This window comes from Butyricimonas sp., assembly GCF_019423355.1.
In the GTDB taxonomy this organism is placed as follows: Bacteria; Bacteroidota; Bacteroidia; order Bacteroidales; family Marinifilaceae; genus Butyricimonas; species Butyricimonas faecihominis.
Window position 1 is genome coordinate 57,672 of sequence record NZ_JAHZBP010000010.1, and the last position, 115,343, is coordinate 173,014.

General features: G+C 42.9%; 95 protein-coding genes and 1 pseudogene (2 of these 96 cut by a window edge). 57 read left to right on the plus strand and 39 right to left on the minus strand.

All coding sequences use genetic code 11. From position 1 onward, the window contains the following. The 11 genes from QVC79_RS13640 to QVC79_RS13690 form a co-directional block, all read left to right on the plus strand. Positions 1-521 carry the final stretch of a FecR family protein gene (locus QVC79_RS13640; protein WP_270592520.1) on the plus strand. The gene continues 643 nt to the left of window position 1, outside the view, so only the last 521 of its 1,164 coding nucleotides appear in the window; its start codon lies off the left edge, out of view; it ends in the stop codon at positions 519-521. Positions 522-664: 143 nt separating this feature from the next. Continuing rightward, positions 665-3,889: a SusC/RagA family TonB-linked outer membrane protein gene (locus tag QVC79_RS13645; RefSeq protein WP_270592522.1), complete on the plus strand. Its 3,225-nt coding sequence runs from the start codon at positions 665-667 to the stop codon at positions 3,887-3,889. A 23-nt stretch (positions 3,890-3,912) separates the two neighbouring features. After that, on the plus strand, positions 3,913-5,361 hold the full coding sequence (locus tag QVC79_RS13650; protein ID WP_270592527.1) for a RagB/SusD family nutrient uptake outer membrane protein: 1,449 nt from the start codon (positions 3,913-3,915) through the stop codon (positions 5,359-5,361). Between the two features lie 12 nt (positions 5,362-5,373). Then, positions 5,374-6,066: a DUF4843 domain-containing protein gene (locus QVC79_RS13655; RefSeq protein ID WP_270592528.1), complete on the plus strand. Its 693-nt coding sequence runs from the start codon at positions 5,374-5,376 to the stop codon at positions 6,064-6,066. Positions 6,067-6,097: 31 nt separating this feature from the next. Next, positions 6,098-7,480, plus strand: coding sequence for a hypothetical protein (locus tag QVC79_RS13660; protein ID WP_270592530.1), 1,383 nt, complete (start codon positions 6,098-6,100; stop codon positions 7,478-7,480). Between the two features lie 49 nt (positions 7,481-7,529). After that, entirely contained in the window at positions 7,530-8,456 is a 927-nt protein-coding gene (locus QVC79_RS13665) for an ABC transporter ATP-binding protein (protein WP_270593381.1), read from the plus strand. Positions 8,457-8,467: 11 nt separating this feature from the next. Further along, positions 8,468-10,768: a Gldg family protein gene (locus QVC79_RS13670; protein ID WP_270592533.1), complete on the plus strand. Its 2,301-nt coding sequence runs from the start codon at positions 8,468-8,470 to the stop codon at positions 10,766-10,768. Between the two features lie 220 nt (positions 10,769-10,988). Then, a complete protein-coding gene (locus QVC79_RS13675; protein ID WP_270592535.1) occupies positions 10,989-13,652 on the plus strand; it encodes a TonB-dependent receptor in 2,664 nt (887 codons plus the stop codon). Positions 13,653-13,783: 131 nt separating this feature from the next. Continuing rightward, entirely contained in the window at positions 13,784-14,890 is a 1,107-nt protein-coding gene (locus QVC79_RS13680; RefSeq protein WP_270592537.1) for an OmpA family protein, read from the plus strand. Positions 14,891-15,097: 207 nt separating this feature from the next. Further along, the gene (locus QVC79_RS13685; protein WP_124317621.1) at positions 15,098-16,453 is read left to right on the plus strand and encodes a TIGR00341 family protein; all 1,356 of its coding nucleotides are present in this window, start codon (positions 15,098-15,100) and stop codon (positions 16,451-16,453) included. Positions 16,454-16,567: 114 nt separating this feature from the next. After that, the gene (locus tag QVC79_RS13690) at positions 16,568-17,527 is read left to right on the plus strand and encodes a FimB/Mfa2 family fimbrial subunit (protein WP_270592541.1); all 960 of its coding nucleotides are present in this window, start codon (positions 16,568-16,570) and stop codon (positions 17,525-17,527) included. A gap of 36 nt (positions 17,528-17,563) precedes the next feature. On the opposite strand, the gene QVC79_RS13695 is transcribed toward QVC79_RS13690, so the two are convergent. Further along, positions 17,564-18,124: an RNA polymerase sigma factor gene (locus tag QVC79_RS13695; protein WP_270592544.1), complete on the minus strand. Its 561-nt coding sequence runs from the start codon at positions 18,122-18,124 to the stop codon at positions 17,564-17,566. A 144-nt stretch (positions 18,125-18,268) separates the two neighbouring features. Here QVC79_RS13695 and QVC79_RS13700 point away from each other — a divergent pair, with 144 nt between their 5' ends. The 7 genes from QVC79_RS13700 (at position 18,269) to QVC79_RS13730 (ending at position 28,889) form a co-directional block, all read left to right on the plus strand. After that, positions 18,269-19,450, plus strand: a complete 1,182-nt coding sequence (locus QVC79_RS13700; protein ID WP_270592547.1) for a FecR family protein — start codon at positions 18,269-18,271, stop codon at positions 19,448-19,450. A gap of 75 nt (positions 19,451-19,525) precedes the next feature. Next, positions 19,526-22,852: a SusC/RagA family TonB-linked outer membrane protein gene (locus QVC79_RS13705; protein ID WP_270592548.1), complete on the plus strand. Its 3,327-nt coding sequence runs from the start codon at positions 19,526-19,528 to the stop codon at positions 22,850-22,852. A 10-nt stretch (positions 22,853-22,862) separates the two neighbouring features. Next, positions 22,863-24,422, plus strand: coding sequence for a RagB/SusD family nutrient uptake outer membrane protein (locus tag QVC79_RS13710; protein ID WP_270592551.1), 1,560 nt, complete (start codon positions 22,863-22,865; stop codon positions 24,420-24,422). Between the two features lie 12 nt (positions 24,423-24,434). Further along, on the plus strand, positions 24,435-25,190 hold the full coding sequence (locus QVC79_RS13715) for a DUF4843 domain-containing protein (RefSeq protein WP_270592553.1): 756 nt from the start codon (positions 24,435-24,437) through the stop codon (positions 25,188-25,190). A gap of 17 nt (positions 25,191-25,207) precedes the next feature. Next, positions 25,208-26,737 carry a PKD-like domain-containing protein gene (locus QVC79_RS13720; RefSeq protein WP_270592554.1) on the plus strand — a complete coding sequence of 510 codons (1,530 nt, stop codon included), beginning with the start codon at positions 25,208-25,210 and terminating at the stop codon, positions 26,735-26,737. Positions 26,738-26,817: 80 nt separating this feature from the next. Further along, positions 26,818-27,366 carry a TlpA family protein disulfide reductase gene (locus QVC79_RS13725; protein WP_270592555.1) on the plus strand — a complete coding sequence of 183 codons (549 nt, stop codon included), beginning with the start codon at positions 26,818-26,820 and terminating at the stop codon, positions 27,364-27,366. Between the two features lie 29 nt (positions 27,367-27,395). Beyond that, positions 27,396-28,889, plus strand: a complete 1,494-nt coding sequence (locus QVC79_RS13730) for a hypothetical protein (RefSeq protein WP_270592556.1) — start codon at positions 27,396-27,398, stop codon at positions 28,887-28,889. Positions 28,890-28,934: 45 nt separating this feature from the next. Here the strand turns inward: QVC79_RS13730 and QVC79_RS13735 are convergent, their stop codons facing one another. Genes QVC79_RS13735 through QVC79_RS13750 form a run of 4 tightly spaced genes read right to left on the minus strand, consistent with a single transcriptional unit; the run spans position 28,935 to position 33,947 of the window. Then, positions 28,935-30,197, minus strand: coding sequence for an MFS transporter (locus tag QVC79_RS13735; protein ID WP_270592557.1), 1,263 nt, complete (start codon positions 30,195-30,197; stop codon positions 28,935-28,937). After that, positions 30,187-31,593: a SpoIID/LytB domain-containing protein gene (locus tag QVC79_RS13740; protein ID WP_270593382.1), complete on the minus strand. Its 1,407-nt coding sequence runs from the start codon at positions 31,591-31,593 to the stop codon at positions 30,187-30,189. Before QVC79_RS13740 ends, QVC79_RS13735 begins: the two co-directional genes overlap by 11 nt. 2 nt (positions 31,594-31,595) lie before the next feature. Next, positions 31,596-32,528, minus strand: coding sequence for a DUF4922 domain-containing protein (locus tag QVC79_RS13745; RefSeq protein WP_270592558.1), 933 nt, complete (start codon positions 32,526-32,528; stop codon positions 31,596-31,598). A 21-nt stretch (positions 32,529-32,549) separates the two neighbouring features. Then, complete coding sequence (locus tag QVC79_RS13750; protein ID WP_270592559.1) at positions 32,550-33,947, minus strand: glycosyltransferase family 2 protein; 1,398 nt, start codon at positions 33,945-33,947, stop codon at positions 32,550-32,552. Positions 33,948-34,057: 110 nt separating this feature from the next. On the opposite strand from QVC79_RS13750, the gene QVC79_RS13755 reads away from it, so the two are divergent. Then, on the plus strand, positions 34,058-36,358 hold the full coding sequence (locus QVC79_RS13755; RefSeq protein ID WP_270592560.1) for a sensor histidine kinase: 2,301 nt from the start codon (positions 34,058-34,060) through the stop codon (positions 36,356-36,358). Between the two features lie 246 nt (positions 36,359-36,604). Here QVC79_RS13755 and QVC79_RS13760 read toward each other — a convergent pair whose 3' ends face one another. Further along, on the minus strand, positions 36,605-37,885 hold the full coding sequence (locus QVC79_RS13760; RefSeq protein ID WP_164719985.1) for a M64 family metallopeptidase: 1,281 nt from the start codon (positions 37,883-37,885) through the stop codon (positions 36,605-36,607). Positions 37,886-37,977: 92 nt separating this feature from the next. Between QVC79_RS13760 and QVC79_RS13765 the strand changes: the two genes are divergently transcribed. The 6 genes from QVC79_RS13765 (at position 37,978) to QVC79_RS13790 (ending at position 47,283) form a co-directional block, all read left to right on the plus strand. Continuing rightward, positions 37,978-38,544, plus strand: a complete 567-nt coding sequence (locus tag QVC79_RS13765) for an RNA polymerase sigma-70 factor (protein WP_270592561.1) — start codon at positions 37,978-37,980, stop codon at positions 38,542-38,544. Positions 38,545-38,625: 81 nt separating this feature from the next. Beyond that, complete coding sequence (locus QVC79_RS13770) at positions 38,626-39,801, plus strand: FecR family protein (protein ID WP_287642499.1); 1,176 nt, start codon at positions 38,626-38,628, stop codon at positions 39,799-39,801. Positions 39,802-39,976: 175 nt separating this feature from the next. Then, a complete protein-coding gene (locus QVC79_RS13775; RefSeq protein WP_270592563.1) occupies positions 39,977-43,504 on the plus strand; it encodes a SusC/RagA family TonB-linked outer membrane protein in 3,528 nt (1,175 codons plus the stop codon). Between the two features lie 10 nt (positions 43,505-43,514). Continuing rightward, positions 43,515-45,023, plus strand: a complete 1,509-nt coding sequence (locus QVC79_RS13780) for a RagB/SusD family nutrient uptake outer membrane protein (protein ID WP_270592566.1) — start codon at positions 43,515-43,517, stop codon at positions 45,021-45,023. A gap of 10 nt (positions 45,024-45,033) precedes the next feature. Beyond that, on the plus strand, positions 45,034-46,023 hold the full coding sequence (locus QVC79_RS13785; RefSeq protein ID WP_124316152.1) for a hypothetical protein: 990 nt from the start codon (positions 45,034-45,036) through the stop codon (positions 46,021-46,023). 60 nt (positions 46,024-46,083) lie between these two features. Then, on the plus strand, positions 46,084-47,283 hold the full coding sequence (locus tag QVC79_RS13790) for a TlpA disulfide reductase family protein (protein WP_124316151.1): 1,200 nt from the start codon (positions 46,084-46,086) through the stop codon (positions 47,281-47,283). A gap of 78 nt (positions 47,284-47,361) precedes the next feature. Here the strand turns inward: QVC79_RS13790 and QVC79_RS13795 are convergent, their stop codons facing one another. Both QVC79_RS13795 and cls read right to left on the minus strand, forming a co-directional pair. Further along, positions 47,362-49,794: a bifunctional UDP-N-acetylmuramoyl-tripeptide:D-alanyl-D-alanine ligase/alanine racemase gene (locus QVC79_RS13795; protein ID WP_124316150.1), complete on the minus strand. Its 2,433-nt coding sequence runs from the start codon at positions 49,792-49,794 to the stop codon at positions 47,362-47,364. A 212-nt stretch (positions 49,795-50,006) separates the two neighbouring features. Then, complete coding sequence (cls, locus tag QVC79_RS13800) at positions 50,007-51,461, minus strand: cardiolipin synthase (RefSeq protein WP_124316149.1); 1,455 nt, start codon at positions 51,459-51,461, stop codon at positions 50,007-50,009. Positions 51,462-51,527: 66 nt separating this feature from the next. On the opposite strand from cls, the gene prmC reads away from it, so the two are divergent. Continuing rightward, on the plus strand, positions 51,528-52,379 hold the full coding sequence (gene prmC / locus QVC79_RS13805) for a peptide chain release factor N(5)-glutamine methyltransferase (RefSeq protein ID WP_287642501.1): 852 nt from the start codon (positions 51,528-51,530) through the stop codon (positions 52,377-52,379). 12 nt (positions 52,380-52,391) lie between these two features. Next, on the plus strand, positions 52,392-52,847 hold the full coding sequence (locus QVC79_RS13810; RefSeq protein WP_087421026.1) for a regulatory protein RecX: 456 nt from the start codon (positions 52,392-52,394) through the stop codon (positions 52,845-52,847). Position 52,848: 1 nt separating this feature from the next. Here QVC79_RS13810 and QVC79_RS13815 read toward each other — a convergent pair whose 3' ends face one another. Further along, positions 52,849-53,568, minus strand: coding sequence for a Crp/Fnr family transcriptional regulator (locus QVC79_RS13815; RefSeq protein ID WP_124316147.1), 720 nt, complete (start codon positions 53,566-53,568; stop codon positions 52,849-52,851). A 22-nt stretch (positions 53,569-53,590) separates the two neighbouring features. Next, positions 53,591-55,171: an NAD+ synthase gene (locus QVC79_RS13820; protein WP_270592573.1), complete on the minus strand. Its 1,581-nt coding sequence runs from the start codon at positions 55,169-55,171 to the stop codon at positions 53,591-53,593. Between the two features lie 149 nt (positions 55,172-55,320). Here QVC79_RS13820 and QVC79_RS13825 point away from each other — a divergent pair, with 149 nt between their 5' ends. Further along, positions 55,321-55,857, plus strand: a complete 537-nt coding sequence (locus QVC79_RS13825; protein WP_124316145.1) for a 5-formyltetrahydrofolate cyclo-ligase — start codon at positions 55,321-55,323, stop codon at positions 55,855-55,857. Positions 55,858-56,181: 324 nt separating this feature from the next. Here the strand turns inward: QVC79_RS13825 and fdxA are convergent, their stop codons facing one another. Then, positions 56,182-56,352 (minus strand): 4Fe-4S ferredoxin, encoded by a 171-nt coding sequence (fdxA, locus tag QVC79_RS13830; RefSeq protein ID WP_071595998.1) that lies wholly within the window; start codon positions 56,350-56,352, stop codon positions 56,182-56,184. 405 nt (positions 56,353-56,757) lie between these two features. On the opposite strand from fdxA, the gene QVC79_RS13835 reads away from it, so the two are divergent. The 11 genes from QVC79_RS13835 (at position 56,758) to QVC79_RS13885 (ending at position 64,949) form a co-directional block, all read left to right on the plus strand. Next, positions 56,758-57,225 (plus strand): DUF6169 family protein, encoded by a 468-nt coding sequence (locus tag QVC79_RS13835; protein ID WP_270592575.1) that lies wholly within the window; start codon positions 56,758-56,760, stop codon positions 57,223-57,225. Positions 57,226-57,391: 166 nt separating this feature from the next. Further along, positions 57,392-57,961, plus strand: coding sequence for a 50S ribosomal protein L25/general stress protein Ctc (locus tag QVC79_RS13840; RefSeq protein WP_027202775.1), 570 nt, complete (start codon positions 57,392-57,394; stop codon positions 57,959-57,961). A gap of 20 nt (positions 57,962-57,981) precedes the next feature. Next, positions 57,982-58,551, plus strand: coding sequence for an aminoacyl-tRNA hydrolase (pth, locus tag QVC79_RS13845; protein ID WP_087421030.1), 570 nt, complete (start codon positions 57,982-57,984; stop codon positions 58,549-58,551). A 142-nt stretch (positions 58,552-58,693) separates the two neighbouring features. After that, positions 58,694-59,065 carry an RNA-binding S4 domain-containing protein gene (locus QVC79_RS13850; protein ID WP_124316143.1) on the plus strand — a complete coding sequence of 124 codons (372 nt, stop codon included), beginning with the start codon at positions 58,694-58,696 and terminating at the stop codon, positions 59,063-59,065. A gap of 93 nt (positions 59,066-59,158) precedes the next feature. Further along, positions 59,159-59,704: a DUF4924 family protein gene (locus QVC79_RS13855; RefSeq protein WP_027202772.1), complete on the plus strand. Its 546-nt coding sequence runs from the start codon at positions 59,159-59,161 to the stop codon at positions 59,702-59,704. 36 nt (positions 59,705-59,740) lie between these two features. Beyond that, positions 59,741-60,781 (plus strand): hypothetical protein, encoded by a 1,041-nt coding sequence (locus QVC79_RS13860; RefSeq protein ID WP_270592576.1) that lies wholly within the window; start codon positions 59,741-59,743, stop codon positions 60,779-60,781. A 1-nt stretch (position 60,782) separates the two neighbouring features. Continuing rightward, complete coding sequence (locus tag QVC79_RS13865) at positions 60,783-62,000, plus strand: M16 family metallopeptidase (RefSeq protein ID WP_270592577.1); 1,218 nt, start codon at positions 60,783-60,785, stop codon at positions 61,998-62,000. An 8-nt stretch (positions 62,001-62,008) separates the two neighbouring features. Continuing rightward, positions 62,009-62,650, plus strand: coding sequence for an O-methyltransferase (locus QVC79_RS13870; RefSeq protein ID WP_124316140.1), 642 nt, complete (start codon positions 62,009-62,011; stop codon positions 62,648-62,650). Positions 62,651-62,740: 90 nt separating this feature from the next. Further along, entirely contained in the window at positions 62,741-63,535 is a 795-nt protein-coding gene (locus QVC79_RS13875) for a thymidylate synthase (RefSeq protein ID WP_124316139.1), read from the plus strand. A gap of 191 nt (positions 63,536-63,726) precedes the next feature. Next, positions 63,727-64,215 (plus strand): dihydrofolate reductase, encoded by a 489-nt coding sequence (locus tag QVC79_RS13880; protein WP_124318097.1) that lies wholly within the window; start codon positions 63,727-63,729, stop codon positions 64,213-64,215. After that, on the plus strand, positions 64,212-64,949 hold the full coding sequence (locus QVC79_RS13885) for a hypothetical protein (protein ID WP_270592581.1): 738 nt from the start codon (positions 64,212-64,214) through the stop codon (positions 64,947-64,949). Before QVC79_RS13880 ends, QVC79_RS13885 begins: the two co-directional genes overlap by 4 nt. Before the next feature lies 1 nt (position 64,950). On the opposite strand, the gene QVC79_RS13890 is transcribed toward QVC79_RS13885, so the two are convergent. From QVC79_RS13890 to QVC79_RS13900, 3 genes are read right to left on the minus strand one after another with little or no spacing between them, the layout of a single operon-like run. After that, the gene (locus QVC79_RS13890; RefSeq protein WP_124318095.1) at positions 64,951-66,003 is read right to left on the minus strand and encodes a CDP-glycerol glycerophosphotransferase family protein; all 1,053 of its coding nucleotides are present in this window, start codon (positions 66,001-66,003) and stop codon (positions 64,951-64,953) included. Further along, entirely contained in the window at positions 66,000-66,737 is a 738-nt protein-coding gene (locus QVC79_RS13895; RefSeq protein WP_270592582.1) for a phosphocholine cytidylyltransferase family protein, read from the minus strand. The genes QVC79_RS13890 and QVC79_RS13895 overlap by 4 nt, the downstream gene beginning before the upstream one ends. Before the next feature lie 13 nt (positions 66,738-66,750). Further along, positions 66,751-67,806, minus strand: a complete 1,056-nt coding sequence (locus tag QVC79_RS13900; RefSeq protein WP_124318098.1) for a pyridoxal phosphate-dependent aminotransferase — start codon at positions 67,804-67,806, stop codon at positions 66,751-66,753. Between the two features lie 436 nt (positions 67,807-68,242). Here QVC79_RS13900 and QVC79_RS13905 point away from each other — a divergent pair, with 436 nt between their 5' ends. The 5 genes from QVC79_RS13905 (at position 68,243) to QVC79_RS13925 (ending at position 72,350) form a co-directional block, all read left to right on the plus strand. Further along, entirely contained in the window at positions 68,243-69,052 is an 810-nt protein-coding gene (locus QVC79_RS13905) for a glycosyltransferase family 2 protein (protein WP_270592583.1), read from the plus strand. Between the two features lie 103 nt (positions 69,053-69,155). Then, positions 69,156-69,770 carry a DUF4254 domain-containing protein gene (locus tag QVC79_RS13910; RefSeq protein WP_270592585.1) on the plus strand — a complete coding sequence of 205 codons (615 nt, stop codon included), beginning with the start codon at positions 69,156-69,158 and terminating at the stop codon, positions 69,768-69,770. Next, positions 69,767-70,831, plus strand: coding sequence for a glycosyltransferase family 9 protein (locus tag QVC79_RS13915; protein ID WP_270592587.1), 1,065 nt, complete (start codon positions 69,767-69,769; stop codon positions 70,829-70,831). The genes QVC79_RS13910 and QVC79_RS13915 overlap by 4 nt, the downstream gene beginning before the upstream one ends. A gap of 107 nt (positions 70,832-70,938) precedes the next feature. Continuing rightward, positions 70,939-71,358: an FAD synthase family protein gene (locus QVC79_RS13920; RefSeq protein WP_124316537.1), complete on the plus strand. Its 420-nt coding sequence runs from the start codon at positions 70,939-70,941 to the stop codon at positions 71,356-71,358. Continuing rightward, on the plus strand, positions 71,358-72,350 hold the full coding sequence (locus tag QVC79_RS13925; protein WP_270592590.1) for an iron-containing alcohol dehydrogenase: 993 nt from the start codon (positions 71,358-71,360) through the stop codon (positions 72,348-72,350). The genes QVC79_RS13920 and QVC79_RS13925 overlap by 1 nt, the downstream gene beginning before the upstream one ends. Before the next feature lie 12 nt (positions 72,351-72,362). Here the strand turns inward: QVC79_RS13925 and QVC79_RS13930 are convergent, their stop codons facing one another. Then, on the minus strand, positions 72,363-73,442 hold the full coding sequence (locus tag QVC79_RS13930) for a CDP-glycerol glycerophosphotransferase family protein (RefSeq protein WP_124316535.1): 1,080 nt from the start codon (positions 73,440-73,442) through the stop codon (positions 72,363-72,365). A 337-nt stretch (positions 73,443-73,779) separates the two neighbouring features. Between QVC79_RS13930 and QVC79_RS13935 the strand changes: the two genes are divergently transcribed. Together QVC79_RS13935 and QVC79_RS13940 are read left to right on the plus strand one after the other, a co-directional pair. Further along, complete coding sequence (locus QVC79_RS13935; RefSeq protein ID WP_270592591.1) at positions 73,780-75,072, plus strand: O-antigen ligase family protein; 1,293 nt, start codon at positions 73,780-73,782, stop codon at positions 75,070-75,072. Between the two features lie 96 nt (positions 75,073-75,168). Beyond that, positions 75,169-76,473 carry an O-antigen ligase family protein gene (locus tag QVC79_RS13940; RefSeq protein ID WP_229782910.1) on the plus strand — a complete coding sequence of 435 codons (1,305 nt, stop codon included), beginning with the start codon at positions 75,169-75,171 and terminating at the stop codon, positions 76,471-76,473. Here the strand turns inward: QVC79_RS13940 and QVC79_RS13945 are convergent. The 12 genes from QVC79_RS13945 to QVC79_RS14000 form a co-directional block, all read right to left on the minus strand. Further along, the gene (locus tag QVC79_RS13945) at positions 76,466-77,893 is read right to left on the minus strand and encodes a capsule assembly Wzi family protein (RefSeq protein ID WP_270592593.1); all 1,428 of its coding nucleotides are present in this window, start codon (positions 77,891-77,893) and stop codon (positions 76,466-76,468) included. The genes QVC79_RS13940 and QVC79_RS13945 overlap by 8 nt on opposite strands. 30 nt (positions 77,894-77,923) lie before the next feature. Then, a complete protein-coding gene (gene ispD, locus QVC79_RS13950; RefSeq protein ID WP_270592597.1) occupies positions 77,924-78,616 on the minus strand; it encodes a 2-C-methyl-D-erythritol 4-phosphate cytidylyltransferase in 693 nt (230 codons plus the stop codon). A gap of 16 nt (positions 78,617-78,632) precedes the next feature. Beyond that, positions 78,633-80,852: a GH92 family glycosyl hydrolase gene (locus tag QVC79_RS13955; protein WP_270592599.1), complete on the minus strand. Its 2,220-nt coding sequence runs from the start codon at positions 80,850-80,852 to the stop codon at positions 78,633-78,635. 12 nt (positions 80,853-80,864) lie between these two features. Then, complete coding sequence (locus tag QVC79_RS13960; protein WP_124316530.1) at positions 80,865-81,818, minus strand: ROK family protein; 954 nt, start codon at positions 81,816-81,818, stop codon at positions 80,865-80,867. Positions 81,819-82,094: 276 nt separating this feature from the next. Further along, a complete protein-coding gene (locus QVC79_RS13965) occupies positions 82,095-82,802 on the minus strand; it encodes a tRNA1(Val) (adenine(37)-N6)-methyltransferase (RefSeq protein ID WP_270592600.1) in 708 nt (235 codons plus the stop codon). Between the two features lie 111 nt (positions 82,803-82,913). After that, positions 82,914-83,324, minus strand: coding sequence for a DUF5606 family protein (locus tag QVC79_RS13970; RefSeq protein WP_087421053.1), 411 nt, complete (start codon positions 83,322-83,324; stop codon positions 82,914-82,916). A gap of 108 nt (positions 83,325-83,432) precedes the next feature. After that, a complete protein-coding gene (locus QVC79_RS13975) occupies positions 83,433-84,167 on the minus strand; it encodes a TerB family tellurite resistance protein (RefSeq protein WP_270592601.1) in 735 nt (244 codons plus the stop codon). A gap of 1 nt (position 84,168) precedes the next feature. Then, positions 84,169-84,768, minus strand: a complete 600-nt coding sequence (gene coaE / locus QVC79_RS13980; protein ID WP_124317824.1) for a dephospho-CoA kinase — start codon at positions 84,766-84,768, stop codon at positions 84,169-84,171. Positions 84,769-84,772: 4 nt separating this feature from the next. Next, a complete protein-coding gene (locus QVC79_RS13985; RefSeq protein ID WP_124317823.1) occupies positions 84,773-85,762 on the minus strand; it encodes a CdaR family protein in 990 nt (329 codons plus the stop codon). A gap of 90 nt (positions 85,763-85,852) precedes the next feature. Further along, on the minus strand, positions 85,853-86,173 hold the full coding sequence (yajC, locus tag QVC79_RS13990) for a preprotein translocase subunit YajC (protein ID WP_183312863.1): 321 nt from the start codon (positions 86,171-86,173) through the stop codon (positions 85,853-85,855). A 12-nt stretch (positions 86,174-86,185) separates the two neighbouring features. Next, positions 86,186-86,623 carry a DUF1573 domain-containing protein gene (locus tag QVC79_RS13995; protein WP_124317822.1) on the minus strand — a complete coding sequence of 146 codons (438 nt, stop codon included), beginning with the start codon at positions 86,621-86,623 and terminating at the stop codon, positions 86,186-86,188. A gap of 37 nt (positions 86,624-86,660) precedes the next feature. Beyond that, the gene (locus QVC79_RS14000; protein ID WP_087421311.1) at positions 86,661-87,431 is read right to left on the minus strand and encodes an AMP nucleosidase; all 771 of its coding nucleotides are present in this window, start codon (positions 87,429-87,431) and stop codon (positions 86,661-86,663) included. A 107-nt stretch (positions 87,432-87,538) separates the two neighbouring features. On the opposite strand from QVC79_RS14000, the gene QVC79_RS14005 reads away from it, so the two are divergent. Together QVC79_RS14005 and QVC79_RS14010 are read left to right on the plus strand one after the other, a co-directional pair. Beyond that, complete coding sequence (locus tag QVC79_RS14005; RefSeq protein WP_124317821.1) at positions 87,539-88,798, plus strand: S-adenosylmethionine:tRNA ribosyltransferase-isomerase; 1,260 nt, start codon at positions 87,539-87,541, stop codon at positions 88,796-88,798. A 4-nt stretch (positions 88,799-88,802) separates the two neighbouring features. Further along, entirely contained in the window at positions 88,803-89,246 is a 444-nt protein-coding gene (locus QVC79_RS14010; protein WP_124317820.1) for a type I restriction enzyme HsdR N-terminal domain-containing protein, read from the plus strand. 720 nt (positions 89,247-89,966) lie between these two features. On the opposite strand, the gene meaB is transcribed toward QVC79_RS14010, so the two are convergent. The 8 genes and pseudogenes from meaB to ppdK form a co-directional block, all read right to left on the minus strand. Further along, positions 89,967-91,079 carry a methylmalonyl Co-A mutase-associated GTPase MeaB gene (gene meaB / locus QVC79_RS14015; protein WP_087421059.1) on the minus strand — a complete coding sequence of 371 codons (1,113 nt, stop codon included), beginning with the start codon at positions 91,077-91,079 and terminating at the stop codon, positions 89,967-89,969. Positions 91,080-91,281: 202 nt separating this feature from the next. Continuing rightward, positions 91,282-91,548, minus strand: a pseudogene (locus tag QVC79_RS14020) (HU family DNA-binding protein); the annotation flags it as partial. 11 nt (positions 91,549-91,559) lie between these two features. After that, on the minus strand, positions 91,560-94,382 hold the full coding sequence (locus tag QVC79_RS14025; protein ID WP_270592619.1) for a fimbrial protein: 2,823 nt from the start codon (positions 94,380-94,382) through the stop codon (positions 91,560-91,562). Positions 94,383-94,391: 9 nt separating this feature from the next. Beyond that, positions 94,392-95,444: a fimbrillin family protein gene (locus tag QVC79_RS14030; protein ID WP_270592621.1), complete on the minus strand. Its 1,053-nt coding sequence runs from the start codon at positions 95,442-95,444 to the stop codon at positions 94,392-94,394. A 101-nt stretch (positions 95,445-95,545) separates the two neighbouring features. After that, positions 95,546-96,619 (minus strand): fimbrillin family protein, encoded by a 1,074-nt coding sequence (locus QVC79_RS14035; RefSeq protein ID WP_270592622.1) that lies wholly within the window; start codon positions 96,617-96,619, stop codon positions 95,546-95,548. Between the two features lie 33 nt (positions 96,620-96,652). After that, entirely contained in the window at positions 96,653-97,663 is a 1,011-nt protein-coding gene (locus QVC79_RS14040; protein ID WP_270592623.1) for a DUF5119 domain-containing protein, read from the minus strand. After that, complete coding sequence (locus QVC79_RS14045) at positions 97,660-98,859, minus strand: DUF3575 domain-containing protein (protein WP_162613769.1); 1,200 nt, start codon at positions 98,857-98,859, stop codon at positions 97,660-97,662. Before QVC79_RS14045 ends, QVC79_RS14040 begins: the two co-directional genes overlap by 4 nt. 653 nt (positions 98,860-99,512) lie before the next feature. Further along, a complete protein-coding gene (gene ppdK / locus QVC79_RS14050) occupies positions 99,513-102,245 on the minus strand; it encodes a pyruvate, phosphate dikinase (RefSeq protein WP_151412130.1) in 2,733 nt (910 codons plus the stop codon). 267 nt (positions 102,246-102,512) lie between these two features. Here ppdK and mnmL point away from each other — a divergent pair, with 267 nt between their 5' ends. From mnmL to QVC79_RS14080, 6 genes are all read left to right on the plus strand, one after another. Then, the gene (mnmL, locus tag QVC79_RS14055) at positions 102,513-103,451 is read left to right on the plus strand and encodes a tRNA modification radical SAM protein MnmL/YtqA (protein ID WP_270592624.1); all 939 of its coding nucleotides are present in this window, start codon (positions 102,513-102,515) and stop codon (positions 103,449-103,451) included. A 228-nt stretch (positions 103,452-103,679) separates the two neighbouring features. Then, positions 103,680-104,171, plus strand: coding sequence for a prolyl-tRNA synthetase associated domain-containing protein (locus QVC79_RS14060; RefSeq protein WP_124318264.1), 492 nt, complete (start codon positions 103,680-103,682; stop codon positions 104,169-104,171). Between the two features lie 48 nt (positions 104,172-104,219). Next, positions 104,220-104,879: an aspartate kinase gene (locus QVC79_RS14065; RefSeq protein WP_087421069.1), complete on the plus strand. Its 660-nt coding sequence runs from the start codon at positions 104,220-104,222 to the stop codon at positions 104,877-104,879. 162 nt (positions 104,880-105,041) lie between these two features. Next, a complete protein-coding gene (ffh, locus tag QVC79_RS14070) occupies positions 105,042-106,367 on the plus strand; it encodes a signal recognition particle protein (RefSeq protein ID WP_087421070.1) in 1,326 nt (441 codons plus the stop codon). Positions 106,368-106,530: 163 nt separating this feature from the next. Further along, positions 106,531-107,406: a bifunctional methylenetetrahydrofolate dehydrogenase/methenyltetrahydrofolate cyclohydrolase FolD gene (gene folD / locus QVC79_RS14075; RefSeq protein WP_087421071.1), complete on the plus strand. Its 876-nt coding sequence runs from the start codon at positions 106,531-106,533 to the stop codon at positions 107,404-107,406. 91 nt (positions 107,407-107,497) lie between these two features. Next, a complete protein-coding gene (locus QVC79_RS14080; RefSeq protein WP_270592625.1) occupies positions 107,498-108,730 on the plus strand; it encodes a spore maturation protein in 1,233 nt (410 codons plus the stop codon). On the opposite strand, the gene QVC79_RS14085 is transcribed toward QVC79_RS14080, so the two are convergent. After that, positions 108,690-109,256, minus strand: coding sequence for a DUF4251 domain-containing protein (locus QVC79_RS14085; RefSeq protein WP_270592626.1), 567 nt, complete (start codon positions 109,254-109,256; stop codon positions 108,690-108,692). The genes QVC79_RS14080 and QVC79_RS14085 overlap by 41 nt on opposite strands. Before the next feature lie 125 nt (positions 109,257-109,381). Between QVC79_RS14085 and QVC79_RS14090 the strand changes: the two genes are divergently transcribed. From QVC79_RS14090 to QVC79_RS14100, 3 genes are all read left to right on the plus strand, one after another. Continuing rightward, positions 109,382-109,738: a BlaI/MecI/CopY family transcriptional regulator gene (locus QVC79_RS14090; protein WP_087421074.1), complete on the plus strand. Its 357-nt coding sequence runs from the start codon at positions 109,382-109,384 to the stop codon at positions 109,736-109,738. 11 nt (positions 109,739-109,749) lie between these two features. Then, entirely contained in the window at positions 109,750-111,264 is a 1,515-nt protein-coding gene (locus QVC79_RS14095) for a M56 family metallopeptidase (RefSeq protein ID WP_270592627.1), read from the plus strand. Positions 111,265-111,452: 188 nt separating this feature from the next. Further along, positions 111,453-112,100 carry an energy transducer TonB gene (locus tag QVC79_RS14100; protein ID WP_151412134.1) on the plus strand — a complete coding sequence of 216 codons (648 nt, stop codon included), beginning with the start codon at positions 111,453-111,455 and terminating at the stop codon, positions 112,098-112,100. A gap of 78 nt (positions 112,101-112,178) precedes the next feature. On the opposite strand, the gene QVC79_RS14105 is transcribed toward QVC79_RS14100, so the two are convergent. The 3 genes in view from QVC79_RS14105 to QVC79_RS14115 are tightly spaced (at most 16 nt apart) and all read right to left on the minus strand, a layout consistent with a single transcriptional unit that may run on beyond the window. Then, positions 112,179-113,450, minus strand: coding sequence for a M16 family metallopeptidase (locus QVC79_RS14105; RefSeq protein WP_270592628.1), 1,272 nt, complete (start codon positions 113,448-113,450; stop codon positions 112,179-112,181). An 11-nt stretch (positions 113,451-113,461) separates the two neighbouring features. Further along, a complete protein-coding gene (locus QVC79_RS14110; protein WP_270592629.1) occupies positions 113,462-114,703 on the minus strand; it encodes a M16 family metallopeptidase in 1,242 nt (413 codons plus the stop codon). A gap of 16 nt (positions 114,704-114,719) precedes the next feature. After that, positions 114,720-115,343, minus strand: partial view of an NAD(P)H-dependent flavin oxidoreductase gene (locus QVC79_RS14115; RefSeq protein WP_270592630.1) — the 3' portion only. 324 nt of this gene lie beyond the right edge of the window; the window shows 624 of its 948 coding nt (coding positions 325-948); the start codon falls outside the window, past its right edge; its stop codon occupies positions 114,720-114,722.

A 115,343-nucleotide genomic window follows, 5' to 3' on the forward strand; every position in this document is an offset into this window, starting at 1 on the left:
GTAACGAGCGGCGGGTGCAGTTGACCGGGGAGGCGTATTTTCAAGTGGCACGGAACGAGGCGGCCCCGTTTATCGTGGAGACTCGGGATATGGACGTGAAGGTGTTAGGGACTTCTTTTAACGTGTCGATATATGAGGATGAGGGAAGTTGTCATGCGACGTTAGTCGAGGGGCGGGTTGAAGTGAACGATAAGGTGAATGGAGAAAAGGTTGTGTTAACACCCGGGAAACAAGCGCTATTGCAGGGGAAAGAGATGACCGTCCGGGAAGTAAATACCAAGTTATATACCTTGTGGCGACTGGATCGATTTACTTTTGCCAGCGAGGATATGGAAGGGGTGATTCGGAAGTTATCCCGTTGGTACAACGTGGAATTCTTCTTCTCGAATCCTTCGATGAAACAAAAACGATTCACGGGGTCATTACCGAAATATGCGGATATATGTCAGGTGTTGAAGATGATCGAGATGACCACGGATATAAAATTCGAGATAAAGGAACATACAATCATGATACAATAAAAATACAGGAAATGCAGCGAACATTTCCTGTATAAGCTGAAAAATTGATTCTAGTACAAACAATTTAGCCTTACAAAGTTATGAAAAAAAAACCAAATGTAAGGACAGGGGAAAGGTCTGTCCTAAAAAAAATCTGTACGGTTATGAAACTCTGTCTTTTTCTATTACTAATTACTATTTATTCAGTGTCCGCTAAAAGCGTGGCACAGAATGTCAGGTTATCTATGGAGAAGAAATCGGAAAGCTTGGTAAAAGTTTTAAATGAACTGGGAGAGAAGTCCGGTTATGAATTCTTTTACAATGATGACGAGGTGACCGGGGTGAACGTGTCGGTTTCCGTGAAGAACGCGACGGTGACCGAAATATTGGAGCGCGTGTTGAAAGGAACTTCATTGGTTTATCACATCGTGGATAACGTGATTGTGATTTCTCCTAAAACTGAAGACCAACGTCCGGTGGTATGGAAAATCACCGGAATTGTGAAGGATGAGGTGGGGATGCCTTTACCGGGGGTGACTGTTGCATTGAAAGGAACGACAATCGGAACGGCTACTGATGCGGATGGAAAGTTCAAGTTTGAATTCTCGAGGAGGGATAGCGTGGTTCTAGTATTTTCTTTCGTGGGGATGAAAACTCAAGAGCGGGAAATTAAAGGTGTGGAGACGAAGGATTTGGTTATCGTGATGAAACCGGATGTGGATGAATTGGAGGAGGTGATTATTACCGGATTCGGAACGAAGTCAAAAAATAGTTACACGGGTGCGGCCACGACGGTAAAGCGGGAACAGTTGTTGAGCGTGGGGACGAAAAATTTGTTGCAGAGTTTGGCAGCTTTTGTACCGGGTATGCAGATTGTTACGAATAATGAGATGGGATCGGACCCGAACACGAGGCCGGAAATTTTGATCCGTGGGAGGAGTAGTTTTGAGGGGTCATCCAATGTCCCGACTTTTATCGTGGATGGGGCGGAAGTTGATCTGGACTATGTTTTTGATATGGATATTAATGACGTGGAGAACGTGACCGTTTTGAAAGATGCCTCAGCTTCTGCCTTGTATGGGGCCAAGGCGGCAAAAGGGGTTGTTGTTATCACGACAAAACCTTTGAGAGCGGGGAAAATGAGGGTGTCATACAACGGGACGTTTCGGGTTTCTATGCCGGATTTAAGTGATTATGATTTGTTGAATGCCGGGGAAAAACTGGAATACGAAAAAAGGGCTAAATTGTACGTGGGGACAAGTAGTAATCAATATCAACTGGATGAGTTGTATAATGAGAAATTTTTGCGGGTACGGGAAGGTGTAAATACAGACTGGATTTCCAAACCTTTACGTAATTCGTTGTCACATAATCATTCCATTAATGCTGCCGGGGGTGACGATTATATACGTTATAGCTTGACTGCCCGATATGGGACGGAGCAAGGGGTGATGAAAGAATCTAAGCGGGATCGGTATTCCTTGGGGTTCAAGCTCTCGTATAATAAACAGGATAAAGTGTTTGTGTCGAACACGACAACCATTACGTCCGTGAATAATGAAGAGTCTCCTTATGGTACATTTGGCGAATACGTGAAATTGAATCCTTATGATCCGGTGTATCTGGCTGATGGTTCGTTGAACCGGACGTTGAGTTACGACACGCCTAATCCCTTGTACGAGGCATCGTTGGGAAGTTATAATAAAGGAGAACAATTCTATTTGAATACTATTTTAGATTTGAAAGTGGAGGTGTTGCCGGACTTTCGGGTGGAAGGTTCATTTTCTTTAAACAAGGCAAAGAACGATACGGAAATTTTCCGTTCCCCGGAATCGAATGATTTTAGAGGGAAAACTGCCGCTGAATCGGGAAAAATCAGTATTTCTAACACGAAAAGCGTGGATTATCAGGGGAGATTGATGTTATCGTATAATCGAATGTTCGGGACGGGTACGTTGTTAAGCGTAATTGGAGGTGGAACGATTCAATCCACCGAGAGTAATGCTAATTCGTATGTCGGCGTTGGGATTTTTTCGGATAAACTGGCACATCCGGCTTTTAGCACAAAGTATCCGGAAGGAGAAAAACCGGGTGGCTCGCAGGATATTTCCCGCACGATGGGAGCGTTTATGAACGCGAACATAATTTACGATGACCGTTATTTTTTAGATGCCTCTATTCGTTACGAAGGAGATTCAAAATTTGGGGAGGATCAGCGTTATGCTCCATTCTGGAGTGTCGGAGCGGGGTGGAATATTCATAAAGAGAAGTTCATGCATTCTTCATCTACGGATCGGTTGAAATTGAGAGCCAGTGTCGGGTACACCGGGAATGCCTCTTTTGCTCCTTATCAGGCGATGACGACTTACCAGTATAAAGGGGAGTTGGATTACGGGAAAGGTATTGGTGCGGTGCCAATGGCTATTGGAAACCCGGAGTTGAAATGGGAGCGGGCATTGAATTATAATGTGGGGATTGATGTTGTCTTTTTTCGTAATCGCTTGGATATGACCGTGGATTATTATAACAAGATCACGGATAATTTGTTACTTGACGTGACGAAAGCCCCTTCTATCGGGATGCCTACCGCTAAGGAGAATATGGGAAAATTGGCCAATTCGGGTATCGAGTTACAGGCGAGGGTCGTTGTCGTAACGAATAAGGAATGGAACTGGTCGTTGTCGGTCACGATGCAACATAATAAGAATAAGATAAAGAAGATCAGTAATTCTTTGAAAATATTGAATGATTCTTTGAATACTCAAACGTCACGGATGCCACCGCCAATCTACGAGGAAGGACATTCTATCAGTGCAGTGAAGGCTGTCAAGTCAGGAGGTATCGATCCGGCTACCGGACGGGAGATTTTTATTGACAAGGAAGGGAACCCGACTTTCGTGTATGACTATTGGGATAAGCGGGTGTACGGGGATTCCGATCCTGATTTGTCGGGAGTTTTTGCCACTTATTTGACTTTCAAGGGTTTCTCTTTAAACATGATGTTTGATTATTCTTTGGGTGCGACGATTTATAACCAGACTTTGGTGACTCGGGTGGAGGGGGCGGATCCTCAATATAACGCTGATAAACGGGTGTTTTATAGTCGTTGGAGTCAAGTGGGGGATCACGCAAAGTACAAGGATATTGCCGACAAAAGTATTCCTGATGTCACGAGTCGTTTTATCCGGGATGAATATTTCCTGAACATGAAGAGTTTGAGTTTATCATACGATTTTATGCCGGATTTGTGTCGAAAATTGTATTTGAATCGTTTACGGGTGGAATTTTTGATGAATGATATATTCCGGGTGTCCACGATTAAACAGGAACGGGGACTTGATTATCCTTTTGCGAGAAGTTTCGAGTTCTCTATAAGTGCTGCATTTTAAAAGAATGAATTAAAACGAAAGTTATGAGAAGAGAAAATATACAATCTAAGTTGCTGTTCGGGCTTTGTGTACTGGTAGGTCTGTGTGGGTGCAATAGTTTTCTGGATGTACAGCCTAAGGGTACGGTTGAACAAGGCAAACAGTTCAAGGACGTGCAGGGGTATCGAGACGCCATGTATGGCATTTATGCCTCGATGGCACAAACAAGCCTGTACGGGAAAGCGATGAGTTACGGTTTTATTGATCAGGTGGGACAATTGTTTTACGATCCTTATAATGGTATGACGGGTGTTTATGCGGCCACGAATTTTAAATACACGGATCAGGCTATTTCCGAAACGGTGGATGGGATTTGGTCTAAGGCGTATGAATGTATCATGTACGTGAATAATGTGATCGAGAACGTGGAGAAAGAAGATGTTGCCAAAGATCCGGATTACACGGTTATTCGGGGGGAGGCGTATGCTTTGCGTGCTTTCTTGCATTTTGATCTTATGCGTTTGTTTTGTGATAATATAAAGATAAATTCCGGGGCAGGCGGGATTCCTTATTCTTATTCGTTTGACTTGGAGAACAAGCGGATATACACGTTGAAGGAATGCTACGATAATGTGCTGGCTGATTTGACCGAGGCCCAGAAGATTCTGGTTAACGATAAATTGGTAAAGGATTCTTTAGCGACTTCCGTGTACCGGGGGACACGTTACCAGCATTGTAACCAATATGCCGTGTGGGCTTTGAAAGCGCGTGTTTTCCATTACAAGGGAGATTTGGACAGTGCGGCATATTACGCGGGAAAAGTTATTGCCCATCCGGAGTTCAGGTTAACGGATTCGAAAGTTTTTGCTAGTGTGAAAAGGTATGGAGCCAATAGAGAATTAATTTGGGGTCTCTATTCCAGCTTATTGTACACTCCTTATAACGATCTGTTTTTAAAAGGTTCGCTAGGATCAGGCAGTGTCGTGCGGGTTCGAGAGGGAATGCGTTCGATTTATGAGGTGGGGAGTTTTGAGGCGGATAGTAAGGATATGCGTTACACGGAGTTTTTCACGGAAGACGAGTCGATTTCCCAGCAATACGCTTTTACCCGATTACTAAAAAAGGAGGAACAGGCATATAATTTTCAAGGGGTATGTCTGGTTCGTCTTCCCGAGATGTATTATATTCTGGCTGAGGCAACTTACTCGCAAGATAAGGAGAAGGCTTTGCGTTACCTGAACGATGTCCGGAATAGTCGGGGGTTGAAAGATCTGGAGAGTTCTAGGTTTTCGACACAAGATGCGTTCAACAAAGAGTTACTCGTGGAGCGTTGCCGTGAGTTCTGGGGGGAAGGACAAGTATTCTTTTCTTATAAACGGGATAATTGTAGTTTTATGAATGCGGCTAATGATAGAGAGATTCTTCCATCTACTGATGTGTTTGTTTTGCCTTGGCCGAAGAGTGAACAGGAATTTGGAGGTACTAACAAGTAAATTTGTATAAAGATGAAAAAGATAGCATATATTCTCGTGATGTGTCTTGGCGTTTGGTGTGCCGGGTGTAGTGAAAATGGTGATGATGGTTATTATGATGATTTTTATCGAGTATATTTCCCCGTGGATAGTTTGAATTATGCATTTGGGGATAAGCCCGTGGAGATGGCGAAATACACGGTGAAGGTTCCGGTTCAGATACTTGGAGAACCTGCCCGTGCGGATATGAAAGTAAACGTGAAAGTGGATTTGGCCTCTACAACGGCGACTGCCGAGGCTTACACGGCGGTCCCTTCCGAAATCACGATTCCTAAGGATTCTATTGTCGGGTATGTTCCGGTGGAGATTATCCGGGAGAATGTTATGGATGAACGAGATACCGTTTTCCGGGTTGTATTGCAACTGGAGGCAAGCCCTGATTTCGCGTTGGGCGTAAAAGAAGGTCTTCGAGCAACAGTTACTTTCAGTAATTATTTGGCAGAACCGGAATGGTGGGTTGGGCTTAAAGATGTTTTTTGGGGACCTTACCAAAAGGAGAAATATCAGAAAATGATGGAAATATGGGGAGGCCCGATCACGTTGGATGATTATTTCTACAAAATGGTGAAGTTGATCAATGTCGCCAAGGAGATGTACGAATATTTTCAGGAACATCCGGAGTACGGGATGGAGTTTCCGCCTTATATCTTCTGGCCTTACGAGTAAAATGTATATACGGATAAAAAACGAGTGAATTATGAAAAAGTTGATATATATATTGTTAGGTTTGTTTGCGTTGGTTTCTTGTATCGACGATCAATCGGACTTGGGGGGAGACGCTATTTCCCGACTTTCTTTCGTGAATCCTTTGGATAGTGTTTATGTCGGGGAAAAGATGCACGTTTTTACCTTGAATGCTCCTGATATAGTGCAGGAAAATGAAGATAAACCTCTTTTTTATGAATGGCAGGTCGATCATGAAGTGAAGTCCACGTCGAACGTGTTGACGTATGAATGCACGACGTGCGGGACTTTCCTGTGTCGTCTAAAAGTGTACAATGAGGATGGAGCTATATTTAAAACGTTTAATCTGAAAGTGCCTTATCCTTACGAGGATGGTATCGTGGTCTTAAGTTTACATGATGGAAAATCGATGGTTTCTTTCAAGAATATTGAAGGAGGAGATCGTGTTTTTGAGAAGGGAGTTTACCGGTTAAATAATCCGGGCGTGACTTTGGGAAATGCCCCAAGATCCATTCTCTATAATGCGAAAAGTAATTATATATACATTGCTACGGAGGAACCGTTGAAAATCGCGAAAGTGGAGGCAAATTCTATGGAAATTCTGAATATGATTAATTGTCCCGAGCCTAGGGTGGAACGTCTGTTGCCTAATGGAGAGAGTACGATTACATTTTTGGGAGGTGGACGTATCGCTGATATGAATTGTCAAGGAGAAGATTTTTTGAATAATTTTCAACAAGGGATAACGAACGCAATGATGGGAGGTATGTTCCCTGACGCTTATCTGGCGAATCAGGCAATTATTTCGTATTCTTATTCCGGGACAAGTTATTTGGTTTTTGATACGCGGGACAAGTTATTTTTGGCCCCGGGAGATTGGGGTATGGTTATGCCGGTTTATGATGAGCTTGAGGCCGTTTCTGTGCTTGGAATGTTGAATAGTAAGAATGATGGAGAAGGGTTGATTATCATGAAAGATGTCGCAAATCAAATGAAAGTGGTTTATGTGAACGCGAAAAATAGTGTATTGAAATCGGTATGGCCGGAGACGAAGGGGAATATCGTGGAAAATAGCGTGTTCCTCACGAGTATGAAAGAGAGCATTTTGTATTATTCAAAAGGGAATGAGATTTTCCGGTATAATTTCGAGTCGGACGGGAATTTCCCGAGTAGTTCGGATTATACGGTGGGCGAGGATGGAGATGTCATTAAAGGTATGGTGCTGGATCCGCAGGAAAAGAATTTATACGTGGCTTTGGATGCGGCCGGAAATCAGGAGTATAAAGGTTGCGTGTATTGTTATGATGTGGCGACGAAATCCCTGAAGTGGAAAGAACGGGGAGTTGCGGGTGAAATCGTGCAAATGATTTATAAAGAGCAAAAACAGACGAATTAATTCTTAGGAGTATTGTATGTAAATATGTATTATTATGAATGACAAATTTATGAAAGAACCGATCGTAAAAGTAGAGCATTTGTCACATCGTTACAGTATCCAGTGGGCCGTGAGGGACATTAGTTTCGAGATTCCTGTCCGGGGAATCTATGGCTTGCTGGGTTCCAACGGTGCGGGAAAGTCAACCACGATGAATATTGTTTGTGGGGTGATCAAACAGACAGAAGGTAACGTGTTTATCAAGGGGATAGATGCGAGAAATAAACCGGTGGACGCTAAACGGCTTATCGGGTTCCTGCCTCAGAAACCACCTTTGTATGGTGATTTGACGGTGGAAGAGTATCTGTTGCACTGCGCCCGGTTGCGCTGGGTGCCGGATAAGGAACTCCAACCTGCCGTGGATGATGTGTTGGGGCGATGTGGTATAACTCATTTTCGGAAACGCTTGATTAAAAATCTATCGGGTGGTTACCAGCAACGGGTGGGTATTGCCCAAGCGATCGTGCATAAACCGGATTTGGTGGTGTTTGATGAACCGACGAACGGGTTGGATCCGAATCAAATTTTGGAGATTCGTCAGTTGATTCGGGATATTGCTCAGGAGCGAACCGTGATTCTTTCCACGCATATCTTGACGGAAGTTCAGGCAGTTTGTGATCATATCTTGATGATCGAGGAGGGGAAGTTGGTGTTTTCCGGATCCGTGGACGAGTTTGATAATTACATCATGCCGAATTCCATTTATTTGTCAATGGTGGATGCGCCGACCAAGGAGGAGTTGGAGAGAATCGAAGGGGTGTTGGGGGTGGAAGAGCTGGGAAATATGAAATTCCGGATTCGTTTCACGGAAGCGCAGGAAGTGATCGACCGGATTGTTAAACAGAGTGCCGCTAATGATTGGCGGTTATCCGAGATCCGGGTGGAGAAGAGTTCTTTGGATACCATATTTGCGGAATTATCTAAAAAAGCACATTAAAAAGTCTGGTTATGTTTAAAATGATATATAATATTGCGAGAACGGAATTGCAAATGCTTTTCTATTCTCCCGTGGCATGGTTGATCTTGGTTGTTTTCGGGGTGCAGTCCGGGATGCTTTTTGCCGATATGATGAAAGGAATGGTTTGGACGCAGGAAATGGGGTACCCGTTATCTGCCGTAACGTACCGTGTTTTCGCGGACCCGATGTATGGCGGTGTGTTTGCCAGAATGCAAAGTTTCCTGTATTTCTATATTCCACTTTTAACGATGGGGCTTGTGAGCCGGGAATTGAGTAGCGGGTCAATACGTTTATTATACTCGTCCCCGATTACAAATTTCCAAATTATTATGGGGAAATATTTATCCATGATGATTTACGGGGCGTTTATGATGGGAATTCTTTTGCTGGCGGTAATTTGTGGTTGGAGTACGATTAAAGATTTTGATTGGCCCATGGTATTTACCGGGTTACTGGGTTTGTATTTGCTGATATGTGCGTACGCGGCGATTGGTATATTCATGTCGAGTCTGACTTCTTACCAGATCGTGGCGGCGATCGGAACTTTTGCGGTGTTGATGATATTGAGCATGATTGGTGGGTGGTGGCAAGAGTACGATTTTATACGGGACGTGACTTATTGGTTGTCGATTAACGGGCGTTGCAGCACGTTTATTGGCGGGTTGATTTGTAGCGAGGACGTTCTTTATTTCGTTATCGTGGTTTGTCTTTTTCTGACATTGACCATTATTCGACTGAATGCTGTCCGCCAGAAAATTCGTTTCTCGATTACTTTAGGGCGAAATGTCGGTGTTATTTTATTGGCTTGTTTCTTGGGTTACCTGTCGGCTCTGCCCACGTTAATGGTGTATTATGATGCGACGGAAACCAAGATGAATACTTTAACGCCGAATAGTCAGGAGATCGTGGCGAAGCTGGACGGAAAGGTGACGATCACGACTTATATCAATGTTTTAGGACGATCCAATTGGTACGCTTCGCCTTCTTTCGTGAAACCGGATATGGAGCGATTCAAACAATATCTGCGTTTTAAACCGGATATGAAATTGAAATACGTGTATTATTACGATACGACGAATAATCCTTCATTGGATCGGCGTTTCCCGGATCTGACATTGCGGGAGAAGATGGTGGAAGTGTGTAAAATTTATGGGTTGGATTCCAATAAGTTCAAGGGACCGGAGGAAATTCGGGAAATGATTGATCTGTCGGGTGAAGGAAATGATTTTGTGCGGCAGATTGTTCGAGAGAATGGAGAGAAAACATGGTTGCGGATTTATGATGATATGGAAAGATTCCCGGGAGAACCCGAAATTTCAGCCGCTTTTAAACGGTTGGTGATGATACTTCCGAAAGTTGGTGTCTTGGCAGGACACGGAGAGCGTAGTTACCGGGGGAATAAAGATCGTGATTATAGTTTGTTCGCTAATGAACGAACTTTCCGGTATGCGTTGCTTAATCAAGGTTTTGACGTGGATGAGGTGAAACTGGATCGGGAAGTTCCGGATGATATTAATATTCTCGTGATCTCGGATATGCGGGAGTGGTTACAGCCGGAGGAAGAGGCTAGATTACAACAATATATTGATCGGGGAGGAAATCTCGTTGTCATGGGAGAACCGCGGCGTCGAGAGGTAATGAATCATTTATTTGGCAAGTTCGGTTTCGAGCTAGTTCCGGGTATTCTGGTGAAACATGACACGAATCGGCAGGCCGATATATTGCTTTCTTACCCGACAAAAGAGGCCGGGGATATTGCTTACGAGTTCGATGTCCTGTATAAGAGAGGATATGTCGTGACAACTCCTAGTTGTTCGGGATTAGAACAAGTGGCAGATAAAGGGTTCAAGGTAACTGAATTGTTTAAAAGTGACACGATTGGTAGTTGGAACGAGTTGGAAACCACTGATTTCGTGGATGACACGGTTCGGCTGAATCCGGCAATCGGGGAGGTCGAAAAATCATACCCTACGATTGTGGCGTTATCCCGGAAGGAGGGAAACCGGGAACAAAAGATTCTCCTAACGGGTGATGCGGATTGTATCAGCAATAGTGAGTTTAACAGAAGAGTGAACGTGCGTACTTCAAATTATACTTTAATAACGGGAAGTTTCTTTTGGTTGTCGGATAACGAAGTGCCGATAGACGTGAGGCGTCCTGAATTTCCGGATAATGGAATTTACATCGGATCAGTCGGGGAGAAAGTGATTAAAGGTATATATATGGTTATTATTCCTTTGTTGTTTATGGGATTGGGAATATTCATCTGGATTCGTCGGAAAGGGAGATAAATTATCGTGTGATATTTGCATATCGTATCAGAAGTAGGAAGGAACATGCCCGTCTTGGCTGTTCCTTCCTTTTCTTGTATGTAAATTTGACAATATATAAAAAATTCTAATGAATGATTAGGTATGTTGCAAACAAATAGCTACTTTCGCAGCGGGATCGACACTAAATAGACTAAAAGATGCCTGTCGTGTCTTGTTGTGTTTCATAAAGTAATATATTATGGGTAGTATGTTGTTAAAAGTGATTTGTGGGATTATGTTCCTGTTAGGTATGTCGTGGAATGTCATGGCAAAAGAGGTGATTAAGGGGAGAGTCGTTGATTCTCAGTCAAAAGAGGTGTTGATCGGGGCTACCGTGAGCGTGGAGGGAACGAGTGTTGGGTGTGCTACGGATGCGGAAGGATATTTTGAATTAGAGGTAGAAGAGTCGGGAACGGTTGTATTGGTGTTCCGAAGTGTAGGCTATTCGGAAGTGAAAAAAAGTGTTGTTGTAGGTAATAAGAAAGTGGATCTGGGGACCGTGGGGATGTTGCCGATGTATATTAATTTGTCGGATGTGGTGGTGCGTGGTTCTTTAGCCGTGGACCGGAAGACCCCGGTAGCCTTGTCGGTAGTTACGGCGAAAGAGATCGAGGAGAAACTTTCAACACAGGAATTCCCGGAGATATTGAAATCTTTGCCGAGCGTTTACGTCACGAAAGAGGGGGGAGCGTTTGGAGATGGAAGGATTAATTTGCGGGGATTCGAGACGGAGAATATAGCGGTGATGGTGAACGGAGTACCTATGAACGAGATGGAATGGGGAGGTATCTATTGGTCGAATTGGTCGGGTTTGGCTGATGTTACTCGCTTTATACAAGTGCAGCGAGGATTGGGAGCGTCGAAAGTGTCCGTGCCTTCTGTCGGGGGATCGATCAATATCGTGACGAATTCGACAAATGCGGTAGCCGGAGGTTCTGTTTCATACGGTGTGGGAAATGACGGTTACAATAAGGTCGCATTTAATCTTTCCACCGGATTGCTGAAGAATGGCTGGGCGATGTCTATTTTGGGGGCGAGAACTTGGGGAGATGGTTATATACAAGGAACGGATTTCGTAGGGTATTCTTATTTTGTGAATATTTCCAAGCGGTTGGGTGAAAATCATCAATTGTCTTTAACTGCTTTTGGTGCACCGCAATGGCACAACCAGAGAAACCGGAATGACAAGATGACAATCAAATCATGGGATGAGTTGGGGGATACCCGGTTTAATCCTTCTTACGGGTTCGCTAACCGGGATGGAAAGAATGTGCGTAAAGTATCTGCTTATAACAAATATCACAAGCCTCAGGTTTCGTTGAATCATCTTTGGGAGATTAATAATAAATCAAGTTTATCTAGCGTGCTTTACATGTCGTTGGGACGTGGTGGCGGGTATAGCGGCCAGGGAAAATGGAAAAATTCATGGTACGGGACGACCACGGCTGGAACTTTAGGGGTTAATCGTGCGGAAGATAAGACCTTTGCTTACGATAGTGTTTATAAATGGAATGAAAGTAGCCAGACGGGATCCGTGATGGCGATGTCCATGAGTAAAAATGAACATAACTGGTTCGGGTTGATTTCTACCTATACAACCAAGTTGGGACAGTATTTTGACGTGTACGGGGGAGTAGATTTGCGTTATTATAAAGGTAAACATTATAACGAATTGGTGGATTTGTACGGGGGGGAGTATTTTATTGATCCTAGTCGAAAGAATGTGAAGTACAAGGCTGATGATAAGGATTGGCAAGAGGAACATTTGCAAAAAGGAGATATTATTTTCCGGGATTATGATGGGTTCGTGATGCAGGAAGGGTTCTTTGCACAGGGAGAATATAACCGTGAAGCTTGGAGTGCTTTTGTTGCCGGATCGGTTTCAAACTCTACTTATTGGCGAAAGGACCGTTTTTATTATTCCAAAGATGAGGCAAAGTCCGATAAAGAGCATTTCACGGGATTCACGATAAAGGGTGGGGCTAATTATAACGTGACGGAGAAGCATAACGTATTTGCTAATATCGGGTATTTTTCTCGTCCCCCTCACATGCAGGGTGGCGTTTTTCTGCAAAATGATGTGAGTAATATTGTTAACTCGGATGCGATGAACGAGAAAGTGTTCTCGATGGAGCTGGGGTATGGATTCCGTTCTTCGTGGTTAAATGCGAACGTGAATTTCTACCGGACGGCGTGGATGGACAAGGCCACAAGGGTGAACGTGAAAGAAGATCGGGATGCTTTTGCTTACCTGACGGGAATTGATGCTTTGCATCAGGGAATAGAGGTGGATTTCGTGTTACACCCGATCGTGAATCTTGATATTACAGGAGTGTTTTCGATTGGTGACTGGCATTGGAATGGTGATGGTAAAGGATATGCTTATAATTCGGCAGGCCGACCTGTGGGTAAGAATGGTAAACCGTTAGGCGATGTGGGAGGGGAAGAACATGCTCAAAGTTTCATAAAAGTGAAAGATGTTCGAGTGGGAAATTCTGCACAAACAACTTTTGCTATTGGAGGACGTTACCAGTTCTTGAGAGGGTTGCACGTGGGAGTTGATTATTCTCATTTCGCACGAAATTATGCGAAATTTTCGTTCCCCACGGTAAATCTGGATGCCGAGAATGTGATTGAATCTCCTTGGAGGATGCCGGCATATGGTGTGTTGGATGCTAATATCAACTATCGTTTCCCGTTGAGTAAGGTGTTTGGCGTGATGGTTTCTGCGAACGTGAATAATCTTTTGGATAAAGAGTATATCGCTGATGCGGAGGATGGTGCCGGGCATGATAAAGATACAGCCAAGGTTTTCTATGGTTTCGGACGTACTTTTTCCGTGAACTTGAAGATCACGTTCTAAGATTATTGAGAGTAAAGATGTAGTTATTTTGTGTATAATAAAATACAGTAATTATATTTTTTATACATTTGTGGCGTTTTTCTCCAATTTTATTTGAGAAAGGTTGCAATATAAACTTTAACTATTTTAAAATGAAAAAAATCGTATTTTTAGTACTATTGGTAGTATTACACATTTCTACGTTTGCGCAGAATAATCAAGAAAGGAAACTGCCGGGTTATAAAACATCATTTGAAACCAATAAATTTTGGGATAATTGGTTTATTTCATTGAATTTAGGGGCTCAAACCCTTTATGCAGAGGGGTCTACTGATGCAAAGTTCGGTGATCGATTAACCTTTATGCCTGCCTTGTCTGTTGGTAAATGGTTTACGCCTTGGTGGGGATTGAGAGTTCAAGGTTTGGGAGGTGCTTTACATGGTTTTCAAAATGATGGGAAAATGATGTTGCACAAACATTATGGAGCTGTTCATGGAGACTTTATGTTTGGTTTGTTAAACTTCTTCGGTCGTTACAACGAGAATCGTTGCTTTGATTTGGTACCTTTTGCAGGAATAGGTGGTGCTTTTATCGGTAGTGATCAATCTTTTACTATTAATGCAGGTATTCAAGCTCGTTTCCGGTTGTCTCAACGTTTTGATTTGAATTTGGAATATGGTGGGATAATTTTGGATGATGATCTCGTGACCAGAGGCGGATTCCCTAATGACGGGATTAGTAATCTGAGTGTTGGAGTTACTTTCAGATTTAAGAATCGTTCGTTTAAAAAGGCTGTTAGCCAGAAACAGTATGCAGACCTTCAGAATTTGGCAAAGGCACAAGACGCACGAATCAAAGAATTGATTAGCCGTACCCCGGATACCGTTGTTAAAGTGGTAAAACAAGAGGTGCCGACAACTGAAACGAACGTGGTATTTAAGGCTTTACCGACAACGATAAACTTCGCTTTCAACAGTTACAAAATTGATCCTACTCAGGAGGTTGGAGTTTATAACTTGGTTCAATTTATGAAAGAGAACCCCGAGGTGCGTGTTCGTTTGACAGGCTTTGCCGATAAACGAGGAACTGAAAAGGCCAATATGATTATTTCTGAAAAACGAGTAAATGCGGTTGCAGATATGTTCATTAGTAAATATGGAATAAATAAAGACCGTATTGTTAAAGATCATAAAGGAGTTAGTTCTCGTTATGATAAGGATGATTGGAATCGTTGCGTTCTTGTTGAGATTATAAAATAACAGTTCATTATGATATAAGAACGAGTTTGTTCTTGCATGGAGTCGCCCCCAAGAAACTTGATAATAAGCTCTTGGGGGCGTTTCATTTATTGTCAGTCCTTTTATATATGGGAAAAATGGAAGAATATGTAATAGATTTTATACTTTTGCGAAGATTTAAAGAATATGAGCTATTTTGAGCTTTTTGTAGATGTATAGATTTAGAGTATGATGATATTATTACAGCGTTTTCGGGTGTATTTGCGTCAAATTCTGGACCCGTCAGATGAACAGGAGCGGGAAGAAGATACTGTGGAGGCTATCCGTAAGGGAATCGTGTTCCGGGGGACAAATTTGTGGGTATTGATTTTTGCCACGTTTATCGCGTCTTTGGGATTGAACACGAATTCGACGGCCGTGATTATTGGAGCCATGTTAATTTCTCCGCTGATGGGGCCGATTATGGGAATCGGTCTGGGAGTTGGAATCAATGATTTTGAACTGATCAAGAAGGCTTTCCGTAATTTGCTGATCGCAACGATATTCAGCGTGTTAACGTCTACTTTATATTTTTTGTTATCGCCTTTGAACGAAGCTCGTTCGGAATTGCTGGCACGGACAACCCCCACGATCTATGACGTGTTGATCGCTTTCTTTGGTGGAATGGCGGGAATCGTGGCGTCCTCGACGAAGTTGAAAGGAAACGTGATTCCGGGAGTGGCTATTGCTACTGCCTTGATGCCGCCGTTATGTACGGCCGGGTTCGGGTTGGCAAGCGGCAACCTGAGTTATTTCTTCGGGGCATTCTATTTGTTCACGATCAATTCGGTATTTATTGCAGTTGCCACGACTTTAGGAGTGCGACTGATGCACTTCTCGAAAAAGAAGTTCATGGATAAGGAACGGGAAAAGAAGGTACACCGTATCGTGTATTCAATCATTTTCTTGACAATGGTTCCAAGCGTGTATATCACTTATAATATGGTGAAAACGAATATCTTCGAGACAAATGCTAGCCGATTTATTAAGAACGAATTTAATTTTCCGAATACGTTGGTGGTGGATCGTTACGTGAAAACAGAGAACCCGGAGCGTCGGATTGAAGTATCACTGATCGGTAAGGAAATATCAGAGGAAGTGATCGTGTCGTTGAAAGAAAAGATGTTGCATTACGGGTTGCATGATGTTCCTTTGGTGATTCATCAGGGATTCGGGAAAGAGGATACTGAGATGCAAAATGACGTTAGTAATATGTTGTTGCAGGATTATTACATGCAGAATAAACAGCGGATTGCCTCGCAAGATGAAGAAATTTCCGTGTTGCGCGAAAGGTTGAACTCTTACTTGTTATATGATACGATCGGGCATCAGGTTACTCCCGAGGTGAAGATTCTTTATCCTTCCGTGAAAAGTCTTGCTATATCCAGAGTGATTCGTAATCAAGTGGATTCTCTGCATGCCGATACGTTACATATTGCTATCGTGGCGTTCGGGCAGAAATTATCTGATGTGGAGGAAGAGAAGTTTTCGGCTTGGTTGGCGGCCCGGATCGGGGTGAAGAATTTGAAGTTGATAAAAGAGTAAGTTGCTGTAAAATTTGATAGACCAAGTGAGATTTGTTGATTTCATAAACTTTTACCTGTTTTATTTCGTATATAGACCGTATTTTGGTTGATAATCAAATTAAAATAAGGTACTATGAAGAAATTAATGATTGTAATGCTTGGTCTTCTGACTTTAGTTTCGGCATGTTCAGACAATGATGATGAGGGATCTTATGGGGTAACATCTGGATTAATTACTCCTAAAATAAGTGCTCGGGTAACCGATCCGCTTAATCAGAATCCTTTCACGGGGATTCTTGAGGTATATCCGTGTAAGGATGGAACCTCTATTTACTATGGTAACTACATAAATGGAAAGCTCACGGTATTTAATGGTTATTACGTCATATCAAAGGGGGACGTGTACGGGGACAATAACCGAGAACTTCACCTGCCTATCGGCGAGTATAACATGGTGTATTGGGGGACACCCAAATACGATGAGCCGATTTATAATTCTCCGGCAATTACTCACCCGGGGTTAACGAATGGAGCTGATCTGGCAAAACTCTATTTTAGCTTGCGACCCAATACAGACGGGACTTATATGCCCGTGTATGATTTGGTCCACGCGATAAAACCGGCACATATTGGAACGGAGGATTTGACAGCTTCTCTTACACGGGTTACCGCCGGTTTGAAGGTAATACTGAAACAAGAGGATAATAGTGCGTTCAGTTCCAGCATAACAAGCGTGAACGTCCATATTGGTAATATTGCCGAGAAGATGAATTTTTACACGGCCGAAGCGGAGAACATGACGAAAACCGTGAAATTCGAATTGTCCCGTTCTGAGGATGCCACCATCATGAGTAATCCTACCGTGATGTTGTTTCCTTCCGCCCCGAATCCTTTGTTGGAGTTGTTTATCACTTTGGCGGATGGTTCTGTGCATACTCTTTCTAAAGCGTTGACTTCCACGTTATCTCCCAATACGCGGCTCACGTTGAATATTGTTGTCGGTAAAATATTACCCGGTGGTGATCCCGGAAATTTTACGATTGAGAGTTGGAACGAGGAAAGCGAGACGATCGAATTCCCGGTTGTCGACTAATCAATAGGTGAGCGGGATATATATATAACAAAAGAATTATAGCGTAACGGAGAGGAAACAGATGAGGCCTTTTAATTTTTCTTTTAATATTTGTTTCCCCCGTTTCTTGTAGCTTTTCACGGAATCGAGTGATAAGTTGAGAATTTGAGCAATTTCCTCGTTGGATTTGCCTTTTAAACTTAGTTCGTATATATTTTGTACCTGTTCGGGTAGTTCGTTTATGGCTTTATGCATGAGGAAATAGACCTCTTCTTCGATGATGGCATCCAGAAAAAATTCTTCCCCATGTATGACTGAAACATCGTGCAGGTAATTCTCCTCGGCCTTTTTGTGTTGCAGGTAGTTGATGCTACGATTTTTAATAGATAGGTACAGGAAGGATTTTAAGCTGTTGATGTTGGTAAAAACACGTTTGCTGCTGTATAAATCTAAAATTGCATCATGGACAATGTCTTCGCAGGCTTCTTTGTCATGAAGAAATTTCATGGCGAAGTGAGCGAGTATTTGATAATATTCGTCAAATAACACTTTGTAAGCCAGTTCGTCACCTTTACAAAGTTGTTCAATCCACGCATCTGATTGTATATTCCCTTTCATGTATAGACACCTTTCTTGCCGACAAAGTTAGAATAATATTCTAGTGTGTGCAAAATAGGGTAATTTTTAACTTTTAAAAAAATAATATAATTTCTGACACTTTTACGACTCCATTCTGATTTATATATAGATTAATGAATAATTATGGAACAGGAGTACAAGATTGCAGCATTAATACAACGTTATGTCTCGGGGAATGCCACCGAGGAGGAGAGGAATGAGGTTGAGAGATGGATGGCAGAGAGCGAGGAGCATGGCGTGTTGATGGAAAAGTTTCGTTCTGATGTTTTTTTGCAGGAACAACTGGCGGAACACGATATTTTTGATGTTGAGGTTGCTTTTAAGAGATTCAGGAAAAGCAAACGGGAAAAAGAGCGTCGTTTGTTGGTTTATCGGGTGGCCGGGGTGGCTGCTGTTCTTCTTGTGGTGTTGGGAGTGGCTGTTTATAGTTGGATAAGAAAAGAGACCGGGCCTGAGAATATGGCTCAGCTGGTGGAAGTTCTTTCTCCTGGTAGCAGCAGGGCGACCTTAATTTTGGCCGGGGGAAGAGAGGTACATCTGAATGATTCCGTGCATCTGGAGATCAAGGAACAGATGGCTATGATCAAGGTGAAGGGGGATGAGGTGTATTATTCGGAGGATGCTGAATATGCGGATAGTTCAGATTTGCAGCCTTCGATCAATAAGGTGGTGACTTCACGGGGAGGCGAGTACAAGCTGATCTTGTCAGATGGCACGAAGGTCTGGTTGAATGCCGATTCCCGGTTTGAATTTCCCTCGAAGTTTGTCGGGCAAGAGAGGCGCGTGTATGTGGAGGGAGAGGTTTATTTCGAGGTGGCCAAGGATGTTTCACATCCTTTCGTGGTAACAACAAAGCAGGCGAAAGTGAGGGTTTTGGGAACTTCCTTTAACGTGCGTGCTTATCCGGATGAGATTTACCGGACGACATTGCTTGAGGGGTGTGTTGAGGTGCTGTATAAAAAGGATGTCGTGAAATTGCAGCCTCATGAACAATGGATTCTGGATGGGGATGTGGGGCGTGTTGCCCCGGTTAACGTGAGGATGGCTGCCAGTTGGAAAAACGGGAGCTTTGCCTTTGATGATGAGCCTTTGCTCAATGTTTTCCAAGAACTGGAGAGATGGTATGATGTTCACGTGTTTATCGCGAACGAGGAGATTCGGGAAATGAAATTTACGGGTATTTTCCCTCGTTATGCTAACATGGACAAGGTGTTGAATATTGTGGAGCTGGCAACAGGGGTATCTTGTAAAGTGAGTAATAGAACGATTGTAATTAGTAAGCATGAAAATAAATCAGGGAAGTAGTTGCGTTACTTCCCCGATATTTAATAATAACATTTCCCGCAAGGGAATAATTATCAATTAAAACAGTTCAAATTTATGAAAAAAAATCATGATTTTGACATAGGATTGAATTCCTATGTAAGAAAATGTATTCTGATGAGCTTTTTATTGTTAGGGTTGGCGGTAATACCCCTATCAGGAAATTGCCAGAATAAAGAAGTGCGTTTAACATTGAAAATGGAAAATGCGGCTTTGCGAGAAATCTTTGATGCGATCACGAAAAAGACCGGGTATGATTTCGTGTATAGCAGTAATCTATTGGCGAAAGTGGGTAAAGTTTCCGTGGACGTGAAGAATGAATTGCTAGAAAATGTGGTAAAGCAAATATTGAGAGGAACCGGGTTAGGGTACAAGATTGAGGAGAAACATATCATTGTTTCACCGGTTTTGAAAAAAGAGGAACCGGGAAAAGTGATGACTGTAACCGGGATCGTGAAGGATGAAAATGGCGAGTTGTTACCGGGAGTAACGGTGTTACTGAAAGGGACATCGGTGGGATGTGCCTCGGATATGAATGGTAAATTTACTATCACTGTGCCGGAAGGAGGAAAAAGTGTGCTGGAATTTACATTTATCGGAATGAAGAAGATTGAAATGCCAGTGAAGGATGCCAAACCGTTAAGTGTGACAATGGAAGCGGAAGTGGAGAGTATGGACGAGGTGGTTGTGAATGGTTTGTTCACGCAAAAGAAGAATTCTTACACGGGAGCCGTAACTTCTGTTAAAGGGGAAGAACTTTTGGAGGTTTCTTCCACGAATGTATTGAAAGCATTGGCTTTTTTGGTCCCCGGAATGCATATCGTCGAAAATAATGAACAGGGGTCTAATCCGAATGCGATACCGGAAATTATTCTACGGGGAACGACTGCATTACCCGTGAACGGGGAGTATGGGTTGAACACGCCTTTGATTATACTTGATGGGGTAGAAATTTCATTGGAGGATTTGTATGACTTGAACATGCAGGATATAGAACATATTGATGTTTTGAAGGATGCGTCGGCAAAGGCTATTTACGGTGAAAAAGCGGCTAACGGGGTGATCGTGGTTACTCGTAAACGCGTGACAGATCCGAAACTCAGGGTGCGCTATAATTTTGTCCCGAATGTACAATTCCCGGATGTTTCTTCTTTCAATCTCTGTAATGGGGAGGAAAAGTTAGCTTTGGAACAACTTTATGGGGTTTATGATTCGAAAGTAGGGGAGTTTGATGACTTGTATTGGAAACGAATGAATATTGTAGCAAGAGGGGCTTCTACGGACTGGAAGTCAATCCCTTTGCGTAATAGCTGGTCTTTTGATCACTCGGTTAGCGTGACGGGGCGAGGAAGTGGGATGGATTATAGTCTGAGTTTGCGTTACGGAGATACCCGGGGTGTCATGAAAGGAGATTTACGGCAACGTTATGGTTTGGATCTTTATCTTTCCTATAATTTGAAAGATCGTTTAACTATTTCTTATCGTTTAGGAATTTCCAAAACAGATACGAAAGATTCTCCTTACGGGAATTACGCGCAGTGGGTGAAATGTAACCCGTACGATTTGCCTAAAGATGAGTATGGCAATTGGGTGAAATCTTTTGGGGTGACCGGATTGGAGAGAAACCCGATGTATGAGGCGTCTTTAGGTAATTTTAATAAAAAGAAATATAAAAATATCTCGAATAGCCTGTCTTTCCGGCTGGATATTTTGAAAGGATTGTATTTAAGTGGAACGGCTAGTTATAACTTGTCTGATACTCGTTCTGATGCCTTTGTCTCCCCGGAATCTGTTACTTTTATCGCCAGATCTTTTGATGAAAGAGGTCGTTATAGAGTTAATGCTGACGAGAGTAACGACTGGGCTGTCAATAGTACATTGTCTTATAACTGGACGATCAATGAGGGTTCTTTGTTGAGTGTCAATGTCGGGGGAAGTTTAAATAGGAATAAAACAACGAATTATGCTTTTGAGGGGATAGGTTTTTTGAAACCCAGTTTAAAAAGCATCAATTATGCCTCTAGTTATCCGAAGGGTGGGACCCCTAGTGGGGGGGAAGCTCTCGGGACATCTGTCGGGCTTTTCGCGAATGTGAATTTTATGTATAAAAATCGTTATTTTGTCGATGGTTCATATCGAAGTTCCGGGAGTTCGAGTGTTTCTAAAGATCACCGTTGGAGTCCTTATTGGTCTGCCGGTATCGGGTGGAATGCGGATAAGGAGGCCTTTTTGGCCGATTCGTTCATAGACATGTTACGCTTTAGGGCAAGTTTTGGTTCTACGGGGAGTAATAATTTAGCGAACTGGGAAACAAGGTCTGTTTATCGTTATTCCGTAGATTCTCATTTTGTCACGGGAATAGGAGCAACTCCGATATCCATGGCAAATGAAAATCTGAAAGCATCGAGGACGATAGAGTGGAACTTGGGAATAGACTTGAGTATATTCAAAGAACGTGTACAACTTAACTTTAATTGTTATAAAAAGACGACGAAGGATATGCTTTTACCCATAGCTTATCCGCTTTCCGTGGGGGTTAAGTCTTTGAATACGAATTTGGGAGAGCAGGAAAATAAAGGGTATGACTGGAGCCTTTCTACTGCTATTATTAATCATGATAATTTGCGATGGCGAATTACTTTGAACGGACAGCATAATCGTGATAAGATCAAGAAAATTAGTAATTCTTTGAAATACCAAAATGATAAAAATCGGGAACAAATATATGATGAAGAATTATTGAAACAAAATATATATCGGCCGGTAGCACCTAAAATTCAATTTGAAGAGGGCGAGTCAAGTACTGCAATCTTTGTAGTTCCTTCGAAAGGTATTGATCCTGCCACGGGTCGGGAAATATTGGTAAAGAAAGATGGTTCTTTGACATTTAAATATGATCCGAATGATAAGGTCGGCATGGGAAATTCGATCGCCAAAGTGGAGCTCGGTTTAGGAACTTCTTTCTATTGGAAAGGTTTTTCCATTTCTGCCGGGATGAGTATTACTTGTGGAGGTTGGATATATAATGCAACTCGTGCCGGTAAGGTGGAAGGAATCGATATTTCGGGAAATGTGGATCGTCGTGCTTTTACAGAACGTTGGCATCAGGTGGATGATAAGGTCTATTACATCGGATATGATCCTAAATTTCCTGCCGCGAACCAGACTGAGCGTTTCTTGGAAAAGAGGAATGAATTTTATTTGTCAAGTTTGGGGTTTGCCTACGAGTTTAAGCCGGAGTGGGTAAGGCATATCTGGTTGAAAAGGTTGAGGATCGGAGTTAATTTTTCAGATGTTTTACGTCTTTCCACGGTTAAGTTTGAACGAGGAACTTCTTATCCTTACATGCGAGGATTCAATTTTACCATAAGTCCTACATTTTAATTAAAAATATATGAGAAAGTATATTGGATTTTTAATCGTCGTGTTCAGTTTCTCCGCATGTGAGAATTTTCTGGATGTGAAACCGGAAGGTGAGTTTTTGGGTGATATTTTGTTTGAAACTTCCGAGGGGTGTGAAGATGCTTTATATGGGGTTTATGCCAATTTAGGCAGTACGTCATTGTACGGGAAAACATTATCTTATTATTTACCGGACATATTAGCTTCTTATTATATTGCGGAAGGAACTTCTAATACCAGCTATATGTATCAATGGTCGCATTATAATTATACTGGGGAAGATTCCGATCGTTCAGTGTTTGATGAGGTCTGGACAAGAATGTATGAGAATATCAGCTATGTGAATAGTGTTCTCTTCAATCTGGAGGGCAAGGAAAATAGTTTCCGTTATTATAATTTTTACAAAGGTGAAGCGCTGGCCTTAAGGGCATTCATGCATTTCGAGTTATGTTGTTATTTCGCACCTGCCTATCGGGAGGAAACGTTGGAGCAACCGGCTATCCCTTATTGCGAGACGTATGAACCGTTGGTTTATCCTTTTCGGACCGTAAAGGACATTTACCAGAAGGTGATAACAGATTTGCATAAAGCCGAAGAGTTGTTGAAGGATGAAAATAAGTTCCTCAACCCACTGTCCGGACATGCAGTCCGGGAGAATACCCCGGGAGTGGATGCTTTTATGACGGAACGGCAATTCCATTTGAATTTGTACGCGGTGCAGGGATTATTGGCCCGGGTTTATTGGATGAAGAACGATTTGGATAGTGCCATGATTTATGCTGATAAAGTGATTAGTTCTCAAAAGTTCGCATTAACCGAAAGAGTGTATCTGTATAACGACTATGCTTCCCGGATATCCGTTAATGAAGCCTTGTGGGGCGTGTGCGGCCAAAGTGGATGGGAAGACCAGTTAGATGAAAAATTCAATAATCCTTCGGATAATCTTTTGGATGGAGGATTGTTGCCATTAAATGGCTTTATATTGATGTCTAGTCGTCCAGAAGGTTTGATGCCTGCAAGTTGGGGATATGCCCAAATCTATGAAGTTCCGGATTATAACGGACAACAGGATTATCGTCTGAATTGGTTCCAGTATTATGATGCAAATGGAAAGTATAGGCATTTTTATAAAGTATGTGATAGAACAGATACCTACAGAGGGCAAAAAGGAGTGAACATGATTCGTTTGCCTGAAATGTACCTGATCATGGCAGAAGGTTTATTGAAGAAAGAACAACTTACGGAAGCCCGGGAATATTTTGATAAATACACGGAGACTCGTGGATTTGTTTATCGGGAGGAGGATGCAGAATTTAACATGGATTTGATCAATAAAGAGTATCGGAAAGAATTTATGGGAGAGGGAAGGATGTGGTTGAACATGAAGCGTCAGAATTTGACTCTAAATAGTTGTTTCCAATATAACCTAACCATTCCTGGCTCAGATGAAGTATATGTGTGGCCTATCCCGGAGGATGAGTTCGAGTACAGGGAAGGTGGAAAAGAAGGGGTGTACCACCCGGAAAATATAGAAGATGCTCAAACCAATTAATATTACGGAGTTATGAATAGGATGAAATTAATTTTTGTATTAAGTATGATGGGTTTGATCGTGGGATGTCATACAAATGATTATCTGGCTTACGAGGAACCTAAAGCGGGAATATATATTGCTTGGTTAGGGGGTGACGTGTTCGAGTCAACGTTAGAGTTTTACTCCTGGGAGTCTAGCGAAACAAAACAAGACAAGATAAGACTTGATATTATGGGGTTTACGGCTGATGTTGATCGAGAGATTTCGTTAGAACTCGTGGATTCTTTAACAACAGCTATTGAAGGTCAGGATTATGTGTTGGAAAAGGTTATTATGCCAGCCAAAACAGAATTTGTTGATGCAGCGGTGATTCGGTGGAATCGTCGTCCGGATGGAGATGATGGCCGGCCGGACACGCTTACCGTGGGCTTACGTCTCGTGGAAAATGAATATTTTAAACCGGTGACGTTAGGTAGTAGGATCATGAAACTTACTTATCTGAAGACCGACATGCAAGCTCCTTATTGGTGGATTGAAGAAGCTTTAGGACCGTGGTCGAAAGGGTTAATGTTCAAATTTTTGGAGCAATATAACCAATTAGAGGAGACGAATCCTGAGATTTACCAGTCTATTCATAAATATGTGGGGGATAATTTTAGTGATACTTATTATTGGCCGTGGTCGGTGGATTATTTAGTGATTAAATATGTTGTAGCTCCCTTGTATAATTATTATCAGGAACATCCGGAACCTGGAGTTGTGGATATTCCGAAGCCAAAATATTAATGATAAAAACATGGATTATGACAAAGAGATTATTTGAAATATTGAGTATATTGATTTTGTGGACTTTGTTTTATGCCTGTATCGATGATAAAACGAGTGGTTTTAAAACAGATGGTTCACCGATCACGATAACGGTTCAGGACACCGTGTTTGACGTGGAATTGGGATCGGCCGTGATGATCTCCCCGGATGTAAGTCAGGTTGAGACAGACTTGCCTTTGACATACGAATGGCGTGCCATTGCTGTAGATGGAGGAACAGGAGCTGACTCCTTGCGTTTTATCAGTACGGAAAAAGAATTGAATTACAAGTTTGATCGGTCGGGGATTTTTGAAATCCGTTTGCGTGTAGAGAATAAATATGGAAGTGAATTCCAGTCTTTTATCGTGAATGTGTTGGCCCCTTTTGAAGTCGGAATACTCGTGTTGAGTAATGATGATCAGGATAATGGAAGACTATCGTTCTTACGCGCCAAGAATGAAAACGAGGTTTTGGATAAAACGGAATCGAATTTCAATCTGAATGCTTTTTTCTTGAATTCGGATATTAAATTGCGAGGAGTACGTGATGCCGCATTCGTTGTCGTGGATAATAATTACCGTAATCTACATTCTCAATTGGTTATTCTATCGGAAACGGACGGGATGTTGTATTTTACAGAATCTACCAGTTTGTTGGTTGAATACGCGGCAGACGTAACCTCTTTTCTTCCCGGGTTAAAGCCAACGACTCTTTGTAGCACCGCAGAAGGTGTATGGAAGTCTTTGTTTTTTGGAACCAAGGATGCACAAGGGAATCCCGGAGATCTATACATTATGAATACAGTTGAACATTTTGTTTTTCCTGATCTGGATTATTTTCCGGGAGATGCTACCTATGATAAGTTAGTGAGTAAGTTTGATACGGAGGATAAGTATAGATGGACTACGATATGTTGTATTGATAATACTCACAAGTTGTTGCATCTTATGAATAAATATCAAGCTTTCGATTTATCGGCTTTCATGCAAGGTCGGACGGTGATAAATGCCGGATTTTATGATGAAAATAGTAATGGTGAAATGTATCGGGTTGTTCTAGTTATGAAAGATGATGCAGCTCCGAATCAGATTTCCATCTACAGATCCAAAAATAGGTTCCTTTCTGAAAAGGAGCCATTTGATGGTGCACCTTATGTCTATACTGATAATGATATTACACTCACGTCTGATTGTAATTTGGTTTCCAGTGACAAGTATCAGTACTTTTTTTATAATAATGAGCATGAAATTTACCGATGGACTCCTTACCTGACGAGTGAGCCAAAGTTGCCGAGCAAGCCGATTATTACCTTGCCGGATGCGGATGATGTCATTACTTGTATGACGGTTAGTCCGGAGGGACAATATTTGTATGTGTGCGTGTATAATAAAAATGCAAAGACAGATTTGAAAGGTAAATTACTTGTCTTTGATATTGATAAAATGGAGTTAAAGAAGACGTTTGAAGGCATTTCAGATCGGGCCGTGAAGGTTATGTGGAAAGAAGCGAGATTTTTTCATAGATAATGCACTTTGAGGTGGTTCAAAATGGATCATCTATTTTGAACCACTATTTTATTATAAATATTATTAATTAATTATTGACTATGAGATTGTTCAGAGTATGTTTAATCATTGTATTTGCGCTGAGTACGTTAACCGTATTGGCTGATGGTACCTCGAAAAAGAGGAAAGTATTGGAAAAACCTTACACGGGGGAGGCGCGTTTGCGACCGGGAGAGCCTTCCGTTGATTTTTGTTTTTCTGATATAAACGGGAAACCCGTATCCTTAAAGAGTTTGAAAGGAAAATACGTGTATATAGATATGTGGGCAACTTGGTGTTCCCCTTGTAGGGCGGAAATTCCTTTTTTAAAGAAATTGGAGAAGACGATGAAGGGGAAAAAGATCGTGTTCGTGAGTTTATCTACTGATCAGAATAAGGCTGTTTGGGAGAAGTTTGTAAAGGAAAATGATATGGATGGTATTCAGTTATTCGCGGGAGATAAGGGGAAGGAAATGATGAGTTTTTACGTGGTTGAGTCGATACCTCGTTTTATTTTACTGGATAAAAAAGGGCGGATCGTTGATGCTTTTATGACTCGTCCTTCCAATGAGAAGACAAAAGAAACATTGATGAAATTGAAGGGTATTTGAAATGGAAATTGATAAATAACGTACGTGAAATGAAAGTATTTTTGATAAAGATTGGGTTGGTATGTCTTTTTTGCATGGCATTTTTCTCCGGAGTTTTCTCTCAGACGAATACATCCGAGTATGTAGTTTTGGTACAAGAAGGAACGCTGGCAGATGTTTCGTGGAAAAAAGTTGTGGATAAATTGGTGGAAAAACATCAGGCTATGATCGTGACTTATCATCAGATGACATCTGACGGGTTACCTCGTTTGCGAGAGATAAAGCCCCGTTACGTGGCGGTCGTGGAGAAACCGGAGAATGTTAGCCGGGATTTTGTAGTAGATTTGAATCGGATGAGCCGGGAAGTAGATGAGGATATTTATGTTGATTTTCTTTGGGGGATTATCACGGGAATAGATGCCGATGCGGCTTTACGTTTGGTGGAGAGAGCCGAGACTTCTAAAGTACTCAGTAGTGCTTGGGGTATAGGTGATTTAGGGGGACTGAAAGATGGAAAATATTTTGAACGGATGGGATTGCTAAACGAGAGTGTCGTGAATGGTCATAGAGATCAAGAGTGGGTTGAAAAACATAGTTTAGTGGAGGCAAAGGATCAGCCGGATCTTTTATCCCAAGCTATTTACTGGGGTGAGAATAATAATCCGGATATTGTGATATGGGAATCACAATCGTTTTCGGAACTGGATAGGATGCTTTTACAAAGAGGGAATAAGCCAGAAGCCTATGTGACATCTCGTGACGGAAAGTTGTGGTGGGGGAAACATGAATTGAGATTGCAACCTAATCCTCGTGTATGTTTGTTTGCCATGCCTTACGGGAATTCTTGGGGCAGGAAAGAGGGGCTTCCAATGACTTGGTTGGATTGTGAAAATGTCGGAGCGTTGGTTTCCGGGATGGATTATTCAAATTATGATAAAGGTATGTTAGGAACATTGCAATTCTGGTTGACTGGTGCCGGACGTTTTTCTCTGGCGGAGGCTCAATTTCTGAATCAGCAGGATTTGACATATCGATTGAATCAATGGGACGCTTCGTTACTCAAGAAACGTTTTACTTATAGTGAAAGATGGGAAAGAAGTGTTCTTACTTTCTCTTTGGGAGAACAGGAGGCAAAAAACGCATTCCTGCATGGGAATTCTTCTGCTTTGGTGGCCTATTATTACATGTATGAACGTGATGTGATGGTGTATTACGGAGACCCGGCTTGGGAGGTAACGTTAAAAGATCAACAGGGAGATCGGCCATATCGTATTTCTTGTAAAATGAAAGGTAAAAAGTGTATTGTCACGATTGAAACGACAAGTACGTTTAGTTGGGAACGTTTACATGGAGATTTTCAGCAATATGTAAATCAGGTAAGTCTGCCAATAAGTTATTTCTTTCCGAAACGATTGAAGAATCCTCGTTTGGCAGAGAAACAGGATTACGAGTTGAACGTGGTGGTGGATGAGGATTTTCTGTTTGTTTATGACGCTTATTTTAAGCCGAATAAAAAGTATAAAATAGTGTTGGATATGGATTAGTAATGTGTTGTGTTTGCTTGAAAGTCGTTCGTTTTCGAACGGCTTTCATATTCTAATATATTTCACAGCAATAAAGCTAGGGATGGTACAAAGCATGATCCAGAGAAAGAAGTGTTGGTAGCCGATCAGTTCTTGGATATAGCCGGAGATCATGCCGGGGAGCATCATGCCGAGGGCCATGAATCCGGTGCAGATGGCGTAATGGGCAGTTTGCTGCGGACCTTTGCTGAAGAGCATCATGAAGTAGGTGAGGGCCGTGAAACCGAACCCGTAACCGAATTGTTCGATGGCGACGGCGGAGGAGATTAGCCAGATGTTGGAAGGGTGGACGAATGCCAGATAAACGTACACGATATTGGGCAGGTTCATGGCGGCGGTCATCCACCAGATCCAGTGTTTTAGGCCATTCTTGGCCATGAAGATGCCGCCTAGGATTCCGCCTATCGTGAGGGCGATAAGGCCAACGACGCCATAGATGGTGCCGACTTGCATGGTGTTTAGTCCCAAGCCACCGACTTCGGGATTGTCCAGTAAGAAAGGGGAGGCGATTTTTACAAGTTGTGATTCTGCAAAACGGAAGAGCAGAATAAAGGCCAAGGCTGCAATAATTCCTTTCTTTTGGAAGAAGGTAATAAAGGTTTGGAAAAAGGCATTCAGCGGGTTACCGTTTTTCACGGGAATATCATTTTCCGGTTTGGGGAGGATGAATTGGTGGTAGAGGAAGAGAAGTACGAATAAGATTGCTAATAGATAGAAGGTGACGGACCATGCCCTAGGAACGGCAATCTCTTCCGGGAGCGTGGAGGAATAGGTCTTTTCAAGCCAACCGGCAAACATGACAATCAATCCTTGTCCGGTGAGCATGGCGAGGCGGTAAGCCGTGTTACGAATACCGACGAAGAAGGCTTGTTTCTTGGTGTCGAGTCCCAGCATGTAGAACCCGTCTGCCGCGATGTCGTGGGTGGCAGAACTGAAAGCTAATAACCACATGAATGCTAACGAGTAGCGGAAGGCATGAGGCCCGGGAAGAGTCAGTGCTATTCCGGCTAATCCTCCACCGATCACTAATTGCATGGTGATCACCCACCAGCGTTTGGTCTTCACTATGTCTACCAGCGGGCTCCATAGGGGTTTAATCACCCAGGGTAAATAAAGCCAGCTCGTGTAAAGGGCTATGTCCGTGTTGTTTATGCCCAAGCGTTTGAACATGATAACGGCAAGTGTCATGACAACGACATAGGGTAGACCTTGTGCGAAATATAGAGTGGGGATCCAGGACCAAGGGGATTTAGTGATTTTAGATTTCATGATTTATGATTTCATTTTCAATTTTCAATTCTCCATTTTCAATTGTTTGTAGTTTCGTGTTCGGGAAATAGTGCGAGAGGATTTGCTTGTAATCATAGCCATTGGCACTCATGACGGCAGCTCCGATTTGGCAGAGACCGACTCCGTGTCCCCATCCCGCACCTTTCAAGGTGAAACGGGTAATAGCTCCGGAGGTATCTTTCTCTGTTTCCACGATGAAGGCCGAGCTATACAGGTGGGATTGGGAGAAAGCTTTGCGAATGACAAGTTCTTTCCCGATAATCATGTCTCGTTTTGAACCTTGGATGCGGAGACGGGTGATGCGCCCGGAGACACCTCTTTCCACAGGCTCTATGGATTGGATTTCCCCGAAGTCGATCCCGATACGGGAGGTTATTAATGCAGATAGTTCCGGGGGAGTGTAGGATACTTGCCAGCGGAAAAAGTCCTGAGTTTCCTGATCATAGTCATTGAGAACGTTGGACAGGATGGCCTTGTCCCGGGTATTGCAGAATACATTCGGGGTGGAGAGAATCCATTTTCGGGCATTCTCTTCTTGGGATAAGTCGGGAGTTGAAGACTGGGTATCGCTATCAATCACTTTTGTAAGATAGGGATGATTCACGGGTTCCCAGGTGTTTTCAAAATACTCGGTTACTCCCCCGCAGCACTTGGAGAACCGGGCATCGCAAATATCTCCGCCATACACAAGGACCTCCCCTCGGGTGGCCTCGATGGCTTGTTGGACAAATGGCGTGTAGGCTTTGCTAATACCTTGGTAGCGTTGACAATGATCGTCCGCACACACGTCGAAATGCTCGTGGTCTTCCCGGTCATACCACCGGATATATTGTTGTTCATCCTGTATGCAGGACTGGTAAGTGTCGGTTAGTTTCTCGCTCTTTATTTTTTGTGCGATCAGCCAACTGCGGGAAATGACCGCGTGGGCTTTCAGGAGTTCCAAAGATGAGGTGGCACTCATTTCGGAAGAGATCACGCTTAGTAAATAATCTTCTAGGGGTAATATGTTGATTGCTGTCAGATGTTTCCCCTCGTCCATGATTTTCAATGTACCTTTGAACTTCTGGTCTTCCGTGCGTTGCCAGTGGAAATTGATCCCGATCATGACATTTAACAGATCGAAGTTTGTCGTTTCATCGTTCTCCGGTGTAAGGGTGAAGTGATCCGGTACGATCTGTGTTCCTGAAGATGAATGTAGAATCAAGTTCTTCCCTTCTTTGGAAATGGTATATTCTCCGGAATATTTTTGATCCTTGTTCCAGTAGGTTCCGTTCAAACGGAAGGTGATGGCAGGAGCGAAAAGGATGCCAATGGAAAGAGTGATCGCCTGCGGCGAATTACAAGTTGATCGATTACAAGTTACAGGTTCTTTCATCTTCATAAATCGTAAATCATAAATCGTAAATTCTCAAACTGTTCGTCGGTAAGGGTTAACTGGGAAAAAAGTTCTTCCAGCAAGGGGGCGTCCAGACGGTTGAAATCTTTTTCCCGGGGTGAGATGATCAGACCGGCAAAGTCTACACAGCCGGGACTGAACAGTATGTTTTCATCTCCTTCCGCGAAGAATTGCCACGGGCGGTGTTGACGACGGGGAAACATGACTACCCACCATTCGTTGTTTTCGTACCAGGCAAAGAGGTTCATCATGGGTTCCGGGTCGTTCGGGGTGATTTGGCCCACGAGTGACACTAATTGCTTGAAAATATTCATTAATTGCTCTCGGTTGTTTGAATGAAGTATGATATTCTTGCGGAGGTAGTGATGAATACTTTCGATTGTGGTTTCCCGTGATTCGGCAACCCACAAGATTTCTTTCGGGCAGGAGTTTACATCGGTTTCTAGGGGCATGATGTGACGAGCTGCCAGTTGGAAATGAAAATGATCCGGGGCGGAGGCTCCGCTACGGGGACCATTATAAAAGATCGTGTACTCCGGATAAGTTTGTGCAATGGCCAGCATATCTTGGAAATGTCCCTTGATGAGTTGGGGTATGTGTTGCTTGGCCGGAACCGTGTAATGGCGGTCGAATATGGGATAAGGGTTGATCCGTATATCCAGTGTGGGGTTATAATCGAAACTAGCTTGTTCCGGCGGAATGTTTTCTTTACACAAGAAACAGGCTCTTGCCTTGATTGATTGCTCGTCTATTTTAGCCACGGCCGATTGAATCCGGTCCGGGTTGTGTTGGATGCGAATCTGGAACCCATCGAAATCAATCGTACGATAAATGACATTCCGCAAGCGTTCGTAATTATTCCGGGCCAAGGGCCAGGAGGCTAGTTGTGATTTCGTAAATTCGTCGAAAAACATGATAAGGAATTAATTTTTGATTTAAGATTTTTCTTCATTCTCCATTTTCAATTCTCCATTTTCAATTCTCTGTTGCCTTGCCAATATTTCAATCATACGTATTTTATCTTTATAGTAATTATTCGCGTTTATACGTTGGATGTTCAAGTCCGCGTCGGAATTACCTTCCCAGCGACGACATAAATATAGCGGTTCATAAATACGTTCGATCTGGTATTCACGGGAGATTGCGAGTGCCGTGGCATAATCCTCCCCGTAACTGACGTTCGGGATTCTGATTTGCCGGAGTAATGGCGTGTAAAATGCTCGGGGCGCCCCCAGCCCATTGATACGTAAGGCGTTGTTACGCCCATTGTCCGGAGTCCATTCCTTGTGGTCAATGATGCCGGGAGGTATTTCTTCCAGCTTGAAATTAACCATCTTGTAACTACCGATAATCATGGCACATTGATGTTTGTGGAACGTGTCGACAATGCGTTGGAGTATGTGTCGATTGATGTACAAATCATCACTATCCAACTGGATGGCGAATCGTCCGCAATGTTCGCTCATGATGGCATGTGTCCAGCATCCCCCGATGCCGAGGTCGGTGCGAGGGGGAATGATGTGGATTATTTGCGAGTGCTTTTGGGCCATTTTTTTAACAATAGCGGTCGTGTCGTCGGTGGAATGATTGTCGATAACGAGAATATTATACTTGAAATTGGTCTGTTGTGAAAAGACGGATCGTATCGCTTCAGCGATGGTCTTTTCCCGGTTGCGGACGGGAATAATAACCGAGACTTCAGTTTCAAAATGCTCGTCTTGGAACGGGACGGTTTTGAATGCAGGAGGCAAGTAGGCGCCTATGGCCTTCAAGTGAGCCGTGAAAGCCTGTTCCATTTCAATTTGTACTTCCCGGTTACGAGGGTTCACGTAATCAAATTGCTTTTCACCGGAACGTCGGGAATCGTGTTCCTTTTCCGAGTACAGGAATTCGGGAATCCGGAAAATCAATCCTTCCCGGGAAAGACGCAGGCGCAGATCGTAGAGTGCGGCAAAATTGTACTCCGTGTCCATTTCGCTGATCACTTTTTTTAAAACGTCTGTTCTGAATAAAAGTATCGATCCGAAATCAAAATCATCCCTGACGCTCCCCAATTGATAGTCAATAGTCGGGTGTGCCGTTTGCGAACCATCTTGTTCCGTGTAATAATCCGAATAAAGCATGACGGCTCCTGTGGCTTGTGCTACCTGAAGAAAACGTTTTTGTGCGTGTTCTCCTAATCGTGGAGTCGGGTATTTCGTGTAGAAAAAGACATAAGGTGAATCTATCGTGGTAACGATTTCCCGTAACGTGGCCGTTTGTTCAAAATGCACGTAGGTGTCTGTTTGTTCGTCCCTTTTTAGCCGGGAAATGATACAAAAAATAATAGACATAAATTACAAATTTAAGGTTTAAGCCAAAGATATATCTTTTTGTAGAAAGTGTATGAATTTTGGCGTATTTTAAGTGAAAATAAATATCTTTGCGAAGTTACAAATAGAAGATGTTGGAGTTTTTTATAAAGCTATATAGGAATCTTAGGTACACGGGGGTGTTATTTGTTTTGTTGTTCGTCTCTTGGACAACAAAAGGAGGAACCGGTGAGCCCGATTCTCGGATATTAATTATCAGTTCCTACAACCCGGAAACTTCCCAAACTGCTAGGAATATATCGGATTTTATAGAAGAGTATGGCCTACTTGGCGGAAAATTTTCGATTGACATAGAGAATATGAATTGTAAAAGTTTTTCCGAGGCTTGTATGTGGGAGGGGCGGATGAAAGAAATATTGGATAAAAATATCGAAAAGGGTTTACCGAAACTCATTATTCTATTAGGGCAGGAGGCATGGACGGCTTATTGGTCTCAGGATTCACTGGTTACTCGGGATGTCCCGATCATGGGAGGGATGGTGAGTCGGAATGCTGTCTTGTTACCGGAGGAGGGTACCGATTTGGAGAACTGGGAGGCGGAGAGCGTGGACGTGATGAGTGACAACATTCGGGAATTGGAGGTTTTCGGGTTTGCTTACGAGTATGACGTGATAGCGAATCTTCGGTTAATTTTGGATTTTTATTCGGGAACTAAGCATATCGCTTTTATCACGGATAATAGTTACGGGGGAGTCTCTCTGCAGGCTTTGGTGAAGAAGAAGATGAAGGAGAAATTCCCGGAGCTGGATTTGATTCTTTTGGATGGCCGGAAACATACGATTTATTCGATCAGTGATGCTATTGCCCGGTTACCGGAGAAAACGGTTATCTTGTTGGGGACGTGGCGAGTAGATAAAAATGATGGTTATTTTATGCGGAATGCCACGTATTCGATGATGATGGCGAATCCTAAAATTCCGGCTTTCACGATTACTTCTATCGGGATGGGGCATTGGGCTGTCGGGGGATGTGTACCGCAATACCGGACTGTCGGAAAAGATATGGCCAAACAAGCTTTGGCGTTAGAGAGGCAACATGATTCGACCGTGCTGGCGGGTATGCAGATCATTCCGAACGAGTATTGTTTTGATTATGCCAAGTTATGTTCAGAGGGATTCTTGAATAAAGCGGAGGTCAAGAATGCTGTTCTTTACAACAAGAAGTTGTCCTATTTCGAGGAATATAAATACCAGATTATAGGGGTGTTTTCGGCTTTTTTAGTTTTATTGTTCGGTTTTTTCCTAGCCTTATATTTCTATTTTAGAACCAAACGTTTTAAAGATGCCTTGTGGCAGGCCCAAAAAGATAATATCTTAATACTGAATAATGTTAACTCCGGGATCAAGTTTATTCATCCGGATTTCACGATAAAATGGCATAACGGGATTGATTATGATGTCGATCCGGAAAAAATTAAAAGTTCCAAGGGCCAAGTTTGTTATAAAGTTTTGAGAGGACTGGATGAACCTTGTTCTTTCTGTCCGGCGGTAGTGGCTATGAAAACGGGAAAAGTGGCTGATGTTGTTGTGAAACATGGGAATTATTACGTGTATATGTTGGCGAATCCTGTTTTTGATGATGATAATAATTTGTTGGGTGTCGTGGTGCGTATGGAGGATATGACCAAGCAAAAGCAGGCGGAGCTGGAGTTACGGAAGGCAAAGGAAAAGGCAGAGGAGTCTGATCGGTTGAAGTCTGCATTTTTGGCTAACATGAGTCACGAGATTCGTACCCCGTTGAATGCTATCGTGGGATTTTCCGGGGTTCTGACTTCGGATGATTGTGATGCGGAAAGCCGTCATGAGTACGTGGCTATCATCCAAAAAAATTCAGATTTATTACTTCGCTTGATCAATGATATTTTGGATATATCCCGCTTGGAGACGGGACGATTGAAGTTGTCTTACGAGGAGGTTGAGATCGTTTCTTTGTGCCAGAGCGTGTTGGCGACAACTAGTTACGGGAAACGGGATGTGGTGGAGTACGTGTTCCAAACACCCTGTGAAGAATTTATACTGGAGACGGACGTGCAACGTTTGCAACAGATATTGATTAATTTGTTGTCGAATGCCAATAAGTTCACGGAACAGGGGAGTATCACGCTGGGAATCGAGATTAATGAAGAGCAGGATTGTGTTTATTTTAGCGTGACCGATACGGGACGGGGAATTCCGGAGGATAAACAGAAGAAGGTGTTCGAACGTTTCGAGAAACTGGATGAATACGTGCAGGGTACCGGTTTGGGATTGGCCATATGTAAGTTGACGATCACGATGATGGGCGGAGACATTTGGGTGGATGGGGATTATAAAGAGGGGGCCCGTTTTGTGGTTCGCCACCCGTTGCACTTGGAACCGCTTTCTGAAGAATAATTCGCTTTATAATAGTACTTTTCTAGTTGTTCAATTGTCTTTTATTTGATGTAGTTAGTGGAATTAATAAAAGACAGATGAAACAGATTTTTTTCTTTACAGATAGTGTTTCAAAAAGTGTGTAAATCCCAATTTTTGAGACACTAACAAAAAATGACTTTTGGGACAGCCCCTTATGAGAAAATCGTACCTTCTGTGGTACAATTTATACTGAAAAACGTACCTTCAACAGTACGTTTTTCTTATTTATCGGGTATAGAAATCGATTTGTTTCTTGATAGCCCGGATGCAAACGGGGCAGAAGTCATTACCGGATAGGGTGTTCATCAAACAGTCATAACGAGGACGGTAAACGCCCTTGGACACGTAACCACCTCCTTCATAGGCCCCGAGTTTCTTGGGATTTTGGGGATCGTAGGTAGTGGGAACGGGAGTATCTTTATCAAGCATATCTTTCCATTTCTTGTTAAAGTTTGTCAGTGTGGTAAGATTAGCCTCCCAAGGTTCCACGTTGGTCGGGTACATATCATTATAACTGCTACCGACTTCCACGTATTCGTCTCCAAGACCGAGAAACAAGTGGCCGAACTCGTGAACATAAACCTTGGCTGCATGGAGGTTGCCGGATATGCTGATGCCGTAATGGTTATAGATGGCTCCACCGCCATATTTTTGCGTGTTGGCAATAATGTAGATGAAGTCGTAGGGGACATTAGCGGATAAATCCCGTAAACTTTTATTGTCGTAGGTCATGATGTAACGTTCGGAATCGAAAGTGTAAAAGGAAGAATTCAGGATGGTATTCTTCCAGATGTATTCACCGGGAATATCGACACCGGATTCTTGTGAAGGGGCAAGAACTGCCCGGATGTTAAATAGACCTTGATTTTCTTTGTAGGGAGAAAGGCTGAACAGACCTTCCGCGAAAAGTTTGCAATCGGCTTTAAATTTGTCCATTTCATCTGCCGTGTAACCTTCGGGGAGCAGGACGATATCCACCCGGCGTGACGGGTTTCCAGTGTAATGCACGTCATAAGTCGGGTACTGCATCCGGCGATCCTTTTTGATAAAATAGCTATCAACATCCACCGTGTATTCAAATTTCTTTACGAATTTACCTTTCTTGTTCCGGGCGGATATTTCAATGCGTACGTCATTTTTCGGGAAAGGCATGACTACAGTTTCTGAACAGCAACGTTGAGTTGTTTTCGCTTCATCGGTGGTTTGCCATTCCCAGAAAAGAGTGCAATATCCCCGGGAATAGATGAGTTGGTTGGAGGCCACGTCGTACACGTTGAGATAATAATTCCCGTAGAACATGGTATCGATGAGGTTGGTCTTCGAACCACCCCAGTAAGGTTCTTCCAATAATTCCTCGAAATAAATTTCGTCGTGCTGGCTATTCCCGCAATGGGCGTAATCCATACGTAAAGTCTTGTTGTGAAAGTATTTGTCGAATTGTGCCCAGGATAGATTTGCTTGTAGCAATAATATCATGCAGGGCAAGAGTGCTATGATTCGTTTCATAAATCTGTTTTATTATGTGTTTATCTTTGTGCAAAGATAGTTTTTTACTATTTTTATACACGAATAAATCTGTATAATAATCCTTAGGGAAAATGGTTCAAGATGAGTTATTAATAGAGCAGTTGAATCAAAAGCAGGTGGGAGCTTTTAAAATATTGTTTGACCGATTTTATCGTTATCTCGTGCTATATGCCATGAAATGGGTAGAGAGACAAGAGATTGCGGAGGATGTCGTGCAGGACTTATTCGTGCAGGTGTGGGAACGGGATACGATTTACAGTTCTTACTATGGTTTTAAGAATTTCTTGTATAACTCGGTGAAGAATGCCTCGTTGGATTATTTGAAACACAAGGAAGTGGAGGGAAAGTATGTGCGTTACACGCTTCGGACATCAGAGGCGGGCGAAATGCCTGAATTGGAGGTTATGAAAGATGAGGTGTATCGCCGTTTATATCAGGTATTGGATGAACTACCCAAACGGTGCCAGGAAGTGTTTAAACATCATTTGGAAGGAAAAAAGAATAGCGAAATTGCGGAAATCCTTCAAATATCCGAATTAACCGTGAAGACTCAAAAACGGAATGCTATTGTTTATTTGCGAAAAAGATTGGGTGGTGTATATGTGTTATATGCCTTGTTTAAAGTGGGTTTCATGTGATTGGAAAATATTTTCTAAAAAAAGTCGATTTTTTATACTCCTTTTTTTTGCTCTTGTCGTCTTTGGTGTAAAATAACAAGGATGATGAAACATTACGATGAATATATCATACAATTAATCCAACTTTATCTCGTGGGGGATTTATCCGGGGAAGAAAAAGTGAAGTTGGAGGAGTGGGTTAGTCAAGATCCTTCGCGTGAAAAACTTTTTAAAGAGATTTGTGATGAAAAGAATGTTGCCCATGATTTTGGTATTTACGAGAATGTGAATAAAAATTCTGCATGGGAGAAGGTCATTTTGAAGGGAAACATCAAAGAGAAGCATAATACCCGTCGTTTAGGATGGTATAAATTCGTGGCTGCCGTGATGATTCCCTTGATGGTGGTGGCAGCGGGATATTTTATAAGAGAAACGAAACCGGGTGCCGAACAAAAGGGTTCGGAATTGGCCAGTATAGAACCCGGAAAGAGCAAGGCTATTCTTCGGTTGGCTGATAATCGGGTGATTGAAATCACGAGAGAACAAGAAACTCGTTTTGACGTGGCAGAAGGTATCGCGGCTACCAATAACTCGTTAGGAATGGTTTACCCGGAGCAGGTGGCAACGGGAAAGACGGAATATAACGTGTTGGAAGTTCCTCGTGGAGGAGAATACACGGTAACCTTGTCCGACGGGACGGTTGTTTACCTGAATTCGGGCAGTGAATTGCGTTACCCGGTGGCTTTCGGGGTAGAACGACGGGACGTGTTTCTTTCCGGAGAAGGATATTTTGAAGTGGCAAAAGATGCAAAACGGCCTTTTTTCGTGAACGCAGATAAATTAAAAATCCGGGTTTATGGAACTTCTTTTAACGTAAATACCTACAATCTTGCAAATGTTGAGACTGTTCTGGTCGAGGGAAAGATTGGCATTCAAGAAACGAATTCGGACATTGAATATTCGGTAATGCCGGGACAGTTGGCTCTTTATAACAGAGAGAAAGGCACTATGGAAATTCGGGATGTGGATGTGCGGCCTTACGTGGCGTGGAAAGAGCATGAGTTTATGTTTGATAACGAGAGCTTGGAAGAGATTATGAACACGTTGTCTTTATGGTATGACGTGGATGTGTTCTTCCAGACGGCAAGTTTGAAACAACTGCATTTTACCGGGCATTTGGGACGTTACGAGGAAGTTTCCCATATTCTCGATGCTATATCAGGAGTGACTCAGGTGAAATTCTCTGTGAAAGGAAGGACAATTATCGTGATGGAATAAAAGAATAGCGGAAAATGTTACGAGCATCTTCCGCCATTAATGATAATAGGACAACAGGCTAATGTTACGAGCAATGCCTGATTGTAAATACTAACATTCTAACTACAAAGGTATGGAAAAAATTCTATTATGCCTTAGGGTTTACCGACCCCATGGACAAAAATTTTGGAAAACGATGAAGCTTTTTATTTTTTTGATGTGTTGTTTCACATTTTCTCTTTCGGCAAATAGTTTTGCCCAACAGGAGAAAGTCAACTTGGATCTACAAGGAGTATCGATAAAAACGTTATTTAGCGAGATCCAGCGTCAGACGAATCTGCATTTTATTTTTAACACGGAACAAACCGAACAGTTGAATAAACTGACTGTAAAAGCAAAAGAGGAGTCCGTGAAATCCGTGTTGGATAGAGTTTTTGAGGGAACAGGTTTTACTTACACGTTCCGGGATAATATTATCATGGTCCGTTTCGAAGGGAAAAGTTCCGTGCAGCAAGCAAATAAGGAGATGGAAATTCGTGGTGTAGTGAAAGATAAAAGCGGGGAACCATTACCGGGCGTAACCGTGCTTATCGTGGGGACCCAATTAGGAACGGCCACGGGAATGGATGGTGATTTCTTGTTACGGGTTCCGGAACAGGACAGCGTGAGACTGCGTTTTTCATTTGTAGGGATGAAAACGAAGGATGTTCCTTATAAGAAAAATCAACCCGCTTTGGTTGTCGTGTTAGAGGAAGAAGCGGAGAGTATCGGGGAGATCGTGGTAACGGGATACCAGCAAATCGAGAAACGTAATTTGACGAGTTCTGTGGTGACGGTGAAAACAAGTGAACTAAAGACAATTGGAGCTTCGAGTATCGAACAGATGTTGCAAGGTGTGGTTCCGGGGCTTTCCGTGGTGAATACATCCGCGGCTCCGGGTGCGGCTCCTAAGATTCGTATTCGCGGTACGGCGACCATCTCCGGTAATGCAGACCCGTTATGGGTATTGGATGGCGTGATTCTAGAAAATTCTGTCCCGGTGACGGCTGCTGATTTGAACAGTCCGGACGTGATGAATATGTTCAATTCGGTGATTGGCGGTATTAACCCGAATGACATCGAGAGTATTACCGTGCTGAAAGATGCTTCTGCAACTGCTATTTATGGAACACGTGCTGCCAATGGCGTGATCGTGGTCACCACGAAGAAGGGAAAGGCCAATAGTTTTAACATAGCGTATCAACACACGTCAACGCTAAGTATTCGTCCTTACTACTATAATTTTGATTTGTTGAATTCGAAAGAACGTGTCACTTTGGCTTGGGAGAATTATGTGGATGGTTTGGATCTTTGGGGTGGTACTTATTCAGAAGGGACTTCCGGTTTAGAGGGATTGCTAAATAGCTACAGTTTAGGACAGATGACTAAAGAGCAAGTAAATTTGATGGCTAATAAACTGGAAGGTATGAATACGGATTGGTTTAAAATATTATTCCGTAATGCTTACACGCAAACTCATAATCTAAGTATTTCCGGGGGAACTGAGAAAACGAATTATTATATTTCTTTGAATTATAACGGCGAAGAGGGCGTCGACAAGGCCAGCGAGTACAAAAATTATGGTGGAATGGTGAAAGTGAATACGGAACTTTTCCAAGGTGTGAATATGGGGGCTATACTTCAGGTTGATCGTCGGGACCGGGAAATGTATCATTCTTCGATTGACCTGTTCAATTATGCCGTCCGTTCTTCAAGAGCTATCCCTTTACGGGAAGAAAGTGGTGATTTGCATTATTATCAGAGTACGGTAAGTGGTCGGGCCTATAAATTTAATATATTGAACGAGTTGGCAAATACCGGAAACGAGAGTACCCAGACGGATCTAAAAGGGATTGTCAGTTTGAATGTGAATTTGTACAAAGGATTAAAATACGAGGGGTTGTTTAGTTATTCTTCTTCTCATTCAACAGCCCGAGATTATGCTACTGAAAAAAGTGCTTATGTAGCGGATATTAGAGGGTACAATTATGGAGAAGGATCGGAAGAGGATATAGAAAAATCTCCGATGCCTTATGGTGGTGTGTATAATGAGACAACTTACGAACAGCGCTCTTCATTAATTCGTAACGGGTTAACTTACAAGGGAAGTCTGACAGAAGATTTGTCTATTGATGTGTTGTTGGGGCAAGAATTCAGGAATACAAATTATAAAGGTTTAAAATCAAATAATTACGGGTATTTCCATGACCGGGGAAATACATTTTATGAACCCGCTTTGGGAGAGAGTACAGGGAATTTGCAACGAAACAAAGTGACTCGTAGTCTGGTTGATCGTTCTAATATATCTTATTATGGTGTGGTTTCAGCCATGTATGGTGATCGCTACGTGTTGAATGCCAATATCCGTTTTGACGGATCGAATCTTTTCGGCTCTAATCCTAAATATCGTTACTTGCCTTTATGGTCTGTTTCCGGAAGATGGATTATCAGCAATGAATCATTTCTATCGGATAACGAGGTCCTAAGTAATTTGGCACTTCGAGCTTCTTACGGTTTAAGAGGTAATATCGTGGAGGATAGTAGTCCATCGATCATTGCCGCGGCTTTACCACCTAATGCGGTGACCGGTTTGTTCGAGATGGAAATTCAACAGGCTCCTAATCCTGATTTGAAATGGGAAACGACGGCTTCATTTAACGTGGGCTTGGAATTGGGGTTGTTTGATGATCGCTTGACTTTGGATGTTGATTATTATTTGGATGAAAGTAAAGACTTGATTGCTTACAAGAGTGTTTCGTCCGTCTCTGGTTTTACGGGAAAATATGTCAATTATGCCGATGTGCGCAATCAGGGGATTGATGTCTCTTTAAGTGGAACTCTTTTGAAAAATAAGGATTGGAGATGGACTGCCGCTTTCAACATGGGATATGTTAAGAATAAGGTAACGAAATCCAAGAGTACCGCACAGACTAAATATCTAGTACAAAGTGTTTATACGCCGGGTGAAGTATATGAAGGAAAACCTGTGAATGGTATGTTCTCGTATCGTTTTGCCAAGCTGGATGAAAAAGGTATGCCCATGTTCTACGATAAGGATGGGAAGGTACTTGGCGTGGATAGTGAGGAAATTGTGAACTTCCCTTATGATTTGGCGAATTTGAAATATGAAGGAACTCGTGACCCGATGTTCTCCGGAGGGTTGAATACCAGAGTATCATATAAAAACGTTTCTTTGTCAATGTTGTTCGCTTTCGGGTTGAAGAACGTGGTGCGTTTACCGGCTCGTGCGTATGTATCCGCTCCTTCTGCTGATGAAAATGTGAATAGTAGTATAAAAGATCGCTGGCGTCCGGGACAAGATAATACGGGTAAAACGATCCCGGCCCTATCTTTGGGTGATGGATATATCACGACGGCTGATGGTAATTTCTTTGCGACAGATTGGTATAATTTATCAGACCAAACGGTAGTTCCCGGTGATTATCTTCGTTTTAGAAACTTGATGATTGAATATCAATTACCTGTTCATTGGGTGAATAAAGTAGCTATTGGAGATCGTAAATTGGGAAGTGTTACTTTGAAATTTCAAGCTCAGAATTTATTCGTGATAGCGGACAAACGTTTGAAAGGGTATGATCCTGAGACGATTAATTATACGACAACATCTTATGGTTCTTTGCCGTTGGCTAGGACGTTTACTTTGGGCTTGAATGTCAATTTTTAAATGAAGGATTATGGAAAAGAAATATTTATATAATTTGCTGATCGTGGGCCTGTGTCTTGTCCTTGGGGCATGTAATGGTTATTTGGATGAAATACCGCAAAACAAGCAGAAACTATCTACAACAGATGATTATGATCAATTATTGAATAATGCGTATTTGACTAAAGTTGTACTTCCGTATATAGATGTTCTAACGGATGATATGGATTATATTGCTGCGGATCGTGATCCGGGATTTGCGAATAGTTCTGATACTTATTTGGGGGCTCACTTGTGGGATAATAGTATTGAAACGACTATGCCTAATGGAGATGAGGCTTTCGAAAATTTTTATAATAGCATCTTTAACACGAACGTTGTGATCGAGAATATTGATCATGCTGTCGGGGATGTGTTGGACGAAACAGTCGTTCGTCAGACTCGTAACCACATTAAAGGGGAAGCTTATGCTTTACGGGCTTTCCGTTATTTTTATTTGGTAAATATGTATGCATCTCCATACGATCCGGCAACTTGTGAAACGGCTCCCGGTATTCCGATTAATTTGGAAATCACGGCGGATGATAAGGTTTATCGCCGTTCTTCGTTAAAAGTTGTGTACGAACAGATTGTTGGAGACTTGGAAAAAGCGATTCCTTTATTGGAAGAAAATCCGATAAATAATGGTAAAACTCGTTTTTCTGCCATTGCAGCTAAGGCGCTGTTGGCAAAAGTATATTTATATATGCAAGAATGGGATCTTGCAATAGCACAAGCGCAAGAGGTGATAAAAGCTAATCCGGCATTGTTCGATTTGAGGGAGGCGGGAGAGAATCCTGTGATTTACACGGAATCTCCCTTGGCGTATTGGACTGCAGATAATGTTCCCGGTATAGGCTATTTGAGTGAGAAAAACTCAAACGTTCTGTTTGTGAATGGAATCAATGAGGTTTACAGGATTTTAAGTGGTGATAATGCTCAAACTGTTTTTTATCCGAGTGAAACGTTGTTCAATTCTTATGAACCGGGAGATGTACGTAGATATTATTTTATGCGTAGGAATACCCGGGGACGAATTCGCTACATGAAAAACAGGTATTATAGATTAAATTATCTAGACTTTGTTGTGCAGTTGAGTTCAGAGTATGGATATACTCGTGTTCTCCGAACAGAAGATATGTATTTAATTCTTGCAGAGGCTTATGCTCACAAGACGGATGGTATCAAGATGGCAGTCGGATATTTAAATACATTACGTGAGGTGAAATTCCGGGCTCAAGATTTTGAAACGACGGGACGACTTGATCCGGAAGATTTTAATCAACAGACCTTGTTGGAGACGATCTGGACAGAGAGAAGGCGGGAATTTTGTTTCGAAGAACAGCGGTGGTTTGACCTCCGGCGTACAACTCGTCCTTCAATTACACATTACGGGATTACCGGAAGTTCAACATTGCAAAAGGATGATCCTCGTTACGTGTTGCAAATTCCTCAAAAGGAACTGAATGTAAATCCAGAAATTGGTGCTAACCCTAGATAAACTGATAAATATGAAAACAATATATGGAATATTAGTACTGGTCGGCTGGTTGGTTATTGGTTCGGCCTGTCATGAAAGTAGTTTAACTCCTGAATTTACTTATAACGGACCAATTCCGGCCATTGTTGACGGGACTTCAGAGGCCCAGAAAATTTGTTATGATTTGTACCAGAAATATGATCATCACGTGTACTATACTTTAAGTGGGGATGAAGCCTTACGCACGAATGTGGGGATAACACAAACGAATATGATCGAGTATAATACTCCGGAGGCACTTCCCTTGGAGGCTGCGGATGAGGTGACTGCTGGGTCGTTCCTGAAATTATTGCGTACATTTTATAATGCATTACCTGCAGAAATAGTGAAGACAACGGTAATAAAACGTCAGGTATTGATAAAGAAAAATCTTTGGTATGATAATTTGGGTGAGTATGTCGGTTATTACGGGTTAATGTTGCCGACGCCGAATTTAAGTATCGGTTATATTGATGAAGCTCAGCAAGGAATTGTTTACTGGGGGGAGATGGATGATGATCTTGGGCCTCAACCGGAATTGTGGAAATACAGTATTGCAAGTAGTTTCTTCAGAACAAGAACATCGACTTATTTTACTTTAGATATGCCTTCTCCTGATGCTTTTATTCAGGTTTCGAAAGGCAAGTATTTTAACGAAATGTCTTACGAGGAACAGGATGAGGCAATGATGGATATGGTTGATTGGGAAACGGAAGAATGGAATATGGATTATCTGAGAAGTTTGGGTTTTGTGGATCCCTACGCATTTTTTATGCTGTCAAGTAAGTATTCTCCCAATGAAGACATGGCAAGCTATGCGACGTGGATTGTTTGTACACCCCTTGAAGAACGACAAGATATATTGGATACTTATCCTCTTGTACAAGAAAGATATAATCTGACTCTTGAATATTACAAGAATTACCTGAAAATCGATTTGGAAGAATTCAGTAAATTCTGGGTAAATGTGACAGTGGAATAAGCTAATGAAGGTATATATTTTTGATTGAACTTGTAGATAATAAATTTTAATATAGAAGGTATGAGAAGATTATTGTATGGTATTGTTTGTTTGGGAACGTTGGTTGCCTGTCAGCGGGAACCCGGTTATAAGATTAGCGGTTCTGTTCCCGGCACACCTGATGGAATGAAGGTGTATTTATATAATTGGAACACTCCGGTGGATTCGAGTGTCGTGAAAGGGGGAAAATTCGTTTTGACTGGGAAAGTGGATGTTCCGACACGCTATCAGTTGTTGATTGATTTATCTCCGGATAAGGTCGAATCATATGAGAAAGATTTGCGGGGATCGGATGTGTTTGTGGATAACGTGGATATAAAGTATGAAAGTCCTTCTATTGATTCTTTGCCTTCCCGTAACAGTTTTCGGCGAAAAGTGAAAGGAAACGTGACAGTAACGGGTTCGCCGGTGCATGATTTATTCTTGAGTTATCAAGAAAAGCTTAAACCTTATCGAACTAGGAATAGTGAGGCATGGGATAAATATTTGCAGGTTTATCATATCCCGGCAAGTGAGGGTGTGTTTAATACACGAGAGGGGATTGCGTTAACCCGGGAAATGAATGATGCCCAGAAAGAGATTACCCGAATTCAATGGGATTTCATAAAAGCTAATCCGAAGTCTCCGGTTTCCGTGGATGTGGCACAGAATATGGTTTATACTGCGAAATTCTCAAAAGCAGATATGGATAATTTGTTGCAGACTATAGATCCTTCCTTGCGTGAAACACCGGGGTATAAGCAATTGAAAGAGAGTTTGGAAAGCATCGCCCCGATCGCTTTAGGAGAAAAGTACAAGGATCTGGAGTTGGTGGATGAGAACGGTAAAACGGTGCAATTGTCTGATTACGTGAAACCGGGTCAATATAACATGGTAGAATTTTGGGCCTCTTGGTGTGGTCCGTGTCGGGGGGAGATTCCTCACTTGCGCCACGTGTACGATGCTTATGGAAAGGGGAAAGATGCCTTTAACATGATCAGCGTTTCGATCGATGACAAGGAAAAAGATTGGAAACAAGCTTTGAAAGAAGAGAATATGAAATGGACACAATTATGTGATTTGAAGGGTTGGAAAGGTGAGGTAATTAATAAATACAAAATACAAGGAGTTCCTTTCTGTTTGATTCTGGATAAAGAAGGACGTATTATAGATCACGGGGTGAGAGGTTCTGAGTTAGATGTTTTGTTGATCAAGTATTTAGGTGATCGTTATGAAGAGTAAATAGCTTCTCGTAAACATACACAGTGGAGAAATCCTTCCCAGTTCTGAAAAGAATGTAGGGAAGGGTTTTTATTTATATTATTCTTTGTAATATACTCGTTTCACGCGGTGAGAGATGCCCGTGAGGATTTCGTACGGGATGGTTCCCAGTTGCTCCGATAGTTCGGTGACGAGGATATGTTTCCCGAAAATCTCCACCTCGTCCCCGATGGTGGCATTCGTGTCCGTGACATCAATCATGCAGGTGTCCATGCAGATGTTGCCGATGATCGGAACTCTTTTCCCTTTGATGAACACGTTACCGACACGATTACTCAAGTGACGGTTTAGCCCGTCGGCATACCCGACCGGGATTACGGCAATCCGGGAAGGACGGGTGGTGTAACTTTTGCGCCCGTACCCGATGGATTGGTCTGTCGGGACATTCCGAATGGACGAGATGTAGGTTTTAAAACTACTTACAGGTTGGAGGTTAGCGTGTGTGGCACTGATACCATGTAAACCGATCCCGAGGCGGACCATGTCGAAGTGGTATTGTGGGAAGCGTTCGATCCCGGCGGAATTCAGGATGTGTCGCCAAATTTTATAGTTGAATTGGGCTTGGATTCGTTCGGTCATGCGTTCGAACAGGTGTATTTGTCCCAGCGTGAACTCGTCATGCACGGTTTCGTCGCTTCCTGCGAGATGGGAGAACATGGAACGGATGTACACGGAGCGTTCCGTTTGGAAAAATTCCAGTAACTGCGGGAGGTCCTGTTCGTCGAAACCGGAACGATTCATGCCGGTATTCAGTTTGATATGTACGGGGAATCGTTTGATCCCGTGTTTATTTAGCGCCCTGTTGAAATCTTCGAGAATGTCCAGCGCGTAGATCTCCGGTTCGAGGTTGAACATGATCATGTTGTCAAAGGCTTCCCGTTCGGGATTCATGACGGCAATTGGGATGGTAATTCCCGCGGCCCGTAATTCGATGCCCTCGTCGGCGAAAGCAACCATGAGGTAGTCTACCCGGTGATATTGTAGCAACGAGGCAATTTCACGGGAGCCACTACCGTACGAGAAGGCTTTGACCATGACGGCAATATGCGCATCGGTCAGTGACCGGAAATGATTCAGGTTGTGAACCATAGCGTCCAAGTCAACTTCCAATATGGTGCTATGTGATTGTTTTTGCAGGAATCCGGCAATGTATTCAAATTGAAAAGCCCGGGCGCCTTTGATCAGGATGATCTGGTTGTTGAAATTATCCCGTTCTTCTTGGCGGAGAAAATGTTCCGTGTCTTCATAGAATCGGGAATTAGCGGAAAAATCATGACGATGTTCACTTAAGTGTTTACCGATCCCGATGAACAGGGATATATTTGCTTGGCGGAGAGTCTCGGCAATAGAAGGGTATAAGTCGTCTCCGGCTTTTCCCGTATCCATGAAATCGGAGAGGATAACGACCCGCTCTTTTGAGGCATCCTGCGTTGCCAGTATATTCAACGCCAGTTGGAAAGAGGATGGGTCTGAATTATAGTAGTCGTTCACGAGCGTGCAATTATTGATCCCGTCTTTGATTTCCATGCGCATGGCAATGGCGGAAAGCTGTTGTACCCGTGAGGTGATCACGTCGGGAGAATATTGTTTTAATAGCAATATGCTGACGGCGTTCATGCAATTTTCGTAGGAGGCAATGTCCGGAAATGGAATATCAAGGATAAAGTGCTTATTACCGAATGTTACCTGTACTTCCCTGTGTCCAAGTGCGATGTTCATTGTTTTTACATGAATGTCAGCCTTCGGGTCTTCCCCCCAAAGAAGAAACGAGGTGGTAGAAGGTACTCGTGTTTTGATATATTCCAGCGCCTCACCTGTTTGCCCGATCACCCATTGGCAAGACGTGAATAGTTGTGCTTTCTCGGCTAGTTTTTCTTCTCTGGAGGCAAAGTTTTCACCGTGTGCATCCCCGAGATGCGTGAAAATGCCAATAGTTGGCTGTATCATCTGTTGCAAGTGCTGCATTTCTCCTTTTTGGGATATCCCGGCTTCGATAATGGCAATTTCGGTTTTTGGATCAATCCCCAGTAGAGATAGAGGAACTCCTACTTGCGAATTGTAACTCCGGGGACTGCGGTATACGGCGTGATCGTTTGCTAGGAGTTGGTAGAGCCACTCCTTTACGACAGTCTTCCCGTTGCTTCCGGTGATCCCGATGACCTCGGCTTGCGTGTGTTGTCGATGATGGGCAGCTAGCTGTTGTAAAGCAGTCAATACATTTTCAACGACAATGAAGTTGGCGCCTGTCAGTTGGTTGAATTCTTCTCGAAATTCACTGATGACAAAGGCTCGTACTCCATCGGTGTATAGTGTACGAATGTAATCGTGTCCGTTATGATTGTTCCCGGTTAAGGCAAAAAATAGGGTATGTTCAGGAGTAACAACAGAACGGCTGTCTATGCTGTATTCCGTGATTTCCACGGGTATCCCGCTATGTAAAGTACCGTTAATGATTTCGGCGATCTCGTTCATAATAATTGAAAATTGAAAATTGAAAATTGAAAATGAGGGATTTGCAATTTTCAATGGTGTTGTTCTTATAACTGCAAAGCTACGGATTTTAGAGGCTCGTTTTACTTGCTTGCTGGAGAAAATTTTGATGTAGGGTGAGGGTGTTGGGGAAATGAGGGAGAGGATGCCGGTTTCTCGCTAAACTCTGACTGAACAGGGATTGAAGTATAGGGTTAGAGCAACGGGGCGAAAAGTCGAGCTAGAGATTCCCGGATTTTATCCCGTTTCGGGCGGAATTTCCAGCGATGGATACTGATTTCGGAACTGCCTTTCAGGTCGTCCAGAAAATCGGAACCGAGTTGGCGACTGACGTTGCGGTCGTAGATGATGAGGTTGACTTCGAAGTTTTGTTCGAAACTACGTATGTCCATGTTGGCAGTACCCACGGAAGATACCAGTCCGTCCATGACGATTACTTTGCTGTGGTTGAATCCTTTACGATATTGAAATACTCTAACACCGGCTTCCAGTAGTTCCTCCACGTAGGAGCGTGTACACCAGTGCGTGAGTAGCGAGTCGGATTTATACGGGATCATGATACGCACGTCCACGCCGCTCATGGCGGCGGTTTTCAGCGAGTTGATCGTGGTTTCTCCCGGCATGAAATAGGGGGTCGAGATGAAAACGTACTTCTTGGCCATGTTGATTAGCGTGAAGTAGGCTTGTTGAATGGATGTCCAGTCGCTATCGGGACCGGATGCCACGGTTTGAACAACCACGTTGCCATCGACTTTCTTGTTGGGAAGGTATTCCGCCTTGTTCAGTAGAAGTTCCTGACGAACAAAGTACCAGTCAAACAGGAAAACCACTTGCAGGGAGGTGACGGCTTCCCCTTTCACTTTCAGGTGGGTGTCGCGCCAGATACCGATGCCGGGTAATCCGTGCAGATAACGGTCGGCGAAGTTTAACCCGCCAATGAACCCGGTGTCCCCGTCCACGACGACGATTTTCCGGTGGTTCCGGTAGTTCACCTTGTTGGTGAACAAGGGAAAACGCACGGGAAGAAACGGGTAGATCTGAATCCCGGCGACCTGCATCTCTTTGATGTAACGTTTGGGTAATTTCCACGACCCCACGTCATCATAGATCACGCGAACCTCCACGCCTTCCTTGGCTTTCGTGATAAGTAATTCCTTCAGTTTCTCTCCGAGTTCTCCTTTATCAATGATGTAATATTCGAGGTGAATGTATTTTTTGGCTTTGGCGATGGCCTTGAAGATCGAACTGAAGGTGGCCTCCCCGTTGTTGAGAATCTCGACCGTGTTATTCCGGGAGAGAAGGGCTTTGCTGTTGTTCAGGAGTAATGTCATCAACGGTTTCACTGCCTCCATGTCTTCTTTTTTCAACAATTCGGCTTTCTTGATACGTTGTTTCTGGTCTTCGCTCATGTATTGCAACCACTTGAAGTCGCCCAAGCCTTTCATGGAGAACATCTTGATCTTCCGGTAGTTCATGCCGAAATAGATGTAAAAGAGCAGCCCGATACCGGGGGCCAGCACGAGTACGAGTATCCACGCAAGTGTACGTACCGGATTTCTGTTTTCCAGTATGATCGTGTATATGATCGCCAAGATGGTGAGAATATACAGTACAATGCCAATGTCAATCGCAATACCCGTCCAGTTCACGCAATTAAATTTTCAATTTTCAATTTTCAATCTTCAATTAAACCGTATCTTTGTTCCATGAATACGATGTTTGATTTACAGCAATACGCATTACAGAAGCTAAAGGATACTTATACCGAGCATGAAATAAAAGTTTTATGCTCGCTCTCCTTTTGCAAGCTGTTGCATTATACAAATATAGACATACATCTTAAAAAACACGAATTTTTAGCAAAAAGCTTTATCGATAAATTCGTTCAAATCGTGGAGGAGTTAAAAACGGATAAACCGATCCAGTATATATTGGGAGAAACGGAATTTGCCGGTATTGATTTTCAGCTAAATAGCGAAACCTTGATTCCCCGACCGGAGACGGAAGAACTGGTGATGTGGATCGTGGAATCGGGTGTGCAGCCGGGTGCGAGTGTCTTGGATATTGGAACGGGGAGTGGGTGTATCATCGTGTCGTTGGGTAAGTTGTTGAAAGGAGTACGGCTTTGTGGGGTGGATATTTCCCCGGCGGCCGTGCGACAAGCTGCCGACAATGCCCGGAGAAATGGTGTGGAGGTGAAATTTGAAGTACGTGATATATTGCGTTACGAGGAATGGGAATGGCCCGGTTTCGACGTGATCGTGAGCAATCCACCTTATGTGCGGGAGTCGGAGAAGGCGCTTATGCACGATCGGGTGTTGAATTATGAACCCTCTCGGGCTCTTTTCGTGCCGGATACCGACCCGTTAATGTTTTACCGGAAGATTGCCGGATTCGGTCGTGATCATCTGAATCGTGGAGGAGTGCTGTTTTTCGAGATCAACGAGGCTTTTGGGAAAGAAACCGTCGAGTTACTTCGGGAGATGGGGTACGAGGAGGTTGAGTTGCGGAAGGATATTAATGAACGGGAGAGAATGGTGAAAGCCCGGGGAAATTTTAAATTCTAAATTACATCGAAAGTGGATGCGAAGAAAGCGTTGAATATTGTTGCCGGGCAGTGTAGTAAAAAGGAGTATTGTAGTTTTGATATTCTTAAAAAGTTACAGCGGTGGGAGTTAGAGGAAAAGGATATTGCCGCGGTCATGGAGTTTTTGGTGAAGAATCATTTCTTGGATGATACTCGCTTTGCGGAGGCGTATGCCCGGGATAAGCATCGTTTTAATCGCTGGGGAAAGTTGAAAATCATGCAGATGCTCCGGCAAAAGCGTGTGCCGGAACGTATTATCGAACAGGCGTTGTCCTCTTTACCCGATGAGGAAAGTGACGCCACGTGTCTGGCGCTGTTGAAACAAAAGAATCGGGGCCTGAAAGAGGAAGATCCCTATAAACGAAAAGCAAAGCTTTTCCGCTTTGCTTTGAGTCGTGGCTTTGATTATGAAACCATCAGCCGGTGTATCGATCAATTGCAGGATTGAATTATCCCATATCGCTTACTTTTTCCAGCGCTTCCATGTTCGTGATCTTGATTTGCTTGCCGGAAAGTTCCAGTATGCCTTCCGAGGCAAAGTTGGATAGCGTGCGGATGGCATTGGAGGTGGTCATGTTCGAGAGATTGGCCATATCTTCCCGCGAGAGACAAATTTTCAACGTCATGTTATCATCCTCGAACCCGTAAGTGTCTTTCAGCACGAGCAAGGCCTCAGCCAGACGTCCGCGAATATGTTTTTGCGTGAGTGTTACTGTTCGGCGATTCGAGAATCCGAGGTCGGTAGCCAACGCCCGGATCACGTTCATGGCAACATCCGAGTTGCTGCGCACGATACCGAAAATAAGCTCTGTTTTCATGATGCAGACAATGGATTCCTCGAGTGCCTCCGCTGATGCGATGTGCATTTCCTCGGCAAAGAAAGCCCGGTAGCCGATGAATCCGACGGGTTTTGCCATACGCACGATCTGTTCCCGTCCTGCGATACCTTTCTTGGCGATTTTAGCTTTCCCGGTGATCAGACAAATTAACCCGAAAGGTTTATTCCCTTCTTCGTAAATCAAGTCTCCTTTCCTGTACATTTTGCAAATGCTGGTTTGGCGAATAATGCTTTTGCTACTTTCGTCAAGACTTGCAAAAAGGGAATTGGGACTATCAATGCAAATGTTGCAATATTTTTCGTGTAACTCTTTGTCTTTTATCGTTCTCATAAACTCGTTCTCTTATCTGGTGTTATAGTTTGGCAACAAGTGGCATACGGCGTCCGCTGCCGAACGCTTTTTTACTGACTTTCAGTATAGGTGGGCATTGTGCCCGTTTGTAGTCGTTACGATTGACCAAGGTTATCGTTTTTTCAACGATTTCTGGGGCGAATCCTTTCGCTATGATTTCCTGTTTGGAACTATTTTCTTCGAGATATAGTTTCAAGATAGCGTCGAGTGTGTCGTAATCCGGTAGGGAGTCCTGATCTTTTTGCCCGGGCCGCAGTTCAGCAGAGGGGACTTTCGTGATGGTATTCTCCGGGATCAATTCCCCGTTTCGGTTCATGTAACGGGATAATTTGTACACGTCGGTTTTGTACACGTCGCCCAGCACGGAAAGTGACCCGCACAAGTCCCCGTACAGGGTTCCATAACCCACGGCTGCCTCGCTTTTATTGGAGGTGTTCAAAAGGATATGCCCGAATTTATTGGAAATGGCCATAACGAGAGACCCGCGAATACGGGCTTGTAGGTTTTCTTCGGCCACGTTGAAGGGAGCATCCTTGAAGACAGGGTGTAGTGTGGCGATAAAGTTGTCGTATATTTCTTTTATGGGTAAGGTTTCGTGTGAGATCCCCAAGTTTCTTGCCAGATCAACGGCATCCGTGACAGAGTGGTCGGTGGAGAAACGGGAAGGCATCAGTATGCCCAGCACGTTTTCTTTTCCAAGGGCTTCTGTAGCCAACGCGGCAACGAGGGCCGAATCGATTCCCCCGGAAAGTCCGAGTACGGCTTTCGAGAACCCGTTTTTGTGGAAGAAATCTTTTATTCCGAGGATAAGTGCATCGTGAATAAGAGCAATGGTATCCGGTCCTTTTTCTTTGAGGGCCGGGGCATTAAGCAGTCTTTCCGTGTCGATGACCATGAAATCTTCTTTGAACGCGGCTAATTTGTATGTTGAAATCCCTTTACTGTTGACCACGAAGGAGTTTCCGTCAAATATCAGGGAGGCGTTCGCTCCCACGTGATTGAGTGATATGAGCGGGCATTTCTGTTTACGCGCGATGTATGATAGACTTTCTTTCCGGTAAGCAAAACTTTCCGTGGTGAAAGGTGTCGAACCGACATGTACGATGATCGTGTCGGTCTTCTCGATCATGTTGGATTCGTACTCGTCGAAGATTACCCGGATATTCTGGTTCTTGTAGCGTAGGGGCGTGTTGGATTCTCCCGGGATGAAGTACCGGCTCTCGTCGAAAACGTCGTAGTCGCTCAATATGGTTTTGTTTACCCCGCCTCGCACTTCTCCGTCGTACATGAAAAACATGGCGTTCATCAATATGCCATCTTCCAAGTCTAGGTTCGGGCCGCCCACTAATGCCGCTATGTTATGACATTGCTCGGCGATCTTTTCAATGCTGATACGGCATTCGTTCACGAAATATTCTTTCTCGAAAAGGTCTTGCGGGTAAGCCCCACAGATGGCGTGTTCAGGAAAAAGAACGAGTTCCGCTTTCATGGCTTTCGCCTTTTTTATGGCAGCAATAATAAGGTCCTTATTTTTGGAAATATCTCCGATGTGGTAGTTGATTTGAGGTATCGCTATTTTCATAATTCTGCACGTTGTATCCCTTGACGGGATGGATTGTTGGTAAGCGTCCAAATATATCTGATAACTCTTTGGCAGCTTGTTTTGTTTATTGCTGCAAAAGTACGATTTTTGCGCAAAATAATGAATAAAGATTCGGAAGATTGTTTACCATGGATAAAAAAGAATTGCGAAAACAAGTTAAAGTTTTGAAAAGCCAGTATTCTCTGGAACAAAAGGTGGAGATGTCTCGTCCCTTGTGGAAGGAGTTGGAACAGACGGATTTTTTCAAGGAGGCCCGGACCGTGTTGCTCTACTGGTCGATGGACGACGAGGTGTTCACGCATGATTACGTCTGCAAGTGGGCGGGGAAGAAGACTGTCCTGTTGCCTTGCGTGAAAGGGGACATGTTGGAATTACGGGTGTTCAAGGGCATGGAATCCCTGCAACCGGGGGAGGCTTTCGGCATACTGGAGCCTGTTGGCGAATTATACACGGATTACGACGCAATTGACTTGATTGTCGTGCCGGGCGTGGCTTTTGATCGCCACGGGAATCGTCTGGGACGAGGTCGCGGGTATTACGATAAGATTTTGAAAGAGACACGTGTTGCCCGGAAAGTGGGGATTTGTTTCGGATTCCAGTTCGTGGAAGAGGTGCCTGTTGATGAGCTGGACGTGCGGATGGATCTCGTGATTCATGGGATTTAACGGGGCTTTCCTTAGGTAAAGTTTGAAAATTGGGTGGTTGTTGGGCGGTTGTTGGGTGACTGTTAGGCGCTGTCGCCCGATTGTCGCCGCCTTATCGCCCGATTATCGCCGCCATTTTAACAAAGTATAAGTAAAAATAACTTTGGCCACGTGCCGGTTGTTCATGGGAACAAGGATACGACTTGCAAACAAGCGTGAGGAATCGTGCTTTTACAACCCCGTGAGAAGGGTTGATTTGAGGAAGTTATCGGTAATGGTTTCGAATAGGTATAAAAAGAAAGCTGCCCCGAGAGAGGCAGCTTTGTTCTTTTCTTTTTATGATGATTAAGCTTCTTTCGGAGCTCCAACAGGACATACACCAGCGCAAGCCCCGCATGAGATACATTCATCAGCATTGATTTGATAGTGATCATCACCCATAGAGATTGCTCCTACCGGGCACTCTGATTCACATGCTCCACAAGAAATACAATCATCAGATATTACGTAAGCCATTTCTAAAAAAATTTGTTTGTTAATAATGACGCGAAAATAAGACCTATAATTGAAACAAAAAACTTTTTCAGAATAAAAAGGGTTGTTCCGTGTGAAAACTAGTCATTGAAAATGGCGGATTTTTGATTGTTTATTGTTGATTTTCAGTGTGTTGTTTAAAGTGTTGGCGAGATGAGGGTAAATGCTTATTTATATTGATTGTAAATGATATTAATTCGTGACATTGTTATGGAGTTTGGATTGTTATTTGTATCTTTGTATTTGTAAATAAGGACTTAAAAATCATTGAAATGAAAACACCAAAAGTAGAAACGAAAAGTTTTTTCCAAAAATTGTTGGAGGATAAGCGTGCTATTCGGGAGTGTATTCAGAAGAATGGTGATTTGAAAAAATTAGCTAAAGAGCGTGATATCAAATTTGCAACTCCCGTATCATATCGTTCAGACAGATGATCTGGCATATAAATTTATAACGCAAAGCGGTGTTGTTTACGCCGCTTATTTTATTGATATTAGTGAAGCTTTCGGGGCCGATCATGTTTATACTTTTTCTTTTGATGCAGTGGGGAAACCTGTGAATGATGGGAGGGTGCGTTACACGATTGTCAAGATTTTGAGTGATTTTTTTCAAGTAAATCAAAATTCGCTTATTGTTGTTTGTGAGACTTGTGATAAGAAGGAGAATGTTCGTTTTCGATTATTTGAAAAGTGGTATTGCCAAACAGGTGAGCATGACATTGAGAAAATTGATGCATTTGTGGATCATGCAGACTATAATTTTCGCTCCTCTCTTTTGCTTTTCAAAGAACATCCTCGTTACCAAGAGATCAAGGGGATATATGACGAGTGGGTAAAAAGTGAGATGGAGAAATGAAGATAATCGCTTTGAAAAAAAGTGTTGTGATTCTGATAATTTGTTCGTACATTTGCGCCGCATTAAAAGTACGGGGATAGTTTTAAACGTGTAATGGGAATGCAGACGTGGCTTATAACCCCGGGGCATCAGTCTGGATTTGAGTAGCACAAGCAATGTTATTATTATGCAAGTATTTGATTTAAAAGGAGAAGTAAGAAACGATTTAGGCAAAAAAGCTACCAAGGCTGTAAGATATGCGGAGAAAGTTCCATGCGTTCTTTATGGTGGAGAGGCAAACGTTCATTTTGCGGTTTTGGATAAAGATTTGAAGAAACTTCTTTACACTCCTAATGTATATCTGGTAAATTTGGATCTTGATGGTAAATCTTACGGTGCCGTGATGAGAGATATTCAATTCCACCCGGTGACGGATAAGGTTTTACATATTGATTTCTACCAGACCTCAGAGGATAAGCCAGTTGTAATGGACGTTCCTGTTCGGGTAACGGGACACGCAGCCGGAGTTCAAGCCGGAGGTAAGTTGGCAATCATCACTCGTAAGTTGAAAGTAAAAGCTCTTCCGAAAGATATGCCGGATGAAGTGGTTGTTGATGTTACTTCTTTAGGTGTCGGTAAGGCTATTAAAGTACAGGATATTCACGTGGAAGGCGTAGAGTTAATGAATGCCAAGAGCGTTGTGGTTGCTCAGGTTAAATTGACAAGAGCTGCAAGAGCTGCACAAAGCGCTCAATAGTAGTTTGAAAAAATAGACAGATGAAATATCTTATTGTGGGATTGGGCAACATAGGTCCCGAGTACCAGAATACACGACATAACATCGGATTTAAAGTATTGGACGCCTTTGCTAAGGCGTCCAATGCTGTTTTTGAAGATATGCGTTATGGTGCGGTTGCCACGGTGAAGTTGAAGGGACGTACCTTGATTTTGTTGAAACCGAACACGTACATGAACTTGAGTGGTAAGGCGGTCAGTTACTGGATGCAAAAAGAGAAAATCGAGTTATCGAATCTTTTCGTGGTGGTGGATGACTTGGCGTTACCTTTCGGGACGATCCGTTTGAGAGGTAAGGGAAGTGACGGGGGGCATAACGGTTTGAAGAGTATTAACCAGTTGTTGGGCACGCAAGATTACGCCCGTTTGCGTTTCGGTATCGGAAACGAGTTCCCCAAGGGAAAACAGGTGGATTACGTGTTGGGAGAGTGGTCTTCGGAGGAAGAGGAACGTTTCCCGGCCATGTTGAAGCATTGCGGGGAGGTGATCGAGAATTTTATTTTTATCGGGGTAGATAAGACGATGAGCCTGTGTAATAATTTGCGATTTTAGATTTACGATTTGTGATTTTGAAGTCGTGACTCCGAATTTTAAAATGAATATTTCAGGTTCGTGATTTCAGGTTGGCATTTGTTTTGTCATTTGCAGAATAAGTTTTAGCTTTGACAGATTGTAAGTTATAAATGAATAAGCCGTGGAGAAGGTTAGAATAGATAAATGGCTGTGGGCGGTTCGAATTTTTAAAACCCGCTCGTTAGCTGCAGAAGAATGTGGTAAAGGTCACGTCTCTATCGGTGATGCGCACGTGAAAGCGTCCCGGGAGGTAAAGGTCGGGGATGTCGTGAAAGTACGGGTCCCGCCGATTGAACGGGAGTACGTGGTGAAACAAATTACCGATAAACGAATGTCTGCCCAGTTGGCCGTCGATTTCGTGGAAGAGATCACCCCGCAGGAGAAACTGGATATTCTCCGGGGAACTTTCATGCAATTCGAGAGCCGGGATCGTGGTTCGGGACGTCCCACGAAACGGGATCGGAGGTTGATTGATAAACTCAAAGAACTATAAAATTTTAGATTTAATGATTTTAGATTTTAGATTCCAGCCGCACAAGGCCCACGTTTTTAATCGTAAATCATGAATCGTAAATCGTAAATTAGTATGTTGATAGCACGCGAGAAGAGAAAGAGTAATGTGGCCGAATATATCCTGTATATGTGGCAGGTGGAGGATATGTTGAGGGCGATGCAGATGGATATTGAGCTGGTGAACCGGAACGTGGTGAGCCAGTTCGGGGGGGATGACGCGACACGGAAGGAGATCAGCGATTGGTATGACAACTTGATCGAGATGATGAGGAAAGAGGAGGTGACGAAGAGCGGGCACGTGCAGGTGGTGAAGAACATGGTGAACGAGTTGACGGAGTTGCATTTCCATTTACTCCATAACGTGCAGGATATGAAGTACAAGCAGTTGTTCATGATGGCCGCGAATAATTTGCTGGATTATCGCCGGAAGACGAACTTGCCGGAGGAGGTTTCCGATGTCGAGCTGGCACTTCATGCTCTTTACGGTCATTTGATGTTGCGATTACAGAAAAAAGAGATAAATTCGCAAACGACAATGGCAATGGAGACGTTTAGCCGGATGCTGGCTTACCTAGCTCTGCGGTACAAAGAGGTGGAGGAGAACGAGGAGATGATGTGATTTGTTGTCGAGTAATTCATGATTAAATCAATCGATATGAAGAAATTATTATTATTGGCAATTGTTTTGTTCGGAGCGGTAAACGCTTGGGCTGAGGAGGGATCAAAGGAGTTTAAGAAGAGCTTTCCCGCGGCATCCATTAACGAGTTGACGGTTACGAACCGCTATGGGAATATCGATGTTAAGCAGGAAGGTGACGAGTTTTCCATCACGACTTCCGTGTGGGTGGAGGCAAAAACAAAAGCCAAGGTTGACGAGATATTAGAGTATATTTCCATAACGGCTAAGGAGCAAGGGGCTGTGTTGAACGTGGAGACGTTGTTCCAGAAGGATATGAGCCTGCGGCAGATGTTCGCGGGGGTGACGGTGAGCGTTGACTATCATATTAAGGTTCCGAAAGGTAAGAAAGTACGTCTGGTATGCACAGAGGGAGGCGCCTCGGTGGCCGATTTCGTGGGGGATATGAGCGTGGAGATCGTATCCGGTAATTTCAAGGCCAATTCCGTGACGGGTGGAGAGTTTTCCGTGAAACAGAATAAGGGAGAATTTGAGGTGGAGAAATTGGGAAACATGACGGCCGAGTTCAAATCCTGTAAGGTGAAGATCGGGGAAGGGAAGGAGATGAAACTGGATTGCACGTCAACGACTTTGCAATTGATGGAGGCGGATAAACTTTCGTTGAAGACATCGGGAGGAACCTGTTATCTGGGGATGGTCGAGGATATGGACGGGACTTCTTTCTACACGAAATACGAGGTGCAGGATATTGGCGGGTCGCTCAAGATGGATATGCGTTGGGGCGAGTTGAACGTGCGTAATATCAATTTCTCGTTCGCTACTGTTGACGTGAAAGGTTCTTCCACGAAGGTGGGATTGACTTTCATGGAAGGATGCGGTTACACCCTGGAGTTGGCACGTAATAAAAATTTGAAGGTGGAATTGCCCGAGGGCGTGGCACTGGAGAGTAAACCGACGACGGATAAGAATACCGTGCTGGAGACCGGGTTTATCGGGAATAAAAAATACGCGGGAAAAGTGAATCTGAATTTGTCGGGAGGAAGTCTTTTTATTCAATAAAATGTATCAAACACATATATTTGCTAATGGATTACGATTAATCCATAACTATGTTCCGAATAAAGCCGCTTATTGCGGGTTGATTATAAACGTGGGGAGCCGGGATGAACGGGAGGATGAACTGGGGATGGCTCATTTTATAGAACACGTGATTTTTAAAGGTACGGAGAAACGTAAAGCCTATCATATATTGAGTCGTCTGGAGGATGTCGGGGGTGAGTTAAATGCTTATACCACGAAGGAGGACACGTGCGTGTATGCCACGTTTATGGCAAAGGATTACGAGCGTACGTTGGAATTGTTTGCCGACATCGTGTTTCATTCGATGTTCCCGGAGAAGGAGATAGAGAAGGAGAAAGACGTGGTACTGGATGAGATAAACTCGTACAAGGATAACCCGGGAGAGCTGATTTTCGACGATTTCGAGGAGTTGATTTATACCGGTTACCCGATCGGGCGGAATATTCTGGGCGACGAGGCTTCCGTGGAACGGATTTCCCGGGGTATGGTGCTGGATTTCGTGAGACGTAATTATTTCACGAACCGGATGGTGATTAGCTCGGTCGGGGATATCCCGTTCGAGAAGTTGGTGCGTCTGGTGGAAAAGTATTTTTCGCCTTACGAGGCCGGAACTCCATTGAGGACCCGGATTAAGCCGGAAATTTACACTCCCCGTTTCGTGGAAATGGATCGGGACACGCACCAAAGTCATTGTATTATCGGGAATATCGCTTACGATTACACGGAGGATAACCGATTAGCCTTATCGCTGTTGATGAACTTGTTGGGAGGGACGGGAATGAATTCCCGTTTGAATTTGAATATCCGTGAAAAATACGGTTTGGCTTATAATATCGAGGCGTCGTACACGCCTTATTCGGACACGGGGGTATCCATGATTTATTTCGGTTGTGATCCGGAAAATGCCGAATGGTGTCTGAATTTGTGCAAGAAGGAGATGCGGGCCTTGTATGAAGAAAAATTGGGACCCTTGCAGTTGAAACGAGCAAAGGCTCAGATGGTGGGGCAACTGGCTATCTCGTCGGAGAATTACGAGAACTTGATGTTGTCGATCGGGAAGAGTTTCCTGATTTACGATAAGGTGGATAGTCTTGAAGATATTTATACCCAGATCGAGGAAATTACACCGGAGTTACTGATTCGGGTGGCGAAGGAGGTCTTCGACGTGGAAAAGCAATCTGTATTACTATATAAATAGAGACTGTCATGTTGGAAATGGATGCTGAATTGGAACAATATATATTGGCGCATAGCGAGCCGGAGGGGGAAGTGTTGGCCGAGTTGTCAAGGGCGACCCATCTGAATGTATTGCGTCCGAGAATGTTATCCGGGAATTTGCAAGGGCAGTTCCTGAAAATGATATGTCGGATGATTGGCGCCCGTCGGGTGCTGGAGATCGGGACATACACGGGGTATGCCGCTATTTCGATGGCTGCCGGGGTGGAGGAAGGGGGAGTGCTGCACACGATTGACGTGAACGACGAGTTGGAAGATTTCACTCGCCAATATATTGAAAAAAGTGGTTTGCAGGAGCGTATCGTTTTTCACGTGGGGGATGCTTGCGAGATTATTCCCACGCTGGATGAAATGTTTGATTTGGTGTTTATCGATGCCGATAAACGGGAATATTCGGAATATTATCGCTTGGTATTTGATAAGGTTCGTCACGGGGGAATCATTGTCGCGGACGACGTATTGTGGGATGGCAAGGTGGCGGATCCGCGAGTGAAACCGGATGCCCAAACGAAAGGTATATTGGACTTTAATGAAATGGTACAGGCCGATAGCCGGGTGGAGAATATCCTGTTGCCTGTTCGTCACGGGCTAATGATCGTGAGAAAAGTTTAGAATTTAAAATTTAAAGGCTATCTTTGTTCTATCATCTATTGAAAATTGAATAGCGCATTTTCAATTTTCAATTTTCAATTTTCAATTATTATGAGGCAATATTTAGATTTACTGGATAGGATTTTGAAGGAGGGGACAGTGAAAGAGGACCGGACTGGGACGGGAACGATTAGCGTGTTCGGTCACCAGATGCGGTTTAATCTAGAAGAAGGTTTCCCTTTGTTGACCACGAAGAAATTGCATTTGAAGTCAATTATATACGAGTTGTTGTGGTTCCTGAACGGCGATACGAACGTGAAGTATTTGCACGATCACGGGGTGAGTATCTGGGATGAATGGGCAGATGAAGAGGGTGGATTGGGACATATCTATGGTTACCAATGGCGTTCATGGCCTAAGCCGGACGGGACTTCTCTGGATCAGATTTCCCAAGTGGTGCATGACATCAAGCATAGTCCGAATTCCCGTCGGTTGATCGTGAGTGCATGGAATGCCGGGGATATTGAAAATATGGCATTGCCCCCTTGTCACGCATTGTTTCAGTTTTACGTGGCTAACGGGAAATTGTCCTGCCAATTGTATCAGCGTAGTGCCGATACTTTTTTGGGTGTGCCGTTTAATATTGCCTCGTATGCTTTGTTGACGATGATGATGGCGCAGGTGTGTGGTTTGAAACCGGGAGAATTTGTACATACCTTGGGTGACACGCATATTTACTTGAATCATATCGAACAGGTGAAATTGCAGTTGACTCGTGAACCCCGTGCCTTACCCCGGATGGAAATCAACCCGGACGTGAAAAATATATTCGATTTTAAATACGAAGATTTCACGTTGTGCGATTATAACCCGCATCCACATATAAAGGGGGCGATATCGGTATAATGTAGAATTTAGAGTTTAAAATTTAGAATGAAAAGATTCCCGAAGGCGGGGAGTATTCTAGCTCTCCCTCTGCCAGAGAAAGCTAAAAGGTAAAAGTTAAAAACTAAAAGTTTAAAGTTGGAAATCAAAAAGCATTGGCTTTGTGTGGTTGGAATCTAAAATCATAAATCATTAAATCTAAAATTAATTCGATGGTTTTATCAATAATAGTAGCAGCGGCAGAGAATAATGTTATCGGAAGGGATAACGGGTTGATATGGCGACTTTCGGCTGATTTGAAACGTTTTAAGGCTTTGACCACGGGGCATACGATATTAATGGGACGGAAGACGTTCGAGTCGATCGGTCGGGCATTGCCTAACCGGAGGAATATCGTTATTTCCCGGAATCTGGAATTCGAGGCCGCTGGATGCGAGGTGGCGCATAGCGTGGAGGAGGCTTTGGAGTTGACGAAAAATGAAGACGAGGTATTCGTGACCGGGGGCGGGACGATTTACAAGAAGTTGTGGGATAAAGCAGACCGGTTGTATCTTACCGTTGTCCATCAGGAATGTGAGGGCGATACGGTGATTCCGTCTGTTGACCCCGAGGTTTGGAGAGAGGTTGCGAGAGAAGTGGGGAGGGCGGATGAGAAAAATGAATGTGATTACACGTTTATAAATTACGAGCGGGTAAAATGATTGATTACCGAATTAATCCGAAATATAAGTCATTGGAAAAGGCCATTCTGGATATTCCTAGTCGTTTTGATTTGGAAGGGGAGGTTATTGAGAACAACCGGAACGTGATTAAGGTTCTGGACGTGGAAGGAGAACGTTTTAACGTGAAATCCTTTAAGAAACCCAATATCATTAATCAATTTGCATATGCTTACGTGCGGAAGGGAAAAGCTCAACGCTCGTTCGAGTACGCGAATACGTTGTTGGAGAGGGGGGTGAATACCCCGGAGCCAATTGCTTGTATCGTTTATCGGAATGTCTTCGGGGTAACCCGTAGTTTTTATATTTCCCGGCAGGAAGAGTATGATTATACTTTTCGGGATTTGCGGGTGAAACGTCCGGCTGATCTGGAATTTATTTTACGGGAGTTCGCCCGGTTCACGTATCATTTTCACACACAATCCATCTATTTTATCGATCATTCACCGGGGAACACGTTGATCCGGAGAGAGGGTGAACAGGTTCATTTTATGTTGGTTGACTTGAACCGGATCAAGTTCATGACGATTTCCCCGCTGGTGGGATTGAAGAACTTTTACCGCTTGAATGCAACAGATGATATGATTGATATTATCGCGGACGAATATGCCCGGTTGACACATTCGGACGCGATGGAAATGACTCGTTTGTTGAAAGAGTGGACTCATGCCCACGACGAGCAGGTACTCAAACGGAAAGCCAAGAAGAAGAGTTAGTTTATCTTCTTTTGACTTTGCCGAATTTCTTGATACTGGTGTATTTACGCCAAAGATTTAATTTTCGTTTCTTGGGTACTCCGTGGCGGGAGATATAGTCTCTGGCGGCGTCAAGCATACGGTGGCAGACTTTCCCGTCCAGATAGGGGTCGTAGTTGTCGATGATCCATTTGCGTTTTGAGGCGAGTGTTGCATCTTGAAATACGAGATCGAAGGCATCGGGAAGGTCTTCCGGGTTTTGAATATCCAGCCAGTAAATATCTTGAGCAATAGTCTTGTACGTGATGACCGGTTTGTCGAGTAGTAAGAATTCGTACACGGTCGAAGAGGTGTCACTAATCATGACATCGGCCATGATCTGGTATTTCGTGATATTGTGATCCTCGACCCAAAGCATATTTTCATGTTCCTCGGCCAATTGCCTGTATTCTTCCATCCATTCACTCCGGGTTAACGGGTGAAATTTCAGGATGAGCAAGACATCTTTTTCCCGGGCTAATTTTTCCAGTCCCTTTTTTATGAATGGCAGGGAAGTTAACGACGGGGAAAAGGTTGGGGCATACAAGGCCAATTTGCTTTTCTGGTGCTTTCGGAGTAGTGCGTTTTTTTCAGCGTCAAAAGTGTGGAGATTTTCATAAATCCAGTCTTGGCGAGGCCATCCTGTTTCTACAACTTCAAAATCCTTGTATTTTTTGGCAAGTGCTTTAAAGCCTTCCGTGAAGAATGGGCCTTGGGTAAAATAGGAGTCAAAATAACGGCGGATTACCCAATGATCCTTTTTCTCGGCAGCGTAGCCGTGAAAGATTTGTATTTTCACTCCCGGCAAGTAGTAGGGAACAATGTTGCAGGGAACGAATAGGACATCCGGGGAGAAATCGTAGATTTCCTGTATGCTGTTTGTCCATTTTACCTCGTCTTTTAACGGGAAATCCGGGATGTTTCTAGACTGAACATACCAGATCACGGAATGTCCCCCTTCTTTATTGGCCTCGACTTCGAGAGGCTGTAAAATATTTATCGCGTATTTTTGTTCGCAAAATAGTACAATTTTCATGCTTGTAGGTGTTTGGGTATTCGATTGATGGCGTCGTGAAAATCTTCGGGAGTGTCAAGCTCCATGGAGAAATAGGCGCTCGTGTCCACCGGATAGAAATATTGTCCTCGTGCAATCAAGCGTTCGAAGGCTAATTCATAAAAAACATTATCCAGTTTTTCGTGTAGGATCATGTGTTCCAGTTCTTCGTGTAGGGCAAGGAGATAGGCATGAGATATTTTTTCAATGCCGATGGATTCACCAATGGCCTTTTCTATGGAACACGTTTTGCTGAGTTCCGTGATTTGATTTTTCCCGTTCACGATGACTTTGATCTCTTCCTCCCCGAGTTTATGACTGTCCAGTGCTAGGCAGTTAGCATGAGGGGCATCCCGTAATATTTTTATCATGGACGGATCAAATAAAATGTCGCTGTCAAGTAGAATAATTTCTTTTTCCTGTTGAACTTCGGGTAATGCCAACCACAAGGAATATATGTTATTGGTGGAGGCGTAAAGTTCATTGCGGATGAATTTGATGCTTAAAGAAGGATACCGGGTTTGCACGAAGGATTCCAGCATTTCATGTAGGTAACCGGTAACGATAACAATTTCACGGATATTATTTTCCAATAAGGCATCAATCGTTCTTTCCAACAAAGAACGATTGCCTATTTTTAGCAGGCATTTCGGTCGATCGTTTGTGAGCGGTCGTAACCGGGAGGCAATACCCGCGGCAAGGATTATAGCTTTCATACACGTTGCCGGGTTAGGATGGGGTTGACACGACTTCTTTGATGGTGTCTATCACCAAACGGTTTTGTTTTTGGGTTCCCAACGTGATCCGCATGTGCGTGTTAATATCTTCCTCGTTCATGAATTTGATGATTAGGTCTTTCGCTTTGAACGCGTTCTGTAATTGGGATTTTAATGAAATCGGGTATTTCACCAGAATAAAGTTTGCTTCCGAGTGATACACTTTGAATCCTTCCAAGGCACCGATTTCCCGCATATAGGTTTCCCGGTCTTCTGCCATGAGGTCTGCCACGTTCTGGTAATAATCGTTTGCTTTCAATACGGCAATACCGATTTCTTCGGAAAGTCGGTTATAACCTAAATATTTCGTGCTATAATTCAAGAACGAGGACAAATTCTTCCCGATAAAGGCAAAGCCGAGACGCAATCCGGGAAGTCCGTAGAACTTCGAGAGGGTCCGGATGATCAGTAAATTCGGGAACTCTTCAATGAGCGGTTTTATGTATGACGTGTCTTTATTGCTAAAAGACGCGTAAGCCTCGTCAATGACAATGGCTGTTTCCCGGGGGATAAAGGAGAGAATCTCGTGTAACTCTTCTTTTGACAAGGAATTTCCGGTCGGATTGTTCGGGGAGGCGATTAACACGATTTCCGGTTTTTCCCGTTCTACCGTTTCCCGGATGCTCTGAATATCATATTTGAACGTGTTCCCGTCCTCGAATAGCGGGTAGAAGATGGTTCGTCCGTTTACCTCGTCCGCGATGGATTTGTAGTACCACCACGAAAATTTAGGGATTAATAGTGTTTTTTGTTTTTGTCCGCCGGATAGGAAGTAGTGAACGACTTGTTTTAATATATCTTCTCCACCATATCCCAAAATGACTTGTTTTTCCGGGATATTATATAGTTCGGCGATGTAATCGGATAGAATACTCTTTTTGCCTTCGTCGTAAATTCTTGTGTAAAAACATAATTTGTCCGGATCAAAGTTTCTTAAAACTTTTTCAACTTCCGGGGCGGGACCGTAGTTGTATTCATTGCGGTCCAAGTATACAGTTTGTTTTTCTATCATAAATTGATCGTTTAATAACGTGCGAAATTAAATAATAACACCAACAAATACAAATAAACGCTCATTTATTAATCACACTAGTAATCAATTTATTACAATTATTTCTTTGAAATAAAAAGTTTGAATTCAAAGAATATAAACAAACGATCCTTTATTGCTCTTGTTGATAATTAGAATGATTATTGGTGTTATCATCTTCGCGAAGATAATAAGTTTCATTTATTTATGACAAGAAATTGAGGATGAAAAATGGCGTATTTATTTGTTGTACAATTTGTTAGGTGTGTGTTGTTATTCGCTTTTCAGGCTGCACGGCTGGCGATTGGAAGGAAATAAACATTCTAAAGATGAATATTTTTTGTGATTATTGTACTTGGTAATGTAGTTTAATTATAGAGATTAAGGCGATTGTTTTTATTAAAATAAGGTGTATATGCAAGTTTCTGTTGTGGTTTCTACTTATAACCAGCCAGAGTGGTTGGAAAAAGTTTTATGGGGATATAATATGCAAAATTTCAAGGATTTCGAATTGATCGTTGCAGATGACGGATCGGGAAGCGCAACTCAGGAGATGTTGAAACGAATCACACCTAAATTATCATATCCGTTAAAGCATGTGTGGCATGAGGATGTGGGTTTTAGAAAATGTCTTATCTTGAATAAAGCTATTTTAGCCGCAAGTACGGATTATCTTATTTTTACCGATGGAGATTGTATTCCTAGAAAAGACTTTGTTGAGCAACATATGAAGTTTAGAAAAAAGGGGCATTTCCTTTCAGGTGGATATCATAAATTATCTATGGAAACTTCACGGGCAATACAGTTGTCGGATATTGAAAGCCAAGCGTGTTTTAATGTACGTTGGCTAAAAGAACGTGGAATGAAATGTTCTTTTAGAAATAATAAATTGACAACTTCTAAGCTTCTTGCTTCTATTTTGAATGCTGTAACAACAACAAAACCAACATGGAACGGACATAATGCTTCCGGGTGGATGGAGGATATTATGCGTGTGAATGGTTATGACGAGCGAATGGAATATGGAGGACAAGATCGAGAGTTTGGTGAGCGGCTTGTAAATTGTGGCATTACTGGTTTACAAATTAGATATTCTGCAATTTGTTTACATTTGGATCATGCCAGAGGGTATATTAATCAGAAAGCTTGGGATAGAAATAGAGAGATTCGTAAAGAAACCGTATCTTTAAAACATACATGGACGGATTTCGGGATAAAGAAATAAACATTGTTGTTAAGGTTTTGTAAAGGAGAGTACATGATTTTTGTAAAAGTGGAACACTTTTTGCTATTTTTATAAAGGATGTTGAATTGAAAAATCGGGTACTATGTTGTTTGCAGAATTATGCTACCAAATCTTTGAGGAGAGTACGTCATGTTATCACGTGCGGGATTGTGTTGATGCTGACATGGAAAATCCATACGAATATAAATCAATCGAATATTATTTGTTTCTCAAAAATTGGGTAGATGCAGTCCAGTGGCATTTGGAGGATGTCATTCGAGATCCGGATATAGAACCTGTGAAAGCGTTGGAAATCAAACGGCGTATAGATCGGTTGAATCAACGTCGGACGGATTTGGTCGAATTGCTGGATGGATATTTCTGGGATAAATATAAAAACGTGAGAATCTTATCTTGTGCTACCGTGAACACGGAGAGTCCGGCATGGGCGATAGACCGGTTATCTATTTTGTGTTTGAAAATTTATCACATGGAACAGGAGGTGCAGCGTAGAGAGGTTGCTCAAGTACATGTAAAGGAGTGTGATGATAAACTAAGCGTGTTGCTGGAACAGAAAAGAGATTTAATACTCGCGATCAATCAACTTTTGGAAGATATAGAAACGGGACGTAAATACATGAAAGTCTACAAACAGATGAAAATGTATAACGATCCGGAATTGAATCCCGTATTATATAGAAAAGGGCAAAGAGTATGAGCGTAAGCAAAGTATTGGTGATTCGCTTTAGGAGAATAGGAGATGCGGTACTGTCAGTTGTGATCTGTAGCTCTCTGCGAAAGAGTTTTCCGGAAGCGGAGATTCATTACGTGTTGAATGATCATATTGCTCCTTTGTTTGAAAATCATCCGGATATAGATAAGATTATCACCTTTTCAGATGAAGAAAATAACCACTTCTTTAAATACTTGCGAAAAGTCCGGCAGTTGATGAAAACGGAACGCTATGACGTGATCATCGATACTCGTGCCACGATAAAAACCTTATGGTTTAGTGCCTTTTCTTTAAGAACGAAATATCGTATCGGAACATCTAAATTTTATAATCATTTTTTTCATAATTACCGGGTGCGTAATCACGTGAATGATGACTTGGACGAAGTTGTGCGAAATCTGTTATTGTTACAGCCCTTGGAGCGAGAAAGGAAGTTGGTAATGACCACTGATTTTCGATTGTACGTGACAGAACAGGAAACGGCTGAATTCAAGAGCTACATGGAACAAAAGGGAATTAATTTTTCCCGCTTTATCGTGGTGTGTACTCCTTTTACCAGAGTGGCGAGGAAGGCTTGGGATATGGCGAAAATGAAGGAAATATTGTATCGTATCATTCAGCGTTATGATGCCCAGTTGATTTTTAATTATTCCCGGGAAGAAAAGGCTGCGGCCTTGGCATTGTACGAAGATATGGGGAAAGACGAGCATATTTTTATTGATATAGAGGCCGATTCGTTACGGAAATTGGTTTCCATGCTGGAAATAGCCGATTTCTTTTTTGGAAATGAAGGAGGCCCCCGGCATATCGCACAGGCGTGTCACTTGCCGGGGCTGGCTATTTACCCGCCTTGGGTTGAACTGCCTAGATGGCTGCCGTCCAATGATCCGCGTTATCAGAGTGTGAGTCCTTTTGATATGTTTCCCGGGCAGGTAATCGAGGGGAGAACAGAAAAGGAGTTGTTCGATTTACTTTCCGTGGAATACGTGTGGGAACGCCTGCAACTCATGATGGATGAGGCTTTCATTCGAAAAGCTAAACTTTGATACTTAAACTCTGAACTTTAAACTATATTTACTACCTTTGGCATCGTGATTCCGGTTGTGATAAGAGAATATAGGGAGGCCGGATGTGATCAAGCAAATTAGGTAGTATGAAAAATGTATATGTTATAGGGGTTTTTGACCTTTTCCATTTTGGACACGTCGAATTATTGCGACGTGCCAAAGAATTAGGTGATCGATTAATTGTGGCAATTAACGGGGATGAAATGGTGGCCTCGTATAAGCGCCGACCGTTTTTGTCTGAACAGGATCGTCTGGAAGTCGTGAAAGCTTGTCGTTATGTGGATGATGCTTTTATTATTCACGAGTATGATAATAAGGAATACATTAAAAAATATGATATCGACATCATCGTGCATGGTGATGATTGGGATGGAGAAGGGTACTTGAAACAGATTCGTGTCACTCCGGAATTTCTGGAAGAACACCATGTTTCTATGGTTTACTTACCTTACACGAAGGGAATCAGCACGTCTGAGCTAGTCGAAAAAATAAAAGCATCAAAATAATGTATTACAAGACGATCAATGTTCCTATCGTTTTAGAACTCGGGGAGGATATTTTTGTTCATCTGGATGATATATTGAAGGAAAACCATCTATATTTCAATGAGAAAATATTGGTTACTTCTTTGGAATTGAGGAATTTGTACAAATCAAGATTGGATAAATTGTCTTTCGAGGATATACTCCTTATCAAAGGAGGTTCTTACGATGAGGCTCTGGAGGCCATGAATACGATCACGAATAAGGAAGTCCTTTTAGTTGCTTTTGGAGGAGGTAGTATTATTGATGCTGTTAAGTTAATGGCAAATACCTTGGACTTAACTTATATAACAGTGCCTTCAACGTTATCTAATGATGCAATTTATTCCCCTATTGCCCGTCTATTGAAAGATGGTAAAAAACAGAGCTTTGGCGTGAAGGCTCCTTTGGGTATTATTGCGGATGTGAATATTATAAAAGGTTCTCCCGAGAAATTACTCTTGGCAGGAGTAGGGGATCTCGTGTCCAATGCTAGTGCGGTGAAAGATTGGAATCTAGCACATATTGACAAAGGAGAAAGTATTAATAATTTTGCCATGGCTTTGGCTTCATTGAGTGGTAATTCCGTGATCCCGTACACCTTTAATGATATTCGGTCTTCTCGTTTCATTGGTGACCTTGCGAACGGGTTAGTGATTTCGGGGTTGGCCATGGTGCTTGCCAATAGCTCACGACCGGCCAGTGGTGCGGAACATTTGATTAGTCATGCCATTGATGATTTGTTTCCCAATCGCTCGACTTTACACGGTTTGCAAGTGGCTTGGGGACATTTGTTAGTGGAACGGGATTTCCGTAAGCCGGAAAATGATTACGAGAAGTTGATGATCTTTTTCGAACGCATGAAAATATTGGACGAAATAGAACGGGATATAACTTTCTCGAACGGGGAGATCGATCAGATTATAAACCGGGCTAAAACGATTCGTAATAGGTACACGATACTGACGAAAGTTTGACTAGTATTATGCTTAGATATTACTGTTAAGCTCCAGTAGTTTATCTACAATTCTTTCGGACACTTTGCCGTCAACAATACCCACTATATGGCGGCTGAGTTTTTCTCGTTTTTCTTTGTTTTTATCCGGATTAGTAAGGTTCTCCTTGGCATTTTGTAACATTTCGGCATAGTTTCTCGGGGTGTCTCCTACTTCCCAGAGAAAAAAGTTGGCTGTATCTAATCGTTTGGTTATTTTATGAGGGAATATACGATGAAGTAAACGGTATCTTAGAAACATATTGATAATTGCCGGCTTACCGACTCCCGAAAATTCAAATACGGCACTTGACATATCCGAGATCATCAGATCGGAGGCATGAAGGAAAGGGAGAATGTTGGTTTCGTTGAATTTAGCTAGATAAACGTTCGGGTATTTCGTCCACGATTCCAGTCTGTGCAGGTCTTTCGTGTATTTTTTCCGTAAGAACAGGTGCGAGTGTGGTTTTAGGATAATATTGTAATCGGCAAGATCTTCCGGGAATTTCTTACTCATTTTCAGAATAGATGATGGATAGAAAGTTGGCGCATACAATATCGTTTTCTTGTTTATATCTAAATTACAATGCTGAAGAAATTTCACCCGGTCTTCTTCTGTGAATTCGAAATAACTATCCAGTTTTGAATATCCGGATACATAATAGATGGATTTCTTTTCAGGAAAGAGTTTAGTTAAACTGTTTTCTAGGAATTCTCCATCTAAAAAGCGTAGATCTACATCATTCAGGCCCGATGCATAATTAACCATTTTCCCTCCCCATACTCCATGCATGATAAGAGCTGATTTCTTGAACGGGGTATGAATAGGGCGTGGCGTGTTTCCAAAAATCATGATATTACATTCACAGTCGTCTTCTTCGAAACAATATGTGAAACCTTCTTCTTGGCAGTGTTTAATGGATTCTCCACGTTGATTTAACTCATCCCGTTCCCGGTTTTTTGGGATAATTACCACGTACGATATATTGCGTTTGATGATTTCTTTAATAACGGGTTCAAATTGAGGAGAATAGTATAATTTTTCGAGATAAAAGCCAATCGTGTAATTTTTCATGCGTGATTTTTAGAAACAGGTTAATTAAAAAATAATTATCTGATACATAGCACTTAATGAATGTTTATATGCTATCAATAAATGTTCGTTTATTGATATGCAAATATACATCATTTTTGGCTAACACAATCTTTTTCTCTATCTTTTTTGTAGCCCGTAGCAGATTGAACATTAGCTATTTAGTTCTGTTGTATGAGATTGTGATGAAGTTCGTTATTTATATGATTAAATGAATATTTATTATAAATCAAGATGAAGAGGATTATTATCAGTATGCCTAATTTTATCGGGGATTCAATCAATACAATTTCAGTAATTGATTTTACAAAAAATGAGCATGAGTAGAATGTGGGAGATATGTTTTTTACTAAATGGATTTTTACTGGGTAGCTTGGCTCCTTTGTATGGGAAAACATTTAATTATTATCTCCTTTTCATGGTTCTTTTTCATGCTGTTACTCGTAAGGATTCTTTTGTAAAAGATTTGCAAACAGGAGGAAAATATGTTCTCGTGTTTGGCACGTATTTTATTTATATATTGTTACAGACGTTATTTACAACACGGAGCTGTACATGGGCAGACAAGCCCTATTATGGGATATTTGAAGATTTGTTGCTTGATTTTATTTTAATCCCGATATACGTTGTTTCTTTAAAAGAATGGTTAACTCCCCGTTTGCTTACACGTTTTCTTTTCTTGTTCTGTGCCGGATGTTTGTTGTTAAATATATATGTCATCTTTGATCTTGTCGGGATTGGTTTATTTACAGACACTTCATCTGCAATTAATTTCCTGTATGCAAATCGTTTGGGAGGGAATAAGCTGGATTTCTTAGGAGGCAATTTATACTTGGAACCCCAGACGCTTTATATAGCCTTGACCGCGTTAATCGCTTATTTCTTGATTTTCATTTATAGAAACAAAGGACTAAAAGTTTTTTTAGGGGTAATGTTTTTATTGCTTACGCTTTTTTTGTCATTTACGGTGACTAAAGCCGGTATTCTAGCTTTTATTCTAGGTTTCGGGATAATGAACTTCTATCTCTTTACGCGTAGTTCGTTTCGTGTGCGCTCGGCAATACTTGTGGGAATCGTGTTGTTGGTACCTGTATTTGGAATCTTCGTGTTTGATGGTTTGAAGGGGAAATACGAAGAGCGTACAGAAGAGATCGTGAGAGAAGTTGAAAATGTAAAACAGGGAATATATGCGGGTGGAACGATAGCCCCTCGTGTCGGTTTTATTCGTGAAAGTTTTATTCATGTTGACGAGTTCGGTGTCTGGGGATTAGGAATATATGCTAAACATAGAGTAAATAACTGGCTTCAGTCCTCGGGAGATGGATTGGGGGTATTTACCAATGTACACAATTCGTTTATACATTATTGGATTCAAGGTGGAATTTTGGGCTTGGCAATGATCGTATTTCTTTTTTGCGCTCCTTTTTATCGTATGTTTAGAACCCGGAGAATTTCTTGGTTAATATGTGCTTTACTTGTTGTAATTTTCGTGATGAATAATACATGCATCTTGTTAGCATTAAATAATTCAAGATTAATGATTTTACTATTATTAGGTATGTTTTATTTTTATAATGATGTTTTCTGGCGATTGGAAAAAGGTGATCGTTAAATGTATCTGCAATAAAATTCATTTATAATATAATTTTATATACTTGATGGCAGTATAAGAAGCAAATCATGTATATTTGTGTTGTAAATGAGAGTTATGAATCTAGTTGTGAAATTTCAACAATATTTTTTCCTGCTTGTCGCTTTTTTGTTGGGAAGTCTAGCGCCATTGTACGGGAATGTATTTAATTTTGTCCTGTTAGCCTTTATGTTGGTCTTGCTTGGGGTAAACAGGAAAGAGATGCTCCGGAATTTACGATATGTCCGTTGGTATATTGGGATTAACGTGGCTTTCTTGATTTATTTCTCTTTACATACATTGGTTGTTCTTTTGAAAGACGAGCCGATCGCTCCTCCCAGTTTCGGGACTTTTGAGGTTCTATTGTTGAATTTTATACTTGTTCCGATGTACGTTTCTACGTTTAAGAATTGGATTACGCCGGGATTGTTGAAAAAGTTTCTATTTTTTTTCTGTCTGGGGTGTACGTTACTAAATATATATATATTCTTTTCATTGACAGGAACACAACTATTTTCAGCCCCGGCAGATACGTTAAGTTGGATTTATAATATGCGTTTTGGGGTAAACCGGGATGTGTTGGGTAGTAAGTTTTGGTTAGAGGCTCAAGCGATGATCATTGCAATTGCCTCTTTAGCCTCTTATTTATTAGTGATAGGTGCGAAAGGTTGGAAGATGAAGTTGTTTTGTGGTTTTATGTTCTTGATGCTGGTATTATTTCTTTCTTTTACTGTTACCAAATCGTCTATTTTAGGTTTTTTGGCCGGTTTCTTGATCTTGAATGTATGTTTGTTCCGAAAATTTTCTCTTCGTATGCGCTATGGACTTATTGCCGGATTGTTGGTTTGCGTGTGTGGCTTTTCGTTATTGACGGATTTGGCCATGTACGAGAAGAGAATTCAGGAGATTGAGGCTGAGATTCAAAGTGTTCGGAATGGTGAATACAGGGGTGCAACGATTGTTCCCCGGGTTGCTTTTATTCGGGAGAGCTTTCGCCATCTGGATGAATTCTCGGCATGGGGATTAGGTGTCTGCACGAAACATCGGATTAAAGCGTGGTATGAAAGCTCTGATTTGAATATTGCAAACTATAATAACGTGAATAATGCTTTCCTGCAATACTGGATTACAGGGGGAATATTCGGACTGGCGTTAGTCCTCTTTTTATTTGTGGCCCCGATTTATCGTATGATTCGAAGAAAGAAATTTTCTTCCTTGATTCTTGCCATGTTAATTGTATTCTTTACCGTGAGTAATACGTGCGTCACCCTATCCTGGGCAAATTCCCGGTTATTCATGTTACTCTTTCTGGCTATGTTTTGTTTTTATGGAGATCTTTTCGCTTGGCTTGAGGATTTTTCGGAGGATAAACCTATTATTTAATCAATTTCCCCTTGCGACTAAGTTTAATCGTGAATCCGAAATTGTCTTTAAACAGATCTCCTAAATCACCGTAGATACCTGTTTCCACGGTAAACGGTAAGTTCTTGAATGGCAATGTTACTTCCAAAGCTCCGGAGAGTTGATTCTTTTTCATGGGACTCCCGTAAGTACCGTAGTTTCTGGAATAGGAGAGCATGAGTTTATAGGGAGTGGTTTGCCATGCCATACCTTTCATCCCGACGTGGTGGGCTATAACCCGGTTGTTAATGATTCGGGTGATGTTTCCGGAAAGTCCGGGTGTCATGAACGGGCTACCGATAACTCTCTCGTATAAGGTCCAACCGCTTCTGTATTCACCATTGTTGAAATAGTTGTCGCATCCGCCAAGTACTTTTCGGCCATAGAAGTGACTGTTTGGGTCTTGTTTCTCCATTTCTTCCGGGGTGGCGGGGCGATCATGTTGGGAACCGGATTGATATTTCGTGTAATAGAATTCGTACATAACGTCTGTGATCCATTGATCCTTTTTCTTGGAACCGTAATAGAAACAATAAGTTCCGTCCGGGAAAGAGCGAAAATCCGTACCCGAACCATCTTCAAAAGGGATGTCGTGGTAGAAAGATAAGATATAGTTGTCCGCCAAATAATTAATGGCCAAGTGTTCCCTGCCCAAGTGATTTCCCAAAGCATTAATCGAATCGCTGACACTAGCTCCGGTTCCTCCTTCTTTGGCACAAATGATCCGGATATAATCCTTGAATGATGAAGGTTGTTTGCCTCCATCGGGAGAGGTCCCCGCCCATTGAGCCCAATGTTCAAGGCCGACAATGATTTCCCAGCGTTGATGAGGCTTTATTTTCAAAAAAGCCGATTTATTGTGTAGACGGGTGTCTTCCACGTAACGATCATCAATCATCATGTAGTCTGCCCAATTGAATTTAATAGATAAAACTCCTTTGGTGCAAGGAATTTTCATGTATTCACTATTCAAATTGTATCCGGGAAAGGTTCGAGAGTTGCCGGAACGGACGAAATTCCCGTTTGTAGAGGAAACACCGTTGTATTCTTCCTTGGGATGAATCATTCCTAGGTCCAGACGAAGGTTGCGCCAGCGTGCGCTTGCGTAGAGTTGGTCTAAAATGATGTTGTTGTCCGGACGGGATAAGAAGCCTGCGGCTGATACCCCATACGCGAATTGAATTTTGTGGCGATCCGTGAAATCGGAGAAAAGTCCGATTTCCAGTAAAGCCCCGTTCCCGTTGGGAATTAAGCCATGTTTGTTGTTTATTGCCCAGAAAGGTAATGTATTCTGGTATGCCACGAATCCTGTGAGTGAAGTTGTATAATCAACACTTCGTTTTTGTCCCTGCGAGTAAAGGAATAGTAGGGATATCAAGATTAATAATGCTGTTTTTTTCATTTCGCTGTTTTACGCACGTCCTTATTTTTGCTAGGACAAAAGTAACTTTTCTACAATAGAAATATCTTCTTTGTAGGTTAATTTAATATTAAATGGTAAACCTTTGGTTATTTTAATGGGGATTTCCGGCATATACCGTTTTATGACCCCGCAATCGTCCGTGCTGGAAAATTCGGGATCAGTCAGGGCCTTGTTATAAGCTTTCGTTAGGATGTCGGAATGGAAGCCTTGCGGGGTCTGGACTTGAAAGAGCGTGGAACGATTCGGGATGCTGTTCACGAATTGGCGAGAGGTATCACTTTGCAATATCGTGTCGGTAGAGGGGATCGCGGTTGTGCAAGCCTTGTGGTTTTCGAGAGCCTCGATGACGTCTTCTATGATTTGCGGCGTGACTAGCAGGCGGACGGCATCATGGATGATTAAATTACATTTCTCTTCCTTGTACACGTTTAAAGCGGCGAGGGTGGAGGCATAGCGTTCTTTGCCCCCCGGGACAATGTGTTTCACTTTTTGAAATCCTTCAAGGCGAACAATTTCTTCCGTTTCCTTGATGTAATCTTTGTGTACGACAATGATGATTTCATCAATGCGTTCATGTTTCTCGAATGTGTGAAGCGTGTGTGCCAATACGGTTTTCCCGGCAATTACGATGAATTGTTTGGGTAACTCGCTTCCTAACCGTCGTCCGGAACCTCCAGCTAGAATTACTCCGATATTTTTCATGTCTTTGACTCTGTTTTTATTCTTTTATTTTTGAGGGATTTTCAAGTGTTAACACGAATTCCAATTCTCCACCATCCATGATTTCGTCATGAGTAATCCAAGTGCGATCGAGTTTGTCTCCATTCAGTAAAACTTCTTTCACGTAGATATATTGGTCGTTTTCTCGGTTTGCTTTAATGACAAATTTACGATCTTGTCCCAATTTGATTGTTACTTTCTTGAACATGGGTGTTCCCAGTTGATATTTTCCGTCACTCGGGTTCACGGGGTAGAAACCCATGGCTGAGAAAACATACCATGCAGACATTTGTCCGCAATCTTCATTGCCACAAAGTCCGTCGGGACGATCCGTGTAGAGTTCCCGTCTGATTTTATCCACGTAATATTGTGTTTTGTAGGGCGTATCCGTGTAATTGAACAAGTAAACCACGTGGTGTGAGGGTTCGTTTCCTTGGGCGTATTGTCCGATCAACCCGCTGATGTCGGGGGAAACATTGTCCCCCTCGATGGTTGAGGGAAGGGTGAACAGGCTGTCCAGTTTGTTGGCGAAAGCGGTTTTCCCCCCGTGTAATGCGATAAGTCCCTCCACGTCATGTGGTACAAACCATGAATATTGCCATGCGTTTCCTTCGGTGTAGTCATCATCCCTGTGGGCCGAAGCAAACGGGGAGAAAGGTGTTTTCCAGTTTCCATCGGAAAGCTTTGCCCGCATGAAACCGGTAGAGGAATCGAACACGTTTTTATAGTTCTTGGAGGCTTCCATGAAATAGAGATAGTCATCCTCTTTATTCAGGGCTTTGGCCATTTGTGCCATACACCAGTCATCGTAGGCGTATTCGAGGGTTTTGGAAACAGATTCTTTTTCGAGGTCACAGGGAATATAGTTATAAGTTCTGAATAGTCCCAGTCCATTCCCTTGGGATAGAGACGTTTCTTTCATGGCCTCGTAGGCTTTTTCAATATCGAAATCCCGAATACCTTTCAAGTAAGCCTCCGTGATGATGGGGATGGCGTGATTCCCGATCATGCAATGACTTTCGTTGCCCATCAGTTCCCAGTTCGGGAGCAAGCCGTGGGCTTCGTAATGGCGAATGAATGATTTTATCATGTCATTTACCCTGTTCTTCTGGGTGATTGTGAACAGGGGATGAGCGGCACGGAAGGTGTCCCACAATGAAAATACGGTGTATTGATTTGCTTTACCCACGCTATGAATCTCTCCGTCCGGACCTTTGTAATTCCCGTGTGCATCAGAAAAAAGATAGGGAGCCAAATAGGCATGGTATAATGCCGTGTAAAAAACTCTCGTTTCTTCTTTGCTGGCACCTTCTGCTTTAATTCTAGATAGAATGCGTTTCCATCGTTGTTTCGCCTCCCGTTTCACTTTGTCAAAGCTCCAGTGAGAAAGTTCTTTGTCTAGGTTTGCGGCGGCCCCCTCGCAGTTCGCGGAGGAAAGGCTTACTTTCACGAGGACCTTATTGGTGGTTGTTCCGAAATCAATGAACGCGTATCCTTGATTGGAAACCAGTTTCTGCCCGTTCTTTAATAATTTCAGCGTGTCATTTCCAGCCCAGACGTCTACATCTTGGGAAAATTCCATGAAAAAGTAAACATTATGTTCTTTTGCCCATCCGGTTGACTTCCGGTATCCTTGTATGGTCCGGTTATTGATTTTCTTGATCGAGGTCATCACGGTCCGGTCCCAGTTACGTGCGGTTGTCAGGTCAAGAGTTAATCCGTAAACCGAGTTGGTTGGGTATTGATAGGAGTGCATCCCGCAACGAGAGGTTACCGTTAACTCGGTTTTAATCCCGTTGTCGAAGGTCACGCTGTAATATCCCGGTTCAGCCGTTTCATTGGCATGAGAGAATTTGGCATATCCTTTCGTGATGAAATCGATCGCTTTTTCTCCCACTTGCGGGCGGGTCGTGACAGGCAACAGGCGGATGTCCTGTAAGTCCCCAATACCTGTTCCGCTCAAATGCGAATGGGAAAACGAGGATATAATACTATCGCTGTAATGATAACCGGAACACCACTCCCAACCACTTCTTGGGTTATCCGGACTGAGCTGAATCCCGCCAAACGGGACGGTCGCCCCGGGGAAACAGTGTCCCTGACCGGCAGTGCCGATGAATGGATCAACAAAATCCGTTACTCGAGTTTTTTTTTCTCTTTGGCAAGATGTCAAAAGACCGATAAAACAAAGCAGGAGTAGAAGGAGTCGTGTTCTCATGGTGTTTAATGTCTAATTGTTTAATTCAGTCCATACAAGTGCGGATGCTCCATAAATGGCGGCATTCGTGGGAAGAGACGAACGAAGTATTTTGATTTTTTGTTTAAATATATACAGCATATTGGCTTCCATTTGTTCCTGTGTGGTTTTGAAAAGCCATTCTCCCGCGTTGGCTACCCCTCCTTGAAGGAATATCGCCTCCGGGCTGATAATGGCTACTAGGTTAGCCAAGGCTTTACCCAGTTGCTCGCCCGTGATCCGGAAGGCCTCCAAGGCGATCGGGTCTCCTTTTTGTGCAACGTCATATACTTTTTTAGCCGTGATTTCCGTGTAAGGAATATCTCTTAACGCGCTAGGCGTATTTTCCAAGGCGAGTAATTCGCAGGCGGTGCGCTTTATTCCGGTGGCAGAGGCGTATGTTTCCAAGCACCCCCGACGTCCGCAATTGCAGTATCTATCCCCACCACAAACCAGCGTGTGGCCTACTTCACCTGCCAGCCCGTCATGTCCGTACACTAATTTCCCGTTCACCACGATGCCACTTCCCAAGCCTGTTCCCAGCGTGATCACGACGAAGTCTTTCATCCCTTTTGCCCCGCCGTACACCATTTCACCGATAGCGGCAGCTTTAGCGTCATTGGTGATAAAAGCAGGTACGCCAAATTGTTTAGTCAAAAGTTCTACCATCGGGATGGTTCCTTTCCAAGATAAATTTGCCGCGTTTTCGATGGTTCCGTTGAAGTAGTTCCCGTTAGGAGCGCCGACCCCGATACCGACAAGTTGCACGTCTAATTTGTCCAGTTCTTTCTTCACTGTTTTGTACAGGTCTTGGACAAAATCTTGTGGTGTGTTATATGCAGTTGTGGGTAATGAGCCATTTGCCAGACAGTTACCACTTTTATCAATGATGCCGAATGCGATATTGGTTCCTCCAATATCAATACCTAGTGAGACAGTTGTTTGCATAATAATATATAAATTTGACAACAAAAATAATTGCAACCTAATGCGTGGTTAAAAGTAATAAAAAAAAATAAGAGACCGATGGGGCGATCTCTTATTTAATTACTAACTACTAACCTAAACATACAAACTTATGAAAAAAAACTGTGTCTTCTATCTGTTTTCTACATTACAAAGATAGGGGGTATTCCTATATTCGATAGTTAATAGATCGTTAATCTTTTCTGTAAGGAGATTTAAATCCTGATGAGGATGTGGAACGGGATAAACCTTCGGGAATCAGAGTTTCAAGTAAAAATCTCTGGTTAGGTTCGCGTAACTCTCGTGAAGTGTATGTCTCTCTATTTCAAGAGTTATTGAATCTTTTATGAGGTGTTTTTTTACTTTCGAGAGTTCGATGAGTTGACGTTTGGGAGCCTTGTCGGGAGTGGGGTAAACTGTTGATAATTTGTTAACAAACCATTTTTTGCCTTGGGTTAATTCTATAAAATGTTTGGCTTCGTTAACAGGTAGTATGACACAGAGTTTGCCTTCCGGTAAGAGTAAATTGTCGCTAACTTGGAGAAGATCCTCGTGTGATAATGTTTCGCAATGCCGGGCTAACGTGCGATTGAGTTCCGGATTTTTAGTAGAATTGATAAAGAAAGGCGGGTTGCAAACAATGATGTCGTATTTATGTGGGGGAGCAAATGCTTGCACTTCACCTTGAAAAAGATGGATACGTTCCCGCCACGATGTACTGTTTGCGTTCTCCCGTGCCTGTTCAAAAGCTGCCGGATCAATTTCAATCGCATCAATAATTAATTCGGGATTGCGTTGTGCTGCCATAATGGCTATAAGTCCGGTTCCCGTACCGATATCAAGCAAACGTCGTGCATGGGTTACATCAGTCCACGCTCCCAAAAGGACACCATCCGTGCCGACTTTCATGGCACATCTTTCTTGCCGGATGGTGAATTGTTTGAATTGGAAATAGTCGTTTGCCATGACGGGATAATGGGTTTGTAAAGTTTGAAAGTTTATAAGGTTTATAAAGTCTCATTATGTTAGTAGAGATATAACTTTATAAACCTTACAAACTTTATGGACTTTATAAACTTATTCTTCTTTCTTTTCTTCTTCCGGTTCGTCGAAGTTCAGAAGGTTCTTGTCTAATAATAAGTTATACCATTGGATCATTTTCCGCATATCTGAAACGTAAACGCGATCCGCATCATATTCCGGGATGACAGATTCTATATAATTCGTGATAACAGCGGATGATTCTTTGTGATTGATAGCCGGTTTTCCCTCTTCTTTTTCATACATACGTTTGAACACGGTTTTCAGAGGCATGTCTTCATCTTCCGTGTAAATTGAAATATCTTCGAGGGCGATAATTTTAGCATTAGAATATGCAGGAAAGCGTTTCCCGTCAAGTAATGATTCTACAATCAAGGCATTTGCGGTGTTATTGATTAATTTGAATAACCCGGGTTTTCCTGATATGGATAAAATTTCTTTCAACATATTGCTTTCTTTTTGTGTTTTGTTATTGGTGGGCAAAAGTACGAATCAATGTTTAAAAGTAAAAGCAATGAAATACTTATTTTTTTAATTTCAATCCACTCTACCCGACTAATTGATGCCCCGTTGTTTTTTGATTTTCTCGTAAGCCTCGTTGATGGTCATGAATTTCTTCTCGGCAGCCTTACGAATATCTTCTCCCATATACCCGACTTTGTCCGGGTGGTTTTCGATAGCCATTTTCCGGTAAGCTTTTTTCACTTCCTCGTCGGTAGCGGAGGACGTGATGCCTAGGATGCTGTAAGCAGAATCCAAATCGTCATAGTACATGGCTTTGATTGACTGGTACGTGGTCGAATCGATTCCCAGTAAATTAGCTATTTTGTCCAGCAGGGAAATTTCGTGTTTACATACCGTTCCGTCGGCCTTGGCCAGTCCGAACAGGAAATATAATAATTGTGTACGGGAATAGACGTTCATGTTCATGCGGATCTGGGTGCAAACTTGATCCACCTCGATGTTTTTGTTCAATAGGTCCTTGATAATCGTCAAGGCCTCTCGTTCTCCTTCCAGCCCGAAATTATCCCGGAAGAACTTTTTCACGTAGTCCAGTTCATTGCGGGTCACTTTCCCGTCGGCTTTCATCAAGGCTGTTGCCAAGACGACAAGGCTCAGCAAAAAGTCACCTCTTCCCGTGGGGCGGGTACCCGGATCGTTCGCCGGGCCGGATGTTACAACTGTTGCCGTGTCGAACGTGGAACCGATGAAGTAACCGAACAAGGCTCCGATGGGACCTCCCATGACAAAACCTAAACCAGCTCCGATCCATTTTCCGTATTTTGCCATATTATGCTTGTTTTGAATGAATATTGTTTAATTGATGAATGATGGAAAGGATTTGTTTTATCACCTTGTCATCATTATTGTTGTAAATTACGAAATCCGATTTCGATTGTTTTATTTCATCGGGCATTTGATTGTTGATACGTTCAATCACTTTCTCCCGGGTGGTAGCGTCTCTTGAGATCACCCGTTCCACGCGGGTTTCCAAGTCTGTCGAGATTAGAATAATGTAATCAAAAAGGTGTTCGAGTTTTGCTTCGAACAGAATGGCCGATTCGAAGAATAGAAACGGGCGTCGTTGTGCCGAACACCACGTCATGAAATCCCGTGTTACGGCAGGATGAACAATGCCATTTACTTGCTTGATCGCCTCTTTATCATTGAATATGATTGTTGCCAGCCGTTTTTTATCCAGATACCCGTCGGGCTGGTAAATGTCTTTGCCGAATAGCTCGGTTAAATGTTTCTTGATTTCTTCATCCCGGTTGATTAGCTCGGATGCCTTGGAGTCACTAATATACACGGGGTACCCCAAGGTCTCGATAATTTTAGCTATCGTGGATTTTCCACTTCCGATGCCTCCTGTCAAACCAATTTTTAGCATGGGATTATTTTTTCTTTTCGATAAGATACTCGACGGTTTCCGGGGTGAATACCAAGTCTTTTATGTGACGGGGAGAGCGCTCGATTTGGATTTTCAAGGATGCCGGGTTGTTCTTGATTTGGTTGTAATCCACGTAGAAAGAGAAACTGGTGTCGGAAACTACTTCATAGCGGCTTAATCCCACGTCAAATGTCACGTCAATGGCGTGAGGGAACAGGCGGATCAAGAGTGAGTCCGGGAGATTTTTAACGACGAGGGGTACTGTTTTTTTAGATTCCGTGAATCGTTCCACTTCGACCTTGACTTTAGCGTCATTTTCATTGATCTGGGTTCCGTAGATTTCCTCAAACGATACGGTTTTGGTCACGTCTTTCGAGAGGTTTTTTAAAGAGATCGGTTCCGTGTACACCGCTTTTAGCGTGTCAAGAATGGAGGCCGGTCCACTGATGTCCACGTAATCGGGGGTAACGGAAATATCGTTTTTCAACATGTACTGCCGTTTCAACGTGTAATCGACCCGGGGAATTACCGGAACTCTTTTACTTTCGAACCGGGAGAACTGAAATGTGATACTTTCCGGTTTAATGGAGATTAGCTGGATGTCCGTGTTCAACTGGGCGCTGATCCGCTCTTTTATCTCTGACGTGTTTACCGTGTATTCCAACTGGTCTTTTTTGTCCAGTAACGAGTTCACGTTAAGCACGATCGGTAGAAAAGAGGTGCTGATGCTGTAACGCAGCAAGGCGAAACCGTGGGCCTTTATAGCCAACGTCATCTCTTTGGGTGGTTCGGAAACGAGTAGCTTTCCTTTGGGGAGATCCATGTATTTTATCGGGTAGGTGATTTCCGTGGTATATTCTTTATTCAATGCGTTTAAAAACCATAGCACAGTCGCGATGATAACGCATACCCCGTACGTGACTACATTACGTTTGATGTGTAATTCATGGGATGCACCGAAATAGCCTAGTATTTTACCGATAAGACCACGCATATACTGGAAGAGTTACAAGTTGCAGGTTACAAGTTGCAGGTTACAAAGAATGAAACTTGTAACTGGCGAACTTGTAACCTGTAACTAAAATTATTTGCTAGCCGGAACGTCCGTCATGTCTTTCACGATGGCTTCCTTGCTTACTTTTAATCTGGCTTGACTTTCTACTTCAATGATAACGGTAAAGTCGTTGATCTCGACAATTTTTCCGAAGATTCCCCCGGTTGTCATGATTTTGTCGCCTTTTTTCAATTCATCCCGGTATTTTTTCAATTCTTTTTGTCTTTTCATCTGGGGTCTGATCATGAAGAACCAGAATACAACGACAATAAGAATAAGGGGTAAGAATTGCATGAAAGCGTTACCTTGTGTAGCAGTTTGTTGTAATGTTAACATGAAAATTGTGTTCATAAATTTACTTTTTTATTTATTCTTGATATTTGCGATTATTTTTAGTTCAATCACTTTTTCCGGAACGTTTGCAAAGATATTAATTACTTTGTATTGTTTACCATATCTGCCCGAAGAGTTAAATTCAACCTCGATTTTTCCTTCTCCTCCCGGCGGGATTGGTTTTTTGTCATACTTGGGCGTGGTGCAGCCACAACTAGCCTCCACGTTGAGAATAACAAGACTTTTGGTCCCCGTGTTTTTGAAACGGAACGTGTGCGTGACGATTTCTCCTTCTTGCAGGTCACCAAAGTTGAATGATTTTTGAGGGAATTCAATTTTGGCAATGGCATTGGAATCATTCACGCTCGTTGGGGTATTTACTTCCTGCCCATCCTGTTTTTTACTTTTGCTGTCACATGAACAGGCAAGAATGATCCCTAAGAAGATGTAAAATAGTCCCTTCAGCATATGTAATTAATTTGACAACGAAAATACGACATAATATTTAAAAAATGAGATGCCTCATGGAATAATTTTTATCCTTGATGTATTGCATGGTTTCAATGCCAATATCGAGATGTTGCCGGACGAAATTTTGCGTGACGATTTTGTCTGATTCAGACGTTTTTATGCCGTCGGAAATCATGGGCCTGTCTGATATTAGCAATAAAGCTCCCGTCGGAATACGGTTGGCGAACCCGACGGTGAAAATCGTGGCGGTTTCCATGTCCACGGCCAGCGCCCGTGTTTTTATCAAGTATTCTTTGAAATTCTCGTCGAATTCCCATACTCGTCGGTTGGTGGTATACACCACTCCCGTGTAATATTGCCTGTCATGATTCGTGATTATTTTTGAACAGGCTTTCTGAACGCTGAAAGAGGGTAGGGAAGGGACTTCTTTCGGCATGTAGTCGTTGGATGTACCCTCGCCTTTAATGGCGGCAATAGGAAGGATGTAGTCCCCCTCGTGGTGTTTGGCTTTTAGTCCCCCGCATTTCCCGATAAATAGCACGGCCTCTGGTTCTATGGCGGAAAGCAAGTCTAGAACGGTGGCGGCGTTGGCGCTACCCATTCCGAAGTTAATCATGGTGATCCCGTCGTGCGAAACGTTGGGCATATTTTTATTCTCGCCAATGATAGGAGCATTGTATTTTTCAGCGAACAGATCTAGGTAGTAATCAAAGTTAGTCAGGATGATGTGTTTTGAAAAATCTTCCAAGGCCCGTCCCGTGTACCGGGGCAGCCAATCCTCCACTATATCTTTTTTTGTTTTCATGCTCATAATATGTCGGTTGGGAAATTTGAGAATGGAGTATCCCATTTCCTTTTTTTTCGTTATTTATCATTACTTTTGCAGCCTTAAAAGTAAGATATTATTGCCGAATGACAAAAAAAATAGCGATCGAAAATTCTCGTGAAATGGTAGAAAAGCTAAAAGAAATTAGGATCGAGGATTACACGTATGATTTACCCGACGAACGGATTGCCAAGTTTCCACTGGAAAACCGGGAGGCGTCGAAGTTGTTGATTTATGACGAGGGTAGGATTGACGAGAGGCATTTTTACGAGGTGCCGGAAATTCTTGATGCCGGGAAGATGTTGGTGTTTAACAACACGAAGGTGATCTATGCCCGGATTCTTTTTCAGAAGGTCACGGGAGCCATGATCGAGGTTTTCTGTTTGGAACCTTACCGGCCCTCGGACTACGTGCAGAGCTTTGCCGCTTACGGGAAGTGCGAGTGGAAATGTATGGTCGGAAATTTGAAGAAATGGAAAGAGGGAACGATTTTTTGTCATTACCGGTTTGAGGGGAAAGAGTATCAGTTGGCCGCGACGCGGAAACTTCGGGAAGAGAATGATGTTATCGTGGAATTTACTTGGGATGCCCCGGCCAGTTTCAGTGAAGTGCTAGAGTGTTGCGGACGTATCCCGATCCCACCATACTTGAACCGGGAGTCGGAAGAGGATGACAAGATTCGCTATCAAACGGTGTATTCCAAAAATGAAGGATCGGTGGCAGCCCCGACGGCCGGGTTGCATTTCAGCGTCCCCGTGTTGAAAGCCTTGCGGGAAAAAGGGATAACGATCGAGGAGCTGACCTTGCACGTGGGGGCCGGGACGTTTCGTCCAGTGAAAAGCGAGACGATCGGGGGCCACGATATGCACACGGAACATATTTCTGTTCGGCGGGAAGTCGTGGAGCATCTGTGTACTCACCCGGAAAATATTATTGCCGTGGGAACGACATCCGTCCGTACGCTGGAAAGCCTTTACTGGATGGGCGTGAAACGAATTTTGGGAGATGAGGATTTCAGTTCTCTGGGACAGTGGGAGGCTTACGACTTGCCTTCCGGTTACTCGTTGAAAGAGTCTATGACTGCCTTGCTGGGGTGGTTCGATGAACGAGATGTCGAATTGTTGAAGGCTAAGACCACGATTATTATTGTTCCCGGCTATTCGTACCGGGTGATCACGGCGATGTTTACTAATTTCCATCAGCCACAGAGTACGTTATTATTATTGGTCGCGGCGGCTATCGGGGAAGATTGGCACAAAGTGTATGATTACGCCTTGGCTCATGATTTCCGTTTTTTGAGTTATGGTGATAGTAGTTTTTTGAAAGTAAGAAAAGATAAAAAGTGATTGCGTGAAAAGTTTGAACTTACCTCCTTTCGAGTACAAGGTGAAAAAGCAGAACGGGCAGATCTGGATTTTCGATATGATTCGGAAAAGGTACGTCGTTTTGACCCCGGAAGAGTGGGTGAGGCAGCATTTTATTCATTTTTTGATCGAGAGTAAAGGTTATCCCGCCCAGTTGATTGCCGTCGAGAAAGAGATTCAAGTGTGCGGCATGAAAAGGCGTTTTGATCTGGTGTGTTATGACAGGCAGGCGAACCCTTACTTGATCGTGGAGTGTAAAGCGCCTTCCGTGGCGTTATCGCAGGCTGTCTTCGATCAGGCATTCCAGTATAATCTGTCCATTGCAGCTCGTTTTATCGCAATTACGAACGGGTGCTTGCATTTTTGCGGGGAGATCTCCGGGAATGGAAAATTTCAAATGTTAGCCGAAATTCCGAATTTTTGCGGGTAAACAGGATTTTTGTTTAAAAGAATTGAACATATCCCCGGCATCGCCTAAGCGATGCCGATGGGAATGTAACATGTTCTTTCACATACAATTTGCAACCATAGAGGCGGACTCTGAATTTCTAAAGGCTACATTAATCCTTCTATATCATTAAACCAACGTTTAATAAAAATTCATTTCATCCATACCTAACAAATATAATAATTTTTTAATAACCTGTGAATTGTTGATACACAGATTCAAAAAAAAGAAATGATTTGTGAGAATTTGGCGAAATTTGTTTATATTTGAGTGGCATTAAACGTTCGTTTAATGATTCTTCTACAAAGGAATATTTGACGCTTGTACTTATCTTAAAACTGTATTTTCGGAATATGTGTTGGTATGTCCTAACATAAATCAATACTTTTATCGGGGCTTAGAATAGATAAAAATTTGAAATTGGATCTATGTTGACCTATTGTTGTCTTGTTTCGTGCGGATGTGTCCTATGTTATTTTTACTAATCATCTGTTAAAATGGCGGCGATAATCGGGCGACTAGGCGGCGACAATCGGGCGATGGCGCCTAATTACCTGCCAACAGTCGCCCAACAGTCAGGTAATTTTCATGTAAAGCCCTGTGAGAAGGTGTTCTCAGGTGATATAAAACCGGAACGGGAGAGTATCCAAAAATGATTTTAGATATTCTCCCGTTCTAAGTATGTCGGAAATATTTTTACGATTACAGTTTCGTGTCTTCCTTGAAATAGTTGTCTAGCAAGCGGAAGGCCGCGGCAAAAGAACTTTCCTCGTTATGCTGCACTTTTTCTTCTGCCTCTTTTATTTGTTCTTTCTGGCTCTGGTAGAAACGATTCCTCAGTTGTTCGTCAATGGTTTCGTACATCCAGTACTTGGCTTGTTCGCTGCGACGGATGTCGAAATATTTGCTTTGTTGGGTTTCGCTGCAATAGTGCAGTATGTTTTCCCATATTTCCTTGATCCCGGTTTTCTCGTAAGCGGAGCAGGTCATGACCTTCGGTTCCACGCCTGATTCGTGAGGGGGGAAGAGGTGAAGAGCATTTTGCAACTGAACTTTAGCAAGTTCGGCACGGGTGATGTTGTTACCGTCAGCCTTGTTAATGATAATACTGTCGGCCATTTCCATGATGCCTCGTTTGATACCTTGCAATTCATCCCCGGCTCCGGCAATTTGTACCAGCAGGAAGAAATCGACCATCGAATGTACGGCAGTTTCACTTTGACCGACCCCGACGGTTTCAATCAAGGTGATGTCAAATCCGGCAGCCTCGCAGAGTAACATGGCCTCTCTCGTTTTGCGGGCAACGCCACCCAGCGAGCCGGCCGATGGGGAAGGGCGAATGTAGGCGTGCGGGTCACAGGCTAACTCTTCCATACGGGTTTTATCTCCAAGAATACTCCCTTTTGAACGTTCACTACTCGGGTCGATGGCAAGCACGGCAATTTTATGTCCTTGTCCGGTAAGGAATTTCCCGAACGCCTCGATGAAAGTACTTTTCCCGGCCCCGGGTACACCCGTGATCCCGATACGGACGGATTTACCCGTGTTCGGGAGGCAACGGTTGATCACTTCCTGTGCCATGGCTTGGTGGTCAACGCGGGCGCTTTCCACGAGGGTAATGGCTTGGCTTAAAATGTTAATGTCCCCGCGAAGAATGCCTGCCACGTACTCGTCCGCAGTCAGCGTCTTTTTCCTCAGATGTTTCAATCTTTCCGCGATGGCCGGGTTCACGGGATCCGGCTGTTCGATACCCTTGTTGACGGCCAGTCCTTCATAACAAGCTTCGTTTTCAGGATGTTCTATATTTTGTTGCATAGCGTTTTAAATTAATCTTCGACAAAGATAGAGTTAATGTGGGGAAGTTACAAGTAAAAAATCGTGGTTTCAGGGTGGGTCTTATCCCGGAAAGTTTATTGTATGCAGGAGCGATGAATAACGAGGAAGGCGAGATCCATCGCGGAATCTCGCCTCGGTATTCAGGGAATCTTGATGAAAAGAGTCCCCTTTCTGGTTGCATTTATTTTCTTTTTTGTAACGTTGGTTTAAATTTTATCACTTTCCGGGAATCAAGGTGTCGTCGTTCTTTCGAGTACACGTTGTAACTTATTCGCGGGCCTCGCTCTTGGGTATAAAAGGAACCGAATCCCATGAACGTCACCCGTCCCCCGGTGAGTATAACCTCGGAAATGCAGTCGATCGTAGCTTGTAGCGTCGTGTGAACGTCCTTCTTTTTGAATCCGGTGCGCTCTGCGATAAGCGCTGTAAGTTCTCGTTTATTCATATATGCTTTTTTTACTAATTAATGTCTCTTACACAGCGGACCCCGCCAACGTCGCTGTCTTTGTGATTAATCAAGTAATATACCGATCCTTCATTTTCAACGGAAAAACCAACGCGTTCGCCACCAGCCGTGTTAAAGCTGAAACTACTTCTGGAAAAATGGTTGCTCAGGGGCCAAGAGGTCGCGTTTCTTGGCATCCTAGAGTACATTAATGCCAGTTCTCTTTGATTGGGAACCCTCCATCCTTTGGGGCATACCGGATTTGTTCCTCCGGGTTGAGAGCGGGCGTTAACCACCTCCCAGGTTAACCCGTTTCCGTATGTCTTGGCATGTATTTCAAAAGCGTTCCAAGGTTTGTTGTACCCGCGAACGTCTCGTTCGTTGTGATTGGGCAACTCTTCTACGGTACTGAAACCTCGTATCGATTTGGGATCTAGTTTTGTTAAAGTGATGGTTCTGTTTGCGGCATCATACGTGACGAAATCTTCTGGATGGTTATTTTCGCTCGCATTTTTGGCTAGTCCTAGATTCCTGACACACCTGTAGTACACCTTGGTCGAGGCAATGGATCCGGGTCCATTTAAAGGACCGACGGTTGAACCTTCCGAAGACCACAATATCTGGGGAATGTCCCTGTAAGTATAAGGAAACAAATTAGTACCCAATCCTTGGTGGTCTTTATCTAGTACGGTGCTGCTGGCGTACCATTGTTTGTTTTCTTCCCACGTGCTGAATTTGTATAGTCGGGATTGCGAGTCAAAGGAGTTTTCTCCGATCCACAAGTCCGAGAGTTGATTGATACTGGCCAAGTACCATTGAACCTCCTCCTTGTCGATTTGCCCGTTGCCATTCATGTCGCGATTAAGGCGCAAGCATTTGTACTTGGCCGCTTCATACGAAGCTCGCATTTCCCATGTCGTGGGATCTATGTAGGTGTTCCAATTCATGGTTTCGTTTCCAATCCACATGTTGATGGAGTTTTTTCGTCCGTTATTGAGATCGTTATACGTGCGATTCGTTTTAGTTCTTTCTGTTTCAAACGGGAGAAGAGTTTCATCCTGTATAGCCTCGGAGCCCCATGCGGTGAAGTTTTCAGTCAAGTTTTTGTTATACATGGTTTGTATGGATGATTGCCTGATGGAGTACAATGCGGTGGATTTGGTACTCATCTGGTCTTGGCTGTATTGAAGATTGGATAGAATATTGAGTACTCTTTCCTGTGTGTTGACGAATTTTTTCCAAAGCCCGTTTTCCACGGTTTCAGATGTGTTTTCCGGGTTCACGTCATAGTAATACTCTTTAAGATAGGTGGTAAATATGATTTTATCTCCACTATCAAATAAATGGTTTCTTTGTGATGCGGAATACCTGCGTTTACATTCCTTCAAAATGCTGACGAGTTGTTTGATGTTTAGCATTTTCTGTGTTCCCCTGTTTATATCGTTCATGTAACGATCCAGGGGGTGTTGGTAGTTCGGATCATTGAATTCGGCATCCGTGTAAACACCATCATCTCCTTGGTAGGTTACAAAAGTTTCGGTATAAAAATTTCTACTTTTTGTGTTAATGTTGAAATATATCCAGTTATAGTCTTTGGGATCTTCATTTTCTGCTCCGTTGGAGAATGGGGTGTAAACGTTCCAAGTCAGGCTCTTGTCGATATTCTTTTGCTCGAAAGTTGTCGTGAAAATTTCATTGTGGGCATCGAATCTTTTAATTCGTTCGGCGACAACAACATCTCCCTCGCTTCCGGGTGAGGGTTCCTCGCCTGTTGTTGATTCTACTTCGACGATGATGTCGTCCACGCTATTGATGGTTACCGTGTAAGTATAAAAATGATTTCTGAGGCTGTTGTAATCGTTCACGCCATTCACTCCTCCGAGGTGAATGGTGTAAGTTACGTCTGCTGAAATTTCTTGTCCCCCGGCGATGCTATAAAAAACATTTCCTTTCAATTTCACGTAGGTCGCCCGTTGATCTGCGTACCGGTAAGCCCCGTTTGTCACGCTTCCGTCGGCGTTAGATGTTTTTTCTTGTTTTTCCCGTAGGGCATATTGATCGCGATACTCCCCCTCTGCGGGTATTGTTTCCTTGGGGTTTACTTTGTTTTCGGGTATGTAGAACGCGAACGTGATGGCGTTCGTGGTGGAGATTTCAAAGTTATTCCACTCGCTGTTAAAGTAATTCTCAAATTCAAATTGTCCTTGTGTGGTGTTCGGTAACACGCTTACTTCTCGCGGTATAGCCACGATCTGCCACTCGCGAGGGGTGAATGTTACGCCTTCTTTCGTTTGCACGTTGAAACGTATTTTCGCATCGGTTCGTGTCAATGGAATGTCGATCGCGTTATTTTGGTTTGCTATTAACTCGGCTCCTTCTTTCATCCCGCTCATCAGAAACTGGATTCCTCTCTCGATGTATTCTCCCTGCATGCGCGATGTCAGTGCCAGCAAATCGGCTTTCGAGGTGACGGCATCCAGTTTCGTGTCGTTCAGGTCGTGAATCGTCGTGTTGATGTTCGCGATAACGGCTATGGTCTTGCCCGTTCCGGCGGGAATGTCCTCCACCTTGGTCGTGTAAGTCTTTGATTGGTGTATGTTGTTGTAAAATTGTCCGAACACCTTGCTCCCGTCTTGATTGAAAACGAACACGTAAGCGTTGCTTATTATTTGTTCATCCTCGTCACTTGACACGGCGCGTGATAGCGTGTTGTCTGAAGAGTTGAAACGCAATGTTAATGTTGCATTCCCGCTATTTTCATGGTCTCCGAGTTTATCATCTTGACAGGCGGTTAGGACAAGCATCAAGGCATATGCGATGTATATATATCTTTTCATGGTTTTCTGTTATTTAAATTCGGGTACGTTAACTGCTTGTTGCTGCCATGACTCTACCGTGCAGGTCAATGTTAAGTCTGCCAAAGTGGAAACTAGTATATTTATCGAGTAGCGTTGCCCGGCGATCAAAGTATTTATGATCCGGTTTAGTGGGACTGTTATCGTTGGGGTCTGAATATTTCCTGTCGCTTGGTATTCCACGGTGACTTTAATCTCGTCCGAATCATCAATCCCTTGTGGCAATAGCATCAGGGATGCGTTGTCGGTGCTGATTGGCTGGTAGGTGGTCGTGATGGTTTTCAAGTTCACGTCCTTTAGTAGTCCGTTATTGATGGTTAGCATATAGGATTTGTCCGAGGCGTCCTCGGTCGGTGTCCAAGAAAATGTCCCCGGGGTATTGCCGACGTCGTAAGAGAGTGTCGCTTTGTTCTTGAAATTCCCGAGGGTGATGGAGGTTACTTTCACCGGGAAATCGCAAGCGTCTGTCATCTTGGCTTTGAACACGATGCACGAGAGAGCGTGTCGGAATGTTAATGGTAACTTACCGTCGGCGTTCCTCGATGTTTTCGTTTGGTTGAGTAGGGGAACGGATACGAGTAAATCTCGTTGGGTAATCACGTCATCCGGTACCGTGTAGGTTAGTTGGGGATACCCCGCCGTGGAGGAGGTGGAACTTAAAGAGGTGTACGAATCTCCTTGGCTTGCGTAAGGGGAATAGGCGAAAAATGACAGGTTCCCATTATTAGGCCAGAACATGAGAGGCTCGTAAGTCCATGTGCCACTTGTCTTTTCCACGCGGGTGTTACACATGAAATTCGGGGTGCTAGTCCCCGGGATAAAAGCGTCGGCCGTGTAGTAGGCGTATACACCGAAATCTAGCATATCGTCGTTTCCCGTTTCGCTTCCCCGGGCTTGGTCTGTCTGGATGAAGGATTCGTGAAATGGCGTGGCAATAAAATCTATTTTATCACCGTCGTTGGCAGGTTCCGGGTCGTTTTTGTCGCACGATGTGAACGCGATCAATAGGGCTGCCGACAGTAAAATGTATTCTTTTCTTTTCATCGTTTGACTTTTTTGAGGTTTTATTAGTACCCGCGGGCAGACGTTCAACCGCCCGCGGGTGAGCCGTTAGGCCATGTTTAAGGTTGCGTGAAGCGCAAGGGCTATTTTACTTCGATGGTACCACCTTCAGCAGGTTGCCATGTTTCTACGTTCGTTTCGAATTCGATCGGATCCAAAATGCCTCCTGTTGCGCCGATGTTTAAGTTGTAAGTGATCTTTTGATTTCTTGCCCAGTTTCCGGAAATACCGACTTTTACAGGAGCATAGTTTTCTTCGCTACCATGTAAATAAATTTTTGTACCATCTGCAAGTTTTTGGTATATCTTGCAACTGATCGTCAGGTAATTACCATTTTCTGCATTTGCCGTTAAGGTTTGTGGCAATAGCATTAATGCCTTGTCTGCGCTTCCGATCTGGGTGAATGTTTGAGCGCCATCCTTTACTTGATAACCTGCTCCATCAATGGCAGTGGATGTAACCGTGTAGCTGGCTGGTGTAGCCGCAGAGTTCAAAGTCCATGTTTCTATCGAAGATGCAAAAGTTCCCGTGTTTTTCAGATTGTGAATTTGAATCCCGTTCTCCTCAACATCCACGAACAGGTTTGTGGCACTTGTCCCGATTGCAAAATGCACCTGAGTCAAGGCGTGTTTGAATGGCATGGTTACGCTGTTTTTGTCAGTAGGTTTTGTTTGATTTGTGGCAACAGCGTACATTAAGTCCACTTGTTGGGCTTCGTCGGCTGGAACGGTATAGTTCAACGTTAAACCGGTCGTGGCGAAAGTTTTCGCCGTGATAGCTTCATTCCCGTACGGGGAATAGGCGTAAAAATCAAGCGATTCGCCATCATTCACAGGCCAGTAAGCTTGATCGTTTGCTTGGGCGTAAGTCCATTTCGTCCCGTCAGATACGATTTTAATGCCCTCGTTCGTCTTTCCCATGTAAGGATTTTCATTTAGGACTGCATTTATCTTGATAAATGCCGTTACTCCAAAGGCGTTGCCATCCGTTAAAAATTCGTCATTGTTATCTACCGGGTTTCCCCTGGAGATGTTCTTGTAAGTGGAGAACCCGATCAGGTTACCCTCCTTGTTGATTTCCGAATCAACTACGTCGTTTTTTGCGCAACCGGCAAGCATGGCAGCAGCGGTTAGCATGTACAATAGATTCTTTTTCATGATCAGTAAATTAAAATGAATAATTCATTATTTTTAAATTGGCAATTCCGCTTCAATTTCTTCCCATTCTTCAATCTCGGGGTGGAAAACCCCGTCACCGTTACCGATGGCTTCCGGGAGAGTCACCTCGGCCCGGATTTTGTGGACGGTTTGTACCCCGTCATGTGAAGTTTCAATTAAATCTTTCACGTTAAGGGAAACCGTGTGGGTTTCTCCGTTCACGAGGATGAAATTCATGACGAGTTGGTGATCATTGAGGCATTTCCCGTTTGCTTTTTCCGGACCAAACGAGATGAGTTGCTTCGTGATCGTGGCGAGTTTATAGTTGTCCGGGTCTACCCGTTTGTTGTTCAGCACGAACTCGTGTGTGATACCATGCCCGAACTTTATCGCTTTTTCCATGTTTTTGCTTTCACACATGGCCGTCAGGTGGGAACGTGGGGCCCCGGCAGCTGACGTGATGTTCATCACTTTTACCTCAATGTCGATTAATTCTGTTTGTCGTTCCGGGGTGACTTCGATCGTTTGGCTGACCTCGTGTTCTCCGGTAGCCGGCTTTTCCTTGTAATAGTGAATATCTTTCGGGGTAATCTCGATCGCCTTGACGAGTGCTCTGGCTAGGATGTCGCATGCTGTCAAGTAGGAATTATTATCTTCTGCTTTTGATAATAGATTCGCGTACTTCGGCTCTTTATTGGCCGAAATGACAGCGTTGAACGTGTGTAGGTTTTCGATACCGGTAAAGTCAATGCTTGCTAATTCCTCTTCCGTGTTGTTTATCACCATGATGTCATATTTACCCGGGTAAAGGGGAATATCAATCGTGTTAGGGTCGCTGCTGATCAAACATTCACAGACAGCTTTTCCGCTTTCGTTGTCGAACACGTAGGCTGAGGTACCGTTCGGTTCTAATTGTGAGGGTTCCCAATTGATATTCAGGCGTACAAATCCTTGTTCTTCCGTGGCGTAAAACAGATTGTCCCTGTCGCATGAAGAGCAGGCAAGTGTGAAACAAAGAGTTGCGATATAAATTATGTTTTTCATTTCACACCTCCTTCTTTTTTTACTGTTTTTTTATTTAATAACCAAACGAGGGAAACTTTTGCGAACGTTGGACCAAACCATTGTTTCCTCTCTACTTTCCACGGGAACCTGAAAACTTTTATGTCCCCGTACATCGTGTCGTTCACTTTATCATACTCTTTCGTGTCCCTTTGTAAATAACCCACGCCGAGGCTATACTCCATGTGGAAATGCTTGCCGATCTTGTGAGCGTAAGCGGCTTGAAGACCTGCATCAAAGAAGTCGCCTTGTTCCCCGTCTTTATCGAAAAGTTGTAGATCGTATTTCCCCACTCCGCCGTAAAGGCCAATGTTCCATCCCGTGAGAACTTCTTTTGCGTCACGATCCCCGAGCCAGTATTTCACGCTGGCGTGTCCCGATAGTAATTGCATGGTCCAGTCGGCACGTGATGCTTTCCACCACGGGAATATTCCTTCTGCAGCCACGGACCATTGTTTACCGATGGGAATTTCTATTTCTAGGTTCACGGCCGAAAGCACGTCGTAGAGAAGGTTCGTTTTCATGGCGAATAACGGTTTCGAGATGATTAGCGGGATGACCGGAGTCTCCGGTTCCGATTTTTGTGGAGGGATAATCTTCTCTTCTTTCTTCGGTTCCTCCTTCTTTTCTTCCTTGACAGGCTCCCGCTTATAGTAGATCACGCAGACAGCACCCGTGCGTAATTGTGGTAAGAAGTTTTTCCTGATATAACGCCATGATTCCCCGTTCGCTAGAGTCTTGATCAACCATTCCTTGGCTCCGTTCTCACGATCGGAATTTATGATGTTAATTAATCTTTCCCGGTGCGGGATGTTTTTATCCGTTTCGATCATACGTTTGAAATCAACCCAGTTCTCACCGGTGTATCGTGCATAGACAAGCTCTTTTTTGATCTCGGGATATTTCCCCGTGATATAAGCTTTGACACTTTCGGCTCTTTTCCTCGATAACTCCAGGTTGTATGCTTCCTTGCCATCAGGAGAAGAGGAGGCCACGATGGTAATGGAGTCGAGATTAGGTATGATTAATTCATTTTTGATTAACTCATCCAGTTTCTTCAAAGATTCATTGTTTCCCATGTACGTGCTATCTAAAATAGCCCCGTCAATTTTAAAATAGAGGACAATGTTGTTTGTCGAGTCTGTCTTGTGTTGATGTTCCTGAGCCCGAACACGCATTATGCTTCCAGTTAAAAGCATTATTAAAATAAGAATGATTGCATACACCTTCATGATTTGTAATATTTCTGATTTATTGTCAATATCAAAAAATGATCATTTAATGATGTTAATTTGTTTAACAATTTTTATATAATACAAAAACCATATAACTATATAATTATCAGCTACAAAAAAGTAATTTCAAAAAAAACGTTATATGATTAAATATTGTATTTTTGTTGTCGGAATAAATGATCGTTTTTTGATATTTTCAAAAATATTGCTATTATGCTGTTTTTATGTTGTTTAACTAGCTTCTTTATGTCGATAATTTGCCTACTGTTCTCACCCGATATTATTTATTTTATATGTAAATAATATGTAAAATGTTAATATTGTTATTTAGAATGAATTTAACAAGTAGAATTGAGATGTAAATATATGTATCAATATATTTATTGTATTTTTAATCTAAAAAATGGCTCTATGCGTTAGTGGGTGATGAATTTGTGTCGTGAATGAATAACATATTTTTACCATTTACTGGAAAGAGAAATAGCTTTCGGGGGAGATCGCACGAAAAATTTAGGAGAAGAATGTGTAGAATCAAACATGAAAAAAGGAGCTGTCTCCTTAAAAAACAGCTCCTCGTTTATTTATTAAAAATTGTCTTATTTGTTGGTGTGCATGATAGCAGCCTGAGCCGCAGCCAAACGTGCGATGGGTACACGGAACGGTGAACATGAAACGTAGTCCATACCCACTTTGTCGCAGAAGATCACGGAAGAGGGTTCTCCACCATGTTCTCCACAGATTCCGAGTTTCAACTTGCTGTTAGTTGAACGTCCTTTTTGAGCTCCCATTTGAACTAATTGTCCCACGCCTTCTTGATCCAATACGGCGAACGGATCGGTCTTCAAGATACCTTTCTTGATATATTCCGGTAAGAATTTACCAGCGTCATCGCGAGAATATCCGAAAGTCATCTGGGTTAAGTCGTTCGTACCGAAAGAGAAGAATTCTGCAACTTCTGCAATTTGGTCTGCGGTTAATGCGGCACGAGGAATTTCAATCATGGTTCCTACCATGTAATCTACTTTCACGCCCTTTTCTGCAAATACCACGTCAGCAGTGCAACGGATGATGTTCGCTTGTTGTCTTAATTCTTTCACAGTACCTACCAACGGAACCATGATTTCCGGCTTCGGGTTAAAGCCTTTCAGCTTCAAGTTACAAGCAGCTTCAATGATTGCACGGGCTTGCATTTCGGTGATTTCCGGGTAAGTGATTCCTAAACGGCAACCGCGGTGACCTAACATCGGGTTGAATTCGTGTAACGCATCCACTTTTTCTTTGACAACTTCTACTGAAATACCCATTTTTTCAGCCATATATTTTTGAGATTCCGGCTCGTTCGGGGTAAATTCATGTAATGGCGGGTCTAACAAACGGATGGTAACTCCGAATCCGTCCATAGCCTCAAGGATTCCCTCGAAGTCACTTCTTTGCATCGGAAGGATTTTTGACAAAGCGATACGGCGTTGTTCAACGGTATCAGACAGGATCATTTCACGCATGGCGTCGATACGGTCGCCTTCGAAGAACATGTGTTCCGTGCGGCAAAGACCAACACCCTTGGCACCGAAATCACGTGCTACTTTGGCATCACGAGGTGTGTCTGCATTGGTTCTCACGTACATGCGAGTATGTTTCTCGGCCAAATCCATGATAGTTCTGAAGTCATGGTCCAGTGACGCCTCGGTGGTGGCTACTTTACCCAAGTAAACTTCTCCGGTAGAACCGTTCAAAGAAATCCAGTCGCCTTCATTGATGGTAACACCTTTCACTGTGAAGGAACGTTTGTGGTAATCAACAACGATTTCTCCGGCTCCGGAAACACAGCATTTACCCATACCGCGGGCAACAACAGCCGCATGAGAGGTCATACCCCCCCGTGCGGTAAGGATACCTTCGGAAACGTTCATTCCGCGTAAATCTTCGGGAGAAGTTTCCAAACGGACTAATACTACTTGCTCGCCTCTGTTTTTCCATTCTTCCGCCTCGTCAGCAAAGAATACGACACGTCCGCAAGCGGCTCCCGGGGATGCCGGTAAACCTTTGGTTAATACTTTTGCTTTGGATTGTGATTCTTTGTCGAATACCGGGTGAAGTAATTCATCCAGTTTAGCTGCTTCCAAGCGAAGTATAGCGGTTTCTTCATTGATCATGCCTTGTTCGAGCATGTCAACCGCCATTTTTACCATAGCCGTACCGGTACGTTTTCCGTTACGGGTTTGCAACATCCATAATTTACCGTCTTGGATGGTAAATTCAAGGTCTTGCATATCGTGGAAATAGTCTTCCAGTTTTTGTTGAACGGCATTTAATTCAGCGTAGGCGGCTGGCATGGATTCTTCCAGTGAAGGATATTTAGCGGCACGCTCTTCTTCTGAGATATTTTGCATTTTAGCCCAACGGCGCGATCCCTCGATGGTAATCTCCTGCGGGGTGCGGATTCCGGCAACAACGTCCTCTCCTTGTGCGTTGATCAGGTATTCTCCGTTGAAAATATCTTCACCGGTAGCGGCATCACGCGTGAAAGCAACTCCGGTCGCAGAATTGTTACCCATGTTTCCGTAAACCATGGCTTGAACATTTACCGCTGTTCCCCATTCTTCAGGGATTTGATTCAACTGGCGGTACAGAACGGCACGCTCTGTCATCCATGAATCGAACACGGCGCAGATGGCTCCCCATAATTGCTCCCACGGGCAGGTCGGGAAATCTTTACCGGTTTTGGTTTTAACGACAATTTTGAAACGACGAACAAGTTCTTGCAGGTCTTCAGCCGAGAATTCGGTGTCGTTAGAAATATTTTTTTCTGCTTTTAATTTGTCGATTTCAACTTCGAACGGGTTGTGTTCGCCTTTTCCGGCTGCAACGCCCATCACGACATCTCCATACATTTGTACGAAACGACGGTATGAATCCCATGCAAATCTGGCGTTACCTGATTTTTCAGCCACGATTTTAACGGCATCATCATTCATTCCCAAGTTCAACACGGTATCCATCATACCCGGCATGGACACCCTGGCTCCGGAACGCACGGAAACTAAAAGAGGGAAAGCCTCTCCTTTTGATCCGAATTTGGCATTCATTAACTTTTCTGTAGCTGCGATACCGGCTTTAACATCATTCTCGATTAGTTTTATGACAGCGTCTTTTCCTTCTTGATTATAAAGGGTACAAACTTCTGTTGTGATAGTAAAACCTGCAGGTACAGGAACTCCGATGAGATTCATTTCGGCAAGATTGGCGCCTTTGCCTCCTAGCAGGTTTCTCATGTCTGCTTTTCCTTCTGCTTTTCCGTCACCAAAGGTGTAAACGTACTTCGTACTCATAATTCTGTTAGATTTTTGCGTTTACCTCCTGACATTCAGGAGTGATTGTTTATAGATCATTCTTTTCTCAAAATTTCATCTTAGGGATGCAAAGATAATTTTTTTTCTTGAATATATAAATAGGAAAAAATAGTTAAAATCTACGCAAACGTATGAAATTGGTAACTTTTCGGTAAAAATAGAGGTGTTGATAAAAAATTAGTGGGTTTTGTTAAATTCTAAACAGATAAATATTTATTTTTGCGAGCTGTTAATATTTTGTTCCAGATGAAATTTGAACTCGGTAAAAAACGATATAATGATTATCCGACTTTTTTTAAAACTCTTTTCGAGGAAAGGGTACAAAAGTTGTCGATAGATGGAGGATTCACTTGTCCTAACCGGGATGGGAGTAAGGGAGTGGGGGGATGTTCGTTCTGTAATAACGAGAGTTTTAACCCCGATTATTGTCGAGCGGTGCGGGGAATTACGGAACAGATCGATGAAGGTATCCGTTTCTTTGCCCGGAAGTATAAGGGACAAAGATATTTGGCTTATTTTCAGGCGTATTCGAACACGTATGCGCCGTTAGACGTGTTGAAGTTACGTTATGAAGAGGCTTTGGCTCATCCGATGATCTCGGGATTGGTAATCGGGACGCGACCGGATGTGGTGAGCGAGGAGGTTTTGGATTATCTGGAGGAATTGGCAAGGCGGTATTATGTCTGCGTGGAATACGGGGTGGAGTCCGTGAATGATACTGTTTTACGTCAGGTAAACCGGGGACATGATTTTGCCGTTGCAGAACAGGCTATCCGGGCAACAGCGGGACGTGGAATAACGATTGGTGCGCATTTGATTTTCGGGTTACCGGGGGAAAGTCGTGAATCTATGTTGGAGGGGGCTATTCGTTTGTGTGAATTGCCGATTCAAGTATTAAAACTTCACCAGTTGCAAATCGTGAAAGGGACTCGATTGGCGGAACAATACTTGGAAAATCCGGCACTCTTTCGTCTTTACACGTTGGATGAGTATCTGGATTTCGTTGTGGAAGTTATCGAACGTATCCGGCCCGATGTTTATTTGGAACGTTTCGTGAATCAATCACCTCCCGAATATTTAATCGCTCCACGATGGGGAATTAAAAATTTCGAGTTCACGGCGAAATTGGATAAACGTTTGGAAGAATTGGATACGTGGCAGGGAAGGTTGAAAGATAAAAGTTAAAGGTTAAAAACTAAAAGTTTGAATGAAGTTTATGGTTTTGGGTAATGTAGAATTTAAAATTTAGAATGAAAGGACTACCCCCACCGGCTCCCCCTGTGTAAGGGGGAGTTAGAGGGGGTAGATTGGAAAGGTAAAAGATAAAAACTAAAAGATAAAAGTTGGAAATCAAGAAGCGTTGGCTCCGTGTGGCTGGAATCTAAAATCATAAAATCAAAAATTAATTAATACATGGTAGGACAGGAGAAAGTATATGAAACGTTGGCAGCTCTGGGGATAGAGTTTGAATATACGGAACATCCGGCTGCACCGACGATCGAGATTGCCAGACAATATTGGAAAAATCTGGATAGTACACATTGCAAGAACTTGTTTTTCAGAAATCACAAGGGGAATCGTCATTATTTGGTAATTCTTCAATGTGATCATGATATGGCTATCCATGATATGGAAAAAATGTTGAAGCAGGGTAAGTTAAGTTTTGCCTCTGAAACTCGAATGGAAAAATATTTGGGATTACGTCCCGGTTCTGTCAGTCCTTTTGGTTTGCTGAATGATGCGGAACACCACGTGTATGTATTTCTGGATAAGCATTTACAGGAAGCCAAAAGATTATCATTCCACCCGAATGACAATCACGCCTCGTTAGCCATAAAAACGGAAGATTTCATTCGTTATATGGATTACGTGGGAAATGCTTACGAGTGGATAGAACTATATTAATAATGAGAGAAATAATTTTCAATTTTCAACTTTCAATTTTCAATTAACATGATCAGTGTAGCCCAAGCAGTGGAAGGAATCGTAAAGCATAAACCTTATTTGTCGGAATCTTTGGCGGCAGGGATTATCAATATCTCGGCTTTGGCCCGACAGATACAGGAAGAAGTGGAGAAATTATTGGGAAAGCCGGTAAATGCAGGTGCAATCGTGATGGCGTTGAATCGGTTGGCTCCTTATTTACAAGTGCGGGAACAGGTACAATTAAACAAGTTGCTGAATAACATGGGGGATATTATCTTGAGGAGTAACTTGTGTGATTACACGTTTAAAAATTCGAATACTCTGATGGATTGCCATATCCGGGTGCTGAAATCCATTGCACGAAGAGACGAGGTCTTCTACACGATGGTGCAGGGGGTTTTCGAGACCAACCTTGTCGTGAGTGAAATCATGGAAGGGATGGTGGATGAACATTTCAAGGAGGAACAGTGTATTTTCAAAAAGAATGGTTTGTCGTCCGTTACGTTGAAGCTTCCTAAAGGAAATATATTGCAACCCGGTTTCTATTATTGCATAATGAAGGAGTTATCTTGGGAGGGGATCAACTTGACGGAGGTTATTTCTTCCACCAACGAGTTTACCGTTGTAGTAGATAATTCGTTAATAGACAAAACGTTTGTGGTGTTGAAGAACATCAGTCGGAAATAGTAAAAAGAAGAGTGTCGCAAAATTGAAAAGTGAAAATGTATGTTTTCGGGTAAAATTATTAATTTTGCGGGGAATGAATTAATTAAGAGTTATAATAGCGAATTTTGAAGATTAGATGCGAGTGCATTGTAATTTCAATTTTCGAATTTCAATTGATAAATTATGTTTGAGAATCTATCGGAGAGGTTAGAAAAATCGTTTAAGATTTTAAAAGGACAGGGAAAGATCACCGAGATCAACGTGGCCGAAACGCTTAAAGAGGTGAGACGTTCATTGTTGGATGCCGACGTAAACTATAAGATCGCGAAAGAGTTTACCAACACGGTAAAAGAAAAGGCATTGGGGATGAACGTGCTGACGGCCGTGAAACCGGGTCAGATGATGGTGAAGATTGTTCACGATGAATTGATCCAGTTGATGGGAGGGACCCATGTCGATATTAATATAAAAGGTAATCCGGCTGTTATCTTGATGTCGGGTCTGCAAGGTTCCGGTAAAACAACATTTTCTGGTAAACTGGCTAATTTGCTGAAGACAAAGCGGGGAAAACATCCTTTGTTAGTAGCCTGTGACGTTTATCGTCCGGCAGCTATCGAGCAGTTAAAAGTGCTTGGAGAGCAGATCGGGGTACCCGTGTATAGCGAGGAAGGAAACAATGATCCTGTGAAAATTGCCTTGAATGCCGTGAAAGAGGCTCGGGCTACGGGTAAAGATGTCGTGATTGTCGATACTGCGGGACGTTTGGCTATTGACGAGCAGATGATGAATGAAATTGCTGCCATCAAGAAAGCAATCGATCCGGAAGAGACCCTTTTCGTGGTGGATGCCATGACCGGACAGGATGCCGTGAACACGGCGAAGGAATTTAACGATCGTCTGAACTTTGATGGTGTGATCCTGACCAAGCTGGATGGTGATACCCGTGGTGGTGCGGCATTGTCTATTCGTACCGTGGTGAGTAAGCCAATTAAATTTGTCGGTACGGGTGAAAAACTGGAGGCTCTTGATGTGTTCCATCCCGAACGTATGGCTGACCGTATCTTGGGTATGGGTGATATTGTTTCTTTGGTTGAAAAAGCTCAGGAGCAATTTGACGCGGAGGAGGCGAAGAAGTTACAGAAAAAGATCGCCAAGAATCAGTTTAATTTTAATGACTTCTTGAGCCAGATTCAGCAGATCAAAAAGATGGGTAACATAAAAGATCTGGCATCCATGATCCCGGGTGTGGGTAAAGCATTGAAAGATGTGGATATTGATGATGATGCGTTTAAAGGAGTTGAGGCTATCATTTACTCGATGACCCCGGAAGAGCGGGAGAATCCGGAACTAATCAACGGTTCTCGTCGTAAACGTATTGCATCCGGTAGCGGTACCACTATTCAAGATGTAAATCGCTTGTTGAAACAGTTCGATGAATCCAAAAAGATGATGCGAATGTTATCCAAGGGCGGTAAGATGATGGGGAATGCCCCGATGAAGAGACGCTAAAGATTTTAGATTTTAAATTTTAGATTTTAGATTTAATCCTTTTATCAGGTTTGAATTTGAGGTTTAAGATTTAAAATCAAATAGATAAAATTGTAATTTTAGATTTCACGTGAATGTTCATGTGAAATTTAAAATTTGAAATCTAAAATTTAAAATTGATTAGATGGAAATTATTGACGGTAAAAAAATTTCAGCACAGGTAAAGCAAGAGCTTGCAGATGAAATCGCTGCTTTCGTGGCAGAAGGGAAAAAGGTTCCGCATTTGGTTGCTGTACTTGTAGGAAATGACGGGGCTAGCGAAACGTACGTTGCTAGTAAAGTGAAGGCCTGTCAGGCGGTAGGGATGAAAAGTTCAGAATTGCGTTATGGTGATGACATCACTGAAGAGCAGTTGTTGGCAGTCATTGATAAGTTGAACGAGGACCCCGATGTGGATGGGTTTATTGTGCAGTTACCTCTCCCGAAACATATTTCCGAAGAGAAAGTTTTGAACCGTATTCATCCGGATAAGGATGTGGATGGTTTCCATCCTTGTAACGTGGGTCGCATGGTGTTAGGATTACCAACCTATTTGCCAGCAACCCCGGCGGGTATTGTGGAATTGCTGACCCGTTATAATATCCCGACAGAAGGCAAGCATTGTGTTGTTGTCGGAAGAAGTAATATCGTGGGAACCCCCATGGCCGTATTGATGTCCCGGAAAGCCAAGAATGCCAATTGTACCGTTACATTATGTCATAGTAGAACGGCGAATTTGAAAGATATTACTCGGCAGGCGGATATTTTGATCGTGGCGATTGGTGTTCCGCATTTTCTGAAAGAAGATATGGTGAAAGAGGGAGCTGTTGTGGTGGATGTCGGGATTCATCGTATTCCTTCGGAAACTGCAAAGAATGGCTGGAAATTGGTCGGTGACGTGGATTATGACCACGTGGCTCCTAAATGTTCATATATTACCCCGGTTCCCGGTGGTGTGGGACCGATGACTATCGTGACTTTGTTGCAAAACACGATAAAAGCGTGTAAAGCAAAACATTAAATAATTGAAAGTTGAGAATTGAAAATTGAAAATGAAAGATGATTTCAATTTTCAATTTTCAATTTTCAATTTTGCATTTTCAATTGATTTTATGGTTCTCAATTATATCTGGATTTTCTTTTTTGGTGCGGCATTTATCGTGGCGCTTTGTAAATTGATCTTCATGGGTGATACAGAAGTTTTTTCTGCCATCGTGAAGGCCACCTTTGATATGTCCAAAACGGGGTTTGAGATCTCGCTAGGTTTAACGGGAGTATTGACCTTGTGGATGGGGATCATGAAAATTGGAGAACGGGGAGGGGCCGTGAAAGTGATGTCATGGTTGATCAGTCCTTTTTTCCGGAAGTTGTTCCCGGAATTGCCGCCGGATAGTCCGGCATACGGTTCGATCATGATGAATATTGCGGCAAATATGCTCGGGTTGGATAATGCAGCCACTCCCGTGGGATTGAAAGCGATGCAACAGATGCAGGAGGTGAATCCTCATAAAGATCGGGCTTCCAATGCGCAGATTATGTTTCTGGTGCTGAATACTTCCGGATTGACGATTATCCCGGTTTCCGTTATGGTGTATCGGGCGCAGATGGGGGCAGCGAATCCGGCTGATATATTTATTCCGATCTTGTTGGCAACTTACGTGTCCACGTTAGCCGGGCTGATTGCCGTGGCGGTATATCAACGGTTGAACCTGTTTAACCGGGTTGTCATGGCTTATTTGATAGGGGGAACTTTGGCCGTGGGTGGTTTAATCTGGTATTTTTCCGGGTTGGATAAGGAGACGATTACGACGATTTCCACGGTGGCGAGCAATGTTATTCTTTTCTCGATCATCACGGCTTTTATTGCCATGGGGGCTTGGCGTAAAATAAATGTGTACGACGCTTTTATTGATGGTGCAAAAGAGGGTTTTTCTGTTGCGATAAAGATTATTCCTTATTTAGTAGCTATTCTTGTAGCGGTTGGAGTGTTTCGGGCAGCGGGAGCGATGGATATGTTGATGAGTGGATTGGAACGTTTGTGTCTGGTTTGTGGATTAGATGCTGATTTTATACCGGCTTTGCCTACGGCCTTGATGAAACCGCTTAGTGGAAGTGGGGCGCGGGGGCTGATGATTGATACCATGAATACGTTCGGGGCAGATTCTTTCGCCGGGCGATTGGCATCAACTTTTCAAGGGGCTACAGATACGACATTTTATATAATAGCCGTATATTTTGGTGCGGTGGGGATTAAAAATACACGTTACGCGATACCTTGTGGATTGATTGCCGATTTTGCGGGTATTATTGCTGCTTTGGTGATGGCTTATATCTTTTTTGCATAGTAGAATCTAAGGGAGTTATTTGCCCGACATAACTGATAGGAGCTCGCTTACGGTCACTAAAATATAGATAGCAAGTTCCGTCATATTGAATATCCATGTTCAGATAACAAATATCTTGGTTGGAGCGAACGGTTATTTGATAGGCAATCGCTTTCTTTTTTCCATCTTGGTAAATTTTTACCGTGCGACTGAATAATACCGTGTTGAAGGAAACTGAATCTAAGTGTGAATTTGATGTCCATGTAGCTCTGCCGAAATAAGGAAGTTGTGTCGTTACCAAGGAGTCATTTATGCTTAGATAACAATTTTGTGGGTTAATGTCAATGTTGGCACCTGCCCCCGGCGGTGTGAAAAGTGTTTGTACGGTGGGGGTCGCAATGTAGAACTTAACAGTGAATTGATCGCTATTCACCAGTGCCAGTGTTTTCTGAAACTCTTTTTCGAAACGAGTTTCTTTTTTATTCTGAGCTTGACTTGTTGTAACAAACAGTATTCCAATTAAAAAGATGAATGTAATTCTTTTCATATTTTCCTTTTTCAAGTACGATACGTGAGGTGATCGAAAATGTTATAAATATATTTTCTACGAAAAGTTTGTATTGTTACGAAATTTTCGTAGATTTGCGAAAGAATCGTAAACAAATAGTTCGTATGGAAAAATTGACACATCAGGAAGAAGAGGTAATGTTGATCATCTGGCAGGTGAAAAGTGGCGTGATAAAAGATTTTTTGAATCGGATGGAAGAACCGAGGCCGCCTTACACGACGGTCGCTTCTATCGTGAAGAACTTGGAGAAAAAAGGATTCTTGACCAGTAAGAAACATGGAAATATTTACGAGTATATTCCCGTCATGGATGAAAGTGAATATAAAACGAAATTCATGTCCGGGGTGGTACGTAATTATTTTGAAAATTCTTACAAGGAGATGGTGACGTTCTTTGCTAAAGAGCAAAAGATCTCGGCAAAAGATCTCGAAGAGATCATCAAGCTAATAGAGAAACAATAAAATATACAATTATGGATGGGGCGTTCATTTATTTGATAAAGGTAAATATTGCGCTGGTCGTGTTTTATCTTTTTTATCGGCTACTATTTAGTCAGGATACCTTCTTTGTCATCCGGAGATTTTGTTTATGGACAATATTGGGTGTATCATTTATTTATCCTTTGGTTGCATTTTCATTCGAAGAAGAACAAAAGATGGCTATTCAACAAGCGGTTGTTCAATACGTACCCAATTTACTTCCAGAAGTAAGCGTGTTCCCGGAAGGACATCAAGTATCAGTGGGCGTCTGGGATATTCTAAGGTTTTGCTATTGGGGTATCGTAACACTTTTACTCGGTCGGATTGTTATTCAATTGGTTTCAATCGTTCAGCTAGTCTATAAAGGGAAAAGGGCGTGCTGTTGTTCGACTTCGGTGATTACGTTATCGGGGAAGATTACACCGTTTTCTTTTTTTAAATGGATATTTGTAAGTCCATCGTTATACAATTCTGATGATATGCAAGAGATTATCACTCACGAGCGGATTCATGCGGAACAGTATCATTCGTTGGACGTGATGGTTTCCGAAATTTTATGTGCTTTCTTTTGGATGAATCCCGCCATGTGGTTACTGAAACGCGAGATTCGTCGTAATCTTGAATTTTTGGCGGATAAGTGTGTTGTTCACTCCGGTTTTGACCGTAAGGCTTACCAATATCACCTTCTCCGTTTATCCCATCCTTCGGCTGCAGCTCAAATAGTAAATAAATTTAATGTGTCACCATTAAAAAAACGTATTATGATGATGAATAAAAAAAGAACCTCCAGAATGGGGTTAATCAAATATGCCTTGCTTGTTCCGATTGCAGGACTGTTGATTTTATCCAGTAATGTGCAAGCAATCGTGCAAGTGAATGAAAATGTAATGGGCGTTACGGGGCAGGATTCTATAGTTGCCAAAGGAATTGTTGTTGACACTAATGACCAGCCTCTTGTTGGAGCAAGTGTCATAATAAAGGGGACAGGTATTGGGACGATGACGGATGATAAGGGAGAATTTTCGATTACTGTAAAACCGGAAACCGTGCTTATTTTCTCTTACGTTGGAAAGGCAAATCAATTTCTTCCCGTGAAGAATGCCAAAAAAATGCGGATAAAAATGACAACAGAACCGGTTGTGTTGGATGAGCTAGTGGTTGTAGGATATAAAGAAAAAGGTGATAAGGATGAAGAGGTTTTCCAAATTGTAGAGGATATGCCTAAATTCGTGGGTGAAGATGGTAACGTGATGAAATTTTTGGCAAAAAGAATCCGTTACCCTTTTGAAGCGATGAAAAAGAATATTACAGGAAAAGTTTTCGTGACTTTTGTCATCAATAAAGACGGGGAGCCTGTAGATTTTAAGATTGCAAGGAGAGTGGATCCTTTGTTGGATCGAGAGGCCATACGTGTCCTGCAGTTGATGCCAAACTGGAAGCCGGGTACACAGAGAGGAAAGCCTGTCAGTGTTGAATATACCGTTCCGATTAATTTCCAATTGCAGTAGTTGTAAAGATACAAACCTTTTGTTGTATATAAATCTCCTATTTTGCATTATATATGATGTAAAATGGGAGATTTGTAAATTATTTTAATATCTTTGAAAAATAGTGTGAAGGTATAGAAACAGGTTGAAGTAGGTGTGTGGCTTGAGCTTGTTTTTGGCGGATTTATTAATTATTAAAAAGGTTCGTTATGACTACAAAGGGGAAAAGAGGTTTAAAGATGAAATGGGATTGGTGTATCCCGTTTTTTTCCATGTTGGGAATTTTGTTTTTAACTACTTGTCTGCAAGCGGCAGAAAAGGATTCGGTGAAGTTCGTGGCGAAAGGGATGGTGGTAAATAAGAATAAACAGCCCTTATGCGGGGCTTGTGTCATGGTGAAAAACTCGAACGAGAGAATATATACCGGGGTGGACGGGAAATTCTCGCTGGCGGTTAAGAAAGGGACGAAACTCGTGGTTTCTCTTTTGGGCAAGATGGATAAAGAGGTTCGTGCAAAGATTGACAAGGAGATGCAAGTGGTGTTGACTGACGAGGAATATATCGAGGAGAGAATGCCGCAATTTGTAGGCGAGGGGGTGGAAATGTATATCGTGCGGAATATAAAATATCCGAAAGATGCCTTGGAAATGAAGATTCAAGGGAAAGTCTACGTACAATTTATTATAGAGAAAGACGGGAGCGTGTCGGAAATAAAAATTCTTCGTCCCGTTTATCCTTCTTTGGATTATGAGGCGTGTCGGATAATTCAGGAAATGCCTCGATGGCGACCTGGAATTCAGAAAGGTAAGCCCGTGAGGGTTTCCTACACGATCCCGATAAATTTCATGTTGCAATAAAATACTCCCGAGAGGCGTTCAAGGGCGACCTCCCCTATCCACACCTAAAATGACTTCATGGAGTGGATAGGGGAGGTTTCAATTTTTCCCAGCTGTCACGATATACATATCGTCCACGGTCAAGTATTTTTGTGCCAGACGCATAATGTCTTCGGGGGTACAGGAACGGATCTTGTCGATAGCCCGGAGATAGAACGTGTTATCTTGCCCGTAATTGAGTTTGTGTTTCAAGGCATCGGACTGGGAGAAAACGCCGTCTAGTTCTCGTAACAACTCCCCGTTAAAATAACTCTTCACGAGGCTTAATTCTTCTTCGGGAACGAGTTCTTCCTGTAAACGACGAATCTCTTTTATACATTCTGTTATCGTGGCCTCGGTTGCCTCGGTATTGACATCTGTTGCGATCATCCAGTGGGCGGCTTGCGGCATGGTAACGTTGTATGAGCCGATGCCATAAGTGTACCCTTTTTCTTCCCGGATGTTCGACATCAGGCGGGAACCGAAATAGCCGCCGAGTACCATGTTCAAAAGCTGGAAATACGTGTAGTCTTCATCCAATAAGGTTACCCCGCTTTTTCCGATGCGAATGCTGGTTTGCACGGCATCGGGTTTCGAGACATGATATTTACCGGGGCTGCTTGGTCGCATGGTATAAACTTTATCCGGTGGTAGTGGGTTACTGCTCATGGGCGAAAAGGCTTGGCTTACTTCTTGTAAAACGGTATCACTGACATTCCCGCAAATCATGATTCTGCATTGTGATGCCTGCACTCTTTCCCGGTAGAAATCATGTAATAATTCCGGTGTCACTTGGTCGAAATCTTCCAGTGCGAAACAGTTTGCATAAGGATGTTCCTTCCCATACATACGGTAGATGAATTCCATCCGGGCAAGGTAAGAGGTCTTTTCTATGTTTACCAGATGTTGCTGTTTTCGATTACGGATATACGTTTCCAGCTCTTTTTGCGGGAATGTACTTTCAAGCGTCATTTCTGCCAGCATACGAATGGTTTGCGAGGCGTATTTATTAAGCGAAATCAGGCTTAATTCAGCTTTGTGCATACCGCAATTGAAATCCACGTATGCTCCATGATAATCAAACAACTCTGCAATTTCAGCAGAGGTATGTTGACGGGTTCCCTCGTTGAGCATGTTAATCATGCTTGATGCGATAACCGGACGGGATTGGTTGTAAATCCCGGCTGAGAGTACCACGTCCATCTTGAAAACCTCTTGATTGGGATCGTGAAGGTACACGATTTCGATTCCATTGGGAAGCGTGATTTGTTGATGCCCCCACAGCGATGGACGGGAGATTTCAGTGATGGACGGTTCTATATTCCTATTCATAAAAATAACAATTATTTGTCTTTAAGATACCACAAGGTAGAGCAATTCTGTGCGGAGAATAATTCTCGGGCGGTCTGTTTTATCGAATCAAGAGATACTTCTGCGTATCGGGTACACTCCGAATTAATCAAGTTAATATCTCCCAGATAGTCAAAAAACGCCAAGTTGGCTGATTTTCCTTGATAATTGATCTCGCTGTAAGAGATTCGGGCTTCAGTTTTGTTGATTACCTTTTGGAGTTCCCGTTCAGAAATCGGGTCTTCGATAAAATGGTCAATCTCGTTTTGGATGGCGGCTTCAGCCTCTTCTATCGCTACTCCTTCCGAGAGTTTCCCGGAGAAAATGAATAATCCCGGATCCATGTCCCCGGTGATATAAGCGTCTACTTCCGAGAATAATTTCCCGTTTTTAATGAGGTTGATGTACAAGCGGGAGGATTGACCGTTGGATAATATGTCCGAGATCGTGTCGCACGTGTAGAAATTATCCGATCGGCGGTCGCCCATGTGGTATACTTTATAGATTGCATCTGCCGGAACTTTGTTATGCTCGCATACGAGGCGACGCTCTTCGGTTTGTTGCGGTTCCATGGGTAATGCTTTTCTCTTATAACGGGCGGGAGGAATGTCCCCGAACCATTTTTTCACGAGTTCAAGGGCTTTCTCGTCGGTAATATTACCGCTGATACTTAGTATGGCATTATCCGGGGCATAGAAACGATGAAAGAAGTCTTCCACCTCTTCTAGGGATGCCCCTGCGATATGGTCAATGTTTTTCCCGATAGTAGGCCACTGATACGGATGTACCTTATAGGCTAATGGACGTAATTTCAACCAAATGTCCCCGTAAGGATTATTGAAGTAGCGCTGTTTGAATTCTTCAATGACCACGTTGCGTTGAACGTCAAGTGATTTTTGGGAAAAATCGAGTGCTAGCATCCGGTCTGATTCTAGCCACAAGGCCGTTTCGATATTGGGAGCCGGAATCGTGATGTAATAATTCGTGTAGTCGTTATTCGTGAAAGCATTACTATCTCCGCCCGCTTTCTGAACGTGATAATCGTAATCCGCGATGTGTTTGGATCCCCCGAACATTAAATGTTCAAAAAGATGGGCAAAGCCCGTGCGATTGGGATCTTCGTCCCGGGCACCTACTTTATAAAGGATGTTCACGGATACAAATGGAGTACTGGTATCCGTGTTACAAATCATTGTTAAGCCATTGTCTAGGGTGTGGCGTGTAAATTTTATCATAAATGTAAATTCATTTTCACAGTTTCAGATCGCCCAATTTGCTTGTTGTTTTGTTGAAATCAGCGATAATATCTTCCATAATTTCAGCCACGGTTTCTTCTTTGTGCAACATGGATGCGATTTGTCCGATTTCTAACTCGCCTTCCGTCATGTCACCTTCGAAGATTCCTTTCTTAGCCCGTCCTTTACCTAGAAGTTCGGTTAATTGGGCGGCCTCAGCTCCGGCGTCTTCCAGTGCTTTTACCTGATTGAAGAAGTCGTTTTTAATCAGACGAGTGGGGGCGAGTTTTTTTAATGCCAACATGGTGCCACCTTCTTCCGTGTCAAATACCCGTTGTTTGAATGTCGGATGGGCGGAAGATTCTGCGGCAACGGCAAAACGGGTTCCGATTTGTACTCCTTCCGCTCCGAGAGTCATGGCGGCTGCCACGGATTTTCCTGAGGATATTCCTCCTGCGGCAATAACAGGGAGGGAACAGGATTCCACTACATTGGGAATCAAGGTGAGCGTGGTTGTTTCTTCCCGTCCGTTATGTCCCCCGGCTTCAAAACCTTCTGCGACAACCGCATCTACTCCTGCCTCTTCACATTTCTTTGCGAACAGGGCACTACTGATCACGTGTACCACAGTGATACCATG

What these genes read in the sequence shown, in the direction of transcription:
- QVC79_RS13645 (WP_270592522.1), top strand. Translation starts at nt 665, where the DNA reads ATGAAACTCTGTCTTTTTCTATTACTAATTACTATTTATTCAGTGTCC.
- QVC79_RS13650 (WP_270592527.1), top strand. Translation starts at nt 3,913, where the DNA reads ATGAGAAGAGAAAATATACAATCTAAGTTGCTGTTCGGGCTTTGTGTA.
- QVC79_RS13655 (WP_270592528.1), top strand. Translation starts at nt 5,374, where the DNA reads ATGAAAAAGATAGCATATATTCTCGTGATGTGTCTTGGCGTTTGGTGT.
- QVC79_RS13660 (WP_270592530.1), top strand. Translation starts at nt 6,098, where the DNA reads ATGAAAAAGTTGATATATATATTGTTAGGTTTGTTTGCGTTGGTTTCT.
- QVC79_RS13665 (WP_270593381.1), top strand. Translation starts at nt 7,530, where the DNA reads ATGAAAGAACCGATCGTAAAAGTAGAGCATTTGTCACATCGTTACAGT.
- QVC79_RS13670 (WP_270592533.1), top strand. Translation starts at nt 8,468, where the DNA reads ATGTTTAAAATGATATATAATATTGCGAGAACGGAATTGCAAATGCTT.
- QVC79_RS13675 (WP_270592535.1), top strand. Translation starts at nt 10,989, where the DNA reads ATGGGTAGTATGTTGTTAAAAGTGATTTGTGGGATTATGTTCCTGTTA.
- QVC79_RS13680 (WP_270592537.1), top strand. Translation starts at nt 13,784, where the DNA reads ATGAAAAAAATCGTATTTTTAGTACTATTGGTAGTATTACACATTTCT.
- QVC79_RS13685 (WP_124317621.1), top strand. Translation starts at nt 15,098, where the DNA reads ATGATGATATTATTACAGCGTTTTCGGGTGTATTTGCGTCAAATTCTG.
- QVC79_RS13690 (WP_270592541.1), top strand. Translation starts at nt 16,568, where the DNA reads ATGAAGAAATTAATGATTGTAATGCTTGGTCTTCTGACTTTAGTTTCG.
- QVC79_RS13695 (WP_270592544.1), bottom strand. Translation starts at nt 18,124, where the DNA reads ATGAAAGGGAATATACAATCAGATGCGTGGATTGAACAACTTTGTAAA.
- QVC79_RS13700 (WP_270592547.1), top strand. Translation starts at nt 18,269, where the DNA reads ATGGAACAGGAGTACAAGATTGCAGCATTAATACAACGTTATGTCTCG.
- QVC79_RS13705 (WP_270592548.1), top strand. Translation starts at nt 19,526, where the DNA reads ATGAAAAAAAATCATGATTTTGACATAGGATTGAATTCCTATGTAAGA.
- QVC79_RS13710 (WP_270592551.1), top strand. Translation starts at nt 22,863, where the DNA reads ATGAGAAAGTATATTGGATTTTTAATCGTCGTGTTCAGTTTCTCCGCA.
- QVC79_RS13715 (WP_270592553.1), top strand. Translation starts at nt 24,435, where the DNA reads ATGAATAGGATGAAATTAATTTTTGTATTAAGTATGATGGGTTTGATC.
- QVC79_RS13720 (WP_270592554.1), top strand. Translation starts at nt 25,208, where the DNA reads ATGACAAAGAGATTATTTGAAATATTGAGTATATTGATTTTGTGGACT.
- QVC79_RS13725 (WP_270592555.1), top strand. Translation starts at nt 26,818, where the DNA reads ATGAGATTGTTCAGAGTATGTTTAATCATTGTATTTGCGCTGAGTACG.
- QVC79_RS13730 (WP_270592556.1), top strand. Translation starts at nt 27,396, where the DNA reads ATGAAAGTATTTTTGATAAAGATTGGGTTGGTATGTCTTTTTTGCATG.
- QVC79_RS13735 (WP_270592557.1), bottom strand. Translation starts at nt 30,197, where the DNA reads ATGAAATCTAAAATCACTAAATCCCCTTGGTCCTGGATCCCCACTCTA.
- QVC79_RS13740 (WP_270593382.1), bottom strand. Translation starts at nt 31,593, where the DNA reads ATGAAAGAACCTGTAACTTGTAATCGATCAACTTGTAATTCGCCGCAG.
- QVC79_RS13745 (WP_270592558.1), bottom strand. Translation starts at nt 32,528, where the DNA reads ATGTTTTTCGACGAATTTACGAAATCACAACTAGCCTCCTGGCCCTTG.
- QVC79_RS13750 (WP_270592559.1), bottom strand. Translation starts at nt 33,947, where the DNA reads ATGTCTATTATTTTTTGTATCATTTCCCGGCTAAAAAGGGACGAACAA.
- QVC79_RS13755 (WP_270592560.1), top strand. Translation starts at nt 34,058, where the DNA reads ATGTTGGAGTTTTTTATAAAGCTATATAGGAATCTTAGGTACACGGGG.
- QVC79_RS13760 (WP_164719985.1), bottom strand. Translation starts at nt 37,885, where the DNA reads ATGAAACGAATCATAGCACTCTTGCCCTGCATGATATTATTGCTACAA.
- QVC79_RS13765 (WP_270592561.1), top strand. Translation starts at nt 37,978, where the DNA reads ATGGTTCAAGATGAGTTATTAATAGAGCAGTTGAATCAAAAGCAGGTG.
- QVC79_RS13770 (WP_287642499.1), top strand. Translation starts at nt 38,626, where the DNA reads ATGATGAAACATTACGATGAATATATCATACAATTAATCCAACTTTAT.
- QVC79_RS13775 (WP_270592563.1), top strand. Translation starts at nt 39,977, where the DNA reads ATGAAGCTTTTTATTTTTTTGATGTGTTGTTTCACATTTTCTCTTTCG.
- QVC79_RS13780 (WP_270592566.1), top strand. Translation starts at nt 43,515, where the DNA reads ATGGAAAAGAAATATTTATATAATTTGCTGATCGTGGGCCTGTGTCTT.
- QVC79_RS13785 (WP_124316152.1), top strand. Translation starts at nt 45,034, where the DNA reads ATGAAAACAATATATGGAATATTAGTACTGGTCGGCTGGTTGGTTATT.
- QVC79_RS13790 (WP_124316151.1), top strand. Translation starts at nt 46,084, where the DNA reads ATGAGAAGATTATTGTATGGTATTGTTTGTTTGGGAACGTTGGTTGCC.
- QVC79_RS13795 (WP_124316150.1), bottom strand. Translation starts at nt 49,794, where the DNA reads ATGAACGAGATCGCCGAAATCATTAACGGTACTTTACATAGCGGGATA.
- prmC (WP_287642501.1), top strand. Translation starts at nt 51,528, where the DNA reads ATGTTTGATTTACAGCAATACGCATTACAGAAGCTAAAGGATACTTAT.
- QVC79_RS13815 (WP_124316147.1), bottom strand. Translation starts at nt 53,568, where the DNA reads ATGAGAACGATAAAAGACAAAGAGTTACACGAAAAATATTGCAACATT.
- QVC79_RS13820 (WP_270592573.1), bottom strand. Translation starts at nt 55,171, where the DNA reads ATGAAAATAGCGATACCTCAAATCAACTACCACATCGGAGATATTTCC.
- QVC79_RS13825 (WP_124316145.1), top strand. Translation starts at nt 55,321, where the DNA reads ATGGATAAAAAAGAATTGCGAAAACAAGTTAAAGTTTTGAAAAGCCAG.
- fdxA (WP_071595998.1), bottom strand. Translation starts at nt 56,352, where the DNA reads ATGGCTTACGTAATATCTGATGATTGTATTTCTTGTGGAGCATGTGAA.
- QVC79_RS13840 (WP_027202775.1), top strand. Translation starts at nt 57,392, where the DNA reads ATGCAAGTATTTGATTTAAAAGGAGAAGTAAGAAACGATTTAGGCAAA.
- pth (WP_087421030.1), top strand. Translation starts at nt 57,982, where the DNA reads ATGAAATATCTTATTGTGGGATTGGGCAACATAGGTCCCGAGTACCAG.
- QVC79_RS13855 (WP_027202772.1), top strand. Translation starts at nt 59,159, where the DNA reads ATGTTGATAGCACGCGAGAAGAGAAAGAGTAATGTGGCCGAATATATC.
- QVC79_RS13860 (WP_270592576.1), top strand. Translation starts at nt 59,741, where the DNA reads ATGAAGAAATTATTATTATTGGCAATTGTTTTGTTCGGAGCGGTAAAC.
- QVC79_RS13865 (WP_270592577.1), top strand. Translation starts at nt 60,783, where the DNA reads ATGTATCAAACACATATATTTGCTAATGGATTACGATTAATCCATAAC.
- QVC79_RS13870 (WP_124316140.1), top strand. Translation starts at nt 62,009, where the DNA reads ATGTTGGAAATGGATGCTGAATTGGAACAATATATATTGGCGCATAGC.
- QVC79_RS13875 (WP_124316139.1), top strand. Translation starts at nt 62,741, where the DNA reads ATGAGGCAATATTTAGATTTACTGGATAGGATTTTGAAGGAGGGGACA.
- QVC79_RS13880 (WP_124318097.1), top strand. Translation starts at nt 63,727, where the DNA reads ATGGTTTTATCAATAATAGTAGCAGCGGCAGAGAATAATGTTATCGGA.
- QVC79_RS13885 (WP_270592581.1), top strand. Translation starts at nt 64,212, where the DNA reads ATGATTGATTACCGAATTAATCCGAAATATAAGTCATTGGAAAAGGCC.
- QVC79_RS13890 (WP_124318095.1), bottom strand. Translation starts at nt 66,003, where the DNA reads ATGAAAATTGTACTATTTTGCGAACAAAAATACGCGATAAATATTTTA.
- QVC79_RS13895 (WP_270592582.1), bottom strand. Translation starts at nt 66,737, where the DNA reads ATGAAAGCTATAATCCTTGCCGCGGGTATTGCCTCCCGGTTACGACCG.
- QVC79_RS13905 (WP_270592583.1), top strand. Translation starts at nt 68,243, where the DNA reads ATGCAAGTTTCTGTTGTGGTTTCTACTTATAACCAGCCAGAGTGGTTG.
- QVC79_RS13910 (WP_270592585.1), top strand. Translation starts at nt 69,156, where the DNA reads ATGTTGTTTGCAGAATTATGCTACCAAATCTTTGAGGAGAGTACGTCA.
- QVC79_RS13915 (WP_270592587.1), top strand. Translation starts at nt 69,767, where the DNA reads ATGAGCGTAAGCAAAGTATTGGTGATTCGCTTTAGGAGAATAGGAGAT.
- QVC79_RS13920 (WP_124316537.1), top strand. Translation starts at nt 70,939, where the DNA reads ATGAAAAATGTATATGTTATAGGGGTTTTTGACCTTTTCCATTTTGGA.
- QVC79_RS13925 (WP_270592590.1), top strand. Translation starts at nt 71,358, where the DNA reads ATGTATTACAAGACGATCAATGTTCCTATCGTTTTAGAACTCGGGGAG.
- QVC79_RS13930 (WP_124316535.1), bottom strand. Translation starts at nt 73,442, where the DNA reads ATGAAAAATTACACGATTGGCTTTTATCTCGAAAAATTATACTATTCT.
- QVC79_RS13935 (WP_270592591.1), top strand. Translation starts at nt 73,780, where the DNA reads ATGAGTAGAATGTGGGAGATATGTTTTTTACTAAATGGATTTTTACTG.
- QVC79_RS13940 (WP_229782910.1), top strand. Translation starts at nt 75,169, where the DNA reads ATGAATCTAGTTGTGAAATTTCAACAATATTTTTTCCTGCTTGTCGCT.
- QVC79_RS13945 (WP_270592593.1), bottom strand. Translation starts at nt 77,893, where the DNA reads ATGAAAAAAACAGCATTATTAATCTTGATATCCCTACTATTCCTTTAC.
- ispD (WP_270592597.1), bottom strand. Translation starts at nt 78,616, where the DNA reads ATGAAAAATATCGGAGTAATTCTAGCTGGAGGTTCCGGACGACGGTTA.
- QVC79_RS13955 (WP_270592599.1), bottom strand. Translation starts at nt 80,852, where the DNA reads ATGAGAACACGACTCCTTCTACTCCTGCTTTGTTTTATCGGTCTTTTG.
- QVC79_RS13960 (WP_124316530.1), bottom strand. Translation starts at nt 81,818, where the DNA reads ATGCAAACAACTGTCTCACTAGGTATTGATATTGGAGGAACCAATATC.
- QVC79_RS13965 (WP_270592600.1), bottom strand. Translation starts at nt 82,802, where the DNA reads ATGGCAAACGACTATTTCCAATTCAAACAATTCACCATCCGGCAAGAA.
- QVC79_RS13970 (WP_087421053.1), bottom strand. Translation starts at nt 83,324, where the DNA reads ATGTTGAAAGAAATTTTATCCATATCAGGAAAACCCGGGTTATTCAAA.
- QVC79_RS13975 (WP_270592601.1), bottom strand. Translation starts at nt 84,167, where the DNA reads ATGGCAAAATACGGAAAATGGATCGGAGCTGGTTTAGGTTTTGTCATG.
- coaE (WP_124317824.1), bottom strand. Translation starts at nt 84,768, where the DNA reads ATGCTAAAAATTGGTTTGACAGGAGGCATCGGAAGTGGAAAATCCACG.
- QVC79_RS13985 (WP_124317823.1), bottom strand. Translation starts at nt 85,762, where the DNA reads ATGCGTGGTCTTATCGGTAAAATACTAGGCTATTTCGGTGCATCCCAT.
- yajC (WP_183312863.1), bottom strand. Translation starts at nt 86,173, where the DNA reads ATGAACACAATTTTCATGTTAACATTACAACAAACTGCTACACAAGGT.
- QVC79_RS13995 (WP_124317822.1), bottom strand. Translation starts at nt 86,623, where the DNA reads ATGCTGAAGGGACTATTTTACATCTTCTTAGGGATCATTCTTGCCTGT.
- QVC79_RS14000 (WP_087421311.1), bottom strand. Translation starts at nt 87,431, where the DNA reads ATGAAAACAAAAAAAGATATAGTGGAGGATTGGCTGCCCCGGTACACG.
- QVC79_RS14005 (WP_124317821.1), top strand. Translation starts at nt 87,539, where the DNA reads ATGACAAAAAAAATAGCGATCGAAAATTCTCGTGAAATGGTAGAAAAG.
- meaB (WP_087421059.1), bottom strand. Translation starts at nt 91,079, where the DNA reads ATGCAACAAAATATAGAACATCCTGAAAACGAAGCTTGTTATGAAGGA.
- QVC79_RS14025 (WP_270592619.1), bottom strand. Translation starts at nt 94,382, where the DNA reads ATGAAAAGATATATATACATCGCATATGCCTTGATGCTTGTCCTAACC.
- QVC79_RS14030 (WP_270592621.1), bottom strand. Translation starts at nt 95,444, where the DNA reads ATGAAAAGAAAAGAATACATTTTACTGTCGGCAGCCCTATTGATCGCG.
- QVC79_RS14035 (WP_270592622.1), bottom strand. Translation starts at nt 96,619, where the DNA reads ATGAAAAAGAATCTATTGTACATGCTAACCGCTGCTGCCATGCTTGCC.
- QVC79_RS14040 (WP_270592623.1), bottom strand. Translation starts at nt 97,663, where the DNA reads ATGAAAAACATAATTTATATCGCAACTCTTTGTTTCACACTTGCCTGC.
- QVC79_RS14045 (WP_162613769.1), bottom strand. Translation starts at nt 98,859, where the DNA reads ATGCGTGTTCGGGCTCAGGAACATCAACACAAGACAGACTCGACAAAC.
- ppdK (WP_151412130.1), bottom strand. Translation starts at nt 102,245, where the DNA reads ATGAGTACGAAGTACGTTTACACCTTTGGTGACGGAAAAGCAGAAGGA.
- mnmL (WP_270592624.1), top strand. Translation starts at nt 102,513, where the DNA reads ATGAAATTTGAACTCGGTAAAAAACGATATAATGATTATCCGACTTTT.
- QVC79_RS14060 (WP_124318264.1), top strand. Translation starts at nt 103,680, where the DNA reads ATGGTAGGACAGGAGAAAGTATATGAAACGTTGGCAGCTCTGGGGATA.
- QVC79_RS14065 (WP_087421069.1), top strand. Translation starts at nt 104,220, where the DNA reads ATGATCAGTGTAGCCCAAGCAGTGGAAGGAATCGTAAAGCATAAACCT.
- ffh (WP_087421070.1), top strand. Translation starts at nt 105,042, where the DNA reads ATGTTTGAGAATCTATCGGAGAGGTTAGAAAAATCGTTTAAGATTTTA.
- folD (WP_087421071.1), top strand. Translation starts at nt 106,531, where the DNA reads ATGGAAATTATTGACGGTAAAAAAATTTCAGCACAGGTAAAGCAAGAG.
- QVC79_RS14080 (WP_270592625.1), top strand. Translation starts at nt 107,498, where the DNA reads ATGGTTCTCAATTATATCTGGATTTTCTTTTTTGGTGCGGCATTTATC.
- QVC79_RS14085 (WP_270592626.1), bottom strand. Translation starts at nt 109,256, where the DNA reads ATGAAAAGAATTACATTCATCTTTTTAATTGGAATACTGTTTGTTACA.
- QVC79_RS14090 (WP_087421074.1), top strand. Translation starts at nt 109,382, where the DNA reads ATGGAAAAATTGACACATCAGGAAGAAGAGGTAATGTTGATCATCTGG.
- QVC79_RS14095 (WP_270592627.1), top strand. Translation starts at nt 109,750, where the DNA reads ATGGATGGGGCGTTCATTTATTTGATAAAGGTAAATATTGCGCTGGTC.
- QVC79_RS14100 (WP_151412134.1), top strand. Translation starts at nt 111,453, where the DNA reads ATGACTACAAAGGGGAAAAGAGGTTTAAAGATGAAATGGGATTGGTGT.
- QVC79_RS14105 (WP_270592628.1), bottom strand. Translation starts at nt 113,450, where the DNA reads ATGAATAGGAATATAGAACCGTCCATCACTGAAATCTCCCGTCCATCG.
- QVC79_RS14110 (WP_270592629.1), bottom strand. Translation starts at nt 114,703, where the DNA reads ATGATAAAATTTACACGCCACACCCTAGACAATGGCTTAACAATGATT.